Source organism: Pseudoxanthomonas sp. CF125 (genome assembly GCF_900104085.1).
Taxonomy (GTDB): domain Bacteria; phylum Pseudomonadota; class Gammaproteobacteria; order Xanthomonadales; family Xanthomonadaceae; genus Pseudoxanthomonas_A.
In genome coordinates, this window is record NZ_FNLD01000003.1 from 474,836 (window position 1) to 590,178 (window position 115,343).

A 115,343-nucleotide genomic window follows, 5' to 3' on the forward strand; every position below is an offset into this window, starting at 1 on the left:
AGCGAGTCGAAGGAACGCGACCGCGACGCGCGCTGATTCCGCGGACGCAGGCCTATAGAGGCTAAACCCGGTCATGTTCGGCATCAGCGGCGGCGAGCTGTTCTTCATCGCCATCATCGCCTTGATCGTGCTCGGCCCCGAGCGACTGCCCAAGGTCGCGCGCATGGCCGGCATGTGGGTGCGCCGCGCGCGCAACCAGTGGGATTCGGTGAAGGACGAATTGGAACGCGAGCTGGCCGCCGAGGAACTCAAGCGCAGTCTGCACGACGCGAAATCGGCCTTGCAGGATACCGAGCAGCGGATCCGCGACAGCGGCGCCGAAGCGCGGCGCGAGTTCGAGCAGATGCGGGCTTCGGTGCAGGAACCGAACGGTTCGGCCGATGCGCCCGCGCCAACTTCCGATGAGGCCGCTTCCGATGAGCCGGCATCCCCGTCGAAACCCCAGGAAGGGCAGAGCGATGAACCGCGCAACGCCTGATTCCGACTCCGAATCCAGCCTGCTCAGCCATCTGATCGAGCTGCGCACGCGGCTGATGCGCGGGCTGGCCGGGGTATTCGTGGTGCTGCTGGGCTTGCTTCCCTTCACCAGCAAGCTCTACAACTGGATCGCCGAACCGCTGATCGCGCGCCTGCCGGCAGGCCAGTCGATGATCGCCACCGATCCGGCCGGCGGTTTCATCGCGCCGGTGAAGCTGGCGTTCTTCGTGGCGCTGTTCGTCGCCGCGCCCTGGCTGCTGTACCAGGCGTGGGCGTTCGTGGCGCCGGGCCTGTACCAGCGCGAGAAACGCCTGGCCGTTCCCTTGTTGGGCTCGGCGGTGATCCTGTTCTATGCGGGCTGCGCTTTCGCCTACTTCCTGGTCCTGCCGTCGCTGTTCAAGTTCGTCATCAACTTCACTCCTGAGGTCATTTCGGTCACCCCGGACGCCAGCGCGTATCTGGATTTCGTGCTGGTGATCTTCCTGGCCTTCGGCGCGAGCTTCGAGCTGCCAGTGGCGCTGGTGATCCTGGTGCTGCTGGGCTGGGTGACGCCGGAGCAGCTGAAGGAAGCGCGCGGCTACGCGCTGGTCGGCATCTTCGTGCTGGCGGCGGTCATCACCCCGCCGGATGTCGTCTCGCAATTATTGCTGGCCATCCCGATGTACCTGCTGTACGAAGCCGGCATCATCGCCTCGAAATGGATCACCCCACGCGAACCGAAAGAATCGTAGGTCGGGGCTACGCCCCCGACGCACGCAATAATTCGGATCTCCACTGCTCGTCGGCCACGTAGGGCCGACCTACGTCACGATCATTTGAATCAGGCTTCCAGATGCGTCGGCATCGCCGCCGGATCGACCGCTGCGCCGTCGCCCAGCATCTGCCGCCACGCGTAATAAGCAGCACCAGCCAGCACCGGCATCAAGATGCCCATCAGCAGCAGGTTGGAAACCCAGATCCCGGCCGTTGGACCGGCAACCAGCTGCACCAGCATCGCCAGCAACTGGATACCGATCGCCAACATCACGAAGGCGATGGCCAGCAGCACGTAGAACACCAGCATCGCCAGCAGGTTGTGCAGGCAGGCGCGCAGACTGTCGCGCATGGCCACGAAACCGCTGCGTCCGCCGAACACGATGCCCGGCACCGCCACAAAAGTGATCAGAATGACCGCGACGACCGCAGCGATCAGCGCCAGCACCCACAGCAACATGCGGCCCACCGGAAGGGTGCGCACCAGTTCCGGATCCGGCTGCCCGCCGGACTGCGTGGTCTGCTCCAGCTTGGCGATCACTTCGGCCAGATGCTGCAGCTCGGTCGGTCCAATCATCACGTACAACAGCAGGCCCAGTATCAGCGCAGCGGCTATCTGTGGCATCAAGGTGCTGAGCAGTGCAAGGGCATGTTCGCCGCGCACTTCACGGAACAAGTGCGCAGGCGTCACCGGCTTGCCCTGGTCGGCGTCGTGCACCGCCCACAACATGCCCGCGAACAGGAACGGACCCAGCAGCGCCAGGCCGAACTGCAGCAGCAAGCCCAGCGTGCTGTTGACCACCATTGCCTGCAGCGGCAGCAAAGTCAGCAGCCCCCAGATCACGCCCAGCAGCCCCAGCGCCAGTGGCGCCTTGCGAATCAGGGCGAATGCGCCCAGCAGCCATTCCGCGCCTGCACCTGCAGGCACCTTGTTGATCGTCGACATCCAGGGTTTTCCGATGTTCTTGTGGGGGATCGTGTGTGGTCGTGGTCGTCTCAGCGCGCGTGCAAACCGCGCGCATGCTTGACGAAGCGCCGCAATAGTTTGCGCGCCTGCGGCGCCGCCGTCACGTCGCGGGCGATGGTAGTGGGACAGCGGCCGGCTTTCTTCAACTCTTCGCCGCGGAATGCCACGTACCCGCGCATGTGGTGCGTGGCGAATTCAGGATGGAACTGCACGCCCCAGGCCCGGTCGCGCCAGCGGAAAGCGTGGCAATCGTCCTGTTCGGAACGGGCCAGCACCGTGGCTTCTTCAGGCGGGCGCAACACCGTTTGCACGTGAGTGGCATGCGCCGGAAAGGTTAGCGGCAGGCCCGAGAACAGCGGATCGTCCTGGGCCGGCGGATGCAGGTCGATGCGCACCGTGCCCGATTCGCGCCCGGCCGGGTTGTCGGCCACCTCGCCGCCGAGCGCATGCGCCAGCAACTGGTGCCCGTAGCAGATGCCCAGCAGCGACATGCCGTCATGGGCGGCATCGCGCAGCCAGTCGGCGCTGCGCTCGCTCCAGTCGGCGCGGTCGGTGACCATGGCCGCCGAACCGGTGACGATGACGCCGGCGAAACCTTCGCGCCGCGGCAATACGCCGCCCTGTTCCACATTCACCACCACCGCCTCGCTGGCTTCCAGGCCGGCGGCCACGCGGATCCAGTGCGGAAAGCGGCCGTAGCGGCGCAGCCGGGTGGCGGGTTGTCCGGTTTCGACGATCAGGAAAGGGGCTTTGTGCAGGGTGTTCACGGGCAAAAACGAGGCCGGTCAGAAGCTTGCGCGCTTATACTAGCCCGCTTTTCCGCAGTGCAATAAAAAGGCCATGACAGGACCCACGTTCCAGGGCTTGATCCAGACCCTCAACAGCTACTGGGCAGCCCAGGGCTGCGTGCTGATCCAGCCGCTGGACATCGAAGTCGGCGCCGGCACCTTCCACCCCGCCACCTTCCTGCGCGCCCTCGGCCCGGAGCCGTGGAGCGCCGCCTACGTGCAGCCCTGCCGCCGCCCCACCGACGGCCGCTACGGCGAAAACCCCAACCGCCTGCAGCACTACTACCAGTACCAGGTGGCGATGAAGCCCAACCCCGACAACATCCAGGAGCTGTACCTGGACTCGTTGAAGGCGCTGGGCATCGACCCGCGCGTGCACGACCTGCGCTTCGTCGAGGACAACTGGGAATCGCCCACCCTGGGCGCCTGGGGCCTGGGCTGGGAAGTCTGGTTGAACGGCATGGAAGTCACCCAGTTCACCTATTTCCAGCAGGCCGGCGGCCTGGAATGCCGGCCGGTGCTGGGCGAAATCACCTACGGGCTGGAACGCCTGTGCATGTATCTGCAGAACGTGGACAACGTCTACGACCTGGTCTGGACCGAAGGCCCGCAGGGCGTGGTCACTTACGGCGACGTCTACCACCAGAACGAAGTCGAGCAGAGCACCTACAACTTCGAAGTGGCCGACGTGGCCGAACTGTTCCACCGCTTCGACGCCTGCGAGGCCGAGTCGCAGAAGCTGGTCGAAGCCGGCCTGCCGCTGCCTGCCTACGAACAGGTATGCAAAGCCAGTCACTGCTTCAACCTGCTCGACGCGCGACGCGCGATCTCCGTCACCGAACGCCAGCGCTACATCCTGCGCGTGCGCAAGCTGGCGCAGGCGGTGGCCGAGGCCTACTACGCGCAGCGCGAGAAGCTGGGCTTCCCCGGCCTCAAGACAAAGCACGCTGCGTGACCGCAACGTCTTCCGCCGTCAGTGCCACGTTGGTCGCGTTCCTGTTCGCGATCTTCGTGGCGCATTGGGCCCAGAACACGCGCCGCAATACTCTGCTTTGGTTCCTGTTCGGCTTCGTGCTGCCGCCCGTCGCCGGACTGGTACTGCTATGGAAGAACAGCAAGCAGAATCGGATTCCGCCCAGACTTGAGGATCCCGGCCGGGCCGATCTGATTGCCACGCGCAAGGACGTCCTATGATCCTCATCGGCATGTTCGATTCGCCCTATGTGCGGCGCGTCGCCATCGCCATGACTTTGCTCGGGCTGGAGTTCGAGCACCGCAACTGGTCGGTCGGCAAGGACTTCGACCGCATCCGCGACTACAGCCCGATCGGCCGCGTGCCCGCGCTGGTGCTGGACTCGGGCGAAGTGCTGGCCGAATCGGCGTTGATCCTGGATTATCTGGACAGCCTGGCCGGCCCGCAACGCGCATTGCTGCCCACCGAAGGCGGCGCGCGGCGCCAGTCGCTGCGTCTGATCGGCCTGGCCACCGGCGCAGTCGACAAGGGCATCACGATGGTGATGGAGCGCGTGTTCCGCCCGGAAGAAAAACGCCACGCGCCGTGGACAGACCGTTGCCGCGCGCAAGCGGAAGGCGCACTGGCCGAGCTGGAAAAGCACTGCGCCCAACGCAACGGACAATGGCTGGTGGGCGACACGATGACGCTGGCCGACATCACCCTGGGCTGCAACGGGACCTACCTGCGTGAAGCGGTGCCGCTGGATCTTTCCGTCTACCCGCACCTCGAGGCGCACGTGAACCGTTGCGAGGCGCTGCCGGTGTTCGCGCGCTTCCACGTTCCCTTCGATGCGCCCACTCCCGCTCCGTTGCCATGAAGGAACGCCTGACGCCCCATCATGCCTTGGCCGCGCTGGCCCGCAGCGAAGGCAACCTGCCCTTCGTGGAGTTGCTCGCCCACGGCACGCTGTCGGTGGAGATGTACCGCCCGGTGGGTCAGGACCTGCAGACGCCGCATACGCGCGATGAGGTCTACGTAGTGGTGTCGGGCATTGGCGAGTTCGTCAACGGCGGGCAGCGCAAACCTTTCGAGCCTGGCGAGCTGCTGTTCGTACCCGCCGGCGTCGAACACCGTTTCGAGAATTTCAGCGACGACTTCGCCACCTGGGTGATCTTCTACGGCCCAGAAGGCGGCGAAAAATCAAAAGCCCTCTCCCATCGGGAGAGGGGTTGGGGTGAGGGTACGGCGAAGTCCAGATGCTTGTATGACATGGACTCCGCCGCACCCTCTTCCACCCTACGAGCACCCCGTATCAATTACGGGGCAGGCTCTTCTCCCCAAAAGAGAAGGGAACCACTACCAAGGTTTTTGAAATGAGCGAAACGAAACCCCTACTGATCGAACTAGGCACCGAAGAACTCCCGGTCAAGGCCCTGCCCGGCCTGGCCCAGGCGTTCTTCGAAGGCGTCATCGACGCGCTGCAGAAGCGCGGCATCGATTTCGACCGCACCGACGCCAAGCCGCTGTACACGCCGCGCCGCCTGGCCGTGCTGCTGCCTGCGGTTTCGGTGGAACAGCCGGAACAGAGTTCGGAAGTGCTGGGTCCGTATCTCAACATCGCACTCGATGCCGAAGGCCAGCCGACCAAGGCCCTGCAGGGTTTCGCGGCCAAGGCCGGCATCGACTGGTCGCAGCTGGAACGCACTACCGACGGCAAGGGCGAGCGTTTCGTGCATCGCTCCAACAAACCGGGCGCAAAGACCGCTGACCTGTTGGCCGACATCGTGCGCGAGTCGCTGGCGGCCATGCCGATTCCAAAACCGATGCGCTGGGGCGACCACGATTATGCGTTCGCGCGGCCGGTGCATTGGCTGGTGATGCTGCTGGGCAAGGACGTGGTGGATGCCGAAGTGCTGGGCGTGCGCAGCGACCGCATGAGCCGCGGCCACCGTTTCGAACACGACAAGCCGGTGTGGATCAATAACCCAGGCGATTACGTGGATGCACTGCGCGGCGCGCATGTGCTGGTGGACGCGGACGAGCGCCGCGCGCGCATCGCACAGCAAGTGCGGGAAGCGGCCGCCAAGGCCGGCGGCGATGCGCGCATCACCGAGGACAATCTGGAGCAGGTGAACTGCCTGGTGGAATGGCCGTCGGCGGTGCTGTGCGGTTTCGAACCGGAATTCCTGGCGGTGCCGCAGGAAGCGTTGATCGCGACCATGGAAGCCAACCAGAAGTTCTTCCCGGTGCTGGACCACGGCGGCAAGCTGACCGAACGCTTCATCGGCATCGCCAATATCGAATCGCAGGACGTGCGCGAGGTCAGCAAGGGATATGAGCGGGTGATACGTCCGCGTTTCTCCGATGCGAAGTTTTTCTTCGACGAAGACTTGAAGCAAGGACTGGTGTCGATGGGCGATGGCCTGAAGACAGTCACCTATCAAGCCAAACTGGGCTCGGTCGCCGACAAGGTAGCGCGAGTGGCTGCGCTGGCCGAGACGATTGCCAAAGAAGTAGGTGCCGATCCGGTCCTCGCTCGGCGTGCGGCGGAGCTGTCCAAGAATGACCTGCAGTCGCGTATGGTCAATGAGTTTCCAGAACTGCAGGGCATCGCGGGGCGGCACTACGCAAACGTTGCGGGTGAACCGAGCGAGATCGCGCTGGCGATCGACGAGTCCTATCAGCCGCGCTTTGCGGGCGATGACATCGCGTTGTCTCCAGTCGGCAAGGTGCTGGCTATTGCGGAACGGCTGGATACGTTGGCCGGTGGCTTTGCGGCTGGCCTGAAGCCGACCGGTAATAAAGATCCGTTCGCGTTGCGGCGTAATGCGCTGGGATTTGCGCGAACGGTTATTGAGAGCGGATTGGAGCTTGATCTTGTTGCTTTGCTCGAAAATGCAACAGCATCCGCCAAAAAAGCCATGCAGAAGGCCAGTGACGGATCGGTGCTTGTTGGCACGAATAGCGTATCTTTCGGACGGCCAGTTGACGTAGATGTGGTTGAACTCTACGACTTCATCCTCGACCGTCTCCGCGGCTACTACGCCGAGAAGGGAGCGCCAGCCTCGCACTTCAACGCCGTGGCCGAATTGCGTCCGCATTCGCTGTACGACTTCGACACCCGCCTGGACGCCATCGGCCAGTTCGCTACGCTGCCGGAGGCCGAAGCACTGGCCGCCGCCAACAAGCGCATCAACAACATCCTGAAGAAAGCCGACATCGAAATCCCGCACGCCATCGACCGCAGCCTGCTCAACGATCCGGCCGAAAGCGCGCTGGCCGAAGCGGTGGAAGCGGCCCTGGGCGACACCGACGAAGCTTTGCACCACCACGACTACATCCGCGTGCTCAGCCGGCTGGCGCTGCTGCGTCCGCAGGTGGATGCGTTCTTCGATAGCGTGATGGTGAATGTGGAGGATCCCACAGTGCGCGCCAACCGCCTGGCTCTGCTCAAGCGCTTGGCCGACCGCTTCCGCGCTGTTGCTGCAATCGAGCATCTATCCAGCTAACTACGTCCTTTTGCCTTGCGCTACGAGAACGAGAAAGAGAGCAACAACCCACGGATGCCATTGCAAAGGCAGAAGCGGTCCGAGAACACGGCCGCTAAATTCACAATCTGCGACGATGCCTCTTCGCCTGCCCTCTCCCGCCGCGCAAGCGCGTCGACCTCTCCCACGAGGGGAGAGGTGGTAATTGTGGCCTGCTCGATATTATTCGTTGATTCCCCCTTCTCCCCTTGTGGGAGAAGGTGCCCGTAGGGCGGACGCTGCGAAGCAAGCACCCTTGGGGTGTGAGGGGAGCGAGCGTAGCGAGTGCTGTTGGTTCTGCGCGAAGATCAAGATGGATCCCAGCTTGCGCTGGGATGACGTCTGATACTAAGTCGTTCGTCCGTGTTTTCCACCCCACGACTCACACAACCGCAGCCCCACGGCCCGCACAAATGTGCCATCGGCCTCACCCTCGGTTAACCCCATTCCGCGCCCGCCCGGTATCCTGTGGCGCATGCGCTCATCCCCCCTGCTCGCCGCCGCCGTTCTGCTCACCATCGTCGGCCAGGCGCAGGCAGCTTCCACCATCGACAAGGTCGAAGTCCGCGGCCTGAACCCGGACAACGAAGTCGAAGCGTTGATGATCGAGAACATCAATGTGGCCCTGTCGCTGAACGACATCATCGGCCGCCGCCAGGGCGAATCGCGACTGGAATACCTGATGACCGAAGCCAAGGCCGAAGCGCGCGAAGCGCTGGAGCCGTTCGGTTACTACTCGCCCGAGATCAGCGTGGACGCCGCACGTCCGGGCGGCGAGGACGAGCACATCACCGTGGTCGTCAACGTGGCCAAAGGCGAGCCGGTGCGCGTGCGGCACTCGGACCTGAGCATCGAAGGCGCCGGCGGCAGCGACCGCTACCTCAAGGAAGACCTGGCCGCGTTCCGTCCACAGGTCGGCGATATCTTCGACCACACCACCTACGAAACCAGCAAGACCCAGATCGTGCGCCGGTTGGCCGACCGCGGTTACTTCGACGCCGACTTCATCCATCGCCGGGTGGAAGTGACGCGTGCCGAACGCGCCGCCGATATCGACCTGACCTGGGCCAGCGGCATCCGCTACGACATGGGCCCGACCACTTTCCACCAGACCAAGTTCCGGCCCGGCCTGCTGGACAAGCTGGTGTATTGGGAAGAAGGCAGCTATTTCCACCAGGGCAAGCTGGACCGCCTGCGCGAATCGCTGGTCGGCCTGGACTACTTCAACAACATCGACATCCAGGCCAAGCCCGAGAACGCGGTGGAAGGCCGCGTGCCGATCGACGTCAACCTCACCCTGGCCAAGCGCGACGTCTACACCACCGGTATCAGCTACGGCACCGAAAGCGGCGCCGGCGTGCGCTTCGGCCTGGACCGGCGCTATGTGAATTCGCGCGGCCACAAACTGTCCACGCAACTGGACTACGCGCAGAAGCGCAAGAGCTTCGTCACCCAGTACCGCATTCCGGCGTTCAAATATCTAGACGGCTGGTACACGGTGGCCCTGCAGGCCTACGACGAGCAGACCGACTACATAGACACACGCCTGCTCAAGTTCAGCGCCAGCCGCAGCGGCGAGATCAATGAGAAGCTGACCGCCATCGCCTCGTTGAACACCGTGCGCGAACGCTGGGCCTACAGCGTCGCCGACGACGGCGGCGGCGCGCTGGCGCCGGTCACCTACCGCTACGCGACCTTCACTTATCCCGAACTCTCGGCCGACTACGTGGATGTCGATAACCGGGCATTCCCGCGCGCCGGCATCGCCGGGTCGGTGACCGTGCGCGGCGGGCTGGAAGGCGCGGGCTCCGACGCCAACTTCGCGCAGGCGCATGTGCAGGCGCGCTGGTTCAAGGGCATCGGCGCCAGCGACCGCTTCATCCTGCGCGGCGAAGTGGGGCACACCTTTACCGATGCGCTCAACGCCATGCCGCCCAGCCTGCGCTACTACGCCGGCGGCGACCGCAGCATCCGCGGTTACCAGTACCGCGAAGTCGGTCCTCAGGTGGAGACCGACAAGGGCAAGTTCTCCGTCGGCGCCAAGAACGTGGTGACCGCCAGCGCGGAATACGAGCATTACTTCAATGGCAGCTGGGGCGGAGCCGTGTTCGTCGACAGCGGCAGTGCGTTCGACGGCACGGACGATTTCGACTGGCGCACGGGCGTAGGCGTGGGCGTGCGCTGGAAGTCGCCGGTGGGCGCCGTCCGCATCGATCTGGCCCATGGACTGAACGATCCCGATTCCTCCTTCACCATCGGTCTGGGCATAGGAGCGGAGTTCTAATGGTTTTTCGCCGCAAACCGGTAGTGGACGACGTATCGCCGGAAGAGCGCGACGCACGTATCGCCGAACTGCGCGCCAAACGGCGCGCGCGCATGCGCGTGCTGGCCATCCGCAGCGGCATAGCGTCGGTGGCGATGCTGGTACTGCTGGTCATCGCGCTGTACTGGCTGGTGCAGACCGTGGCCGGACGCGATGTGCTGTTGAGCCAGATCATCGCGCGCCTGCCGGCCGGCTCTTCCTTCACTTGGAAGAAAGCGGAGGGGCCGCTTGCCGGTCCGCTGACGCTGCATGGAGTGGACTTCCGCTACGAGAAGATCCATTTCACCGCCGAACGCGTGTACCTGGATCCGGATCTGCGGCCTCTGCTGGGCAAGCGCCTGCGTCTGGACGCGCTGCAACTGACCCATGCGACGCTGGACATTCCCAAGAGCGACGAACCCTTCAAGCTGCCCACCTGGCCCGAGTTGCTGCCGCAGATCGAAATGCCGCTGGCCATCCAGGCCGACGACATGGCGATCGACGGTTTGCGCATCACCCAGAGCACGCAGCCGTTGATCGACATCCGGAACGCACGCGGTGGCATCGATATCGGTGACGGCTATTTCAAAGCGGAGAAGCTGGCGATCGACAGCGATCGCGGGCGCATCGACATCAACGGCGGTTACGAGCCGCGCAACGGCTACGCCACCGATGTGGTGGCGACGGCGGTGTTTCCGGCATCGCTGGGCCGCACGCCTGCACGCTTGGGATTGGTGGCTCGCGGCAACCGCAAGAGCATGGACATGGGCCTGGCCGGCAACGCGCCTGCGCCGGTGCGGGTGACGTTGGGCGTGCGCGGCGAAGAGAATCCCACCTGGAGCTTCAGCGGCAAGACCGAATCGCTGGATCTGGCGCTGCTGGGAATCGTCGAAGACAGCATGCCGCTGGCCTTCGACCTGAAAGCCAAAGGCGCCGGCGGCGGCGCCGACCTGCAGGGCCGCATCGCGCAGGGCGATTTCGTCGCGGTCATCGAACCTTCGAAAATCCGCATCGCCGACGAAGTGCTGACCGTGGAACCACTGGCGGTGCGCGCCTTCGACGGATTGACCACGCTGCGCGGGCGCGCCGACTTCAAGGACCCGGAAAATCCGGTGTTCAAGTTCTCGGCCAATGCGCGTGGATTGCGCTGGGGCCAGGATGCGCAGACGCAAATCGGCGCAGACGCCGACCTGGGTATCGCCGGTCGAATGAAGGCATGGGCGGCGATCGGAAAGGCTACGTTGGTGCGCGAGAAACAGAAGGCCACGGTCGATTTCGACGGCCGTGGCGACGGCGAACAGCTGGTGCTGCACAAACTGCAGGCGAAGATGCCGACCGGCACGCTGGATGCCACCGGCACCGTGGGCTGGGAACCGGCGCTGCGCTGGGATCTGGGCGCGAAGCTGGCCGGTTTCGATCCGGGTTATTTCCTGGCCGACTGGAAAGGCAACGTGTCCGGCGATCTGGCCAGCAAAGGCCAGGCACGCGAAACCGGCGGCTTCGATGCCACGCTGGACGTGCCCAAGCTGGGCGGCAGTCTGCGCGGACGCAAGCTGGACGGCCGCGGCAAGTTCGCGCTGCACGGCGACCAGGGCGAAGGTGAACTGGCGCTCTCTCTCGGCAACAGTCGCGTCGAAGCCAAGGGCAAGGTCGGCGACAAACTCGACATAGACGCCAAGCTGCAGCCTCTGCATCTGGACGATCTGCTGCCGGATGCCAACGGCAGCATCGCCGGCACCCTGAAGCTGACCGGCGCGCGCAACGCGCCCAACGTGGATGCCGATCTCACCGGCAGCGGTCTGAAGTGGAGCGGCTACAGCGCCGATGCGCTCAGTGTGCGCGGACGCCTGCCGTGGGCCGGTAGCGGTGGCGAACTGGCAGTGCGCGGTTCGGCGGTCGACGTCGGCATGGTTCTGGACAGCGTGCGTCTGGACGCGCGCGGTGCGGTGGAAAACCTGCATTTCGACGGCGACGCCAATAACTCCATGGGCTCGGTGTCGCTGGCCGGCACCGCGCTGAAGCGCGGCGCCAACTGGCAGGGCAGCCTGGATGCCTTGCAGCTGACGCCATCGAAGGGCAGCAGTTGGCGCTTGCAGCAAGCCCCGCGCTATGCGCAGAACGGCTCCGCGTTCACGCTTTCCCCCGCATGCCTGGCCGCCAGCGGCGGCGGCGCGCTGTGCGCGCAAGCCAACTGGCCGAAGCAGGGAATACAGGTGCATGCCGACGCCCTGCCGCTGACCCTGGTGCAGCCGTGGCTGCCGCCGAACAATGGCCGGCCGCTCACTCTGCGCGGAGAAATCAAGCTGGAAGGGTCGGTGAAACCGGCCAGCAAAGCTTGGGTGGGCGAACTGCACCTGAGCTCGCTCGATGGCGGCCTGAAGCTGGGCAACAACGCGCGCGGCGAGATCGTGCGCTACGACAACTTCACCCTGGACGCCGACTTCAATCCGCAGACCATCAAGGGCCGGCTGGGCACCGGTTTCAAGGGCGACGGTTTCGTCGATGCGACCATCGCCACCGGCTGGGACGAATTCGCGCCGCTCAAAGGCGACATCTATTTCCACAACTCGCGCCTGTTCTGGATGGAGCTATTCTCGCCCGACCTGGTGCGCCCTACCGGCAAGCTGCAGGGGCATGTCGGGCTGGCAGGCACGCGCGGCACGCCGGCGCTGAGCGGCGACGCCCATCTCACCGAGTTCAAGGGCGAGCTGCCTTCGCTGGGCATCACCCTGACCGACGGCATCGCCAATCTGGACGCGCAAGCCGACGGCAGCGCGCGCATCGACGGCACGCTGAAATCGGTGTCCTCCACCGGCGGCACCGTCAACGGCGGCACCTTGAGCGTGGATGGCACCCTGGATTGGAAAGTGGAAGGGTCGCCGCTGCAGTTCAACATCCGCGGCAATAATTTCCTGGTGGCCGACACTACCGAGCTGCAGGCGGTCGCTTCGCCCGACCTGCAGGTCGGCTTCGCCAACAACACCATCCAGGTACGCGGCAAGGTAGTCGTGCCTTCTGCCACCATCGATGTGGAGAAACTCGACGACGGCGTATCGGTTTCCGAGGACGTGGTGGTGCTGGATCCAGCGGACCCTGAGCGCACGCCCAGTTCGCGCCTGGAACTGGACATGGCCATCACCCTGGGCGACGCGGTGAAACTCAACGGCTACGGCCTGGAGGGTACGCTGGCTGGCACCATGAACGTGCGCTCGCGCCAGGGCCGCGAAATGGCCGCCACCGGCCGGCTCGATGTCGATGGCCGCTATACCGCCTACGGACAGAAGCTGCGGATCACCCGCGGCGAGCTGGTGTGGAGCAACAACGCCGTCTCCGACCCGCGCATCAACATCCGCGCCGAACGCGAAGTGGTCAGCGCCGGCGTCACCGCCGGTATCGACGTCACCGGCCGCGCAAGCAGCCCCAAGGCCACCGTCTGGTCGAACCCGTCGATGGACGAATCGGCGGCGCTGGCCTACCTGGTGCTGGGACGTTCGTTGAACACCGCCAGCACCGATGAAACCCAGAAGATCAACGCCGCCTCCACTGCGCTCAGCGCCGGCGCCGGCCTGCTGGCCTCGCAGCTGGGCGCCAAGATCGGCCTGGACGATGCGGGCGTGCTGGAATCGCGCACGCTGGGCGGCTCGGTGTTCGGCGTGGGCAAGTATCTGTCGCCCAAACTCTACGTGAGCTATGGCGTATCGATGGTGGGCGGCGGTTCGGCGATCACGCTGAAGTACCTGTTGCGCAAGGGGTTCGATGCGGAAATAGAATCGAGCACGGTGGAAACGCGCGGCTCGTTGAACTGGCGCAAGGAAAAGTAGGGAAGCGCAGGGCGTATGGCGACGAAGATTTCCCGGATCGCGCGGCTGCGCCTGCAAAGGCAACGTATCGTCGGCGGGAAATTCGAATCGCCCGCCGAAGCCGTTTCCTGGCTGGGCGCTATGCAGGCGCAGGACTACGCAGCCGCGCTATGGGCGATCGGCTTGCGTACGCGGGACGCGACGCTGGCGCAAGTGGAACGGGCCATCGCCGAACGCCGCATCGTCCGCACCTGGCCGATGCGCGGCACATTGCATTTCCTCGCCGCCGAAGACGTGCGCTGGATGTCGGCGTTGATGGCGCCGCGCGTGATCGCCAGCAACAAAGCGCGGTTGCAGCGCGAGTTCGAGCTGGACGATGCCGTACTCGCCCGCTGCCGGAAAACGCTGGTGAAAGTCTTGCGGGACGGGCAGCGGCTGACCCGCAGCGATGTATACGCGAAGCTCGAAGAGGCCGGCATCTCCACCGCCAAGCAGCGCGGCATCCACATCACCGGGCAGCTGGCCCAGGAAGGTCTACTGTGCCTGGGCCCGCGCGCGGACAAGCAACCTACCTTCGTGCTGCTGGACGAATGGATTCCCAACAGCCGCACATTGGAGCGCGAGCAGGCGCTGGCCGAACTGGCGCGCCGTTATTTCCACAGCCATGGGCCGGCCACGGTGCAGGATTTCGCATGGTGGTCGGGGTTGATGGTCAAGGATGTGCAACTGGGCATAGAACTGGCCGCGACCGACCTGGCCCAGGAAATCATCGACGGCCGGCTTTATCTGCATTCGGGCGAAGAGTCTGAATCGGAAGAGGATGCTGCCGGCGATCCGCACCTGCTGCCTTCGTTCGATGAATACCTGGTCGCCTACAAGGATCGCAGCGAGGCGGTGGAAGCGCGTTTCAGCAAACAGGTCATCGGCATCAACGGTCTGTTCAACGCCAGTCTGGTGATCGATGGCCGCATCGTGGGCACCTGGAAGCGCAACATCGACAAGACCGGCCTGACAGTGGAGCTGAGTCCGTTCCGCGTCTTGCTTAAAAAAGAACTGAAATCGCTGGACAAGGCCGCGCGCCGCTATGGCGATTTCATCGGCCTGCCGGTGCAGGTGACGTAAGGCGGCATTGCCCCGCCTACGACTAAACTTTTATTCCCGTTCGTGGTGAGTGCTGAGCCTGTCGAAGCATCGAACCATGCTTTTCGCAGGGTATTTGACGTGCCTCGTCTGGAGAATCTCGCTAAGAGCGTGGTTCGACAGGCTCACCACGAACGGAGTTTATTTTTCCATTCAAAGACAAACTCAGACCTTTCTGGTCAGCCGCGCACCATGCAGCGCGGGTTTTCCATCCACCACGTCGGTCCAAACCAGATAGGCCGTTCCCCCGTGCGCGACCAGTTGCGCAAAACCGGTAGCGCGACCCCGGCCTTGCAGCGTGGCCACCCGGATGCGCTGCAATTCCTTGCCCAAGCCGGCGTCGTAACGCGCGAGCCACAGCGATTGTCCGTCGGCGCCCTCGCGCGACCAGCTCACCCACACCGCATCGCCATCGGCCGTTACACCGACGCGACCCTGCACTTCCAGTCCGCTATCCAGATCGACAGGAGCGGAGAAACTGTCCCCGGCATCCTGCGAACGGGCCACGCGCACCTTGGGCAGGTCGCCGGCGGCCGTGTACCACGCGACCCAGGCTTGCGTGCCTTTTGCCGCGACCGCGGGGCCATTGACCGGGCATGCCGGCATCTTCCAGCGGTCGTCGTGGACCTTGCGCGGCAAGGCCCACGCGCCATCGTCCAAACGCGCCGTCACGATGTCGCGGATCTCGTCTCCGTCGCGGTCGCGATAGACCAGCAGCGGCCCACGCGAAGTCATCGCCGCATCGGTCTGGCAGCAGTCGCAGGTGCGGGGGTCGAGCTCGCTCTCCGCGGATTTTTCCAGGCCCGTGCCGATGTTGGCCACGCGCAAGGTCATCGCACCCCCGTGCGCTTCATGGCCGCCATGCCCGCCGCCCGCGGTGTTGCGGCCATCCAGCCAGGCGATGCCGATGGAGTCGCGCGATTGCGGCCAGAGGGAAACGAAGCCGTGTTCGGTCGGCGTCCCATCGTCGTTGACCTTGATCGGCGCAGACCAGGTGTTTCCTCCATCTGCCGAACGCGACAGCACCACATCGTAGGCATAGGCCGCCTTCGCCGATTGGCGCAGCCAGTGTGCCCACAGCGTGCCATCGGCGGTGGCCGCCAGGTGCGGGGTGTCGGCCCAGTTGACGAACCAGTCGCCGCCGCGCGCGATTTCCCGCGGCGCGCTCCACGCAGTACCGTCGTAGGCCGCGAACATCAACGCATGCGCGTTTCCTCTCTCGGTTTCGATCCAGGACAGCAGCAACCGTCCATCCGCAGCGACCACCAGATCGGGCTGCGCCGCCTTCGCATGCACGGGCAACTTCCATTCCGACAGCCCATAGGCGACAGGTGCGCTCGGCGCCGGTGCGGCAGTATCGCCGTCGCAGGCGACCAGAAAGAGAAGGAGGAGCAAGAGGCAGTGGCGCATGGATGAAGCATAACGCTTTGTGTCGATGCACCTCCTTCTCTGCAGCAACCGAATCCCCGTGGGAGCGGCGTCCCGCCGCGAGCTCTTCGCGCAATCTGGCATTCACGGGAAAGCTCGCGGCGGGACGCCGCCCCCACAGCCCTCTCACACTATGAATTGTGCAATTACAAAGCCTGCAATTGGCTTTCTGTCAACGGGTTTCCACCAAGCGCCGCGACCGCCACAATCGAGGCCTGTCAATTCACGATTCGAAAAAACGCAATGCAGGACACCACCAAGCAACTCGCCCAACACATCGCCCGCACCATCGCCGTTGAAATCGGCGCCCAGACCGCGCAGGCCCTGGCCGCCATCGCGCTGCTGGACGAAGGCGCCAGCGTTCCCTTCATCGCCCGCTACCGCAAGGAAATCACCGGCGGGCTGGACGACACTCAGCTGCGCAACCTGGAAACGCGCCTGGCTTATCTGCGCGAACTGGAAGACCGCCGCGCCACCGTGCTGGCCAGCATCGAGGAACAAGGCAAGCTGACCGTCGAGTTGCGCGCCGAGATCGAGGCCGCCGACAGCAAGGCGCGGCTGGAAGATCTGTACCTGCCGTACAAGCCCAAGCGCCGCACCCGCGCGCAGATCGCCCGTGAGGCCGGACTGGAACCGCTGGCCGACGGATTGCTGGCCGATCCCAGCCAGTCGCCGGAGATCTTCGCCGCCGCTTTCGTGGATGCCGACAAGGGCGTGGCCGATGCCAAGGCCGCGCTGGACGGCGCGCGCGCGATCCTGATGGAGCGCTGGGGCGAATATCCTGCGCTGGTCGGCGAACTGCGCAACTGGCTGGGCGAAGTGGGCGTGATCCGCGCCCGCGTGGCCGAGGGCAAGGAAGAGGCCGGCGCCAAGTATCGCGACTACTTCGAACACAGCGAATCGCTGGCGAAGATTCCTTCGCATCGTTTGCTGGCCTTGTTCCGCGCGCGCAAGGAAGAAATCCTGTATCTCGACCTGGATCCCGGCAAGGACGCGGAGGCCGGCCACCTGTACGGCGACGGCCGCGTGGCGCTTCATGCCGGCGTCAGCGACCGGGGCCGCGCTGCCGACCGCTGGCTGCTGGACAGTTGCCGGATGACTTGGCGTGCCAAATTGCACCTGCATTTGCTGCTCGATCTCTTCAGCCAGGCGCGCGAAAAGGCAGAAGCCGAAGCCATCGCGATCTTCGGCGACAATCTGAAGGATCTGCTGCTGGCCGCACCGGCTGGCGCACGCACGGTGATGGGCCTGGATCCGGGCATCCGCACCGGCGTGAAAGTGGCGGTGGTCGACCGTACCGGAAAACTGGTGGCGACGGATACGATCTATCCGCACGAACCGCGCAAGCAGTGGGAGCAGTCGCTGCATTCGTTGCACAAGCTGTGCGTCCAGCACAACGTGGAGCTGATCGCCATCGGCAACGGCACCGCCTCGCGCGAGACCGACAAGCTGGCCGGCGAAGTGATCGGCAAGCACCCCGAGTTGAAGCTGCAGAAGATCGTGGTCAGCGAAGCCGGCGCTTCGGTGTATTCGGCCTCGGAACTGGCGGCGAAGGAATTCCCGGAGCTGGACGTTAGCCTGCGCGGCGCGGTGTCGATTGCGCGGCGGCTGCAGGATCCGCTGGCCGAACTGGTGAAGATCGAGCCCAAGGCGATCGGCGTGGGCCAGTATCAGCACGACGTGGATCCCTACCGCATGGCGCGCGCGCTGGATGCGCGCGTGGAGGACTGCGTGAACGCGGTCGGCGTGCACGTGAACACCGCCTCGGCCGCGCTGCTTTCGCGGGTGTCCGGCCTGTCCGCCTCGGTGGCGGAGAACATCGTCCTGCATCGCGACCAGAACGGCCCGTTCAAGCGCCGCCGCGAATTGCTGAAGGTGCCGCGCCTGGGCGAGAAGACCTTCGAGCAGTGCGCCGGCTTCCTGCGCATCGCCGATGGCGACGAGCCGCTGGACGCGTCCTCGGTGCATCCGGAAGCGTATCCGGTGGTCGAACGCATCGTGAAGGACAGCGGCCGCGCGGTGAAGCAGCTGATCGGCGACAGCGGCTACCTGCGGGGATTGAAACCGGAATCCTTCACCGACGAGAAGTTCGGCGTGCCGACGGTGCGCGATATCCTCAAGGAACTGGAGAAGCCGGGCCGCGACCCGCGTCCCGAGTTCAAGGCCGCGCGTTTCGCCGAAGGCGTCGAGGAGATCAAACACCTCAAGGTCGGCATGATCCTGGAAGGCGTGGTCACCAACGTCGCCGCCTTCGGCGCGTTCGTCGACATCGGCGTACACCAGGACGGACTGGTCCACATCTCGGCGCTGTCCGACACCTACGTGAAAGACCCGCGCGATGTGGTCAAGGCCGGCGACATCGTCAAGGTGCGGGTGCTGGAAGTGGACATTCCGCGCAAGCGCATCGCGTTGACACGGCGGTTGGAGGACGTGCCGGTGGCCAAGCCGGCGCAGGACAGCCACCGGCGCGATGCGGATCCATCACGCGGCCGAACACCGAGCCGGCAAGGCAAACCTGCAACGCAGCCGACTAAGCCGCAACCCGCGAATAATGCGTTGGCAGCAGCGTTTGCACGAGCAAAGAGCGGCGCCTGATCGAATCGGTAGGTGCGTAGGAGCGACGTAAGTCGCGACTAGGCGCGTTGTATTTTCTAGGCCGACCACCAAGACCCCGCTTTTTTCCGTCGCGACTTACGTCGCTCCTACGTCAGGCGACTCGGCTTCGTCGCGCGCGCGTCAGATGCACCAGCAGCAACGAAATCGCCGCGGGCGTCATGCCGGGAATACGCTGCGCCTGGCCAACGGTCTGCGGCTGCACACGCTCCAGCTTCTGCAGCACCTCGAAAGACAGGCCGCGCACGCCGGCATAGTCGAAGCCCGACGGAATGGCGGTGTCTTCGTTGCGCTGCTGGCGCTCGATCTCCTCGCGCTGGCGGTCCAGGTAGCCGGAATACTTCACCCCGATCTCCACCTGTTCGGCGACCTTGGCGTCCTCGACCCCCGGCCCGATAGAAGGCACCGACACCAGCTTGGCGTAATCCAGTTCCGGGCGCTTGATCATGTCCAGCACCGTGGTTTCGCGGCTGACGGCGATACCCAGTGTGGCTTCGACCTCGCGACCCAGCGCATTGCCGGGCGACACCCAGACCGCACGCAGGCGCTCGGTTTCCCGGGCGATCGCATCGCGCTTGGCGGCGAACTTCGACCAGCGCGTATCGTCGACCAGCCCCATCGCCCGGCCGGTTTCGGTCAGGCGCAGATCCGCATTGTCTTCGCGCAGCTGCAGGCGGTATTCCGCGCGCGAAGTGAACATGCGGTACGGCTCCTTGGTGCCGTGGGTGATCAGATCGTCGATGAGGACGCCGATATAGGCCTCGTCGCGACGCGGCGACCACGCTTCTTTCTGCTGCACCTGCCGCGCGGCGTTGAGACCGGCGATCAATCCCTGCGCGGCGGCTTCCTCGTAACCGGTGGTGCCGTTGATCTGCCCGGCGAAGAACAGGCCGGCTACCGCCTTGGTTTCCAGCGAGGATTTCAATCCGCGCGGATCGAAGAAATCGTATTCGATGGCGTAGCCCGGCCGGGTGATGTGCGCCTGCTCCATGCCGCGGATGCTGCGCACCAGCTCCAGCTGCACGTCGAACGGCAGCGAGGTGGAAATGCCGTTGGGATAGATTTCGGCCACGTCCAGGCCTTCCGGCTCGACGAAGATCTGATGCGAGGCCTTCTCGGCGAAGCGCACCACCTTGTCCTCGATGGACGGGCAGTAGCGCGGGCCGATGCCTTCGATCTGGCCGCTGTACAACGGCGAGCGGTGCAGCGCGTTGCGAATGATTTCGTGGGTGCGCTCGCTGGTGTGGGTGATCCAGCACGAGACCTGGCGCGGATGCTGCAAGGCGTCGCCGACGAACGACATCACCGGCAGCGGATCGTCGCCGGGCTGTTCTTCCATCACCGAATAGTCCAGCGAACGTCCGTCGATGCGCGGCGGCGTGCCGGTCTTCAGACGATCGACTACGAACAAACCTTCGCGCAGCTTGTGCGCCAGCGCGGTGGCCGGCGGATCGCCGGCGCGGCCGGCGGCGTACTGGGTTTCGCCGACATGGATCTTGCCGGCCAGGAAGGTACCCGCGGTCAGCACCACGCAGGGCGCGTCGAAACGCAGGCCGGTCTGGGTGATGGCGCCGCGCACGGTGTTGTTTTCGATCACCAGATCGTCGACGGCGGCCTGGAAAATCGTCAGGTTGGCCTGCGCTTCCACGATGCGGCGGACGGCGCTGCGGTACAGCGAACGATCGGCCTGGCAGCGCGTGGCGCGTACCGCCGGGCCTTTGGAAGCGTTGAGCGTGCGCCACTGGATGCCGGCCAGGTCGGCGGCGTGCGCCATGACCCCGCCCAGCGCATCGATTTCCTTGACCAGATGGCCCTTGCCGATGCCGCCGATGGCCGGGTTGCAGCTCATCGCGCCCACGGTCTCCACGTTGTGCGTGAGCAGCAGCGTGCGCGCGCCGGCGCGCGCGGAGGCCAGCGCCGCTTCGGTACCGGCGTGGCCGCCGCCTATGACGATGACGTCGTAGTGGTGGAAAGAGGCGTTCATGGCGATCAGTTTCGCATTGCAGGAGAGGAGGGGCTAATCGGGGGCAGGCAGAAAAGTTGGCACGGTTTCTGCGATATCCCCATTGCACCCGTCGTGGCAAGCGACCAGGGGCGCAGGCTGGTAATTGGAACAGGGGCCAGCCATGTGCACTGCGGGGGAGCGCGGGGCCGGTAGTCGGGGGACTGCCGGCCCCATTTTATTTGCAACGCGCGGCCAATCCAACAAAAAGCCCGGCATGGCCGGGCTTTTGCATGAGCGCCGACGCCCGGCAGGGCCGGAACAGGGGGGATCCAGATTTCCCCACCGGACGTCGACATAGAGGCTTGTCATTCCAATCACGTCAATAAGCGACGCAACCGGTCAATTGGTCATGACAAGCCTGCGGCGTTCGGGCGACCCCTTGGTAAGTGTCAGGGTTCGTCGGTTCTTATCCGCTCGCGGTTTGTTGCGCGCGGGACCGTTTGCGCACGCTCCACCGGCCGCGGCCTTTCCATCTGGCGGGGCTGGGGCTGGGAGCGAACCGACATCCGCGGTTGCTGGTTGCCGCCCTCGGGCCTGACCCGCATGCCCGGATAGCGGCCGCCTTCCTGGCGGACCTGCGGTTGGCTGGGAGCCTGGGGAATGCCGTTGCGGGGCGGAATCATCACCTGACCCGAATCCTGGTAGCGGCCGTCGGGACGGCGCCAAGGGGGCGGTCGATCGCCCTGACTCGGCGGCCGGTCGTCGTTGTGGTCCGGGCGGTGCGGACGGTGCGGCCGATAGGGGTAATACGGGTAGTAGCCACCGTAATAGCCATAGGGGGAATAGCCGTAACCGCCACCGTACCCATAGCCGCCGTAACCGTACGAGCCGTACCCGTAGCCGCCGCCGTAAGGTCCGTAGTACTCCACCGAAGGCCGACCGTAGTAATAACCGCCCGGCGCACTGCCGCCGGCATAGTCGTACGTCGCGCAGCCGCTGAGTGCGGCGGCGGCGAAGAGTGCGGTCAACAGACGCATTTTCATAAGACACCCCTGATTCGTACGGCCAGAATCTGCCTGCCGCATTGAATCGGTGCTTAATTCCACCGGCTGGCTTCGGACACGGCGGGTTCCATTCATGTGCTCGGCCCATGTGCCGATGCCGGTTGGCTTCGGCGGGTCCGGGACCGGCAAGGGATACGCTAATCTTTGGGGATGCCCGACTCCCTGCCTTGCTTCGACGACATCCTGGCCGCCGCCGCACGTATTTCGCCCCACGCCTACGTTACTCCGGTACTCCGTTCGCGCACGCTGGACACGCTGGCGTCGGCGCAGCTGCACTTCAAGGCCGAGCATTTGCAACGGGTGGGCGCATTCAAGTTCCGCGGCGCGTGCAATGCGGTCTGGGCGCTTTCCGAGGCGCAAGCACGCGCGGGCGTGGTCACCCATTCCTCCGGCAACCATGGCGCGGCGCTGGCGCTGGCCGCCCAGACCCGGGGCATCGCCTGCCATGTGGTGGTGCCCGAGGGCGCGGTGGCGGCCAAACTGGCCTCGATCCAGCGCTACGGCGCGACCCTGCACCCCTGCGCACCCAGCATCGCCGCGCGCGAGGAGAAGTGCCTGCAGGTGCAGCGCGAAACCGGCGCGGTCCTGGTTCATCCCTACACCGATCCGCGGGTGATCGCGGGCCAGGGCACTGCGGCGCTGGAATTGCTCAATGCCGTGGAGGAGTTGGAAGTGCTGGTGGTGCCGGTGGGTGGCGGCGGCCTGGCCGCGGGTACCGCGATCGCCGCGGCGGCCCTGTTGCCGGATTGCCGGGTGGTGCTGGCCGAACCGGAAGGCGCCGCCGACACCGCGCGTTCGCTGGCCGCTGGCGAGCGTCTCGTCGATTTCGTTCCCGACACCGTCTGCGACGGTCTGCGCGGCACCCTGGGGCAACCGAATTTCGAACTGCTGCGGCGACACGCGGTGGAAGTGCTGACGGTGCGCGACGCCGACACCCTGCAAGCCATGCGCCTGCTCTGGCAGACCACCAAGCAGTTGGTGGAGCCTTCTTCGGCCATCGCCCTGGCGGCGGTGCTGCAACACTCCGCACGCTTCGCCGGGCGGCGCGTCGGCTTGCTGCTGTCCGGAGGCAACGTCGACCTGGACGCTCTGCCCTGGAGCGCCAAGTGAGCGCGCCCCGCCAGCGCAAACGTCGCGGCGCGCTGGGCTGGGCCTGGCGCCTGCTGCTGTTGCTGGCGCTGTGGCTGGTGGGCGTGGCCTCCTACATCGTGTGGGTCGGCGAGCGCGACCAGGCCGCACCCGCCGATGTGATCATCGTGCTGGGCGCCGCCGCCTACGACGCCCGCCCTTCGCCGGTGTTCGCCGAACGCATCCGCCATGGCATCGACCTTTACCAGCGCGGCCTGGCCAAGCACCTCATCTTCACCGGCGGTTTCGGCAACGGCGCGCGGTTCTCCGAATCGCAGGTGGCCCAGCGCTATGCGTTGAAACACGGCGTGCCGCGGCAGGCGATCCTGATCGAAACCCGGTCGCGCACCACCCACCAGAACCTGCAGCAGGCGGCGGTGCTGATGAAGGCGCACGGGTTCAAGCGCGCGATCGTGGTCAGCGATCCCCTGCATATGGCGCGGGCGCTGCGGCTGGCGCGGGAAGCGGGCATCGACGCGCTGGGATCGTCCACCCCCACCAGCCGCTTCCGCAGCTTCGAGACGCGCAAGCGCTTCCTGTTGCAGGAGGTGTATTTCTTCCATCGCGACCTGTTCGTGAAGACTCGATAGCTGCAGCCGATAACTGCGCAGCCTATGGCCGCGCCCGGGAACGGGCGAATGCCGTCGAACGGGGTGCCGGCGCTATGATGAAACGCTGATCAGGCATCCAGGGGATCCGTGCATGAAGATCGATGGCAACCGCAAGCAGGACCGCGCCACTGAGCTGGTGCTGACCTATTACTCCGCCTTCAACCGCGGCGACTGGGACGGCATGCTGGCGCTGTTGACCGAGGACGTGGCCCATGACCTCAACCAGGGCGGGCGCGAAATCGGACGCGAGGCGTTCGCGGTCTTCCTGGCGCGGATGCAGGCCAGCTACCGCGAACAGCTGCGCGACATCGTTGTGCTGGCCGCCATCGACGGCGACCGCGCCGCAGCCGAATACGTGGTGCACGGCCAATACCACGCCACCGATGAGGGCCTGCCGCCCGCCCGTGGCCAGAAATACGTGCTGCCCGGCGGCGCGTTCTTCGAGATACGTGAAGACCGCATCGCCCGGGTCAGCAACTACTACAACCTGCAGGACTGGATCGCGCAGGTTTCAGCGTAGGTCGGGGCTACGCCCCCGACGCGCGAGTCGTGGGTCCAGAGCTGCATGATCGCTAGAGAGCCTGCCCCGTACTTGATACGGGGGCAGGAGAGGGGTGTGCGAGCGTAGTGATGCGTGCTTTGGCTCTTCATACACTCGACGTGTAAGGATTGTTCACCGCTACCGGCTCCGGCTCACCCTCTCCCAGCCTTCGGCCACCCTCTCCCATCAAGGGAGAGGGATTAATCCCAAGCACTCATTCGCGACGACGGATCGGTATCGCCGATATCGGCACCGAGGCTACTTCCTCGCCCTGCCCGCGGATCGGCGCGCCCGGCGGCGGCGCCCAGGCATGGGCGTAGATGACTTCCCAGGTGCTGGGCAGCTTGCCGTCGTCGCGGCGGAAGGCTTCGTAGGCGGCGCTGGCGGCGGCGAATCGCGAGCGTCCGGTCAAGGTGTGCCTGCGCGATTGCAGCGCATTGGTCGCACCCATCGCGCGCAACTCACGCATCAATGCCGGCAGGTCATCGTAGGTCAGAGTGAAGCGGTCGCGGTCGACCACCGGGTCGCGGAAACCCGACATCAGCAGCGCATCGCCGAATTGTGCGATGGGCGGGAACCGGCTGACATGCGGCGTCGCATCGGCCTGTGCGAAGGCGTCGCGCAATTCGATCAGCGTTTCCGGGCCGAAGGTGGAACACAGCAACAGCCCGCCCGGCTTGAGCACGCGTCTGAATCCGGCGAACACCGCCGGCAAATCTTCCACCCATTGCAGGCACAGGTTGCTGAACAACACGTCCACGCTGCCGTCGGCGAAAGGAAGCGCGCGCGCATCGGCGCACACGCGCGCGAACGGCTTCCACCAGCCCGCATGCTTCTTCGCCTCGCGCAACATCGGCAGGGCCATGTCCAGCGCCACCACCTGCGCACGCGGCCAACGCTTGCGCATCGCCGCGGCCGCGTGCGCCGGGCCGCTGCCGACATCCAACGCTACTTGCGGCGCGCGCTCGCCCAGATAGTCCAGCGATTCGAGCAGGCGCTTCTCGACCTCGTGCTGCAGGGCGGCGGCCGCATCGTAGCTGGAGGCGGAACGCGAAAAAGCGCGGCGGATCTGGCGGTGGTCGAAAGGGGTGTTCATTGAAGAGGATTCTGCTGCAAATCTCTGATGCGATCTCATGAAACCGTAGGAGCGACGTAAGTCGCAAAGGCAGGCTCGCGCGAACGGCGTCCATTCGCGACTTACGTCGCTCCTACGGCGGGGGAACGGATGCCATGAAGTTGCGCACTTCATCGGCAACCTGGTCGGCATGGCCGAGGAAAGGGGCGTGTCCGCCACCTGGAATGTCCAGATAATGGCTACCCGGTACCATCGCCGCAGCGGCCTGCATGGCGGCGGGAGAGACCAGGCGGTCACGATGTCCGGAGATCCACAGGCTGGGGATCGATATCGCCGGCAACGATCCGCGCAGATCGCTTTGCTCCAGTAAAACGAGGCCCTGTTGCAAAGCTTGCGGGGAGGGTTCGCCGCGCGCGTAGAGCTTTCCCTTCAGTGTGCGCAGTTCGGCGCGCGCATGCTCGGAACCGATGGTATCCAGAGCCAGGAAACGCTCCAGCGTCCCGCGATAATCCTGCTGCAGGTCCCTGCCGAACTGCTCGAACACCGAGACTTCCACCGCATGCGGCCAATCCCCGCCGCACACGAAGCGCGGCGTGACCGCAACCAGCGCCAGCGCGCGCACCTGCGTGGAAACCGAAGCGGCATGCAAGGCGAACAGGCCGCCCAGCGACCACGCCAGCCAGGCAGCAGGCGGCGTGCGCGCAAGGATTTCGGCGACGGTGGCTTGCAGCGTCAGCGGCGTGGCGTCTTCGCGGCTGTAGCCGTGACCGGGCAGATCCACCAGATGCATGCGGAAACGATCGGACAAGCGATCGACCAGGGGCGCGAACACCCCGCCGTGCAATCCCCAACCATGAATCAAGACCAAGGGCGGGCCATCGCCCACGATTTCTATATGCAACGGCATTTAATCAGGCGGCGCCCCGCACGCGCTGAACGGCGTCGCGCGAGCGCGCCAGGACTTCGACCATGGCATCCACCTCGGCCGCCATGTGCAAAGCGGACAAAGTCACCCGCAGGCGCGCCTTGCCTTCGGGCACGGTGGGCGGGCGGATGGCGGCGACCAGATAGCCGGCGTTCTCCAGCGCCGAGGACAGAGCCACCGCGCTGGCGTCGTCGCCGCACATCACCGGCTGGATGGGCGAATCGGAAGGCAGCAATTCCAGCCCATAGCGTTGCGCGCCGGTGCGGAAGCGGCCGATCAGTCCCTGCAGCTTTTCCCGCCGCCAATGATCGCGGCGCGCATGCTTGACCGCGGCCAGCGCCGCCGCTGCCTGCGCCGGCGGCAGCGCCGTGGTGTAGATGTAGGGACGCGCGGTTTCGTGCAGGTGCTGGATCAGGGCGTCGTCGCCCACCACCACCGCGCCATAACCGCCCAGCGCCTTGCCCAGGGTAACCAGTTGCAGCGGCACTTCGACCATGCCCAGGTTCGCTTCGGCCACGCTTCCGCGCCCTTCCGGCCCGCGCACGCCGACGCCATGCGCGTCGTCCACGTACAGCAATGCCCGCTGCATGCGCGCGACCAGGGTCAGCGCCCGCAGCGGCGCCACGTCGCCGTCCATGCTGAAGACGCCATCGGTGGCCAGCATCGCCGCGCCTTCCGGCGCATGCTTGAGTTGCCGCAGCGCGCCTTCGGCATCGGCATGCGGATAACGCCGCAGCCTGCAACCCGCAAGCAGCGATGCATCCAGCAGACTGGCGTGGTTGAGGCGGTCCTGCACGCAGACATCGTCGTCTTCCTGCAGCAAAGCCTGTTGCACGGCCAGATTGGCCATGAATCCGCTGCCGAACAGCAGCCCGCGCGAATAGCCCAGCCACTGCGCGATTTCGCGCTCCAGGGCTTCGTGGGCGGCGTGGTGGCCGCTGACCAGATGCGAAGCGCCCGCACCGACGCCATCGCGCGCGGCGCCGTCCTGCAGTGCGCTGACCACTTCGAACTGCTGCGACAGGCCCAGGTAATCGTTGCTGCAGAACTCGGTCAGCCAGCGGCCATCGACTTCCACGCGCACGCCGTCGCGGCGGGTGATGGTGCGGCGCACGCGCACGCGGCCCTGGGCGATGCGCAGTTTGCGCAGCGCTTGGACGCGTTCGTGCAGATCGGGCCGCATGGCTTTAGGCGGCGCGTCCGCAGGCGTGGTTGTGTTCGATGATGTCGGCATGCACGGTTCCCCCTGGCGCTGGCATGGCTGGCTCCACCGGCATGGGCCGCAGGCCGAGGCGCGCGAACAGCGCCTGGTCGCGTTCCACGTCCGGGTTGCCGGTGGTCAACAGTTTTTCCCCGTAGAAGATCGAATTGGCGCCAGCGGCGAAGCACAGCGCCTGCAGCTCGTCGCTCATGGATTCGCGGCCAGCCGACAATCTGACCATAGAGTGAGGCATGGTGATCCGCGCGATTGCGATGGTGCGCACGAATTCGAACGGATCCAGCTCGGCGGTGCCGTGCAGCGGGGTGCCTTCCACCTGCACCAGGCGGTTGATCGGCACCGAATCCGGATGCGCCGGCAGGTTGGCCAGCGCCAGCAGCAGGCCGGCGCGCTGGGCGCGCGACTCGCCCATGCCGACGATGCCGCCGCAGCAGGTCTTCATGCCGGCGTCGCGCACGTGTTCCAGCGTGTCCAGGCGGTCCTGGTATTCGCGGGTATGGATGATCTCGCCGTAGAAATCCGGCGCGGTGTCCAGGTTGTGGTTGTAGTAGTCCAGGCCGGCCGACTTCAACGCATCGGCCTGCGGCGCGCTGAGCATGCCCAGGGTGGCGCAGGTTTCCAGTCCCAGCGCCTTCACTTCGCGGATCATGGCCGCGACCTTGGGGATATCGCGGTCCTTGGGCGAGCGCCAGGCCGCGCCCATGCAGAAGCGCGAGGCACCGGCGGCCTTGGCCTGCCTGGCCTTTTCCAGCACCGCCTCGGTGCTCATCAATTTCTGCGCATCGACGCCGGTGTGGTAGCGCTGGGCCTGCGGGCAGTAGGCGCAGTCCTCGGGGCAGCCGCCGGTCTTGACCGACAACAGAGTGGAAACCTGGACTTCGGCCGGATCGAAATGCTGACGGTGCACGCTGGCGGCCCGGTGCAGGAGTTCGGTGAACGGCAGTTCGAACAGGGCCAGCAGTTCGGACTGCTGCCAGTCGTGGCGGAGCATGCTGATAGAAGCGGGACTGGCGGCGATCGGGGCTTGTGCGGACATCGGGGCCTCGCGGCGTTAAAGTCCGGGCAGTCTGAAAACCGGAAGCAAGGCTGTCAACCGCATGGATGCTCTGAAAGTTGACGGGTGGCTGCGAAAGGCCGCCCGGGCGGTGTTTTCGCCACGCTGCCTGCTCTGCGGCGAAAGCGGCGCGGAGGGCCGGGATCTGTGCCGCGCCTGCGCCGAAGCGCTGCCCTGGAACGACAGCGCCTGCCTGCGTTGCGCCTTGCCGCTGCCCGCGCCGGGCACCTGCGGCGCCTGCCTGCAACGTCCGCCGCCGCTGGCCGAAACCCATGCGGTGTTCGTTTACGGGTTTCCGCTGGACCGGCTGGTGCCCCGCTTCAAGTTCCACAACGATCTGGCCGCGGGACGGCTGCTGTCCGAGCTCATGCTGCAAGGCGTATCCGGGCTACCCAGACCTTCGGCCTTGGTACCGGTGCCGCTGCACGAATCCCGTTTGCGCCGGCGCGGCTACGACCAGGCGCAGGAACTGGCGAAATCCCTGACCCGCGCATTGCAGGTTCCCCTGTTATCGGAGGCGCTGGTCCGCACGCGCGCCACCGCGCCGCAGTCCGAACTGGATGCCGGCGCCCGTCAACGCAACCTGCGGCGCGCGTTCGAAGTGCGCGCGGGCGCGGCATTGCCGGATCACGTGACGCTGATGGACGATGTGATGACCACCGGCGCGACGTTGGAAGCCGCCGCAAAGAGTTTGCGGCGCGCCGGAGTAACGCGAGTGGATGCGTGGGTTTGCGCGCGAGTGCCCTAGAGCCTGTTCACGATCTGTCGGAAGGCGTCATATTTGTCTGCGGAAGATCTGGAAAATGACTCGTCGTCCCCGCGAAGGCGGGGATCCAGTGTCTTTCGTACCGCGACCGTACAGTTTGTAGAAACGCTTAAGTCACTGGATCCCCGCCTTCGCGGGGACGACGGATTTATTTTTCAGTTTCACAAATTATTTCAAAGATCGTGAACAGGCTCTTAGTCAACCACACGCCTGCGCCGGCAGAAGCGAAATCTGCAGCGCGGGAACTATCGCTTCACCCAGAGCCGTCCCAATTAGAATTACGCCCGGACTGCCCAAGCCGGCATCGCGCGCATCAGCTGCCAACCGGCCCAGGGTCGTGAGCAGCCGCGCCTCGTCCGGCTGGCTTGCCGCTTGCACGACGGCGGCCGGCGTATGCGCCGGCAGATGCAGCAACAATGCTGCGCTGAGCGATTCCAGCCGGTCCATGCCCATGTAGATCGCCAGCGTGGTGCCGGTGGCGGCTAAGGCCGCCCAGTCCGGTTCGCTGTGGTCCTGCGCGTGGGCGGTGACGAAAGTGACGCCGCGGCAATGATCGCGATGGGTCAGGGAAACGCCCAACGCCGCTGCGGCTGCGAAACCGGAACTGATGCCGTTGACGATGGCCACTTCGATGCCGGATTTGCGCAGGAAGCCGATTTCCTCGCCGGCGCGGCCGAACAGCAGCGCCTCGCCGCCCTTGACCCGAACCACGTGCGCTCCGCGTTGCGCATAGCGGCGCATCAGCCGGCAGATGAACGCCTGCGGCGTGGAGCGGCAACCGCCGCGCTTGCCCACGCGGATGACTCGTGCCCGCGGCGCCAGCGACACGATCTGCGGATCGACCAGATCGTCCAGCATCAGCACATCCGCGGTCGCCAGCGTTCTGACGGCTTTTATCGTCAGCAGCTCCAGATCGCCGGGTCCGGCCGATACCAGGCTGACCTTGCCGCCGCGGGTGTTCGCGGTGCCGGAATCGTGGTTGCTATTCATTCGTTCGGTTCTCCGGAAAGATCATCGTCATGCGCGGGTAGGTCGGGGCTACGCCCCCGACGCACGGGGACCCCTCCCACTGCGCGCGTCGGGGACGTAGCCCCGACCTACCCGCTGTCCACGATTTCGCGGCACATGCGCGCCAGCTGCGGTACGCAGGAACCGCAAACGCTGCCGCAACCCAAGCTTTTTTTCAGTTCGTCCACGCCGGCGCCCTGAGCGATGGCGGCGCGGATGGGGGACTCCCTGACCTGCATGCATTGGCAAACCAGCGCATCGCGCGCACCGCCCGGCAGACGCTGGGTGAACACCGTCAAGCGCGAACCGGTCCATGCCGTTCCGGCCAGAGCGATGTCCAGCAAGGCTTCGTTGCTTGGGTCGCGCTGGCCGCCGGCCAACAGCAGTCCTTCGATCCGGTCGTTGTGCGCATCGCATCCCCAGCCGACCCGCTTGAGCAGGCCGCGGCGCGCGTCGTGGTACTCCAGCACGTGTTCGCCCGGCTGCAGCCGCAACACTTCGGCCAGACGCTGCAACCATTGCGGCGGCACGGTCTCGTCGGCGGCGCGCAACACCAGCCAGGCTTGGCCCGAAGCCGGATCGGCATCGGCGCGCAGGGTGAGGGAAGCGAACGCGCATTCGCGCAGCAGCGGCTGCACCGCGATCTGCAATGCAAGCGCATCGCCGCGGCGCGCGGCCAGCAGGTTCCAACCGAAAGCCGCTTTCTCCACCCGCACCGCCGCGTGCTTGAGTTCGGGCTGGAACGATTTGGGATCGACCGCACCGTTGCTGACTTCGTTGATGCCGCCGCTGGCCAGGAACTGCCCGCTCCAGTGCATCGCGGCGAACACCGTGCCCGAACCCACCTCGTCGGACACCGCGAGCGGCAGCAGCAACTCGCCGCGCTTGCTGGTCACGCGCACCAGATCGCCGGCGCTCAAGCCGCGGCGCGCGGCATCGTCCGGATGCATGCTCAGCTCCGGCTCCGGCGCGTGCGCGAACAGTCCCGGCACACGGCCGCTGCGGCTCATGCCATGCCATTGGTCGCGCAGGCGGCCGGTCAGCAGGCGCAGCGGATAACGCGCCGAAATCGGCTCGGCCACCGGTTTGTAGGGGGTGATATGGAAACGCGCGCGGCCATCGGCGGTGGCGAACACGCCGTCGCCGTAGCGCCGCGCCTGGCCTTCGCTCGCGCCCGCCGGAAACGGCCATTGCTGCGGTCCCTGGGTTTCCAGCAACGCATAGTCGAGGCCGCCGATGTCGAGGTCGCGTCCTACGGTCAGGCGGCGATGTTCGTCGAACACCGCTTCGGTGCCGGCAAACTCGAACAACGGCGTGGCGCCCGGCGGCGCCAAGCGCGCCTCGATGCGCCGCGCTATTTCTTTTGCGATCCACCAGTCCGGTTTGGCTTGGCCCGGCGCGGGCAGTGCGGCGCGCACCCGCGAGATGCGGCGTTCGGAATTGGTCACCGTGCCTTCTTTCTCGCTCCAGCTGGTCGCCGGCAGCAGCACGTCGGCATAAGGCACGGTGTCGGTGTTGAGGAAGGCTTCCTGCACCACTACGAACTCGGCCTTGCCCAGCGCCTCGCGCACCAGGTTGATGTCGGGCATCGAGTGCACCGGATTGGTACAGGCGATCCACACCGCCTTGACCTTGCCGCTGCGCAAGGCTTCGAACAGCGCCACTGCCGGTAGTCCGGGACGATCGGACAGAGTTTGCGCGGGCAGGTTCCACAAGCGTTCGAGTTCGGCGCGATGCGTGGGATCGGCGATCTCGCGATGCGCCGCCAGCATGGTCGCCATGCCGCCGACTTCGCGCCCACCCATCGCATTGGGCTGTCCGGTCAGCGAGAACGGTCCGGCCCCGGGTTTGCCGATCTGCGCGGTGGCCAGATGCAGCTGGATCAACGCCAGGTTCTTGTCGGTGCCGTGGCTGGACTGGTTCAGGCCCATGCAGTACAGCGACAGCGCAGCCGGGCTGCGGCCGAACCATTCGGCAGCCTGGACGATGTCTTCGGCCGGCACTCCGCACAGATCGGCGACGAAACGCGGTGTGTATTCGCGAAGCATCCGTTTGAGCGGTTGGAAGCCTTCGGTGTGCGCGTCGATGTAGTCGGCGTCGATCAACCCTTCCCAGATCAGGTGATGCAGCATGCCGTTGAACAGGGCCACGTCGGTGCCCGGCTGTAAGGCCAGATGCAGGTCGGCCATGGCGGCGGTGTCGGTGCGGCGCGGATCGATCACGATCCACTTGGTTTCCGGATGCGCCTCGCGCGCGGCTTCCAGGCGGCGGAACAACACCGGATGCGCATAGGCCATGTTGCTGCCGGCGAATAGCACGGTGCGCGCCTGCTCCAGATCGTCGTAGCAGGTCGGCGGACCATCGGCGCCCAGCGCCAGCTTGTAACCGGAGACCGCGCTGGACATGCACAGGCGCGAATTGGTGTCGATATTGTTGGTGCCGATCAGGCCCTTGGCGAGTTTGTTGAAGACGTAGTAGTCCTCGGTCAGCAACTGTCCCGACAGGTAGAACGCCACCGAGTCCGGGCCGTGTTCGGCGATGATGCCGGCGAAACGCTCGGCCACCGTGTCCAGCGCTACGCCCCAGTCCACCTCGCGGCGCGCATCGCCGCGCAGGCGGCGCAGTTGCGGGACCAGCGCGCGGCCGGTCGTCTCGCGCGTGGTCTGCGGCAGGTTGAGGCCCTTGGTGCACAGACGGCCGAAATTGGCCGGATGCTCCGGGTCGCCGGCGATGCCGGTGATGCGGCTGCCGTGCGTATCGTGTTCGGCGTCGATCAGCACGCCGCAACCCACTCCGCAGTAGCAACAGGTGGAACGCGTGCGCGTACGCCGCAGCGGTGCGGTGGAAGACGGCGTGAGTGTGCGCGTGTCGCCGTCCATCGTCCGGTTCAGGTCAAGCCGCGAAGCGGCTTCGGATCGAATGAATCGTCGGGCGCCGACCCGGCGATATCCAGGGTCATGAACACGCTGTTGGGATCTGGCCTGTAGTTGCCGAAAGGCGGGCACGGAGTAAAACCAAAGGATGCGTACAAACGCCGCGCGGCCTCGAAGAACTCCATTGAACCCGTCTCCAGGCTCAGTTTCGAGTAGCCACGGGCCGTCGCTTCTTGAATGAGGTGCCGCAGCATTTTCGATGCCACCCCTCGTCGCAGATGCGAGGTGGCGGTGCGCATGGATTTGATCTCGGCGTGCGACTCCGTCATGTGCTTGAGCGCGCCGAACCCGGCCAGCGCTGGACCCTCCCAGACGCTCCAGAAAGTGATGGCGGGGTCGCGCAGGCCAGTCAGGTCCAGGGCATGGCGACTTTCCGCAGGGGCGGTGTGCGCCATGGAGCCCAGGTGTTCCCGGAGCAACGCAAGAACCTCCGGACCCTCCAGGTTGTCGAGCCGAATGTCCAGACTGCTCTCCACTGGTGTCGATGTGGCCGATAACGAGTGGCTGCGATCCACGTCGGAATTGGTGTTGGCTTTGACGGATGTCAGCCCCAGCGAAAGCCACACCACCCCGTCCTCCACCCGCACCGGATAGGTCGCCACGCAACCCACGTCCGGCGCGCGCGCCTCGCCGCTCTCCAGACTCAGATTCCAGCTGTGCAACGGACAGGTCACCGTCTCCCCGGCGACGATGCCCTGCGACAGCGGTCCGCCTTTGTGCGGACAACGATCGCGCAGGGCGAACACCTTGCCGCTGGCGGTGCGGAACAGCGCGATGTTGTCGCCGCCTACCCTTTCCAGCACGCGCGCGCCGAGCACGGGAATGTCGTCGATTCTGCACACTTCGATCCAGTCGGGTGCGGCCGTGCTTGCGGCGGACATGCTTGATGCGGGCATGCTCGATGCGGACATGGCTCAGGCCTCCACCGGGTCGGCCAACATTTTCAACTTGAGCGGCTGGAACTCGTGTTTCTGCGCGCCAGCGACGCGCGCGGCCCACGGATCGGACAGCCCTTCCAGCGCGAACAGCAGGCGTTCGTGCAATGCCCTGCGGTTGTCGGCGTCGTCGACCACGCGCTGGCGGATGTAGTCCAGCCCGACCCGGGCGATGTAATGCACGGTGCGGTCCAGGTAATAGGCTTCCTCGCGGTACAGCTGCAGGAACGCGCCGGTGTATTCGCGCACCTCGTCGCTGGTCTTCACCTTGACCAGGAACTGCGCCACTTCGGTCTTGATGCCGCCGTTGCCGCCGACATGGATTTCCCAACCCGAATCCACCGCGATGATGCCTACGTCCTTGATGCCCGACTCGGCGCAGTTGCGCGGGCAGCCGGACACCGCCAGCTTCACTTTGTGCGGACTCCACATGTTGGCCAGCATGGTTTCCAGGTCGATGCCCATCTGCGTGCTGTTCTGGGTGCCGAAACGGCAGAACTCGCTGCCCACGCAGGTCTTCACCGTGCGGATGGATTTGCCGTAGGCGTGCCCGGACTGCATGCCCAGGTCCTTCCACACCTCCACCAGGTCTTCCTTCTTTATTCCCAGCAGGTCGATGCGCTGGCCGCCGGTGACCTTGAGCATCGGCACCGCGTACTTGTCGGCGACATCGGCGATCCGGCGCAGTTCGGAGGCGTTGGTCACGCCGCCTTTCATCTGCGGGATCACCGAGAAGGTGCCGTCCTTCTGGATGTTGGCGTGCGCGCGCTCGTTGATGAAGCGCGATTGCGGATCGTCCACCGCTTCGCGCGGCCAGGTCGATAGCAAGTAGTAGTTGATCGCCGGACGGCAGGTCGCGCAGCCGTTGGGCGTACGCCATTCCAGGAAGTCGTACACCTCGCGGTGGGTCAGCAGGTGATGTTCGCGGATCGCCTTGCGCACTTCGCCGTGCGCGTAGCCGGTGCATTCGCACACCGCCTTGGTCTTGGGGGTCTGCTGGAAACTGGAGCCCAGCGTGTTCATCAGGATCTGCTCGACCAGGCCGGTGCACGAGCCGCACGAACTGGACGCCTTGGTGTGCTTCTTCACTTCGTCCAGGGTGAACAGACCGCTGCCAGTGATCGCCTTTACAATCGTGCCTTTGCACACGCCGTTGCAGCCGCAGACCTCGTCGCTGTCCTGCATGCTCATCGCCCTACTCTGCCCGGAATGGCCGGCATCGCCGATCGCGCTTTCGCCGAACATCAGCTGGTCGCGCAGATCGTCGATCTTGCGGCCGTCCTTGAGCAGCTTGAAATACCAGCCGCCGTCGGTGGTGTCGCCGTACAGGCAGGCACCGACCAGTTTTTCGTCCTGGATCACCAGTTTCTTGTAGACGCCACCGGCCGGGTCGGACAGCACGATTTCCTCGGTGCCTTCGCCGCCCATGAAATTGCCGGCGGAAAACAGATCGATGCCGGTGACCTTGAGCTTGGTCGAAGACACCGAACCCTGATAGATGCCGATGCCGTAATGGGCCAGATGGTTGGCGCAGATCTTGGCCTGCTCGAACAACGGCGCGACCAGTCCGTAAGCGATGCCACGGTGGCTGGCGCATTCGCCCACCGCGTACACGCGCGGGTCGTAGGTCTGCAGACCGTCGCTGACCACGATGCCGCGGTTGCAATACAGCCCCGCCTCCTGCGCCAGCTGCGTGTTGGGGCGGATGCCGGCGGCCATCACCACCAGATCCGCCGGCTGCTCGCTGCCGTCGGAAAAGCGCACTCCGATCACTTCGCCGGCTTCGTTGCCGAGAATTTCGGTAGTGGAGGTGTTGAGGCGGAATGCGAGGCCGCGTTCGCTCAGCGATTTCTCCAGCAACCCGGCAGCGACCGGATCCAGCTGGCGTTCCAGCAGCCAGCCGGCCAGATGCACGACGGTCACTTCCATGCCGCGCAACTTCAGACCGTTGGCGGCCTCCAAACCCAGCAAGCCGCCGCCGATCACCACCGCATGGCGCTTGACCTTGGCGGTGTCGATCATGGTCTGGGTATCGAAGATGTCGCGGTAGCTAATGACGCCTTTCAGATCCTTGCCCGGCACCGGCAGGATGAAAGGCAGCGAACCGGTGGCCAGCAGCAGGCGGTCGTATTCGGCTTCGGTGCCGTCGGCGGCGATTACCCGGCGCCGCACGCGGTCGATGCGGGTGACTTCCTTGCCCAGGTGCAGGCGGATGCCGTTGTCGGCGTACCAGTCCAGCGAATTGAGCACGATGTGCTCGAATTCCTGCTCGCCGGCCAGCACCGGCGAGAGCAGGATACGGTTGTAGTTGGGATGCGGTTCGGCGCCGAATACGGTGACGTCGTACATGTCCGGCACCAGCTTGAACAATTCCTCCAGCGTGCGGATGCCGGCCATCCCGTTGCCGACAACGACGAGCCTGGGCTTTTTCATCGGTGCTCCCATGAGTTGTTCCTCAGACTCTCGCGGCGCCGGCGGCCCATTGGCTGCGCCAGTGATGCTTGATCCCGCGCAAGCTGACCCAGGCCAGCAGGGCCACGCCTGCGAACAGCCACAAACCCAGCGCATAACTGCCGGTGTGCTGCTTGACCACGCCCAATCCCGCCGCCAGCAGGAAACCGCCGATGCCGCCGGCCATGCCGATCAAACCGGTCATCACGCCGATCTCGGAACCGAAGCGCTGCGGCACCAGCTGGAACACCGCGCCGTTGCCCGCGCCCAGGCACAACATGGTCAGCACGAACAGCATCACCGTGCCGACGGGTCCGCCCAGACCGAAGCCCGCCACCGCCACCAGCGCCGCTGCGGCCATGTAGATCATCAGCAGGCTGCGCGTGCCGCCGATGCGGTCGGCGATGACTCCACCCACCGGCCGCATCACCGAACCGGCCAGCACGCACGCGGCGGTGGCCCAGCCGGCGATCTTGGAATCGAAACCGAACTGGTCGTGGAAGTAGCCCGGCAAGGCGCTGGCGAAACCGGCGAAACCACCGAAGGTGATCGCATAGAACAGCATGAACCACCACGAGTCGCGGTTTCCCACCAGGACCTTGCCGTAGTCGCGCAGGGTCTTGCGTTGCACCGGCAAGGGCGCGTCGCGGGCGTACACGGCGAATACCAGCAGCACTGCAAGCAACGGCAGACAGGCCAGGCCAAACACGTTGTGCCAGCCGAAGGCGATCGCCAGCACTGGTGCGAACAGCGCGGCCAATACCGTGCCCGAATTGCCGGCGCCGGCGATCCCCATCGCGGTGCCCTGATGCTCCGGCGGATACCAGCGCGACGCCAAGGGCAGGGCGATGGCGAACGAACCGCCGGCTACGCCCAGGAACGCACCGAGCAGCAGCACCTGGCCGAAGCTGTGCACGCCCAGCCGCCAGGCCGCCAGCAGCGCCGCGATCACGATCGCCTGCGCGATCAGACCCGCGCGGCGCGCGCCGATGCGGTCAGCCGCCATGCCCATGAACAAACGCAGCACCGCACCGCACAGGATCGGCACGGCCACCATCAGCGCGCGCTGCTGGGTATCCAGATGCAGCGCCGTGGCGATGGGCACCTGCAACGGCCCCAGCAGGTACCAGACCATGAAACTCAAATCGAAATACAGGAACGCCGACAACAAGGTGGGGGTATGACCGGCCTGCCAGAACGAGCGATTCATCTGCGATGGCTCCTTGCGGGCCGTGGAGCGGCTCCGCAGTCGATGGGGTCCGGTAGGGCGTCTACCGGCCGGGCAAAAAAAACGGCGTGCTTCCAGCTTTCGCTGGAAGACGCCGTTGTCTGTGCGGAAAGCGGGCCGCCGTTGGCCTCTTTCCGATATGTGGGGTGCCGACACTTCGTTGTGCCGTCATGGGAAACAAGAGCAATCGCCGTGCCAACATTTCGCGTTATCGCGAAATTCTCAGTAATCGCTATTCAATCAATGAGTTGAGCGGCCATTGGTGCGAATCGGGAGGTTCGCTCTGCTCCCTTCGGCAGACGTTACGCACGCATGCGGTGCTAACCGCTGTGCAACTGCACAGTTATTGTGCGGCGCAGCAGCCACGGCGGTTCCAGGTGCGCGATCGATGCCAATGCAGGCGATGCGTTTTTGCTTCCCCCTTTGAAAAAGGGGGATTGAAGGGGGATTTGCTTTGGCTCTAAAGCAAGATCAAGAGCAAATCCCCCATAGCCCCCTTTGAAAAAGGGGGCAAAACAACTGCAATGCGCAGACATGCCATGGTCGTGAACAGCGGGGAGATAGGGTTTCCGTGTGTCGGGGGCGTAGCCCCGACCTACTGCGGATGGCGAATGCATCTGCATAGGCCTGCGCAGCAGTCACGGTGGTTCCAGGCGTGCGATCGATGCCAATGCAGGCGATGCGTTTTTGCTTCCCCCCTTTGAAAAAGGGGGATTGAGGGGGATTTGCTCTGGCTCTAAAGCAGGATCAAGAGCAAATCCCCCGTAGTCCCCTTTGAAAAGGGGACAGAACAACTGCAATGCGCAGACATGCCATGGTCGTGAACAACGGGGAGGTAGGGTTTCCATGCGTCGGGGGCGTAGCCCCGACCTACTCGCGGATGGCGAATGCGTCCGCATAGGCCTGCGCAGCATGCCCGTCCCAGACGATGCCATCGCACAGCACGCTGCGGCGACTCTCCGCTGCCGGCACCTGCACCGCCACGCTGGCGGCCGCTTCCCGATAGCGCGCGGTGCCGTGCACTTCGGCTACCTGCCGCGCCCAGTCCGATTCGGTGCGGTCCTGCGCCAGCCAACCCCAGCGGCGGAACTGGCTGAGGAACCACAGGCCATCGGACAAATAGGGGAAGTTCACCGCACCGCCGTCGTGAAACGACAAGCGTGGAATACCCGTTGCATCGTCCGCGCTCAGGCAGGTGGAGATCTGCTCCACCGGCAGCCCGATCACCTCCGGCTCGGCCAACCAGAGCGCCGCCTGATTGCGATTGCCGGGTTCGTCCAGCCAGCGGCAGGCCTCCAGCAAGGTCGCGGTCAACGCCACTGCCGTCTCCGGTTCCTGAGTGGCGAAATCGCGACGGCAGGCCAGGACTTTCTCCGGATGGTCGGGCCAGATCTCGCCACTGGCCACCACCCGGCGGCCCACCTGCAAGGTTTCCGCCTGTTGCGCCCAAGGCTCACCGGCGCAGTAGCCGTCCAGTTCGCCACGGGCCAGCGCGTCGGCCATCTGCGGCGGCGGCATGGCCACGCTGCGGATCGCGTGCAGCGGGGACACGCCCTGGGCCGCCAGCCAGTAGTACAGCCACATCGCATGGGTACCGGTGGGAAAGGTCTGCGCCAACACCGGCGGCCGCTGCAAATCGGCAAAAGCTTCGACCAGCGGCCGACCGGCATCCAACGCCTGCGCCAACCGATGCGACAGCACGATCCCCTGCCCATTGCGGTTGAGAGTCAGCAGGATCGACAGATCGGCCTGCACACCGCCGATGCCCGATTGCACGCCGTGCACCAAACCGGTCAGGGCATGGGCCGCATCCAGTTCGCCCGTCAGCAATTTGTCGCGGATCGCCGCCCACGAAGCCTGACGATGCAATTGCAGATGCAGGCCATGCTTGCGGTCCAGCCGCAGCCGCACGGCGGCCACCAGTGGTGCGCAATCGATCAGCGGCATGAAGCCCAATCGCAGCGGACGCTGGCCGGTGTTGCCGTCGGAGTGGTTGAGGGTCATGCAGGCGTCATCCCAGTAAGTCGGCCATGGCAATGATCTGGCGGGCGATGTCCACCAGCTTCTGGCCTTGCCGCATGGCCAGCTGGCGCATGCTGGCGTAGGCCTCGGCCTCGCTCATGCCGCGCTTCTCGACCAGCAGGCCTTTGGCGCGATCGATCAATTTGCGGTCGGCCAGCTGTTGCTGCACTTCGCTCAACTGGCGACGGACATGCGCTTGTTGTTCGAACCGGGCCAGCGCCACCTGCAGGATCGGCGCCATCCTCGCAGGGGTCAGGCCGTCCACCACATAGGCAGTCACCCCGGCGGCGACCACGTCCCGGATCAGGCGGTCGTCGCCGTCGGCGGAAAACATCACCACGGGGCGCGGCGCATGGCGGTGCATAACCGCCAGTTGCTCCAGCGTGTCGCGGGAAGGCGAATCCACATCGATGATCACCGCGTCGGGCTGTTGCGATTCCACCGCCTTGAGCAGCGCATCGGCGGCGGCGACCTCTTCCAACACCTCGTAGCCGGCCGCCTGCAATGCCGCCCGCAGCTCGCCGATCGGCTTTTCGGTATCGTTGACCAGCAGGACACGCAACATGACGGGCGGAAGGCTAGCCAGAGGAGTCCACTTCATGTTGCCATGCAACATGACCGCTGGCGAGCCATCCCTTCAGCTGCCCTTTTCTGGAATCCGCATGTCCCCCTCTCCGCTGTTTCCCCTGTTCGCCGATCTGCACGGCCGCGAAGTGCTGGTGGTCGGCGGCGGCGAGGTCGCCGCGCGCAAGATCGAAGCGCTGTTGCAGGCCGGCGCGCAGGTGCGGGTGCATGCGCACGCGCTGAACGACACGCTGGCGCAGTGGCTGAAGCAAGGTCGCGTGCATCGGCTCGAAGGCGCGTTCGATCCCGCCTGGCTGGACCACGTCTGGCTGCTGGTGGCGGCCACCGACGACCGCGCCTTCAATGCCGAACTGGCGCGCGAAGCCGGCGCGCGCCGGCTGCTGGCCAATGTGGTCGACGATGCCGAGCTGTCCACCTTCCAGATTCCCGCCATCGTCGACCGTGCTCCGCTGCTGCTGGCGATTTCTTCCGGTGGCGCGGCGCCCATGCTGGCCCGGCGGCTACGCGAGCAATTTGAAACCTTACTGGATCATTCGCTGGGCGAGTTCGCCAGCCTGTTCGCCCGCCATCGCGCCGCGATCCGCTGCCGCTTGCCGCAACTTGCGCTGCGCCGGCGCTGGTTCGAGCAAGTGATGGACGGTCCGGTGCCCGTGCTGCTGCAGGCGGGACAACGGGAATCGGCCGAACAGGCGTTCCTGGCGGCGCTGGACAGCAGCGGGGAGGTCGCCGCCGCCGGCAGCGTATTGCTGGTGGATGCCGGCACTGGCGATCCCGGCCTGGTGACGCTGAAAGGATTGCGTGCGCTGAACCGCGCTGACCTGCTGGTTTGCGATAGCCAGTCGCACCCCGCCATCGTGGCGCTGGCCCGCCGCGATGCGTCGCATCTGCCCTTGCCGAGCGATGACGATGCATTGCTGGCGCTGCTGCTGGAGCACGCGCAATCCGGCCAGTGCGTGGTGTGCCTGAAATCCGGCAATACCTTCCAGACCGCGACTGGCGATCTTCTCGCGCAGCGGCTCAGCCAACATGGCATCGCATGCGAGGTGATCCCAGGAGTGGGTGCTTAGGTAAGGTTTGAACCAACCTTGTCCTGTCATCCCGAGCGCAGCGAGGGATGACATTGGAGTTGTTCGGAGGGTCCTTAGCGAGCAAACCGGCAAGCGGCGGCGCAGCGCGTCCGCAAACAACTTCGCTCAGCGAATTGCCTCAACGTGGCGGATAGCCCGCCCCGCGATCGAAGTAGGGATACGGATAGGGGCCGCCGAAACCCGGGCCGTCGCTTTGCTCGACGCGGATCTGCAGGTTGAACGCGTTGGGGCGTTCGCCATCGCCGAAGGATTTGCTGACGTTGACCTCGGCCGCGTTGTAATGCGAAGTGCCGTAGCCCTTGGTATGGCCGATGCCCGTGGTGAAACTGCCCCAGACCTTGGCCGTGCCGTCGTCCTCGACGACGGGTTCGTCCCACGCGCGCCTGGATGGCCTGCCGCTGGTGTCGCCGTAATACGTGCCCGGCGGATCGCTCTTGGCCGGCGCATCGGTTGCCGCAGGCGCAGCAGCTGGCTCGGGAACGCGCAGATCGAGTGGAGTGTCGGCGCTTTGGGCGACGGCGACGCCAGTCGCGGCCATGGCCATGCACAACAAGACGAATCGTTTCATGGGGCGCCTGCGAAGGGGAGGAAGACCGCCTGGAAAACGGAACCCGTAGCTTCCGCTTTCATGCCGTCTCACAGTAACCGGGCCTGCTTGAACGCAAGCCACACCGACGGAAAAACGACTGTCGTCCCCGCGAAGGCGGGGACCCAGCGACTTTAAGCTTTTCAAGAAAAAACGCTCGGTCGCAGTACGAACCGCACTGGCTCCCCGCCTTCGCGGGGACGACGAGTTTGTTTCAGGGCGTGGTCGGCGTGGGCGGCGGTGCGGGCTTCGGAATTTCCGCTTTGGCGGCGCGTCCCGAACCGATGATCGCTTCGGCGCGCATCTCCACCGGCGCACCGGCCGAGAACAACGCCGTGGTGCCCACCGCCGTCCATGCCGGATAGTGGTCCTTGAAGAATTCACGATGCACTTTCAGCACAGGCTCGACGCGGCGGCGGAAATCTTCGTGATCGGTCGAAACGTGGAAGCTGGTCAGTTCCACCACGTCCTCCATGCTGGCCCCGGCCGACTCCAGGTGCAGCTTGAGCTGTTCGAACATCCAGCGGATCTTGGCTTCGTCGGTGTCGCCTTCAGCGGCCGGGATTCCCGACACGATCACCCGATCGCCTATCTTGACCACCGGCGTGTAGTGCAACTGGTGGTAGGAACCTTCCCAGCCCGCGGGCGCCAGATGTTCGCGCGACGCGTCTTCTGCAGCCATCGAGGAATGGGCAAGCGCAGCCAGCAAGCAACCGATCAGGATTTTCGCCATGGGAATCTCCGACAGGAAAAAGAGCGGCTAGGGTATTACGGCCTCCGCGGCGCGGCTTTGCATCACGTGGTGGATGGCGATCCCCGCGAACACCGCCGCGCCCACCCAGTTGTTGTGCAGGAACGCGCGGAAGCAGGCTTCGCGTTCGCGATGGCGGGCGATGAGGAATTCGTAGGCCACCAGCACGGCCGCCACGCCCAGCGCGGCCCAGTAGTACAGGCCCAGCTGCGCCTGCCGGCCCACCATCCACAACGCGGCGAACATCAACGCATACAGCACCGCCTGCGCGATCAGGTCCATTTCGCCGAACAGGATGGCGGTGGATTTGGAACCGGCGCGGATGTCCTCGTCGCGGTCCACCATGGCATACCAGGTGTCGTAGGCCGTGGCCCAGAGGATGTTGGCGAAGTACAGCACCCACGCCACCGGCGGCACGCTTCCCTGCACTGCGGCGAACGCCATCGGGATGCCCCAGCCGAAGGCCAGTCCCAGATAGACCTGCGGCAGATAGGTGTAGCGCTTGAGATAGGGATAGCTGGCCGCCAGGAACAGACCGACGACGCTGAGATAGATGGTCAGCCGGTTCAGCGTAAGCGCCAGCGCGAAGGCGGCGATCATCAGCACCGCGAACACCAGCAGGGCCTCGCGTCCCGACACCGCACCGGTGGCCAGCGGGCGCCCGCGCGTGCGTTCGACCTGCGGGTCCAGCCAGCGGTCGGCGTAGTCGTTGATCACGCAGCCGGCCGAACGCGTCAGCCATACCCCGGCGGTGAACACGAACAGCGTCCACAGCGACGGCACGCCCGCCGAAGCGATCCACAACGCCCACCAGGTCGGCCACAGCAACAGCAGCACGCCGATCGGGCGGTCGCCGCGCACCAGTTTCCAGTATTGGCCCAGCCGCTCGCGCCAGCGGGGCTGGCCTGCGGATTGAAAACGTTCGTAACCCATGCCGCCAGCCTAGCAGGCCGGTCCCCATGCGAAAAAGACGCTGCGCCGGTTTGCGGTAGAATGCGCGTCCCGTGCGCCCGTAGCTCAGCCGGATAGAGTAGTGGCTTCCGAAGCCATTGGTCGGGGGTTCGAATCCCTCCGGGCGCGCCATCTTTCAGCTCTTCAGCGGGTAGTGGCCAGCCAATCACTTGATGAGAGCATTCTCATTATCTAGTGGTTGTTGGCTAGCCTGTCTCAGGCCACTCTTATAAACCAATAACTTAGTGGCTTGACCTAGCGCTGTTCGAGGGAGTTGGTGCCCACGTGCGGTCGGCTGGCCGGCCGTCGCCGCGTCCGGATATGCAGAGCTGTCGGCAGTAGGCGCGAGAGTCGGGAATTTCGGGAATGCGCTGCAGGACCGTCCAGGTCAATCTAATCGCCTGTTGGCAACGGAGCTTCGGCGTCAACCAGGCCAATGCTGCGAAGATCACGCCAGAATCCAGATGGCACTGCTTCGAGCAGCGCGGCGCGATCCTCGGCAATGCGCTCAGGCTTGCTGGCGCCCGGGATTACCCCCGCCACCGCCGGATGCGCCAGTGAAAAATGAAGACCTGCAGCCTTCATGCTGATCCCGTATCCGTCGGCCAGCGCCTTGATGCGCGCGACTTTGTCCAAAATTACCGGCGTCGCTGGCGAATACTCGAAATTCGGACCGCCCACCAACGCCCCAGAGCTGTAAGGGCCGCCTACCACGATATCCAGCCCGCGTTCCGCCACCTTCGGCATGACGCGCTGCAGTGCACGCGAATGATCCAAAAGGGTGTACCGGCCAGCGAGCAGGAAGCCATCCGGGCGAGGCTCGTCCAGGTCGAGCAAGAGTTCGATAGGCTCGACGCGATTTACACCTAGCCCCCACGCTTTGATGACGCCCTCCTCTCGGAGACTATGAAGAGCCCTGAATGCTCCTTTGCGTGCTGTTTCGAATACAGCCAGCCATTCATCACCATAGAAGTCCTGCGCGACATCGTGGACCCAAACTATATCGATGCGATCCGTCCTAAGCCGCTTCAGGCTGTCATTGAGTGAACGAAGCGTTGCGTCGTACGAGTAGTCGTTGACAATCTTGTTTGGCAGGCCGTACTTGAATACATCGCCCTTCTCCCCGAGATCGCGAGCACCGATGTCCTCTACTTCGTCCAGGATCAGGCGGCCTACCTTGGTACTGATTACATACGTATCTCGCGGTTTTCCCGCCAGCGCCTCACCCATTCGGATCTCCGCAAGTCCTGCTCCATAGAATGGTGCGTTGTCGAAGTACCGGATGCCATCCGCCCAAGCCGCCGAAACAGTTGCCTGAGCCTCCGTCTCTGGAATGTCGCGAAACATGTTGCCGAGCGGGGCAGTGCCGAAACCTAGCTTTCCGGGCAGAAGCTCTTTCAATGACATATCGAGTCCCTCTATCTGCAGTTGAAGAATCAACTGGCCGATTTACATTGCACAACACACTGAGATGACTGTTGGCTTTTCGAATGCCATCGATCCAAGGGCGCTGTCACCCGCCTATTCCAAAGACGACACAGCGATCGATGCAGCTTCGGCAGCTTGCCGGATCAATGCGGCGACCGTTTCCGGCGCAGCAACATAGATTGCATGGCTCCCTGCCGAAACAAGAACGGTTGCGCTCGCTCGTCCGGCCATACCACGCTGGGCATCTGGAGGAATCATCCTATCGTCCTCTGTTACTAAGTACCAGCTTGGTTTGCTTTTCCAAGCGGGCGTTCCAACCCTCCCTTCAAAGGCCTGAACACCCCAAGGAACCTGAGAGTCGGCCATGAACTGGGCGACCTCACTCGGGACATCGGACGCAAATGCTGACGCAAACTTGGCTTTGTCCAGGGTTAAAAAGCCATCGGCGGACGGCACGATAGGCGGCCCTTGCACGCCGGCGGGGGCGTTGGCGATCAACGAGGAAACGGATTCGCCCTGATCGGGCGCGAAAGCCGCTATGTAGACCAGCGACGAAACCTTGGGATCGGATCCCGCCTCTGTAATAACCACTCCTCCGTAGGAATGTCCTACCAACACGACAGGCCCAGCAGCCCCTGCAATGGCCCGATTGGTCATGGCGACGTCGTCTGCAAGCGAGTTCGTTGGATTCTGGACCACTACGACTGGAAATCCTTCTTTTGTCAGGATGCGATGGACACCGGCCCAGCCGGAACCGTCTACGAATGCGCCATGCACCAAAATGATCGTCGGCCGGCTTGTGGAGGGAGCCGCGGGAATGGCCTCGGAGGCGGTCGCCATGGCCAGCGTTGCGAGAACAAATAGACAATTCATGACATCACTCCTGGCATGTAAACATCGGACTGGGATCTAACGACACCTGCTTCACGGCGAAGGCTCAGCTCGATTCCCCAGGATCTCCATTCGAATCGCCTTTACCCCGCCATCGGCGAGTTCCGGTAACCGGGCGAACCATGCCTGCACATGGGGCGTGGCGTTGTGGGCTTCGAAATCCGCTTGTGTCGCAAAGATCTCGTAAAAAACAAAGTGCCCAGGTGTCTCCCGATCTTCCTGCAGGAAATACAGCAAGTTGTTTGGTTCAGCGCGAACTTTCTCGACCAGAGGCAACGTAATCGCACGCAGTTCGTCTTCCTTCCCCGGCTTCGCGCGGACTTCCGCGACGACGGCGTATGCGTTGGATTGGATCACGTCGTAACGCGCCACATGGGAATCTGCCGCGAAAGCAGATGCAATCCCAAGTACAGCGATGACCAAGAGAGCATTGATCTGGATTGATAGCGAACGCTTCATGGCTCTACTCCTTGTAATTGACCTGAATATGGACACGGCTTGTGATCCGATGCTATGCGCTAGATACAAGACGCTTGCGGGCCTCAAGTGCGCCATCGAATACGCGCTTGACCGGACCTAATGCCTGAACGAACTCAAGTTGCTCGCCTTCACATCCTTTGCAATAGATCAGCCGCCAACCGTTCGACTTTCCTTCGGTGATGCCGTTGCTGTTTGCTTCGATCGGCGCGGATCGACGCTGCTCCTCCGATGTGACGGTGAGGACTCGATTAGCCCGGACATGGTTCATCCCGCGACGTGCTGACTCGGCTTCCAAGTCGGCGATGAACTGATTGAAGTCGACCTCATCCCGGATATGGAAGCAGATGTGCATCATTCTGGGAAAAGCAGGACTCATATGATCGAGCGGTTCCGCGAACGCATTTCCGCTGCCGGCAGGCTGTTCCGAATCCCGGTATTGCAGGAGCTCAATCACCACATTGTCGAACTGGACGAAGCGGACATCCAGGCGCTGCGCACCGCTCCTCAGATCTGGTATGCCCATGGTCAGCGGATTGACCTTACGCGCACGCGACTCGATCACTTGGTCGGTAAGCAACGTATTGTGGATACGCTCTCCATAGAAGTCCCCGTCACGCATCACCTCGGTACCACCGAGGACCTCGGTATAGAACTCGAAGGCTCGATCCATGTTCTGCACCGTAAGACCGAAATGCTGCACCCCTCTCAGGCGTCCTCCGATCGAGCCGAGGGCTCTGGCTGCGGCTCCTTTCACAGCGGGCCCCTGCGCGGCCAAGGCGGCGGGTATTGCCGAGGCGGCCAAGCCGCCAGCGATGGTGATTCCAGCTGCTTGCAGGACACTGCGCCTTTGGAGATCAGTGTCGTCGGGACCTGGCTCATGGATCATGGCTTTTTCTCCTTTTGAATGAACATGCGACGTGACTTCACGCATGGGTTGTGGGTTGCCTATCTAGCGTTTTTTCCAAAGCCTGATGGTCGCGATAGAGGCTTGGTTATAGCCTGGCGGGGATGTCTCTCCGCCGTATTGCGCACCGCTTGTCAGGGTGTTCGTGATCAAGAGACCGCCAATGTATGACGCAGGCAGGTCACTCAAAACGATCTGGCACCGGACGGGTATCAGCGCTTCTTCCGGGAAGTTCACCAAGAGCGCCTGACACTCGCCGCGGCCACGGAAAACCTTTGATCCCATGCGTATCTCGGCATGGAAGTTTTGCCTGGTTTTATCGCCTGTTGGCCCAAAGCAGCCGCGAAGCTCCGCAACCCTTAGATTGGCAGCGTCTACGATGAGGCCATCGGCAGGCCGCGATATAACGCTCCAGAACGAGAACCGTCGATCAGCATCGATCGGATACGGGTCAAATCCGACGGCGGAGGCCGTGCATCTTCCGTCTTGTACCTCTTGCCGGTCTCGGATGCTTCGAAGGACATAGATTTCCTCGAATCCTTCGTCATGTTCTGTTGGCGGCTCACTCTGTTCGGCATAGACAGGCAATGTGATGACGATACCGAAGATTAATGATGCCATCGAGATCCTTGATCCAAGAATCGGTGCGGCTCGATTTTGAACTGAAACATTCATCGTTGCCTCCAACCGATCGATGCGGCATGCAGGCTGTGTATGTAGAGTCGATCTATGGTTTCAGTTGCGCCGGTCGTCTCTGGATAGGCTCCGAGTGGATCCTGTAGGTCTTCGACAACGTGACCGTCTTCGTTGAAGGCGAAGACATGCCCGTAGGGGTTGCCAACTGGAAGCAAGGCTCGAGGCAGTCGCAGCAAAACCTTGCGGAGGAACGGCTTGTCAGAAAGCTCATCTGCTGCAGGATTGCGTGGCCTGAACAAGCCTAGCCAGATTCGACCGTCCCGGCCGCGCATCAGGTTGTCTGGATAGCCAGGAAGATTGTCCAGGAGGACCCGTGCCGAAGGGGATCCACTTGAGACATCAGTATCACGTGCGGACGCATCGATCTTCCAGACCCTATACCGGCCGGTCTCCGAGACAAATAGCGACCGTCCGTCTGCGGCCAATGCAATGCCGTTCGCGAATGACAGACCGTGCACCACCACGTGCGTGAATCCTGTTTTTGGATCGTAGGCAAGCACCCGGCCGCTCGCTGCCTGCTCCAGGATGTCGTACAAACTCGCCTCGTAAGTACCACCCCAATCTGCGGGCGAGAATCGCGTGGACGCATCGGTGAAGTAGATGATTCCGTCGGCAGCTACCACAACGGAATTGGCGTAGCGGATGGGATCGTTCGGGCCGACCTGATCCATGAGTACGCGCACGCGGCCTTCGTCGATGCTCAGCAACCCGCGCATGGCATCAGCGGCGATCATGTTCCCGCCAGCGTCGAAGTCAAATCCGAGCACACGCCCGCCGGTATTGGCGAAGACCTTGGCGTGACTAGCGTCGGGGTCCATGCGTAGGATGTTGCCACTGGTCATGGCGGCATACAGCTTGCCGTCCGGGCCTATCGCGAGGTGCTCGGGACCGTATTCCTCGCTTAGATCGACGGTATGCAGATTCGCCAATCGGGTGTTCTGCGCATAAACACCCACGTAGCCTTGCGCCAGTGGCGCTGCCCAGGCTCGCGGGTCCGCGGGCACCGGCCAAAAGCATAGATAACCCAACACCGCCAGGATGATTATCCCGATGCTCCACGCCACTTTTCGCTTGATGGACATCGGTTGATCGATTCCTGCGATGCAAGTAGCGCGAGCATGCCTCGGTCCCCAAAGGGGCGCATTCCCCGATCGGGTAACTAACGCCCCTCCTTTCTCTGATATTAATTTGACCCTAACTGCCTGGAGATCCGCATGGCCTCACAGCCCCGGCTATCGGTTGTGGAGGAGTTCATCGAATCGAAAGACTGCCGGAGGTTGTTCCTGCGTTGTTGGCGTCCCGGAAGCGTCCGTGCCGTTGTGGCCATCGTGCATGAACGTGGGTCGCACAGCGGTCAGTATCGGCTTTTTTCCGAAGCCTTAGCTGCACGTGGCATTGCCACTTACGCTGTTGATCTTCGAGGATGCGGTCGGTCGCCGGGCTCGCGCTTCCAACTTCGCCCAATCGATGGCTACCTCTGCGATACCCGCACGATGATGTCCCGCATAAGCGAACGCGATCCCACGAGGCCGCTATATCTGTTCGGTCACGGGGCCGGTGCGGTGGTCGCCTGCCTCCACGCCTTGCGACACAGAGACGAGTTGGACGGGATCATCTGCGAGGGGATTACGCTCGATCCGCCTCGAAACGCCGCGATCTTGCGGATCTTCAGCGGGCTGGCCCCCTCTTTCGGCTGGCTGGCGGGCACTACGCTGCTCCGTGCCAACGACCGCCTACGCGAGGCCTTGGGCGAACTGTCGTTGCCACTGCTGCTGTTGCACGGATCAGAAGACATGATGGCACCGCCCTCCGGTAGCGAGTACCTTCATGGGCACGTGGGTTCCCGCGACAAGACACTGCAGGTATTCGAGGGTTATTATCATGATCTGATCAACGATCACGGCCATGCTATCGTCCGTGAGAAGACCTGCCAGTGGATCGAGGCGCAACTGAACTCCAGCGCCGGTCGCCGTCGGATGGGAATCGAGTACATCAACGAGTAGCTATGAATACCATCCGCATTCTCGCTGTGGATGACCATCCCCTCCTCAGGGAAGGGATCGCTGCGCTGATCGCCGGTCAACCCGACATGCAACTGTCTGCGGAGGCATCGACCGGCATGGAGGCCATCGAACGCTTCCGTGAATTCAGACCGGACATCACCTTGCTCGACATCCAGATGCCGGGCATGGGCGGCATCGAAGCGCTGATTGCTATTCGGAGCGACTTCCCTGACGCGCACGTAATCATTCTGACGACGTATGGCGGTGATGCGCTGGCACAGCGTGCACTCAAAGCGGGCGCGCATGCATACGTGCTCAAAGGATCCGTACGCAAGGAGCTACTGGATACGATTCGCTCGGTGCATTTGGGGCACAAGCACATCACCGCCGACGTGGCCAGCGCGCTCGCCGCACATCGAGGAGGAGAAAGCCTTTCATCGCGAGAGATCGACGTGTTGAGGCTGGTCGCCGCGGGTAACTCCAACCACGAAATCGGTTTGCATCTGTCGGTGAGCAAGGAAACGGCGAAGGCGCACATAAAACACATCATGGCCAAGCTGGGCGCCAATGACCGCACCCATGCCGTGACCTTGGCGCTGGCTCGAGGAATTCTTCCCTCGGTGGGTGAGTAAGTCTCGGCGAACCTTAGTCCGAGCCGACGTAGGCACGACTCGCGGGAATTTTCAGCTCCACCAGCGTGCCGTTGCTGTCGCTACGGATTTCCAGGCTGCCGCCCAACTGGCGAGTCCGCTCTCGCATGCCCTGTATCCCCCAGTGGCCGTCCCGACCGTACGCGATCAACTGGGGCTCCAGGCCGAGACCGTCATCACGCACACGAATCGAAAATCGCTCGACGCCCCACTGAACTTCGACTTGCACCAGCTTGGCTCTTGCATGTTGCACGGCGTTTCGAAACGCTTCGCGACCTACCTGCAAGACATCGTCGCGCACCAGCGGGATCATGCGGCGCGGCGCGCCTTCGACAACGATACGGTAGTTTGGCGCGCCGTCTTGGGAGAGCGTCGGCATATCCTGTGCCATTGAGCGCAGCGCTGCCTCCAGATCGGGTTCGCTGGCGCCGAAGGTACGGAGCTCTGTGACCGCTTCCCTAGCCCTCTCCACGGTTTCGTCACCGCGGCTCAGCGCCTCATCCAGCGCGATCGCGGCTTCTTGCGACCTCGCCGGAAGGAGATTACGTACCGCCTGCAGCCGAAACATCAAACCATGAAATCCCTGCAGCAGGGAGTCATGTAGCTCGCGCGCGATGCGAGTACGCTCTGCGACGCGTTCGTCAAGACGAATCTCGAACTGGTGCATCACTTGGCGCATGCGCAGCTGATAGATGAGCAACGCCGACCCTAGGACGAGCAGACTTACGAGTGTGTAGAACCATGTGGTCTGCCACCAGGGCTCGAGAATGGTGAGTTTCAACGCCGTCGTCTCGGACCAGTTACCTCCGCTCGCGGCTGCCTGTACTTCCAGCCGGTAATCTCCCGGCGGCAGAGAGTTGTAGGAGGCCACGCGCCTGCCGCTGTCCACCGCGTGCCACTCCTCTCCCAGCCCAACCAGACGGAAACGGTAGCCAATCGCAGTCGGATTCGTGTAGCTCAAGGCCGCGAATCCGGCGGTGAACGTGTTCTGCGAGTAAGGCAAACTCAATCTTCCCAGTACCGGTAGCACCTGTGGTTGTGACTGTGGCGGCCCATCAGGAAACCTGCGTCCGGCGATCATCAGATCCGTAAACTCGACGGGGGGTACATGCCTCCGCATTCGGATCCGGTCGGGGTAGAACGCCGTGGCTCCCGAGAATCCGGCGAAGTACATTTTATGTGCCCGACTTTGGTAGCAGGCGCCCCAGCCTGTGAAATCCAGGCCCGGAAGCCCATCTATCCGAGAGTAGCTCTGGATTTTCCCCGTTGCCGCATCGAGCCGCGCGATACCCTTATTGGTCCCAAACCAGATACCTTCCTGCGCATCTTCAAGAATGCAGCTCACAGCATTACCCGGCAGCCCATCGTTGACGCGATAATTGCGGATGTGGCTAGTGGCTGGATCAAGCGCGTCAAGACCATTCTGCGTTCCCGCCCAGACGACTCCGCGCCGATCGACATGCACGGCGTTCACCCTGCCATTGCTCACGCTCCCAGGCGCGCCGATGGACGGGAACTTCACAAATTCCTTCGTCACTGGATTGAAACGCTGCAGGCCGTACTGGTGAGTGCCCAACCAGATGTTCCCCGAGCTGTCTTCCGCTAGGGCGAGATACTTTGGATCAATTTCCGGCGGTTTGTAGTTCTCGAATCGGCCGCTCTTGTCGTCGAAGCGGGAAAGCCCGCCCCAAGTCGCAAACCAGACGTTCTGCGAGCGGTCCACCAAGATGTCGTTGACCACGTCATCTGCAAGACTGCTTTGATCGGCGGGATCGTGCTGGAATCTAACCACGCGACCCGATGGTTCGACTAGGACTATGCCCGTCCCCGTAGTGCCTAGCCAGATGCGTCCACGAGCATCCTGCGCCATCGAGATCACATCGGCCTGCAGACCCAGTCGCTGGTGCAGATCCTGTCGTTCACCTGACTGTTGATCGACACCTAACAGCATCCCCATGTAGCTGATCCACAAAGATTGGCCCTCTACCTCGAGAATGGAATTGACCATCTTTTCGCTGCGTACGCGGAGGGAGGCAGGTCTCGGTGGAAGTTTCTCGAAAAGTGGTTTCCGTGCGGGGAAAAGGTTGAGTTGCTCGCCATGCAAGGCCACCCAGATGTTGTCCTCCCGGTCCTGAAACAGCGTGACGATGTCGTCACCACCGAGGCTTTGCGGGTCACTAGGGCTATGGCGATACCGAATGAAACGCTGACGATCGACATCAAGGCGAAGCAGCCCCGCACCTCCGGTTCCGAACCACAAGCCACCGTCGCGATCCTCGAGCGCCGTGAAGATTCCGAAGCGTGGCATCGGCGCGCCAGTGCTGTCGACGAATCGGTAGTTGGTCAGACTATTAGTCGACCGATCAAAGGCGGAGAGTCCGCTTCCGCCCGCATGATAGATCCAGAGCATTCCCGAACGATCTTCGACGAAGTTTATTTCCCGCGGCTCCCGGAGCGGTATCCGTGTGAGCACCCGACCACTGCTCCGGTCGATGGCTTCGAGCCCTGCAGAACTCGTTATCCAGAAAGTGCCCGAGCGGTCTTCCTTAGCAAATTTCAGATCACTACTGGCGAGTGAACCAGAGTCCTCGGAATCAGCTTGGAAATGCGCGAGGGTTTTGCCGTTCGAATCAACCCCATATAAGCCCGCAGTGGTGCTCAGCCACATAGTCCCAGATCGATCCTGGTAGAACGATTGAGCCGTTGGACCAGACGGGCCGGCATAGGCGATTCGATTGAAAGTCCCGGTCCGGGGATCGAAAGTATCTACGCCCTTATCGGTGGAAATCCACAACCGACCGGACTTATCGTTATGAATAGCGTAGACGAACACCCCACCAAGCTGGTTCCTGGCTTTTGGATCGGCTGCAAATACCATATGACTATATCCGTCGAATCGATACAGGCCGTATTGCGTCCCAAACCACATGAATCCCATATCGTCCTGGGCAATCTGCCCGATTCGCGACCCTGAGAACTCCTGAGAGTTTTCTACGCGGCTGAAGGTAATATCGTCGCCTTCTATCACAGTTATGGGGCGCGATTCCGCAGCAATGTACGCTTGCGTCACTGCGTTGGCATCAGCGGCAGCAGAAAAGTACGACGTTGCAAGCGCCGCGAAGCCCATCCGACAGAGCCATCTATACAACGCAGACATTCCTATCATTCTGATAGACATGCGCCGGCACAAGTAAGGTCAGTGACAATGCTGCTTCAAGCCAGTTCGAGGCTCGGAACGTGATGGCTCTGGTGCTCCCGGGACTCACCGAACATGGGAAAGTCCGGGTAGCTGAGTTTGGCAGAAGAATAACCCGATAGCCGCCCCTCCCGCCAAGAGAGGATCGATTCCCTATAGGCGCGCCCCACCATGGGTCGGAAACTTCCGCTCGTTAACACACGAATATCTGGGATATCGATGTCCGCTACCGGCGTCGGCCTTCCACCGGCATCGTCCCTTTCGGCATCGTTGAGATGTCCGCAACAGCAGCCTCATAGTCAGTGATTCTCCGACCATGTCTGCTGCGGACAATCCATTTGGCCAGGGTCCTTTCGATCACACGGTTTCACGCTCAAGGGTCAGGGTAGCAACTTTAAGCATTGATGCCTCCGTGACCGGGAGGGTAATCAGACGGTCGCACCCGTTTTGGCTGCCGCTAACTGATTGGCTGGCTAGTGGCCAGCCAATCACTTGATGAGACCATTCTCATTATCTGGTGGTTTTAGGCTGGTCCGCCTCAGAGCACTCTTACTAGATCAGCGGCCACTTAGCGGTTTCACTGCGTTGCTCGGGGAGCGGGCGGGGATTTTCACGGCGGCGTGTCGGAACGCTTCCAGTGCGGAAGCAACTCGACGATTCCGGCTTGTGCATGAAGGCCGATCTCATCAGGCAACCGACTGGAGCTACAACAGCTGGCGCAGCAGTTTCCGATGCGTGTCCTTGATGCGCTCCACCTCTTCGGCAGCAGCGTCCCCGAAAGCCAGTTTCGCGACGGCTGCGTACACCACCGGGGTCATGGCGAACTCGAAATGCTCGGTAAGCGGATTCGCCTTCATGCGGCCTACCGCCACCTGCTCATCGATGGCCACCTGCCGTTCCGCCCGCCTTTGAAGATTGTCTTTATGCCATTTGGCCAGCACATCAGGGACACGGTGCCCTTCTGCAATCAGCAATCGCATGATGGCCAGGGCTTCGGGGGTAAGCGCTTCATAGGTCACCTCGATCAGGTTATCGATGAACTCGGGAAGGTTTCGCGCTTCTTGTATCTTCGACCAGTTGTCCTGCGCTTTGCCCACCGACGACAGGGATTGGAGCAGGGTTTCGAAGATTTGATCCTTGCTGGCGAAATGGACGTAGACATTGGCCTTCGAAATGCCTACGCGCCCGGCGATTCTGGAGATGCTGGTGGCGGCAAAGCCCATGGCGCTGAATTCGGCCAGCGCGGCCTCCAGGATCTGCTTGCGCCGGACCTCGGGAGATAACCGCGTTCTCTTCGCCTTTACGGCGGCCTTTTCCTTCGGTTTCTTTTTCGCCTGCGTCATCGTGACGATGTCCCTCTAATAAGGCCGCCGCATTCTCCGCAGCATGGAATCCGGGCGGGCCGTAACGCGGCAAGCCGGTGATCCCCAAACCAGTGTAGCCGGAGGGTGGCATCCACCCGGACCCTTTCTCTCTGGTCCTTCTCCCAGCCAGCGCAAGCTCGCGGCCGGCACCAAGCCGCAAATCTGAATGTGCACTTACCAACCCGGGATACAGTAATGACCGATCGGTCATTATGACATAGGATCGCTACTGTCCCATCGGTCAGTAAGACACGATTCCCAGCGTGCTGCGATCCGCACGGCAGCGTCGTGTCGGATCACCTGGATGGGACACCACTGACATCAACCTGCCGGCCCCCCCAATTGGCCGGCCCAATCGAGGATTCGAAAGATGCGTCATGAGGGACTACGTCGTCTGCCATCAGCGGCAGGCTTGAAGCTACTTGGAATCCTGTCCCTCGGGGCAATCGCCACGATGACCCACGCGCAGGAGGTCGAGGCGACCAAAGCGGAAGACTCGCGCTGGGGCATTGGCTTGGGAGCCGCAGTGATCCAGCGGCCTTATCGCGACTACGACGATGAAACGAAGGCGATCCCGATTGTCTACTTCGAGAACCGCTGGGTGGACGTCAACGGCGGCCGGATCGACTTCAAGGTGAACGACAGCGACGTACTGGATTTCCGGTTGAGGGCGCGCTACGCCCTGGACGGCTACGATCCCAGCGAGTCGGACTATCTGCAAGGCATGCAGGAACGCGACGACAGCGCATGGGTAGGCGCCGCGGTTGTTTGGAAGAACCCGATCGCGGAAGTGTCGGCGGAATACCTGGTCGATGCGATGGACAACAGCGAAGGGTCGCGCGGCCGCGTACAAGTAGAACGCCGCTTCGGCATGGGCCGTTTCGGTCTGACCCCGCGCGTGGCTGCGGAGTGGGTCGATCAGAAATACGTGGCGTACTACTACGGCGTCCTTCCAGGAGAAGCCACGATGGACCGTCCTTTCTATGAAGGCGACGCTACCGTCAACGTCGAAGCGGGCCTTCGGCTCGACTACAGCCCTGGGCGGCGGCACACGTTCTTCCTGGACGTCGGCACGGTCAGCCTTGGCGACGAGATAAAGCAAAGTCCTCTGGTCGAACGTTCGTCGCAGACCAGGATCTCGGCGGGCTATCTGTTCCACTTCTGAAGATCGCACCCACTTCAGGTGCGCGGCTTTTTGAACACGAGGGGCGCGCAGCCCCTCGATCACCGGTCTTCGAGCAGAGGAATGTCATGTTTGCTGGCTCACCCAAGAAGAAGCAGTCGTCCCCGCTCCAAGGGAACCGCAGCTACTGGTTCGACTTGCCGGATATTGCGCCACGCAAGAAGCGTCGGAACCGGCTGCCGATACTTCTAGGGGTCGGTCTTGTCGGCATGGTCGTTCTGCTGCTGATGCTCGCCATGCTTCATGTTTTGCCTTGATCTTGCGATTCTGTCGGTCTTCGCAGAACGACAAGTCTTGACTCGCAATGGGCGGCGCGCCTTTCGATGCTTCCGGCGGTCCCTGTCGGCGTGGTGGCTGCGCGACTTACGCGTCGCTGCCGGGGTTGCGCGCGCTCCGCTTCCCTTTCCCGTCAAGGTTGCTCACCCCGAATATCGGTTTTGGCCGATAGCAGTCACTTTATGCTGCGCGGGTATCAGCACGCCGGTATCCGCTGCCGACCCGCGGCGGACGTCGCTGCATGCCGCGTTCGCGCTTCGGGCATGCGGCAACGCGGCCGGGAAGCGATCCGTTCAGAAGGGCTGCGGTGCGACCGCGTTCAATCGCACCTGGCGGGAAGGCAGGCCTCCGGCTTCGATGTCGACCACGACTGGGCCTGCCTGGACGCCGGCGCGGACCGCGGCGACCACCCGTCCATGGAAGGTTTTGCGTTCGCCGGACCGGAAGCTGGACACGTCTATTGGATTGCCGGTGCCGATACCGGCCAGGGTTCCCACGCCGCGCACGCGTACCTGCCTGTCGTTGTTGCCGGCACGGATGGGCGTGCCGTCGGCGGCGTGCAGTTCCACGGCGACGTAAACCGGATCCTCGCCATTGGCCGTGTCGGAACTGGCAGCAGGCAGCAGGTAGGTAATCGAATGCTGCATTACAGCATAGTCATTGCGTCGCTCTTCGCTCCTTCGCCGCTAACGTGCGTCGCACGAGCCAGGCGCATATGCGGCCCGCCGCATCTATTCGTTTACGGAATGGCACATGCTCAATACTTCATTTGTCGTGCAAGCGGGATTCGACGAAGCTTCGTGCAGGCATGTGAGCATCGCCGCTTCTATCTGTTTGTGGTCGGTGATGCAACTGATCGCGCCGCCGGTTCGATACGCCCGAAAACTCCGCTCTATGATGGCTGCCAGGACGAAACGATTTGTGCTGGCGTTTGTTGCCTGTATCGCTGATCGTCAATGCAGCAAACAGGAACAGTGAGAAAAACCGGTGTTGATGCGTTTTGCATCGCACCCGAAAGCGCTGCAATTCTTCCAACCGACACAGGGGCAGACACGTGATGACCTGGACAATGCGCGGCCTGCGCAAGATGAGCCTGATGTTGTTCGCCGCGGCGATGGCCGCCAATGCCTGCGCCGGGCAGCCCGTCGATGTTCGCCTGACGATTACCGCCGAGGCCGCCGGACCGCGCATTGAGCCGGACGTGTACGGCCAGTTCGCCGAACATCTGGGCGCCGGCATCTATGGAGGCCTGTGGGTCGGCCCGGATTCCGACATCCCCAACACGCGCGGCTGGCGCAACGATGTGGTCGGGGCGCTGCGCCGTATCAAAGTGCCGGTGGTGCGCTGGCCCGGCGGCTGCTTCGCCGATGATTACTACTGGCGCGACGGTATTGGCGATCCGGACCAGCGCCCGGTGCGGTTGAACCGGTGGTGGGGCGGCGTGTCGGAGAACAACCGCGTCGGCACGCACGAGTTCATGGACTTGGTGGAACAGCTTGGAAGCGACGTGTTCGTCTCCGGCAACATGGGGTCGATGACGCCGCGCGACATGAGCCATTGGCTGGAGTACATGACGGCCGAAGGCAAATCGACGCTCACCGACGAGCGCCGGCGCAACGGCCGGGACAAGCCCTGGAAGGTGAAGTACTTCGGCCTGGGCAATGAAATGTGGGGCTGCGGCGGCAACATGCGGCCGGAGTACCAGGCCGATCTGCACAACCAGTACGCCACCTTCCTGTCGGGATCGGTGCTGCGAGTGGCCTCCGGCGACGGTACCCAAAACGACCATCTGATCGAGATTCTGATGGAGCGTTCGCGCAAGCACATGGACGCGCTGACGCTGCACCAGTACACCATCCCTGGTGGTTGGGAGAGCAAGGGCCAGGCCACCGGCTTCGACGCGGAGCGCTGGGCCAAGACGCTCGATGCCGCGATGAGCATCGAGCAGCGCATCAAAGCCATCTCGGCCATCATGGACAAGCACGATCCCGACAAGCGCATCGCGCTTTACATCGACGAGTGGGGTGCCTGGCACGACCCGGAGCCCGGCACCAACCCCGGCTTTCTATATCAGCAGAACACCCTGCGCGACGCGTTGCTGGCCGCGTTGTCGTTCAACGCGTTCCACCGCCACACCGACCGCGTGAAGATGACCAGCATCGCGCAGATGGTGAACGTACTGCAGGCTATGGTGCTGACCGACGGCTCACGGATGCTGCTGACGCCGACCTACCACGTATTCGATCTGTACCAGCCGTTCATGGGCGCGACACCGCTGAAGACGGCAATCCAGACGCCGAAATGGCGGCAAGGCGGCGTAGAACTGCCGGCCGTCGACATCACCGCAGCGCGCGCCGCCGACGGCACGGTCCACCTGGCACTGGTCAACCTAGATCCGGCGAGGCCGGCGCGCGTGGCCACGAATCTGAAGACCAGCAAGCCGGTGCAGGGGAAGATCCTGACCGCTGCCGCGATGGATGCGCACAACACCTTCGAGCAGCCGCGCGAGCTCGTGCCGGCAACGTATACCGCGCAAGCCGGCGAGTCGGGACTTGCGCTGGAGCTGCCGCCGAAATCGGTCGTCGTGGTTGAGGTGCCTGCACCGTAGATCCTTATCGGCTGGGCGGATCGAGATCGCCCCAGCGGCAGTACTTGGAAGAGAAACGTTCATGCGAGACGACAACGGTTCCTGGAGTGCAGGCTGGACAAGGCGCTCGTTCCTCCAAACCTCGGCTTGGGCTGCGGCCGGCGCGCTGAGCCTGCCGCACGCGCGTGCCGCGTCCGCGGCGTTCACGCCCGCATGGTCATCGCTGGTCGATAACTATCGGGTACCGGATTGGTTCCGCGACGCCAAGTTCGGCATCTGGGCGCACTGGAGTGCGCAGTGCGTACCCGAGATGGGCGACTGGTACGCGCGCCGCATGTACATCCAGGGAAACTGGCAGTACGACCACCACGTCAAGACCTACGGCCACCCGACCAAGGTCGGGTTCATGGAGGTACAGAACCGCTGGAAAGCCGAGAACTGGGATCCCGACGCGTTGCTGGATCTCTACGTGAAGGCCGGCGCCAAGTACTTCGTTGCACTGGCCAACCATCACGACAACCAGGACGCGTTCAACTCCAAGTACCACGGCTGGAACACCATGCGCGTGGGCCCCAGGAAGGACATCGTCGGTATCTGGGCCAAGGCGGCCCGCGCGCGCGGGCTGCGCTTCGGCGTCAGCAACCATGGCGCACACGCCTGGCACTGGTACCAGCCCGCCTACGGCTATGACCCCGAAGGGCCCCATGCCGGTCAACGCTACGACGCCTTTCACCTGAGCAAGGCCGATGGCCGCGGCACCTGGTGGGAAGGCCTGGACCCGCAGGAGCTCTACACCGGCCGCAACATCGTCATGCCCGATGGTTTCAAGACCATCCGTAGCGTCGAAGCCTGGCAGGAGAGCCAAACGGCCCACTGGGACGAGAAGCCGCCGCTGCACAACCCAGCCTTCACGCGCCAGTGGTTCCTGCGTTGCCGCGACCTGATCGACAGCTACCGCCCCGACCTGGTCTATTTCGACAACCACGGCCTGCCGCTCGGCCAAGCCGGGCTGGACATGACCGCGCACTACTACAACGCCAACATGACCTGGAATGGCGGCAAGCTGGAGGCAGTCGTCAATGCCAAGGCGCTGCCGGCGGAATGGCGCGCCGGTGTCGTGGAGGACGTGGAGCGGGGTTTCCGCGAAGGCATCGAGCCGCTGCCCTGGCAGACCGACACCTGCCTGGGCGACTGGCACTACGCCCGCTCCATCTTCGACAACCACCAGTACAAACCTGCGAGCACGGTGATTCATCGTCTGTGCGACATCGTTTCCAAGAACGGCAATCTGCTGCTGTCGGTTCCGATGCGCGGCGACGGCAGCATCGATGCCGACGAGCGCGAGATCCTGGAGGACATCGCCGCCTGGATAGCGCGCAACGGCGAGGCCATCTATGGCACCCGCCCATGGCGCACTTTCGGCGAAGGGCCGACGCGCGTGGCGGGTGGCATGTTCAGCGAGCAAACATCGCAGCCTTTCACCGCCCAGGACATCCGCTTCACCAGCAAGAATGGCGCGCTGTACGTCATCGCGCTCGGCTGGCCTGCCGACGGCGTGCTGCGCATCGCCGCGCTGGCGGAAGACTCGGCGCTGGCGCCGGGGACGATCGAGCGCGTCGAGGCGCTGGGCGCCACCGACAGCCTGCCGTTCACGCGCAGCCGCAAGGGTCTCGAGGTGCGTTTGCCTGAGGGTTTGACCGGCGCGATCGCGGTTGCGTTGAAAGTACGCGGCCCTGGGCTTGTCTGAAGACCGCTTCCATGGCCGCGCCTTGCATTTCCGGCGAGCGCTGGACAGACAAGCTTCGTCTTGAATCGTTTGGCGTGGACTTACTGGAGAAGTTAGATGTTTGCATTCTTGTTGAATCTGCGGCGCGTCGGCTTGCCGCTGATGGCCTGGGCAGCGGCGGCTGTCGGCGTCGCGCCCGGTGCGGCCAGCGCCGCCGAGGCTCCCTCACGCGAGATCACGATCGACCTCGCGCGAGCCGAACGGCCGCTGGACCGGTTCTTCGATCTGTCTATCGGCTCGGATTTTCCAGGCACGTTGATACGCTCCGACAGCCAGGCCCAGCTGAAGCTCGCCGTCGATGAGCTGGGCTTTCGCTACATTCGATTCCACGACATCTTCCACGATGTGCTGGGCACCGTGCGGGTCGTCGACGGTCGTACCGTGTACGACTGGACCAGGATCGATCGACTCTACGACGATCTGCTGTCGAAAGGGATCAGGCCCTTCATCGAGCTCGGATTCACGCCCGATGCGATGGCCACGTCCAAGCAGACCATCTTCTACTGGAAAGGCAATACCTCCCACCCGAAGCTGGAGCCATGGCGCGCGCTCGTCGATGCGTTCGTTCGCCACCTGCGCGATCGCTACGGCGTGGCGGAGGTGCGGCACTGGTACTTCGAGGTCTGGAACGAACCGAATCTCGACGGATTCTGGGAGCGGGCCGATCAACAAGCCTACTTCCAGCTCTATGACGTCACAGCCAGAGCAATCAAGGCGATCGATTCCACGCTGCAAGTCGGCGGCCCCTCGACCGCGGGCGCGGCATGGGTTCCGGAATTCCTCGAGTATGCGCATAAGAACGGCGTGCCCGTGGATTTCGTGACTACCCACGCTTATGGCGTAGACGGTGGTTTCCTGGACGAGAAAGGCGAGGCCGACACCAAGCTTTCTCCGTCTCCGGACGCCGTCACAGGCGACGTGCGCAGGGTCAGGGAACAGATCAGCGCATCGCCGTTTCCGTCGCTACCGCTTTACTTCACGGAGTGGAGCACCAGCTACACGCCGCGCGACGCCGTGCACGACTCGTATATCAGTGCGCCGTATATCCTCAACAAGATCAAGGCGACCCAGGGACTGGTGCAGGGCATGAGCTACTGGGCCTACACCGACCTGTTCGAAGAGCCGGGTCCGCCGCCCACTCCGTTTCACGGCGGCTTCGGGCTGCTCAATCGCGAAGGTATCCGCAAGCCGGCGTTCTTCGCTTACAAATATCTGCACGCACTCCGCGGCAAGGAGATTCCATCTTCCGATGCCGAGTCCCTGCTGGCGACGGAGGGTTCCAATACTTCGGCATTGCTCTGGAACTGGGAGCAGCCTCGGCAGAACGTCAGCAATCGGCCGTTCTACACCAGGCTCGTTCCCGCTTCGCCGGTATCCGCGGCGCGGCTTACGTTCAAACATCTGACGGAGGGCGCGTACCGGCTTCAGGTCAAACGCACCGGCTTTCGTGCCAACGATGCGTACTCGGCCTATATCGAGATGGGGGCTCCCGCTTCTCTGAGCGCCAGCCAGCTCGGCAAACTTCGCGAATTGACGCGCGACCTGCCGGAGACCGACCGCAGGATCGAGATCGGACCTGCCGGAGAGCACACGCTCGAGGTTCCGATGCGCAGCAACGATGTCGTGCTTGTGACGTTGACGTTGGAGCCGGAGGGACGCTGATGTTTGCGCTCGCGGCAGCCCCCGTCCACCGGCCGCCGCGCGGAAATCACGGATCCGTTCGGCGCATGAGCGGTTCGGCACGATCCGGGCACTGACTGGCATGCGATGTCTGCAATGTGCGGCCGTCTCGATTACAGTGCCGACCCGACCCGATGACGCCACAGGCTAGCCAGCAGTGAATAGCACCACGACGAACGATGACGGCGCTCCTTTTCTTCCCGCGCCGGCATCCGCTGCGCATCTGCCCGGGCTGGATCTGCTGCGCGCGCTCGCCGTCGTGTGGACGATGCTGTTCCATTCCTACCTGGTCGGCGGCCTGGGCGAGGACTGGGCCTGGGCGCAGCGCTACGGATGGATGGGCGTGGATCTGTTCTTCGTGCTCAGCGGATTCCTGATCGGCTCGCAAGTGCTGAAGCCGCTGGCGGCCGGCGGCCGGTTCTCGTTCCGCCAGTTCTATCTGCGCCGCGCGTTCCGGATCCTGCCTGCGTTCTGGGCGGTGCTGGCGGTGTATCTGCTGTGGCCCGGGTTCCGCGAAGCGCCGGGCATGGAGCCGTGGTGGAAGTTCGCCGGCTTCTTCGTCAACTTGTCGATCGACTATGCCGACAACGCCACGTTCTCCCACGCATGGTCGCTGTGCGTCGAGGAGCATTTCTACCTTGTGTTCCCGCTGTTGGCATGGCTGCTGGCCAAACGCCCCTCGGTTGCCGGCTTCGTCGCGCTGTGCGCGGCGATCGTGTTCGGAGGGATCGCCCTGCGCGCCGCGGTCTGGCTGCATTTCGACGCGCTGCAGCCCGCGCGTCCCTGGTTTGTCGAAAACATCTACTACCCGACCTGGAACAGGCTCGACGGGCTGCTCGCTGGTGTGGCTCTTGCGGTGTGGAAGACTTATCGCCCGGGAGGTTGGGCGCGCGCTGCCGCGTACGCCAACCTGATCTCGTTGGCCGGGTTGGCGACGATGGCGCTGGCGTTCTGGCTGTTCCGCGAGCGCACCGGCTTGCTAGGCAACAGCATCGGCTGGCCGGTGCTGTCGCTGGGGTTGGCGCTGCTGGTGTTCGCCGGAGCACAGGCGGACAGCTGGATCGGTCGCCGCGCGCTGCCCGGCGCGGGCTGGCTGGCGGCGGTGTCCTTCAGTCTGTATCTGGTGCACAAGCCGATCTTCGGCCTGGTGCACGCGCATGCCGGCGATGCCTTGGAAGGCAGGGGCTATGCGGCTTTCGCGGTGTACGGCATCGCTTCGCTGCTGGCGGCAGCGCTGCTGTATTACCTGGTCGAACGCCCCGGGCTACGGCTGCGCGACCGGATCCTGGCGCGGCCACGGCCGGTGGTCGCGGCGCCGCCGGCCGTGGAGTCCGCCACGGGTTAGCGGCCTGCGTCGGTCACGGACGGAACGCGTATGGACCGAATGTCGCGCCGATGAAACCGCCGGCGACATCGTTGCTCAGGATGCTGGCATCCAGGCCGGTCGCCACCGGCTTCCATTGCTCCGGCTCCACCGCAAGACTGGACCGACTCACTTCTGCGCAAGTAGCTCACGCAGGAACTCGATGAATCGCTGCGTCTTCGCCTGCGGTAGCCGGGTTTCCGTAATGGCGTAAACAGGCATTGGCTCGCCGTACGATCCCAGCGCAGCTTTCCGTTGGCCCGAGCTCGTCAGCGACGATTTATTCCGGCGTCAGGACGATGCCCACGTCGAGCGTCGCCGGATGACGGATCATACCCATGCTGTTGATCGAGAACCGACCACTCACCGGCACGAGGGAGGGCCGCTTGCCATCGTGCAATGCCCTTAAACCGATATCCGAAAAGCGAGGGCGACGGATCAGACCGTCGTCTTGCCGAGGCGCCGCGCGTTGTCGTGCGTGCTTACTTCATCCTGCCGCGCAACCGCTGGATGCGATAGCTGGCTTGGTATTTTTCCACCAGGGCGCCGAGCAGCGCCTGGGTTTTCGGCAGATCTTCCAGGGCCTTGACCACGTCTTCCCATACGTCCTCGTGCGCCCAGCGGCCGAAGCGGATGTAGATGGCGTGCCAGGCGCCGTACTCGACCGGAACGTCCGACCAGTAGGCACGGGTATGGGCCATCCACAGTACCGCCTCGACGAAGCGGCGGGCATTGCCGCCGTTGCTGGCGCGAACGCCGATGCGGCCAGGCAGCACTGCCAGCACCTTGGCCCATTGCGCGTCGCTGAGACGCTGGCGCGCGCGCCAATTTTCCTCGAAAGTCGCTTTGTCCACGCCTATGTCGTCTATACGAAACGTCCATTGCGGCCTCATGGCCGTGTCACGCGGAGTTACGCCCACTACCTTCATGGCCATCCTGTTCATGCGCGCACTACCGCTCTGCGAAGGGAATTGCGGGCAATAACGGTTTGCTCGTCCATCTTTGCTCCTGCCCGCATTCCGGAAAAAAACGAGGGGGCCGAAGCCCCCTCGACCTGTCGCCGTCGCAGCGACTGCAATACCCGCCAGAGCTTGGGGAATTGACGGATACCGCACGCGGCGCAAGAGTGGGGTACTCGCTGCGCCACGCAACCACCGGGGGGGAAGCCGCCGGCGGAAGCCTTGAGATCCTTGGGGTCGCCACGCAGCCACCGATCACTCGATGGCCGCATGGGCGCGGGACCACCCGATCCCCGCGCTTGTGATCATCCTCACTCTCCGTGTGCGACGAACACCCGACAACCACTCCTGCGGCATAGCTTAGGCAGCAAGCCGAAACGCACCAGCCATGTGTGACGAACTGATGGTTCGCGAATCGCGAACACTCGCCGAGCCGCTGTTGTCCGGCCGTTGCCGGCAGGGGAGGCACCCGCTCGCGGCGGGTCGGTCACGCCGCGGGCGAAGCGGTTACGGCGTCGCTTGCGCCTGTGCGATGCGCTCGTCCCAACTGGCGACGGCGGTGATGCGTTCGCTCAGGAACGACAGCAGGGTCTGCACCTTCTGGGAAGCGCGCCTGCTGCTGGGATAGACGATCGATATCTGGCGGGCGGGCGGCGCGCACTCGGGCAGGACGATGCGCAACCGTCCCGAAACGATGGCGTCGGCGGCAAGGATGCTGGACGCCTGCACGATGCCGAGGCCCGCGCATGCGGCCAGGACGAGCTGTTCGCTGCTGTTGCTGCGGATCCGCTCGCGCACCCGGCAGCTGCGCACTTCTCCATCGATCCACAGCTGCCAGCCGCCGTGGCCCTCGCCCGAAGCATCGATCAGGCCATGGTGTTCGGCCAGATCGTCGGGCGACTGCGGCACGCCATGCGCACGCAGATAGTCGGGGCTGGCGCAAAGCCACTGTCTGAAGCTGGTCAGAGGACGCGCGATGAGGTTGGCCTCGCCCAGGCGGCCGGCGCGGATGGCGACATCGAAATGGCTGTCGCCCAGGTTGGCGTACTCGTCGTCGGCCTGGATATCGAGCAGCACTTCGGGATAGCGCTCGGCGAATTCATTGAGCAGCGGCGCGATCAGCGCGCCGTTGAAGGATTCGGGCAAAGCCACGCGCAGGCGTCCGCGGACCAGGCTATTGAATCCGGCCACGAAATCGGTGGCCGCGCCGATCGATTCCAGTATGCGCACGCATTTGGCGTAGTACACGGCGCCCACTTCGGTGGCGCGCACGTTGCGCGCGCTGCGATCCAGCAAGGGCGTCCCCAACTCGCGCTCCAGGTCGCTCACGCGCCGGCTGATCACCGACTTGGTCGTGGTCAGGCGCCGGGCCGCCTCGGTGAAGCTGGCCGTTTCCACCACGGCGACGAAGGCGACCATGTCGGCGGTCTGGATCATCGTTCTGTCCTTGCCATCGCAAGCATCGGTCGCTCCATTCGCGTCATCGCCCGATCGCCACTAACCTGCCAACACGCTACGCAGAGCCGCATGCAGCGTGTCACGGTCGGCGTCGCAAGCCACCCGCACGCAGTTGCGGTCGCGCATCCATCCCGTCCGGCCGGGCACTTCGTCCGCCGGGGTCAGCAGCATGACGCTGGTTTCCGCCGGCAACTCCAGGCGCTTGAGGATCTCGCGGCCGTTGCTGCCTGCGAACGGACTGGACAGCACCAGCGCACCCAGCGCGCCGTCGCGCACCAATGCCTCGATGCGCTCGATGTCCTGCACCGGCACCACCGGCACGCCCAGATCTACCAGCAGTGCCGCCACTCCGCTCGCGCGCTGCGCCGGTTCCACCGCCACCACCGCTACTTTCTCGCCATTGAGCAGCGCGGCAGGGAGGGACGACTCCAGCACGCGCAACTCGCCTTCGGCGCCGGCCACGCGATCGAGCGGGAAGCGGATCCAGACTTCGTGGCCGCCGCCACGCCTGGACACCAGCTCCACCATCGCCCGCATCTGCTGCAGCAGCTGCTGGCTGACCGCCAGGCCCAGACTGCCGCCGGCGTTGGACTGCAGCAGATCGGCGGTGGTGACCAGCGGGCCGAAATGATCGGCGCTGAAGCCGGAAGGCTCGCATGCGATTTCGATCTCCAGGCCTTGCGCGGCGGCCGACAGCGACACCACCAGGCGGCCCGCTTCGATGCCCTCCAGGGCATGGATGATCAGGTTGATCAGGATCTGTCGCAGGGCGAGCGTATCGATTTCGATCAGGTTCTCGCCTTCGGGCACGCGCACTTCGAAACCGATGCCCTGCGCCTGCGCCTGCAGCGCGAAGGTTTCCTGCAGCAGCGCCGCCAGTTGCGACGGATCGACGATGCCCAGGTTGCGGGTGCCTGCGGTGAGTTCGCCCAGGCCTATCAGGCCGTTGGTCGACAGCGCATCCAGACGCACGGCGGCGTGCTGGATGGCGGCGATGGAGCGCAGGGCGGCCGGGTCGTTTTTGCAGCGTTGCTGCAGCAGGCGCGCATGGCCGGCCAGCTGCGCCATGGGTGCGCGCACGCTGTCTATCAGTTCGGCGAACAATTCCGAGCTGCGGCGGAACTGCCGCAGGGGATGCGGATGCGGCGATGCGTTCGGCGCGCTTTTGCGGATCTCGCGGCGACGACGGTCTTCCAGCAGCGCGGCTTCGTTGCTGGCTTGCTGGTTGCGCCGCAGCGCCTGCATCAATCCGGTCGCATCCAGCAGCACGAAATGGCGGCTGTCTTGCTCGGCCACGATATGGATGTCGGCGTAACGATCTTGCGACAGCAGCATGGCCGGGATGATGTCCGGCGTGCCGTCCCATCCCTCGCGCAGATCCTGCAGGCGTTTGTAGATGTCCTGGCGGGTGTCGTCGCCGGCGACGAACCAATCGATGTCGCCCACCACATCCAGCACTTCCCCGTCTTCGCCGAAGCTCACCACCACGGGCGGCCGTGCCTGTGCAGGCGTTGCGGCGGGTTTGCGCGGAGCGCTCACGGCGATTTCGAGCCGGCAGGCGCATCGGCCACGGCCGAAGCCAGTGCGGCGAAGGCTTCCTCCACGCCCTGGCCGGTGCGTGCGCTGGCGCTGAACACCGGCAGCCGCTGCGCAAGCTCGCGGAGGCGTTCCGGCGGCACTTCCCATTCGCCGGCCAGATCGCATTTGTTGAGGATCAACACCGCCGGCAGATCGCGCCCCAGCAGCCGTACGGCCTGGTCGCGCAGCGCCAGCACGGTATCGACGGTGTCGGCGCGGGTACCGTCGGCGATCAGCAGCAGGCCCTGGCTGCCGCCGATGTAATTGGCGCGCATCTGGTCCAGCGAGCTGGCTCCGGCGATGTCCCACAGCACCAGGCGCAGGTCGCGGCCCTCGGCGTCGGGCAGGGTCTTGGTATCCACCTTCACCCCCACCGAAGTCAGATAGGCCTCGGAAAAGGTGTTGCGCACGCTGCGCGCCACGGTACTGGTCTTGCCTACGGCGAAATCGCCGAGCAGGCTTATTTTTCGGGACAGGGAAACGCTCATCGTTGCACCGGCGCGGGGTAGGGCACGACCGTGACCACGGCGGCGCGCGTGGAGGCGTTCTGCGGCAGCGCGAATGCGGCATCCTGGTTGACCGTCATGGTCGAAGGCCGATGCAGTTGCGCGGCCAGGCGGCTGGCCAGCCATTCGGCGCGCTGCTGGCGCAGGCCGCGGTTCTGGTCGAGCGTACCGGGTTCGTCGGTCAGGCCTGCGGCCTGTATATGGAAGGCGATGGAGGAAGTCGCGCCGATGCGCTCCAGTGCCTGCAATTTCTGGCCCATTTCGGCCAATGCCCTCTCCCAGCCGGCATCCGGCGTCACCGTACCGCTCAGGAACGAAAGCTCGAGCGACTGGATGGAAGCGATGGCGGCATCTATTTGCGTTTTTTGCGGATAGGACAAGCCGTCGTAGTCGATGCCGATTACCCCAGGCGTGGACAATGGCGTGGCCCGTGCGCGATACCAGTCGGGAAACGGCACCGAACCGGTCAGGCGGATCACGCCTTTGGTGTCGGGCGCCTTCACTGCGGCTTCGGGCAGGCGCAGGGTCTGGGCCACACGGCGCTGCACCAGTTGCGGTTCCAGCGACACGAATGGCCGCGTGCGCATTTCGACTTCCACGCGCGGGTAGTGTTGCGCCAGCCACGTCCGCGGATCGCTGGCCAGGGGGTCCATGAGGCCTTCTATGCGCAGGCGGCCGCGCTCGCCATCGTCCAGTTTGGACACCACCAGTCCGGGCGTAGCGGAAAGATGCCGTTCGATCGCACCGACTTGCGAAGACCAGCGCCAGCCGAGCGCGGCATAGACCAGCAGCGCCAAGGCCGCCAGCGTCAGCGCCGCCCACATGTATTTGCGCCGCTGCGGACGGGTACCGCCCTGTTGGGTGGCCCAGCGCGAATTGAGGTCGTCCAGTTGCGGTTGTTCCAGCAGTCCGGCGCCAGCGATGCCTACCGATTCGGCTTCGCCCAACTGCGCGCCGTAGCGCGCGTGCAGCTCTTCGTTGAGCTCGTCCAGCCGCATGCCGAAATCGCTGGACGGCACGCCGCGCACGAACGCCACCAGGCGCGCTCCCGGGCCTTCGCTGACCGCAAGCCGGTAGCCGCCTACGGTCGCCGAGCCGATGCCGCCGCCTTCTTCGTCCACCGTCACCGAATCGCGCACGAATTGATGGATGGCGGTGAACATGCCGGCCACCGCGTCGGCATCCAGCGCCGGCAGGCCGCTGGCGGTGAGGTGGCCCAGCAGCAATCCGGATTCCGGCGCGATCAGGAACAGGTGCTCGACCTGGTAGCGCGCGGTATGGCGCAGCATCACTTGTGCGTAGGGCGTGCCGCTGCGCCAGGCTTCCCAACGCCACAGCAACGCGCGCGGACTGAAGGTGTCGCTGAGCGCGCGATCCAGATCGTCGGCCATCTGCCGCAACGCATCGCTCAGCGAACGGCGGATGGCCGGGCCGATGATCGGATATACCGCCTGCACCACCGCCTGCGGGCGGCGGCGCACCGCGATTTCCAGCGAGTCGGCGCTGGCTTCGGACAGCACGTTGGCCAGCCGCGAGCGCTTGCCGGCGCGGAGGCTGGCTTCGATGTCTTCGGCCAGCAGGTCCGGCACGCGTTCGAAACGCGCGGTCGCCTTGCCTACGCTGTCCTGCAGCGCGTCCATGCGGTCGCGCTCCTGTTCCAGCAGCAGTTGGCGAAGACGGTCGTATTCGCCGTTCATGCGCGGCCGGCCCTCAGCCGTTCTTCGAAGCGTCCTGGGCGCCGCGCAGGCGCAACGAGACCTCCGCCATCAGGTCGGCCAGGTCTTCGCGCGCCAGCTTCTGTCCGCCCAGTTCGCTGCGCGCCGACGATAGCGCATCGCGCACCGCCTGCAGCGCCGCCTGGGTGCGTTCGTCGAGTTGCGCCAACGCATCGCGGGCGCGGGCTTCGGTAGCGCTGGCGTTGTCTTCGTGCTGCTGCAGCACGGCGTTGATTTCGCTGCGCTGGGTACGCTGGGACTGGCCGAAGCGCACATCGATATCGTCCAGCGCGCTGGTGCGCGCGGCGCTTTCCTGGCGCAGTTGCGCGCCGAGTTTTTCGATCTGCGGATCCAGCCGCGCTTCCAATCCGGCGATGCGCCGCTCGTAGTCGGCGGCCACGCGGGCCAGCTCGCTTTCCATGAGGTCGCTGAGTTCCTTGATGCGACGATCGAAATCGCGGACCACGCCGCCGAACATCAGTTCGCGAATCTGGTCCATCTTGTTGTCGCTGGCGTCCGCATTGGCCGCATCGGGCGCCTTGTCGGCGATTTCAAAACGTTTGTTGGCACCCATGTTCACTCCGACGTGGCTCTGCAAGATGTGTTCTGCAAGACGACTTTGCCGTCGCGTTTGCCTCTGCGCCAACTTTTGGTCGCGCGGAACGGCATGATGCGACATTTGTCACATTATCCGTCGCCCAGCGAAGAAACTCCTATTACTTCGCTAATAGTGAGAACACTCACACTAGTAAGATTCAGGATTATTCGCTGTGCAGCTCGGCAACGAAGTCGTAGGCATCGCCGCGGTAGAACGAACGCGTGGATTCCACCACCCGGCCATCGGCCAGAAACGCGCGGCGCTCTATCAGTAGACCCGGACTGCCGGCCGGCAGGTGCAGCAGCTTCGCGGTTTCGGCGTCCAGCGCCACTGCGCGCAGGTGCTGCAAGGCGCGCACTGGGCGATGGCCATGCGGCTGCAATGCTTCGTAAAGGGAATCGACCACGCTCAGCGGGTCCGGCAGCAGTGCGTGCGGCACCAGGGTGCGCTCCACTGCCAGCGGCGCATCGCCGCCATAGCGCACGCGGTGGAAGCGGATCACGCCGCTGCCCGGGGACAGGTTCAGGGCCATGGCTTCTTCGGGAGTGACTTCGCCCACGCTGCGCTCGAAGAACTCCGAGCGCGGGTTGAGGCCGCGCTCGCGCAGGTCGTCGGTGAAGCTGGTCAGGCGCGAGAACGAGCGCTGGATGCGCTCGGCCACGAAGCTGCCGGCCCCATGGCGCTGGGTCAGCAGGCCGGACTCGACCAACCCGGACAGCGCGCGCCGCACGGTGACCCGCGACAACGACAATTGCTGGCACAGGTCGCGCTCGCTGGGCAGGGCCTGCCCGGGTTGCAGCACGCCGCTGTCGATCAGGTTCTGCACCGCCCGGCGCAGCCGCACGTAAGCCAGGGTGCGGGTGGTATCGGCGGCGCCAAGGCGCTGGTATTCGCGGGACAGGGCGGAGGACATGAACAGAAAGTACCAATGAAATACCAATCCCGCAAGTGGAATGACCAATCGCCCTCATTCAAGGGATGTGGATGGCGATCATGGTATTTCGGTGGTATTTTCCCCGTTCCTGCCACTGTTCCTCCAAGAGACCCGCTGTGACCGCCAAGACTGTCCCCGTCGACACCTTCGACCTCGTGATTTTCGGCGGCACCGGCGACCTGGCGCTGCGCAAGCTGCTGCCCGGTCTGTTCCGGCGCTACGCCGACGGCCAGATCCCGGAGGACAGCCGCATCGTCGGTGTAGCCCGCGACAAACAGTCCGACGACGATTACCGGGCCAAGGTCAACGAGGCGCTGGTCCCGGTGGTGGGCAGCGAGCCTTCGTTGCAGGCCAAGCTGGCGCCATTCCTGCAAAAGCTGGGCTACCACGCACTGGACGCGACCAAGGACGAAGGCTGGCAGGGTTTCGCCGACGAGCTGATGACCCACGGCGACCGCATCCGCGTGTTCTACCTGTCCACCAGCCCCAGCCTGTTCGTGGACATCTGCACCCGCCTCAACGCCCACGGCCTCAACCAGGGCAAGTCGCGAGTGGTGATCGAGAAGCCGATCGGCAAGGACTCGGCCAGCGCGGCGGTGATCAACGACGCGGTGGGCAGCGCGTTTTCCGAAAGCCAGATCTTCCGCATCGACCATTACCTGGGCAAGGAAACAGTGCAGAACCTGATGGCGCTGCGCTTCGCCAACATCCTGTTCGAGCCGCTGTGGAATTCCAACTATGTCGACCACGTGCAGATCACCGTGGCCGAAACCGTGGGCCTGGAAAAGCGCGCCGGCTACTACGACACTTCCGGCGCGCTGCGCGACATGGTCCAGAACCATCTGCTGCAGTTGCTGTGCATGGTGTCGATGGAGCCGCCGGCGGCGATGCAGGCCGACGCGGTGCGCGACGAGAAATTGAAAGTGTTGCGCTCGCTGCGCCCGATCGATGCCGAGGACGCCGCGCAGATGACCGTGCGCGGCCAGTACCGCGCCGGCGCCAGCAATGGTGGTGCGGTGCCGGGCTATCTCACCGAGCTGGGCCGCAACGATTCGCGCACCGAGACCTTCGTGGCGCTGAAGGCCGAAGTGGACAACTGGCGCTGGGCCGGCGTGCCGTTCTACCTGCGCACCGGCAAGCGCCTGGCCGAGCGCGTATCGGAAATCGTCATCGCGTTCCGGCCGGTACCGCATTCGATTTTCGACCAGGCCTCCGGGCCGGTGATGGCCAACAAGCTTGTGCTGCGCCTGCAGCCGGACGAGGGCGTGAAGCTGTGGCTGATGATCAAGGACCCGGGCCCGGGCGGTCTGCGCCTGCAGCACGTGCCGCTGGACATGAGCTTCGCCGAGGCCTTCGGCGTGCACCAGCCCGAAGCCTACGAACGCCTGCTGATGGACGTGGTGCGCGGCAACCCCACACTGTTCATGCGCCGCGACGAAGTGGAAGCGGCATGGAAGTGGATCGACCCGATCCTGGCCGCCTGGGAAACCCTGCGCGAAGCGCCCAAGCCCTACACCGCCGGTTCGTGGGGACCGAGCGCGGCAGTAGCGCTCATCGAACGCGATGGGCGGACCTGGCATGAAGACGCGACATAAGCGATTTGTTCCCTTCTCCCCTTGGGAGAAGGAAAACAGGAGCAGCCATGACCACCGACCTCTCCCCGAAAATCCAGCCGCATACCTTTCCCGACCCGACCGCCCTGGCCGAAGCCCTGGCCCTGTCCGTCGCCGACGATCTACGCGCCGCGCTTGCCGAGCGCGACACCGCCAGCCTCGCCCTGTCCGGCGGCAACACCCCCAAAGCCTTCATGCAGGCGCTCGCCCTGCAGCCGCTGGACTGGCCGCGCATAGCGGTGACCCTGGTCGACGAACGCTGGGTGCCGGAATCGAACGCGCGCTCCAACGCGGCGCTGCTGAGGACCAACCTGCTGCAAGGACCGGCTGCTGCGGCGCGCTTCGTTCCCCTGTACCGCGATGCGCCGGAACCCGAACAGGCGCTGGCCGAAATCGAATCCGACCTGGCTGCCCTGCCTTGGCCCTTCGACGCACTGGTGCTGGGCATGGGCAACGACGGGCACACCGCGTCGTTCTTTCCCGGCGGCGATCACCTGACGGCCGCCCTGGACCCCTCCACGACGGCGATGCTGCTGCCGATGCGCGCGCCCGACGCAGGCGAACCCCGCATCACCCTGACCCTGCCGCCAATCCTGGCCGCGCGCCATCTGTATCTTCACATCGAAGGCGCGGGCAAGCAGCAGGTCCTGGCCGAAGCCCTCTCCGGCGAGGGTCAAGGCGCCGCCTATCCCATCCGCAGCGTGCTGAAACATGCCCGCTCCCCCGTGCGGATTTACTGGACGGCTTGAGGCATCCGCACCGGCCCTGCTTATAATGGAGGCCTTGCCTGCGGCGCTTGCGCCCGGACCCGTCCCTTAACCTGCATGCGGCAGCCCCGGGATCCTTGATTTCAGTAGCCAAGCGCGGCCCCGGCCGCGCTGCCAAAGGTGGAAAGTGCGTAACTACGACCTCGAATTCCTCAAGCATTTCTCCATGGTCATCGGCTTCCTGGTGCTGGTCACCCTGGGCCTGATCGCCGGTGCGTACCACCTGCACAGCAGCCTTCCGCCGGAAGTCTCGCCCGTGGCGGCCAAGCAGACCGAGGCACGCATCGCCCCGGCCGGCGCCGTATATGCCGGCGCCACCGGCGCTGCCGCCCAAGCGGCGGCGCAGGCCGCCGCACTGGCGGCCGCTTCCGCCCAGCAGGCCTACGGCGGCACCCTGGACGGCGGCGTGATCTACCAGAACCTGTGCGGCGCCTGCCACACCAATGGCGTGGGCAAAGCCCCGACCCTGACCGCCGCCGGTTTCGGCGCGCGCGCGGCCAAGGGCAAGGACACCTTGTACAAGCACGCCATCGAGGGCTTCACCGGTCCCGATGGCGGGGTGATGCCGCCCAAGGGTGGTAACCCGGGCCTGACCGAAGAACAAATCCACGCCACCGTCGATTGGATGCTGGCCAACGTGAAGTAAGCTTCGGCCCTCGCCGATGCGCGCAACGCCGCCTTCGGGCGGCGTTTTAGTTTGAATCCTGTTCGGAGCCGCCATGACCGTGTCCCGCTTCCACGCCTCCCTGCTGCTTGCGCTGGTCTGCGCTTGCGGCGCCGCCTCTACCTATGCCGCAGTCAAGCGCAGCGTCATCACCATCGGCCGGGCGCAAGGGCGTGACAACCGCAGTCCGCTGGAAGGCCAGCAGGTCATCGTGCAGGGCACGATCACCGGCAACTTCGTCGATGGCATGGGCGGTTTCTTCCTCCAGGACGGCGGCGACGGCGATCCGTTCACTTCCGACGGCCTGTTCGTCCTCCCGCCCAAGGCGTCCAAGACCAAGCTGCGCGCCGGCGACACGGTGCGCGTCACGGGCCGCGTGTTCGAAGACGCGGGCGACGGAAAATCGTTCGGCACCTTGACCACCGTGCGGGCGGAGCGCATTGAGCCGGTGAAGCTCCCCAAGGCCGTCCCCGTCATCCCTACCGTGTTCACCGCGCCGCCTGATCGCTGGGAGGTGCTGGAAGGGATGCTGGTCATGATCGACGCGCCACTGAGCCTCAACGGCACCGATACGCGCTACGCCGAAACCACCGCCAGTTTCGACGAACGGCTGTGGACTCCTACCGAGATCGCAGCCCCCGGCAGCGTCCGTTTCCACGAAATCGAAAGATCGAACGCCCGGCAACGGATCGTACTGGACGACGCCAGCAGCCGCCGCGATCCGAAAACGGTGTGGTATCTGCCCGAAGGCGTTCCGCGCAGCGGCAGCACCGCCAGCGGCGCGCGAGGCATCGTCGATCAGCGCCAGGGTAGTTACCGCCTGCAGCTGACCGCGCCGCTGGAAGCCAAACCGGCCGCGCGGCCGGCTGCGCCCAAAGTGGCTGGCAACCTGCGTGTGGCCGTGTTCAACATGGAGAACCTGTTCAACGGCGACGGCAGCGGCGGCGGATTCCCCACCCTGCGCGGCGCCAAGGCGCCGGCGCAGCTGAAGGCGCAGACCGACAAGCTGGTGCTGACGCTGAAGGCGCTCAACCCGGATATCGCCGCGCTGATGGAGTTGGAGAACGATGGCTACGGCCCGCAATCGAGTCTCGCTCAATTCGTCGATGCCTTGAACGAAGGCGGCGGCGACTGGCGTTTCATCGATGCGCAGAAGGGTCCGGGCGGCGACGAAATCCGTGTCGGCCTGATCTACCGCAAGAGCCGGGTGTCGCCGGTCGGCAAACCGGCGGTGCTGGAGGAAGGGCCGTTCGGAGCGCGCAGCCGCGCGCCGCTGGCGCAGGCGTTCCGTCGCAGCAAGGGCAGCCAGACATTCCTGGTGGTGGCCAACCATTTCAAGTCCAAGGGATGCACCGAAGCGACTGGCCCGGACACCGACCAGCGCGACGGGCAGGCTTGCTGGAACGCGCTGCGCCTGGATTCGGCGCAACGACTGGACGCATGGCTGAAGACCAATCCCGGCCAGCGCACCGACAAGAAACTGGTGGTAGGCGATTTCAACGCCTATGCGATGGAAGACCCGATGCGCCTGCTGCGCGAACGCGGATGGAAGGACGCCTTCGCCGTGGCCAAAGTCCAGCAGCCTTACAGCTATCTCTACGGAGGCATGCTGGGCCGCCTGGACCATGCGCTGCTCAGCCCAGCCTTGGCCAAGCGTTTGCGCGGCGCTGCAGAATGGCATAGCAACGCGGACGAGCCCGAAGCCGAGGGTTACGCCGGTAGCGATATCGAAGGGCCGTGGCGCAGTTCCGACCACGACCCGATGGTGCTGGGTTTCGACTTGTAAGCACGCACGTCGGCGATGCGGTCGTTGGCTTCGCCGCATCGCACGCCAACCGACATGAACCGGTGGGAGCGGCGTCCCGCCGCGAGCTCTTGCTTCTTTGAATGCTAGACGATCCGAGACCGCGGAAAAGCTCGCGGCGGAACGCCGCTCCCACGTTCGGGGGAGACGGGCGGCGGTTATTATGTCTCCATGTCAGCGCCCACCTTCCCCGATCAATCCACTTCGCTGCAACTGGCCGGGCCTGCGGGCGCACTGGAAGTCGCCGTCGACCGGCCCGAGGGCGATATCGCCGCGCTACCGCTGACGGTCGTGCTGTGCCATCCGCTTTCCACCGAAGGCGGCAGCATCAGCAACAAGGTGGTGACCATGGCCGCGCGCAGCCTGCGCGAACTGGGCGCGAGCACCGTCCGCTTCAACTTCCGTGGCGTGGGCCAGTCGGCCGGCAGCTTCGACCACGGCAACGGCGAACTGCAGGATCTGCTGGCGGTGGTGGAATGGGTGCGCGGGCAACGCCCGGACGACGATCTGTGGCTGGCCGGCTTCAGCTTCGGCGCGTACGTTTCTTTGCGCGCCAACGACATCGTGCTGCCCGATGCGCTGATCTCCATCGCGCCGCCGGCCGGGCGCTGGGATTTCGGCAAGATAGCGACGCCGGTGTGTCCCTGGCTGGTGATCCAGGGCGATAACGACGAGATCGTCGATCCACAGGCGGTCTACGACTGGATCGATACGCTCAAGCGCAAGCCGGACCTGGTGCGCATGCCCGACACCAGCCATTTCTTCCATCGCAAGCTGATCGATCTGCGCGGGGCCCTGCAGCACGGCGTGAAGCACTGGTTGCCGGCGGCGTGAGCTCGGTAGAAGCGGCGCGCGGCGCGCCGACGCCCTCGCAAGCCTATGCCGAAGGCGCCGCGCGCGGCGATTGGCAGGACGAACCCGCCCAGCACGCCGCCTTGAAAGAGCTGGACCGGCTGCACGACGCGCTGGTGGAAGCGGCCGACATCGGCTGGCGCGAGCGGCTTTCGTTCTGGAAAAAGGCCGAGCCCGTGCGCGGCCTGTATCTGTGGGGCGGCGTGGGCCGCGGCAAGACCTTCCTGGTGGATCTGTTTTACGACGGACTGCCCAGCCAGCAGAAATACCGCACCCATTTCCACCGCTTCATGCGCGGCGTGCACGAGCGCTTGCGCGAACACGCCGGCCAGAGCGATCCGCTGGCCAAGATCGTGGAGCAATGGCGCGACGAACTGCGGGTGCTGGTGCTGGACGAATTCTTCGTCACCGACATCGGCGATGCGATGCTGCTGTCCCGCTTGCTGGAGCGCATGTTCGCCGAAGGCGTGACCCTGGTGACCACTTCCAACACCGCGCCGGAGAACCTGTACAAGGACGGCCTGCAGCGCGAGAGTTTCCTCCCTGCCATCGCCCTGTTGCAGAAACACTGCGTGGTGCTGCATGCCGACGGCGGGGAAGACTACCGCCTGCGCGCGCTGACCCGCTCGCCGGTATACCGCACGCCGCTGGACGCGCAATCCGATGCCTGGCTGGGCGAGCGCTGGCGCGAACTGAGCGGGCTGGCGGAGAAGCGCGGCAACATCGAGATCGAGGCGCGCAAGATCCCGGTGCGCGGGCGCGGCAAGAGCATCGTCTGGTTCGATTTCGCCGCGCTGTGCGAAGGCCCGCGCGGCACCACCGATTACATCGAAGTCGCACGCGAGTTCAACACCGTGCTGCTGGGCGGCATTCCCGTTTTCGACCGCAGCAACGAAGACGCCGCGCGCCGTTTCGTCAATCTGATCGACGAGTTGTACGACCGGCATGTCAATCTGGTGTGCACCGCGGCGATGCTGCCGACCGCGCTTTACTCCGGCGTGCGCCTGCAAGGCGCGTTCGAGCGCACTGCCTCCCGCCTGATCGAAATGCAGAGCGCCGAATATCTGGCCCGGCAACATCGCGCTTGATGTTTCGAAGCCCCTCTCCAACGGGAGAGGGGTTGGGGCGAGGGTACGGCGAAGTCATGCTCGTCCGAACCATCGTGGACTTCGCCGTACCTTCATTCGGCCTACGGACCGCCTTCGCCCGAAGGGAGAAGGGCTTCATATCACCAGCGAATCGACGAACTTCGCTACTGCCTCGGTATACGCCGATGGCAGGCCCAGCTCACGATTGATCTCCGCATGCGACATCGGCTCGGGCAGCACTTCCATGCGCACGCCCAGCTGCGCGGCTTTTCGCGCCAGCTTGCGGCCCTCATCGCAGGGCGATGAAGGGAAACGGCGTTCGCTGGAACAGACGATCAGCATCGGCAACGCGGTGCGGCCCAGTTGCTGCTGCGGCGAAGTGGAGACCCAGTAGCTTTCGTCGGCGCCGAAGGCGTTGCGGTACAGCTTCGGCAATCGCGGCATGCCCATCAGCGCCGGCACGTCCAGCGCGCCGCTGTCCAGCGAAACCACACCGAGCGGGCGTTGCGCGCCGGCATCGGCGAGCCTCTTCGGTTCGGCGCCGAGCAAAGCGACCAGATGCGCGCCGGCCGAGTGGCCGGCCAGCACGAAACGCGCTGGGTCCAGGTTCCATTCGCCCGCGCGGCGCTGCGCCGTGGCCACCGCTTGCGCCACATCGCGGGCCTGCAGCAGCGGGGCCGCCTCGGGCAGCATGCGGTAGTTGGCGGAAATCACCGCATAGCCTTTCGCCAGCCAGAAACCGATCTTGTTTTCGATGCCCGGATTGGTCTTGTCGCCGTTGGCCCAACCACCGCCATGGACGAAGAAGAATACTGGCGCGCGTCGGACTCCCTTGGGAAGATAAACATCGAAGCGCTGCGCCGGGTCGGCGCCGTAGACGACGTTGCGCACCGCCTCCGCACCGGCCGGCAACGCGACCGCTCGCTCGCGCTTGCTGGCTTCGCGCAGTTGCGTCAAACGTTCGATCCGGTCCACCGCAGGCGAGGCTTCCGCGCCAAAGCGCATCGCCGCCAACGGCAGGCACAGACAGAACAGCATGCTGCGGACTTTCACGTTCATGGCGATGCTCCCATTGCATTCATTTCCCTTTCCCGCACAGCGACTTCTCCTTTGCCATCCCGAACCAGTGAGGGACGACGATTCTCATGCTCCGCGCAGCAGCAGCGCGGCACGTAGTCCACGCGGCGAATTCGGCGTCAGCCGCAGCTGGCCGCCATGCTGATGCGCCACGCGATCGACGATGGCCAGGCCCAGGCCGCTGCCGCCGTTCTGGCTGTCGTGCACGAACGGCTGGCGCGCGCGTTCGGCCGCTTCGGCGGTCAGCCCTGGTCCGTGGTCGGAAACTTCGACGCGCCAGGCTTCGCCTTCGCGGCGCAATCGCAATGCGAATGGCGACGCGCCATGGCGCTGCGCGTTGACCAGCAGGTTTTCCACCGCGCGCAACAGCGCCATAGGCCGGCCGCGCATGGGCGCGGATTCCGGCAACTCGGTTTCCCAGGTGGCGGCGGAAGCGGTCACGGCATTGCGGCAGATTTCCGCCAGATCCAGCGATTCGCTGATTTCATCGCGGCCATCGCGGGCGTAGGCGATGAACTGGGTGAGGATGGCGTCGATCTCCTCGATGTCGCGGCGGATACCGGCAAGCAGCTCCGGATCGGTCCCGGGCAACAGTTCGGTGGCGAACTGCACCCGCGTCAACGGAGTGCGCAGATCGTGCGAGATGCCGGCCAGCATGAAGGCGCGCTCCTCGGCGGCGGCGCGGACTTCACGGCTGGCATCGGTCAAGGCGCGGGCCAGTTCGCTCACTTCCCGCGGGCCGGAGCTCAGCATGGCTTCGGGCGGATCGCCGCGCACGATGTCGGGTGCGGCCTTGGCCAGCTGCCGCAGCGGCATCGCCAGACGGCGCGCGAAGTACGCCGCCGCCAGCCATACCAGCAGCACGCAACCGGCCAGCAGCAGCACGGAAAAACGCCGCATGCCCTGGCCGCGGCGGTCGTAGGCGAACGACACCCACATCGGCGAGGCGGTGTTCAATTTCAGCCAGACCGCGTTGGCGTGGGCGTTGCGGCCCAGGCGCACTTCGCGGCCGGGATCGAGGTTGCCGCGGGCCTGTTCTTCGAGTTCGCGCATGAACGGCGCGACCCGCGGCGCGGTATCCGGCGGCGGCTCCGTGCGCACCTCCATGCCGGCCTCGCGCAGCAATTGCAGCGCGCGCGCATGCGACTGGGTGCGGTCGAGTTCTTCCACCACGTCGGCAAAGCCATCCATCGCCCGCAGCAATTGTTCGGCCGCCGGCCGGGTTGCCATCTCGCGGCCCAGCAATACGGCCAACACGCCGGCGCCGGCCAGGGTCAGTGCGATGACCAGCGCCAATTGGCCGAACACGCTTCTGGGGAGCAGGTTGCGCACGATCATGTCTGCGCTCCTGCCGGTGTTTCGCCCGGCGGCACGTACGCGTAACCCACGCCCCATACCGTTTGCAGGATGCGCGGGTGACGCGGGTCGTCTTCCAGCAGGCGGCGCAGGCGGGTGATGGTCACGTCGATGCTGCGCTCGAAAGCATCATGTTCGCGGCCGCGCGCCAGACTCATCAAACGATCGCGGCTGAGCGGCTGGCGCGGATGGCGCAACAGCACCGCCAGCACCGCGAATTCGCCGGAAGTGATTTTCAACGGCGCGCCATCGCGGCTCAGTTCGCGCCGGCCCAGGTCCAGACGGAACGGGCCGAAGCGGATTTCCCCGCCCTCGGCCTGCGGCGCGCCAGGGGCCGCTGCGCCGCTGCGGCGCAGTACCGAGCGGATGCGCGCCAGCAGTTCGCGCGGGTTGACCGGCTTGGGCAGATAGTCATCGGCGCCGATTTCCAAGCCGACGATGCGATCGATCTCGTCGCCCTTGGCGGTGAGCATGACGATGGGCGTGGCGTCGCCCTGGCCGCGCAGGCGCCGGCAGATGTCCAGGCCGCTTTCGCCCGGCAGCATCAGATCCAGCACGATCAGATCGAAATGGCCGCGATCCAGCGCCTGGCGCATCTGCACGCCATCGCCCACGCCTTTCACGCTGAAGTCCTGCGATTCCAGATAGCGCACCAGCAGTTCGCGCAGGCGCGGATCGTCATCGACCAGGAGCAGGCGGGCGGTGGTTTCGTTCATGGCGCCACTATCGCGGTTGTCGGCCGGGCGCGGCAAATCGGGATCGCAGCCGCTTTGTAAGCAAATGTTTCGACCGGGCGCCTGCGAAACATTCGCTCGCAACCCGGCAACACCCGTGGGATCCGGGCCGGATAACTTGGCCTCACCGCGGCGCGACCGCTCCGCGATCACCCAGTCCCACAGGAGAAGCCCATGAATACCAAGATCAATGCGCTACTGGCCGCCATTGCCCTGGCCGGCGTGTTTTCCGCCAGCATCGACGACGCTGGCGCCCGCGAGCGCACTCGCAGCCGCACCGCCAGCAACGTGGACGGTGTGCGCAGCGCCGCCACCAACGCCAGCGGCAGCGGCGTCAATGGCAGCTATGCGCGTGGCCGCCAGTGGCAGGCCGATGGCCAGGGCAATGCTTCTGGTAGCCGCGGCGCGACGGTCAACGGCGCCAACGGCGGTTCCGCCACAAGCCAAAGCGGCTTCTACCGCAATGCGGATGGCAGCGCCGGCCGTCAGGGCAGCGCTTCAGTCAACGGACCGAACGGCGGCACCGCATCGACCAGTGGCGGCGTGACCCGCGACGCCAACGGCAATGTGGTCGGCAGCCGCTCCACCACCGCAACCGGCCAGAACGGCAACAGCTATGACGGTTCCACGTCGATATCCAACGGCGCCGTCACCCATACCGGCACCTGCACCAATGCCGCGGGCGAAGTGATCGCCTGCCCCGGCGGCAACTGAGAACCCTTTCCGGCCATATCCACGGACGGATTGGCCGGAGCGTCCGCCGGCACTGCCGAAAAATCGGCTCTCCCCGGCGCTGCGGAGCGCTCCTCCTCCACTTGCCCGACCGCTCCGCAGCGCTTTCCTTCTCCGGTCGTCCATTGAGGATCCATCCCATGAAAAGCAATTTCTTTCACCTTTGTCTTGGCTACGCGCTGCTGGCGGTTTCCATCGACGCCATGGCCCAGCAACCTTCCGCCGAACAGAAGCAGGCCGCACTCGAACGCCTGCAGGCCGCCGACGCCAACAAGGACGGCTTCATCGACAAGGCCGAAGCCGATGCGAAGTTGCCGCGTATCGCCAAGAACTTCGACAAGGTCGACATCGACAACGACGGCAGATTGTCGCCCGACGAGTTCAAGGCAGTGGCGGCGAAGTTCGCCGGCCGCAATCGCTGAGCCTGCACGCGCATGGATTTCAGCCGGTCCTTGTTGCTGTTCCCCGGTCTGCTGCTGGTGCTGATCGCCGCGATAGAAGGATGGGTGCTGGTGCGCCGTGGCAGCGACTACGACTGGAAAGGCTATTGGGCCTCGCTGGGCGATGTGCTGGGCCGCGGCGCGCTGAACCTGGCTATCCAGGGCGGCCTGACAGGTGTGCTGCTCTACGGCATTTGGAACCTGCGCGCGGCCACCCTGGACATGGACCAGTGGTGGCACTGGGTGTCGCTCTTCGTGGGCCAGGAGTTCTGCTACTACTGGATGCACCGCGCCGACCACCGCATCCGCTGGTTCTGGCTCAACCACTCGGTGCACCACTCATCCAACCAGTACAACCTGTCGGCCGCGTATCGCCTGGGCTGGACCGGCAAGCTCACCGGCGCGGCGGTCTTCTTCGGACCGCTGGTGTGGCTGGGCTTTCCAGTGCCGTACGTAGTCGGCGCGCTGTCGGTGAATCTGCTTTATCAGTTCTGGCTGCATACCGAACTGATCGGCAAGCTGCCGCGTCCGATCGAGTTCCTGTTCAACACACCGGCCCATCATCGCGTGCACCACGCCAGCAACCCGGAATATCTCGATTGCAACTATGGCGGTGTGCTGATTTTGTTCGACCGGCTGTTCGGCACTTTCCGCGGCCAACGCGTGGACGAACCGCCGCGCTATGGCCTGGTCGAACCGCTGCGGAGCTACAACCCGCTGCGTATCGCCAGCCATGCCTGGGTCGGCATGTTCCACGACCTGCGGCTTGCGCGCGGCTGGCGTGAAACCTGGCTGACCGTATTCGGGCCGCCTGAGTACAAGCCGACAGCCGCCAAAAAACTCCACATATAGTATTGACGTATATCTGTAACCACACTATGTTGTGGCTGTCGGTTCCGATGGCTCTCGCCTTCGGATGAAAAGGGAAGCCGGTGCGGCTCTTGCGAGCCCATCCCGGCACTGCCCCGCAGCGGTAGGTGGAAACGAAGTCGCGATACGCACTGGTGCGCTGCACCGGGAAGCAGCGGCCTAGGAGGAAGCGAAGCTTCCATGTCCACGAGTCCGAAGACCTGCCGACAGCCGCGCGAAGCACACCGCGCGGTGCCGGCCACGGAATCTCCGGGGGGAGACAGGCTGGCGAAGCAAGGCAGGCGACTTTTCGTCGCGGTGCCTGCGACGCCGCTTTCCCATCCTGAGAGGCACAAGGCCTGCGCTGCCTGCGAGGGACAGGCCGCCGCGTGCATCATGATGGGAGATACACCGTGACACAGAACGAACAGGCGCTCGCAGAAGCGGCCGATGACACTTCCTTTTTGCTGACTCCGCCGCCCACCGCCACCGCGATGAGCGTGACCAAGCGCAATGGCGGCCAGGAACCGGTGGACCTCAACAAGATCGTGCGCGCGGTGCAGCGCAACTGCGAAGGCCTGCACGCGATCGATCCGATGCGCGTGGCCACGCGCACCATCTCCGGCCTGTACAACGGCGCCACCACGCGCGAGCTGGACGAACTGTCCATCCGCACCGCCGCGTTGCTGACCGCCGAAGAACCCGAGTACGGCCGCCTGGGCGCGCGCCTGCTGGCCAACTACATCGCCAAGGAAGTCACCGGCCAGGAAATCCATGCCTTTTCGCAGTCGATCCTGCGCGGGCATGAAGTGGGCCTGATCAACGACCGCCTGCTCGGCTTCGTGCAGACCAACGCGCGCAAGTTGAACGATGCGCTGGATGCCTCGCTTGATCTGCGTTTCGACTACTTCGGCCTGCGCACCCTGTACGACCGCTACCTGCTGCGCCATCCGCACACGCGCAAGGTCATCGAAACGCCGCAGCAGTTCTTCCTGCGCATCGCCTGCGCTTTGAGCGAGGATGTGCCGGAAGCATTGGCGCTGTATCGGCGCATGGGCAACCTGGACTATCTGCCCAGCTCGCCGACGCTGTTCAACGCCGGCACCACCCACGAGCAGCTGTCCAGCTGCTTCCTGCTGGACTCGCCGAACGATTCGCTGGAATCCATCTACCAGAAGTACGGCGACATCGCCCAGCTGTCCAAGTTCAGCGGCGGCATCGGCGTCAGCTTCACCCGCGTGCGTTCGCGCGGCTCGCTGATCAAGTCCACCAACGGCCATTCCAACGGCATCGTGCCGTGGCTGAAGACACTGGATTCGTCGGTGGCGGCGGTTAACCAGGGCGGCAAGCGCAAGGGCGCGGCCTGCGTGTACCTGGAGCCGTGGCATGCGGACGTGGAGGAATTCCTGGAGCTGCGCGACAACACCGGCGACGAAGCGCGGCGCACGCACAACCTGAATCTTGCCAACTGGATTCCCGATCTTTTCATGAAGCGGGTGGAAGCCGACGCCGACTGGTCGCTGTTCGATCCGCGCGTGGTGCCCGAATTCACCGACCTGTTCGGCGCCGATTTCGAGCGCGCCTACGAGCAGGCCGAGCTGCAGGGCAAGGCGGTGAAGTCGATCAAGGCACGCGAGCTGTACGGGCGGATGATGCGCACCCTGGCCCAGACCGGCAACGGCTGGATGACTTTCAAGGACAAGTGCAACCGCGCCAGCAACCAGACCGCCAAGGCCGGCAACGTCATCCATCTGTCCAACCTGTGCACCGAAATCCTGGAAGTCACTTCGGCCGAAGAGACCGCGGTATGCAACCTGGGCTCGATCAATCTCAGCCATCACCTGGATGAGGACTCGCTCTTCGATTTCGACAAGCTGGCCGAGACCGTGCGCTTGGCCGTGCGTCAGCTGGACCGCGTGATCGACCTGAACTTCTACCCCATCGAAACCGCGCGCCGCGGCAACCTGCGCTGGCGCCCGGTCGGGCTGGGGGTGATGGGCCTGCAGGACGTGTTCTTCAAGCTGCGCCTGCCGTTCGACAGCGCCGAAGCGCGCAAGCTTTCGGCCAAGATCGCCGAGACGATCTACTATCATGCGCTGGAGACGTCCGTGGAGTTGGCCGAAGAACGCGGGCGCCATCCTTCATTCGCCGATACCCGTGCGGCTGCCGGTGAATTCCAGTTCGAAGCCTGGAACGTGACTCCCGAGCACATGGACCGTTGGGAGACGCTGCGCGGGCGCATCGTGGAAAGCGGCCTGCGCAATTCGCTGCTGATCGCCATCGCCCCCACCGCGACCATCGCCTCCATCGCCGGTTGCTACGAATGCGTGGAGCCGCAGACCAGCAACCTGTTCAAGCGCGAAACGCTGTCGGGCGATTTCCTGCAGGTCAACCGCTATCTGGTGGGCGAACTGAAGAAGCTGGGCATGTGGACCCCGGAAGTGCGCGACGAGATCAAGCAGGCCGAAGGCTCGATCCAGAACGTGCCGCGCATTCCCGACGCGTTGCGCGAGATCTACCGCACTACCTGGGAAGTGCCGATGCGTTCGTTGATCGACATGGCGGCCGACCGCGGCGCCTTCATCGACCAGTCGGCCTCGCTCAACCTGTTCATGGAAAGCCCGAACATCGGCGCTATGTCGTCCATGTACATGTATGCGTGGAAGAAAGGCATCAAGACCACTTACTACCTGCGTTCGCGACCGGCCACCAAGATCGCCAAGACGACGCTGGGCAATGTGGCCACCGAAGCGCCGAAGCCTGCCTACACACCGGTCGAGGCGGTTAGTTGCTCGCTGGAGAATCCGGAGAGTTGCGAGGCTTGTCAGTAAAGCTTGAAGCCCCTCTCCCTGTGGGAGAGGGGTTGGGGTGAGGGTGCGGCGGAACCCGGATTGTTCGAGCGCCAATGCCTTCGCCGTACCCTCATCCGCCCTTCGGGCGCCTTCTCCCGACGGGAGAAGGGAAAAGCAACCGCGAGAGACAAATGTCCACCCACCACCAGCAACTCCTCCTAGACCCCGGCTTCGAACTGACCCTGCGCCCCATGCGCTATCCGCAGTTCTACGAGATGTACCGCAATGCCATCCGCAACACCTGGACGGTGGAAGAGGTGGATTTCTCGCTGGACACCAAGGACCTGAAGGACAAGTTCGGCCCCGCCGAGCGGCACCTGATCGAGCGCCTGATCGCGTTCTTCGCTACCGGCGATTCCATCGTTTCCAACAATCTCGTGTTGAACCTGTACCAGCACATCAACGCGCCCGAAGCGCGCATGTACCTGTCGCGGCAACTGTACGAGGAAGCGCTGCACGTGCAGTTCTACCTGACCTTGCTGGACACCTACCTGCCCGACCCGAACGAGCGCGCCAAGGCTTTCGCTGCGGTGGAGAACATTCCCTCGATCCGGCGCAAGGCCGAGTTCTGCTTCAAGTGGATCGACTCGCTGCAAGGCATCACGCGCATCGAGACGCGCGAGCAGCGCCGCCAGTTCCTGCTCAACATGGTCTGCTTCGCAGGCTGCATCGAAGGCCTGTTCTTCTTCGGCGCCTTCGCTTATGTGTACTACCTGCGTTCGCGCGGGCTGCTGCACGGCCTGGCCAGCGGCACCAACTGGGTATTCCGCGACGAGAGCGCGCACATGGCCTTCGCCTTCGAAGTGATCCGCACCGCCCGCGAGGAAGAACCGGACCTGTTCGACGACGACCTCAAGGCGCAAGTGGTGCAGATGATGTCCGAGGCGGTCGACTGCGAAGTGGCCTTCGCCGAAGACACCCTGAGCGGCGGCGTCGCCGGCCTCTCGATTAGGGACATGCGCCAGTACCTGGAATACTGCGCCGACCAGCGCATGGCCCAGCTGGGCATGCCCAAGCATTTCGGCTCGACCAATCCGTTCCCGTTCATGGACCTGCAGGACGTGCAGGAACTGACCAACTTCTTCGAGCGTCGCGTTTCGGCCTACCAGGTAGGCGTGCAGGGCGAGGTTGGTTTCGATCACGCGTTCTGACCCGTCTTTGGAATTCGCATGAACCCCAACGCGCAAACCCCGCTCACCGAGGCGCGGTTGCTGGAGATGGTCTTCCCCGACCACACCAACCATTTGGGCACCTTGTTCGGCGGACAGGCGCTGGCGTGGATGGACAAGGCCGCTTTCATCGCGGCGTCGCGCTATGCGCGCCGCACCGTGGTCACCGCGCGTTCGGAGCAGGTGGACTTCCGCGTGCCGGTCCGGCAGGGACAACTGGTGGAAGTCATCGCACGCGTGGCCAGCGTCGGCCGCAGTTCCATGCAGGTGGAAGTGGAGCTGTACGCCGAAGACCTGCTGGATGCACAGCGCGAGCTGTGCACCAGCGGGCGTTTCGTGATGATTGCGTTGGATGCCGAGGGCAAGCCCGCTGCTGTGGCTGAGCTATCGGTCGCCTGATTTCTTTCAGTCGTCATCCCCGCGAAGGCGGGGACCCAGCGACTTTGAACCAGTCACAAGCCAAGGCACTGGGTTCCCGCCTTCGCGGGAATGACGATAGGAAATATCGCGCTACCCTGCCCGCATCTCCTTCGCCGCAGCCACCATCGCCGTCAACGCCGCTCGCGTCTCCGGCCACCCGCGCGTCTTCAATCCGCAATCGGGATTGACCCAAATCTGTTCCGGCGCCAGCACGGCGCGCGCCTTCTTCAGCAGATCCAGCATCTCCTGCCCATCGGGCACGCGCGGCGAATGGATGTCGTATACGCCCGGCCCGATTTCGTTGGGGTAGCGGAACTTCACGAACGCATCCAGCAACTCCATCCGCGAGCGCGAAGTCTCTATGGAGATCACGTCCGCGTCCATCGCAGCCACCGCTTCCATGATGTCGTTGAACTCGGAATAGCACATGTGGGTATGGATCTGGGTGACGTCGGCCACGCCCGATGCGGTGATGCGGAAGCATTCCACGGCCCAGTCCAGGTACGCCTTCCACTCGCCGCGCCGCAGCGGCAGGCCTTCGCGAATCGCCGGCTCGTCGATCTGGATCACGCCGATGCCCGCGACCTCCAGATCGGTCACCTCATCGCGCAGCGCCAGCGCGATCTGCCGGCAGGTTTGCGAACGCGCCTGGTCGTCGCGCACGAACGACCACTGCAGCACCGTCACCGGCCCGGTCAGCATGCCCTTCATCGGCTTGCCGGTCAGCGACTGCGCGTACTGCGACCAGCGCACGGTCATCGGCTGCGGACGGGTCACGTCGCCGTAGATGATCGGTGGCTTGACGCAGCGCGAGCCGTAGCTCTGCACCCAACCCAGCTTGGTGAAGGCGAAGCCTTCCAGCTGCTCGCCGAAGTATTCCACCATGTCGTTGCGCTCGAACTCGCCATGCACCAGCACGTCGATGCCGATGTCTTCCTGGAAGCGCACGCATTTTTCGGTTTCCGCGGCCAGAAACGCATCGTAGTCGGCATTGGACAACGTGCCGGACTTGTTCTTCGCGCGCGCTTCGCGCACTTCCTGCGTCTGCGGGAACGAACCGATGGTAGTGGTGGGATAGGCCGGCAGGTTCAACGCCGCCTGTTGCAGCGACCGGCGCGCCTGATAACCGGACCCGCGCTGTGCGGAGGCTTCTGTCAGTGCGGCCAGGCGCGCGGCCACTTCCGGTTTGTGCACGCGGGAAGACCGGCGCCTGGATTCCAGTCGGTCGCGCGCGACGTCCAACGCCAACCCCGCGCCCGGACGACCCTGCAGCGAGTCGGCGATAGTCTTCAGTTCCTCTATTTTCTGCCGCGCGAACGACAACCATGAATGCAGATCGCCGGGCAAGGACTTCTCGCTGGCCAGATCTACCGGCACGTGCAGCAGCGAACACGAGGGCGCCAGCCACAGGTGGTCCGCACCGACATGGCCGCTGGCGTATTTGGCCAGGATCAGCGCGTCGTTCAGGTTGCTGCGCCAGATGTTGCGGCCGTCGATCAGGCCAAGGGAAAGCACGCGTTGTTTGGGCAGCGCCTTCAGCACCGCGTCCAGTTGTTCCTTGCCGCGCACCAGGTCCACATGCAGACCTTCGATGGGCAACGAAGCCGCGAGAGCGAGATTGTCGTTGAGCGCGCCGAAGTAAGTGGCCAGCAGCAATTTCGGACGCGGTACGTTTGCAAGCGCGGCATAGGCCATGCGGTAAGCGGCATGGTCGTCGGCGTCCTGGTCCAGCACCAGGCAGGGCTCGTCTATCTGCACCCACTCGGCGCCGGCGTCTTTCAGTTTGCCGAGAAGTTCGGCATAGACCGGCAACAAACGGTCCAGCAGAGCCAGGCGGTCGCTGCCGTCCACGGTCTTGGACAGCAGCAGGAAGCTGACCGGCCCCAGCAGCACGGGCCGCGCGTTGAATCCCTGCGCCTTGGCTTCCAGGAATTCGGCCACCGGCTTGTCGCCGCGCAGGCGGAACCGCTGGTCGCGATGCAGTTCCGGCACCAGGTAGTGATAGTTGGTGTCGAACCATTTTGTCATTTCCAACGCATGCAGATCCACGCCGTCCTTCTGCAGGCCCCGGGCCAGAGCGAAGTAACCGGCCAGCGGATCGCGGTCGGCCAGCGGCTTGTAACGGTCGGGTATGGCGTCGAACAGGAACGCCGTATCCAGCACGTGGTCGTACAGCGAGAAGTCGTTGCAGGGCACGGTGTCGGCACCGGCTTGCTTCTGCAATCGCCAATGGCGCTGACGCAGGTCGCGTGCGGTGTCCTGCAGCTGGTCGGCGGAAGTCTCGCCGCGCCAGCAGGCTTCCAGCGCGTGCTTGAGCTCGCGTTTGGCGCCGATGCGCGGGAAGCCCAGGTTGGTAACAGTGGTCATAACTTTTCCTCATGCGGTTTCGGATGAGGAACGAAGGAACCGCGCGGCGATCGGGCCGCAATGCGGTCCGCTTCGCCACGTCAGCGACCTTCGCCCCCGCGGGCGAACCGGACTTCCATGAGGAACAGGCGAGAGGATGCTTCCGCAGACTGGCATCCCGGACGCAGGCTCCGGCCACCTCCCCTCGGAAGTTCCAGGTCATGCGGAAGGACGGTCTTGTCCTTCCGGCCGGGGCAGGTCTTCGGGCTTATGGACGGGCGCACGGGACGGCGAGTGCGCTGGCCTACTTCCCGCCGCTTCCCAGTCCGTCCGGACCAGTGCGATGACGAGGTTCGTTTCCAAATACCGCTGCGGGGCAGCGCCGGAATTGGACTCTTGCGGAGTCCGCACCAGCTTCCCTTTTAATTCCATCGCTCTATCTGCATAAAGCGATGGAAACCTTGGCTTGCGCAACTTACGCCGCCAACGGCGGGGCGTCAAGCGATACGCTCGGATCGGATCGAAGAGTGGGCTTGCCGCGCAGAATGGAAACCTATCCAATGCCAGTGATGCCGGTCAGCCCCCCTCATTCGCCAAGCCGCCGCCGTTTGTTGGAGGCGAGCGTTCTTCTGTCCGGCCTTGCGGGGCTGGCGCCGCTCAACGCGCTTGCGGCAGCGTGCGCGAAGCAATCCGGACCGTGGATTCCTTCGGATGGCTTTCTCGCCGAGCTGCCGCGCATCATGCAGGCGTTCGCGGTGCCGGGCGTGGGGATTGCGGTGGTCGAAGACGGCGAGGTCGCCTGGAGCCGCGGCTTCGGCGTGACCCATGCGTTGACCCGCGCACCGGTGGACGCGCGTACCGTGTTCGAAGACGCTTCGCTCAGCAAGCCGGTGTTCGCCTATCTGGTCATGCAGTTGGTCGATCAGGGCCTGATCGATCTGGACCGGCCGTTGGTGAGGTACCGACGCATGGATTACCTGGCCGATCATCCGTGGATCGAGTTGATCACCGCGCGCGACGTGCTGCGCCATTCCACCGGATTGCCGAACTGGCGCAAAGCGCCGGCGACCGAAAAGCTGGTGCCGATGGTCAAGCCCGGCACGCGCATCGACTATTCCGGCGAGGCGATTTTCTGGCTGCAGCTGGTGGTGGAAACCATCACCGGCCAGAGCCTGGACGAATCGATGCAGACGCATCTGTTCGGCCCGGCAGGGATGAAGGACAGCAGCTATACCTGGAATAACGATCTGGCGGCGCGCTCTGTGTACGGACACCGCAGGCACGACGCAACCGATCCGGGCATGCCGCCGCAGATGTTCCGCGAGCAATGGAGCATCGCCCAGCAGGTCGCCGAGCGCACGGGCAAGCCGCTTTCTTCGTGGAAGTACGACGATGCCGCACGTGCGCTGCCCGAAGTGATGGCGCTGGCGCCCGCGGGGCTGGTGACCTGGCCTGGCGACATCGTGGCCAATGCCGCGGCGAGCCTGCGCTCCACCGTGCAGGACTACGCGACCTTCCTGACCCTGATGATGGCGCGCAAACAGCGTGGATCGTGGGAGGTTACCGAGGCCACGCGACAGGCCATGCTCACCCCGCAGATCAAGATTCCGGGGCGGTGGACGGAAAAAGGGCTGGGTTGGAACATGGAAGAAACCCGAGACGGGCCGGTGTTCTACCATTCCGGCAGCAACGGCGATATCTTCAAGAACTTCGCGGTCGGCGATGCGCAGCGACGGCGCGGCATCGTGGTGCTGACGAACGGCGGCAGTGGATCGTTCGTGCATCAGCGCGTGGTGCGCGCGGCGACCGGGTACGACCTGCTGTCCTACGACCTGTAACCCTAAAGATCGTCATCCCAGCGGTCTTTAACAGCCGAATGGCTGGTCAAGCTGGGATCCATTTTGACTTTGCTTCTAAAGACAGCGGGTGCTGCAGCCACAATCAAAATCAAGATGGATCCCAGCTTTCGCTGGGATGACGACGTCTTGGGTCTGGGCCGACGGGCCGGCGGAACGCGAAGCGATTAGTATTGCCCCATGCGCCCCGACTACATCCTCACCCTTTCCTGTCCCGACCGCACCGGCATCGTCTATCGCGTGACCGGCCTTTTGTACGAGCTGGGTTGCAACATCCAGGACGCGCAGCAATTCGGCGACGAAGAGACGCGGCGCTTCTTCCTGCGCGTGCACTTCGATCTGCCCGCCGCGGCCGAAGCGGAAACGCTGCGGGAAAAGTTCGCCGTGCTGGCCGAAAGCTTCGGCATGGTCTGGCAGATCCACGATGCGCGCCGTCGTGCGCGGTTGCTGGTGCTGGTGAGCCGCCAAGGACACTGCCTCAACGATCTGCTGTTCCGCGCGCACAGCCGGCAATTGCCGGTGGATATCGCGGGCATCGTTTCCAACCACGAGGATTTCACGGCGCTGGCCGCCTCCTACGGCGTCCCTTTCCACTACCTGCCGGTAACCGCGGCGTCCAAGCAGGCGCAGGAACAACGGATTCTCGATCTGGTGGCCAGGGAAAGCGTCGATCTGGTGGTGCTTGCGCGTTACATGCAGATCCTGTCGCCGGAGTTATGCGATGCGCTGGCCGGGCGCGCCATCAACATCCATCACAGCTTCCTGCCCAGTTTCAAAGGCGCCAAGCCCTATCATCAGGCGCACCAGCGCGGGGTCAAGATCATCGGCGCCACCGCGCACTACGTGACCGGCGATCTGGACGAAGGCCCGATCATCGAACAGGACGTGGCGCGCGTGGATCATGCGATGACGCCCAGGGAACTGGTGCGGGTAGGCAGCGATACCGAATCGCAGGTGCTGGCGCGCGCGGTGCGTAGGCATGTGGAGCATCGGATTCTTTTGAACGGGCATCGCACGGTGGTGTTTCGTTGAGACGACCAGATAAAAATCTCCGTCATCCCAGCGAACGCTGGGATCCATTTTGACTTTCGCTTAGGCCAGTCACGCCGAGCAAAGAGCAAGATCAAGATGGATCCCAGCTTGACCAGCCATTCGGCTGTTAAAGACCGCTGGGATGACGAGCGAGAGTTTCGCGGCTACAGGTGGACACCGACATGACAACCGATTACCACATCATCGGAAACTACATCTCTCCCTACGTGCGCAAAGTGCTGGTGTGCATGGAGCTGAAGGGTCTGGATTACACCATCGACCCCATCGCCCCGTTCGTGGGCAACGAGCGCTTCAGCGAATTGAGTCCACTGCGCCGCATCCCGGTGCTGATCGACGACGACCGGGTCGTCAACGATTCTTCGGTGATCTGCCAGTACCTGGACGAACGCCATCCGCAACCGGCGCTGTATCCGGCCGACATCGGCGACCGCGCGCAGGCGCGGTGGCTGGAGGAATACGCCGATTCGTGGCTGGGCGATGTGGTGATCTGGGGCATGTTCTACCAGATCGGAGTCAAGCGTTTCCTGTTCGGCGAACAGGCGGACGAAGCCATCGTCAGCCATGCGCGCGAGGAGCAGCTGCCGCAGACGCTGGACTATCTGGAGTCGGTCTTGCCGGCCGAAGGATTCCTGTTCGGCACGCTGTCGGTGGCCGACATCAGCATCGCCAGCTTCTTCCGCAATGCGGCTTTCGTGCGTTACACCGTGGATGCGCAACGCTGGCCGCGCGCTGCCGCTTTCCTCGAACGTACCCTGGCTCTGCCCGCGTTCCGCAAGTTGGCCACGTACGAAGAACGCATGCTGCGTACGCCGCTGCCGGAGCAGAGAGAAATGCTGAGGGAGCTGGGCGCGCCGGTCAGCGCGGAAACGCTGGGGTGCGCGACGGCGCGCAAGAGCATGGCGCGCCGCGACTAGGAGTTATCCCCTAGCGACGGCCTGGATACGCGCAACACTCCATACACAAGCACCAGTCCCGCCAGCGCCACCCCGATCGCCATCCATTCCTTGCCGGTCAGCGTGGTCACGATAAGCGCCATCGCCACCACGCCGAGCAGCGGCACCAGCGGACCGCCCCATAACACGAAGGGTTCGCCGCGTTCGCGCAGACCGACCTGTTGCCCGCGCCACGCCGCCAGACTGACCAGCGCATACACCAGGCAGATCGCACCGCCGGAAATCAGCGCCAGCGCATCGAAGGTACCGCCCAGCGCCAGCAGCCAGGCCAGTCCCGCATGCGTGGCCAGCGCCAGCAACGGCACGCGGTGAGCGGCACTGACTCGGCCGTAGACGTGTGGCAGGTAGCCGTCGCGTCCCAAAGCGAACAGCAGCCGCGAGGACCCGAGCAGATTGCCGAGCAGAAAGCCCGCCATCGAAATACAGGCGGTGACCAGCAACACGATGCGGCCCGGCGCCCACAGCACGCCGGCCGTATCGGCGATAGGCACGCCGCTGCCGGCCAGCGCCGGCCCCAGCAGGCCCTGGCTGACGATCTGCAGCCCCATGTACAGCAGCACCACCAGCAGGATCGCCACCATGGTCGCGCGCGGCACGCTACGCGAGGGATCGCGCACTTCGCCAGACGGCACCAGTGCGGTTTCCATGCCCGAGTACGCGAACATCACCAGCACCATGCCGGTACCCAGCGCGGTCCACGACGGCAGATCGCCGACCGCAAAACTTATCTGATTCCAATCCACGAAGAACAGGCCGACTCCCGTCAGCAGGAACAACGGCGTCAGCTTCAATGCGGCCAACGTGGTGATGGCGCGGGCGCCCAGTTTCACCCCGAAAGCGTTCAAGGCGAACAACAGCAGATAGAGAACCGTCAGCAAGCCGGCGCGCGGCAGCGGCTGCGCGAACCAGGGCACTAGGTTGGCCATCTGCACGGCGAATGCCGCGGCCACGCCGGCGCTGGAGGCCACGTTGCTGATCCACATCAACGAGCCGGCGATGAAGCCGGCGAAGCTGCCGAAGGTCGCTCCCAGATAACTGATGGGCCCGCCGGTGGCGACCGCGCGGCTGCCGATGGCTGCGAAGCACAGCGCCACCGGGATGATGGCCAGCGCGCCCGCCACCAAGGCCAGCGGCGCAGCCGTGCCGAGTTGCGCGGACAAGGCGGCCGGCATGCGGAAGATGCCGCCGCCGACGATGATGTTCATCACCGCCGCGGCCAGCGCGAACGATCCGACCGCTCGGATCAGCGCGGCATCGCCTTCCAGCGGTTTGGTTTGGGCAACGGGTTCGGGGCTCATGGGCGTCCTCGGTCGGGGCGCACGCAGCGTCGCATGTCTTGCGGATGGATTGCGAGCCATGCGCGGTCTATCGATATGCCATTCCCTCATGTAGGAGCGGGCCCTGCCCGCGACGGGCTTTACCGGTAACGCCCGGTCGCGGGCAGGGCCCGCTCCTACAGGTGCATGGTTTTATCGCGCTACCATCCTTGTCCCCCACATGGAATATCCGGATGTCTTTTTCAAACCGAATCGCCATGCGTACTCTGCTCTTCGCTTTGCTGCCGGCCAGCGCAATCACTGCGCAGGCGCAGACCTCCGTCGCGGCGGATGCCTTGCAACGCCTGCAGCCTGAGATCGTCCAATGGCGCCGCGATATCCATGAGCACCCGGAACTGGGCACCCATGAAGTCCGCACCGCCAAACTGGTCGCCGACCAACTGCGCGCGCTGGGGCTGCAACCGAAGACGGGCATCGCCCAGACCGGCGTCACCGCCATCCTCAAAGGCGGCAAGCCCGGTCCGCGCATCGCCATCCGCGCCGACATGGACGCGCTGCCGGTCACCGAGCAGACCGGACTGCCCTTCGCGTCGAAGGTGACCGGCGAATATCGCGGCCAGCCGGTCGGTGTCATGCACGCCTGCGGCCACGATGCGCACGTGGCGATGCTGCTGGGCGTGGCCTCGGCCCTGGTGGCGATGAAGGACCAGTTGCCGGGCGAGGTGATGTTCGTGTTCCAGCCGGCTGAAGAAGGCCCACCGAACGCGGGCGAGGAATTCGGCGCGGCGCTGATGCTGAAGCAAGGCATCTTCGCCGACTTCAAACCGCAGGCGGTATTCGGCCTGCATGTCTGGGCGGGTTTGCCGGTGGGCAAGGTCGGCACCCGCAGCGGCGCGGTGATGGCCAGCGCCGACGAGTGGACGTTGACCGTGCATGGCAAGCAGACCCATGGTTCGCGGCCGTGGGACGGCGTGGACCCGATCACCCTCGGCGCGCAGATCCTGCTGGGCACGCAATCGATCATCGCGCGCCAGGTCAACATCGCCGCCACGCCAGTGGTGCTGACCGCCGGACAGTTCCAGAGCGGCGTGCGCTTCAACATCATTCCCGACGAAGCCAAGCTGGTGGGAACCCTTCGCACCTTCGATCCGGCGGTACGCCAGGACGTGATCGATCGCTTCCATCGCACCGCGCAAGACTTCGCCCATGCCGGTGGCGGCACGGCGGAGCTGCAGGTCGTGAACAACGCACCGGCCACGATCAACGACCCGGCGCTGGCGCAACGCGGCCGCGCTTCGCTGGAAAGCGCGCTGGGCGCAGGCAACGTGGTGGAGATGCCGCTGGTCACCGTGGCCGAGGATTTCTCGCAGTACGCCACCGCCGCCCCGACTTTCTTTTTCTTCGTCGGATCGACCTCCCTCGGCACCGATCCCGCCACCGCGCCGATCAATCATTCGCCGCAGTTCCTGCTAGACGAGCAGTCGCTGCAGGTCGGCAGCAAGGCGATGCTGCAGGTGGCACTGGATTATCTGAGCAGTCCTTAGCAAGCCGTAGGAGCGACGTAAGTCGCGAATGCACATTCGGTAGCGTGCATCGGCATCGGGATGGAACGCACGGCTCTTTTCCCTTCGCGACTTACGTCGCTCCTACGCGCCCCCCCCAGAACGGGTTAGCATCGGTGCACTTCCTCTGGAGCCGACGATGACCATCCAACTTCGAATCGCACCGCTGATGCTGGCCGCACTGGCGACCACGTTTGTCGCTGAAGCTCAGGAAACGCCTGGCCAGCGCGCCGAGGTCGCCGCGGCGGCAAGTGAGCTCGACGCGAAGATCGTCGCCTGGCGCCGCGATTTCCACGCGCATCCGGAGCTTTCCAATCGCGAGGAACGCACTTCGGCCAAGGTGGCCGAACACCTGCGCGCGCTGGGCTTGCAACCGAAGATCATGGCCGGCCACGGCGTGGTGGCGATCATCGCTGGCGGCAAGCCGGGCCCGAAGATCGCCCTGCGCGCGGACATGGACGCGCTGCCGGTGACCGAACAGACCGGCCTGCCGTTCGCGTCGAAGGCCACTTCCACCTATCGCGGAGAGAACGTCGGCGTCATGCACGCCTGCGGACACGATGCGCATACCGGCATCCTGATGGGCGTGGCCGAGGCGCTGGTGGCGATGCGCAAGGATTTGCCGGGCTCGGTGATGCTGATCTTCCAGCCGGCCGAGGAAGGCGCGCCGCCACCGGAGGAAGGCGGCGCTTCGCTGATGCTGAAAGAAGGTCTGTTCAAAGACTTCAAGCCGGAAGCGGTGTTCGGACTGCATGTTTTTTCCAGCGTGCAGGCAGGACAGATCGCCGTGCGGCAGGGGCCGCTGATGGCCGCGTCGGACCGGTTCTCCATCAAGGTGACGGGCCGGCAGACGCACGGCTCGGCGCCGTGGAACGGCATCGACCCCATCGTGGCGGCGGCCGACATGATCGGCACCGCGCAGACCATCGTCAGCCGGCGCACCAACATCGCCAAGCTGCCGGCGGTGGTGACCTTCGGCGCCATCAAGGGCGGCATCCGCTACAACATCATTCCCGACGACGTGGAAATGGTCGGCACCATCCGCACCTTCGACCCGAAGATGCGCCAGCAGGTCTTCGCCGACCTACGCAACGTGGCCGAGCACACCGCCGCCGCGCACGGCGCCACCGCAAAGACCGACATCTACGAGAAAGACGGCAATCCGCCCACGGTCAACGATCCGGCGTTGACTGCGAAGATGCTGCCCAGCCTGCAGGCGGTAGTCGGCAAGGACAATGTGTACGAGCCGCCGTTGCAGATGGGATCCGAGGATTTCTCGCTGTATGCCCTGGAAGTGCCGTCGATGTTCTTCTTCGTCGGATCGACTTCCAAGGGCATCGATCCCGCTACTGCGCCCAGCAACCATTCGCCGAAGTTCCTGCTGGACGAATCGTCGCTGGACATCGGTTTCCGTGCGCTGATGCAGGTAACGCTGGATTACCTGCACGCCCCGTAGGTCGGGGCTACGCCCCCGACACCACGTTATTCCACCACCACCCTGTAGGTGGCGGTCCGGATCGGTTCGACTCCCTTTTCCCAGGAGCGCCTGTACACCAGGCGCAGCGTCGCCGTTCCAGCCTGCGCCGCGCGGTAACGCCAGCGCGAGGTTCCGCCGGCTCCCGGCATGGGCGGAACGGCCGGTGCGGCGCGCGCCGGCACCGGTGCTGGCTCGAGCACTGGACTTCCGTCTTCGACGATTTCCCAGGCATAGCCCGTGCTGGCGTTGCTATCGAGTTCGATCGCCAATATCTGTCCAAGCCGCAGGCGTGTTTCGCCGTCCGCGCTCGCTTCGACCACCGTCGCTTCCGCTGCGTTTGCGGAAGCCTTGTCGGCCGACGGCGCGTCGTCCGTTCCAGAGGCGCATCCGGGCAATGCCACGGCGCATGCCAGAAGGACGATGGCGCCGGCAGTCGGGTTTAGGGACATGACTGGATCCTGTGGCCAAGGGCTGAAGTCCGCCGTTTATACACCCGGCCTACCGGCGCATCCGTAAAATGAGCCCATGAATACCCCACAAGATTCCAGCCTGGGTCGGGAAGTCGCCTACCCGTCGCAGTACGACGCCGGACTGCTGTTCCCGATTCCCCGCGCCGCCGGCCGCGCCGAAATAGGCGTCGCCGACGACGCCCTGCCCTTCATCGGCCATGACCGCTGGCAGGCCTACGAACTCAGCTGGCTGGATGCGCGCGGCAAGCCGTGCGTGGCCACGGCCACTTTCACCGTGCCCTGCGATTCGCCGCATCTGGTGGAATCCAAATCGCTGAAGCTCTATCTCAATTCGTTGAACTCCGAGCGCTTCAACAGCGACGAGGCGGCGCGCGAACGCATCGCCATCGATCTGTCCGCACGCGCGGGCGCGGACGTGGCGGTCGCATTGGGTCTGCCGGAGATGGTCGAGGCGGAGGCTGGCGAATCCATCGACGCACAGGACATCGAGATCAGCGACTACGGTCCGCCGAATCCCAGCTACCTTTCGTCGGATCAGGCGCAGATCGTAGAAGAGTTACTTTTCTCACATTTGCTGAAATCCAATTGCCCGGTCACCGGCCAGCCGGACTGGGGCAGCGTGGTGCTGGCCTATCGCGGGCCGCGCATCGAACGTACGGGACTGCTGCGCTACCTGGTGAGCTTCCGCGAGCACGCCGGATTCCACGAGCAATGCGTGGAGCGCATATTTCAGGACATTTTGACCTTCTGCCAGCCCAGCCAGTTATCGGTGGAAGCACATTACACCCGCCGCGGCGGACTGGACATAAACCCGTGGCGCGCGACGCCTGGAACCGAATCGCCCATCGCCCTGCGCGAGGTCCGTCAATAGCGCGTGAAGGCCGTATGCCGGTTTCACCGGCAGGCCATGAATTCTTAACAACGCATGTGTAGATTTGGCTTCCCCAGCACCCCACTCCCTCAGGGAGGAGCCACGCATGAGTACCGAAAAGAAAGCAGATTTTTCAGGCGTCACCGCTAAGGTAGATAGCACCGCTCCGCAGGTAGAGAAGGCTGACTTCTCCGGGGTCTCCGCCACAGTCGATAGTACCGCCGAGATCGTAGGCGAGCGCACCTACACGATCGAGAAGGGCGACACGCTCTCCAAGATTGCCAAGGAGCAGCTTGGTCACGCCAGCGCGTGGAAGCAGATCTTCGAAGCCAACCGCGATGTGTTGGACGATCCCGACCGCATCTTCCCGGGTCAGGTGATCAAGTTGCCGCCCGCCGACACCGATACGACCGCCTGATCTTCTTCTCTCCCCATCAAATCATTTCAAGGACCGACACTATGAAACTCAATCGCATCTCCTATGCCCTGATCGTCGCCCTGGCCGGCACCGTCGCCTTGGCCGGTTGCAAGAAGAAGGAAGAGGCCGCGGCTCCGGCGCCGGTCGTGACCGAGCCAGCAGCACCGGCTCCCGCTCCGGTCGAGCCGGCACCGGCTCCGGTCAGCGCCACCAGCGTTACCATCGGCAATACCGCTGCAGCGGACAAGTCGGTTGCCGCGCTTTCCACTTTCGGTACCAAGGATAAGATCATCGTGTCGGTCAAAACCGATGCTGCCACGCCCGCCAATGCCGCTATCGATGCCAAGCTGACCTTCCAAGATGGTCAGGTTGCGGGACAGAAGGCCGCAACCGTGGTTGCGGGTGGCGTCGACACCACGAATGTGGAGTTCACCAACACCAACCCATGGCCGGCCGGCAAGTACAAGGTCGACGTGACCGTGAACGGCCAGCCCGCCGGCATGACCCAGGAAATCGAAGTCAAGTAATCCACCCTCTCCCCAGGGTGGCAGCTCGGGCGCGGAGCGATCCGCGCCCTTTTTTTGTCCGCGACAAAGGCCGGCTTTGCCCTGCGCGCCGCTAAGCGCGACAATGCCGGTCCGCTTCACACGCATTGCGCGCAGCCCCCGCGGCGCGCCCCGTTCAACCCCAGGAGCAACTCCATGGCAGAACCCGTCCTCACCCCGCCCGCTGGCGGCGAAACCATCACCATCAGCGGCGGCAAGCTCAATGTGCCCAACCACCCCATCATTCCCTTCATCGAAGGCGACGGCACCGGCCCGGACATCTGGCGCGCCTCCGTGCGCGTGCTCGATGCGGCGGTGGAGAAAGCCTACGGCGGCGCCAAGAAGATCCATTGGTTGGAAGTGTTCGCCGGCGAGAAGGCCAACAACAACTACGGCACCTGGCTGCCCGATTCCACCGTGCAGGCCTGCCGCGACTATCTGGTCAGCATCAAGGGCCCGTTGACCACGCCGGTCGGCGGCGGCATCCGTTCGCTCAACGTGGCCCTGCGCCAGATGCTGGACCTGTACGTCTGCCTGCGCCCGGTGCGCTGGTTCGAAGGCGTGCCTTCGCCGGTGAAGAAGCCCGGCGACGTTGACATGGTGATCTTCCGCGAGAACACCGAGGACATCTACGCCGGCATCGAATGGGCCGGCGGCAGCGCCGAGTCGCAGAAGGTGCTGGACTTCATCGCCAAGGAATTCCCGCAGCCGTTCGGCAAGATCCGTTTCGGCACGCAGGAGAAGGTCGACGAGTGGCAGAAGGCGCTGGAAAGCATCGGTGCGCCGCACCGCGAGATGACCGTGGAAGTGGGCCTGGGCATCAAGCCGGTCAGCCGCCTGGGCACCGAGCGCCTGGTGCACAGCGCCATCGGCTATGCGATCGAGAACAAGCGCAAGTCGGTGACCCTGGTGCACAAGGGCAACATCATGAAGTACACCGAAGGCGGCTTCCGCGATTGGGGCTACCAGGTGGCGCGCGATTTCTACGGCGCGGTCGAACTGGACGGCGGTCCGTGGATGGTGATCCCGGAAGGCAAGCCGGGCGCGGGCCTGATCATCAAGGACGCCATTGCCGATGCCTTCCTGCAGCAGATCCTGCTGCGTCCGAAGGAATACGACGTGTCGGCGACGTTGAACTTGAACGGCGACTACCTGTCCGACGCGCTGGCCGCGCAGGTCGGCGGCATCGGCATCGCGCCGGGCGCCAACATCAACTACGTCACCGGCCATGCCGTGTTCGAAGCCACCCACGGCACCGCGCCCAAGTACGCCGACCTGGACAAGGTCAACCCGGGTTCGGTGATCCTGTCGGGCGAAATGATGCTGCGCTACATGGGCTGGACCGAAGCTGCCGATGCGATCATCGAAGGCGTCAACAAAGCCATCGCCAGCAAGCGCGTCACCTACGACTTCGCCCGCCTGATGGAAGGCGCCACCGAAGTGAAGTGCAGCGAGTTCGCCGACGAGATCATCAAGCATCTCTGAGCGGATAGTTGTTCGTATCGAAGAGAAGCCCGGATCATCCGGGCTTCTTTTTTTCCGATGCCGTTGTCGGCGATTTTGTCGGGATTCTGAAGGTAGGTCGGGGCTACGCCCCCGACCCTGGAATTCTCGCGCGTGTCGGGGGCGTAGCCCCGACCTACGGCGTTCAGATGGTGACGGCCGCGCGGCGCTGGCGGCGCAGCATGGTCATCACCAGCATCGTGGTCAGCAGCAGGGTCGAGACGGCGAACACGCCCATGCCCAGGTATTCGCCCACCAGACCGCCCGCGGTCGCGACGGCCGCATCCTCGCCGGTCGGCATGAAGTGCGCCGCGTACATGCCGGTGTAATGCATGCCGCACACGGCCACGCCCATGACCAGCGCGCTGCCCAGCATCTGCGCCCAGCCGCGCAGGTTGAAGGCCAGCCACAGCGCCACGGTCGAAGCGACCACGGCTATCAGCACCGACACCGCGACAATATTGGTGTCGTACATGGTCGTCGCCGGCATGCGCATCGCCGCCATGCCGGTGTAATGCATGCCGGCCACGCCAAGACCCATGAACGTTCCCGCCGCCACCAGCTTGCCCCAAGAGAAGACGCCGCTACCGGCGATAGCCAGTCCGATGGTGCAGGCGCCGATCGCGAACACCGCCGACAGCACGGTCAACCCTGGATCGTAGGCGACCGGAATCTCCATCCGGCAAGCCAGCATGGCGATGAAGTGCATCGCCCAGATTGCGCCGCCGCCCATGGCCACGCCCGCCGCCAGCAATGCCTGCCAGCGTTGCGCCGAGGTGCGCGCCGCCGGGATGCTTATCGCCATCTGCAAGGCGGTGAACGAACCGAGCACCGAGACCAGGAAAGACAGTGCGACCAGCACCGGATCGTGGATACATTGCACAGCATGATCATGCGGCATGACCTTGACCTCCAGGGGTTGAACAACAGTTAGGGGAACCGGAACGATCCCGGCGTCAGACGTGGAATACGAACTTGCAGGAATCCGAACCGTTGGCCCGGCAGGCGACTTCGCTGACCCGCACCATGCCCAGATAGCCGCATTCGTTGAGCGAGCCCTCGAGGAATCCGCGCAGGAAGTGGCATTGCGGCGCCGTCGAGCGCTCCATTCCGCAGAACGGACTGCTGCCGGTCGACAGCGTTTCGCCTTCCAGCTCGGTCGGCAGCAATTGCCGCATCGCGGGCAGCGCGATGTGCTTGATCGAATCGGAAAGCGGCAACCGCGCGCCCAGCGCGAAGTCGCGCTTGTACACCCATGCGCCTACCCGCGCGCCGACGTAGCGCATGGACGCTTCGCGCTGCGTCGGTTCCATGTTGCGCTCCAATCCCATCACCGCACCGAAGATCTGCGGATAATCGCGCGCGACCTGCGGCAGCAACGCTTCGATGCGCTTCTTATCGGCGCCGCCGTTGCCGGCGCTGGCGACGGCCTGCGTTTGCGCCGGCACCGAGGGAGCGGACGCCGGTGGAAGCGACGCGCTCGCTACGGGCGCGGGCGGCGGCGTCAATGGCGCGGTAGCGTTCGGATCGTAGGGTCCGGCCTCCAGACTTTTCACCATCCAATGGGTACCCAGCTGCTCTTCCAGCGACAGCAGATTGGCCTCAGGTCCTTGCACGACAAGCGACATCAGCACGCCCGCGTCCGTGTTCATGCGGCGGTGGCGCAGCAATAGAAAACGGTTGGCGACCAGAACTTCGCCCAACGCGATCAACAAACCGTCCCGATGATCGGAAACGATCTTCAACTCGACTTCTGCCATGTATGTATTCCCCCTGCGCCGAACATGCTTGTCCGCCGTCTCATTTCATCCGCTCCCCAGCGGCTCTGAAATGCATGGAATTAAATATCATGTCCATGAATGGATTTTTTGCGACGTTATGCACACATCCCGGCAACGGTCGCAGACTCACAGAAGTGAGGTCGGTGTCTCTATCCGATGTCAGTGAAGACGATGGCGCGGACAATGAGTCGGATACGCATCGACATGAAAGGACACGATCAGGACAACGAGATCGCCGACCCGATCATCAAGCCTTTTGAACGATGCGCCTCTTGCACAAGAAAGAAGCCCGGACAATCCGGGCTTCCTTTCTTTTACCGTAGTGGCGGTTACCGTAGGTGGCGTTGCGGCACGCCATGTTCGCCACTGTCATGCGGGAGCATGCACTTCGTAATGCTGCACCGTCGGTTCGAACTCCAGCAGGAAATCCACGTCTTCGCGGTAGTACTTTGCGCGGCCGATGTCGGCTCCGGCGAAGGCTTCGATCGCCTGCGTCGATTCCCAATGGGTGACGATCATGTAATGGGTCACCGTGCCTGTCGTGCGATGCAGGATGTCCACCGACAGATTGCCCGGGGTCGCGCGATAATCGGGTACCGCGCGGGCCTGCAGGAAGGCGAGATATTCCGCTGTTTTTTCGGCGAGGGTAACGCCATGCCAGAGACGGGCGATCACGATGTCGCCTCAGCGCGCGGCAAGCGCATTGGCGACGGCCAGCTGCCTGTCCAGCACCGAGGCCTGCGGCGACAGCACCGGCGAGTGAACGATGCGCGCCGTGTTGTCCGCCAGGAACAGCGCCAGGTCGGCCGACTCCGGACGCACCGTGATCCGGGGGAGGTCTACGATGCGGTGCGCCCGGAAATAGGCGGCATCTTGCGGTGACGCGCGTACGGTGACCGCGGGCAGATCGACGATGCGGCCATCGACCGGTGCGTCGGCTGGGAAGCTTACGAGACTCGCCGCGGCCGTGGCCGTTGCCAGGAATGCCAGAACAGCGAGTGGAAAAACGAGATTGGTGTTCATGGTGTGGGCTCCATGCATTCCTGCATGGCGGTCTGCCGGCTGGTTCAGCAGGTCGCGCAGGTTTGCGATTGCAGGGTCCTGGCGCGCTTCGGCAGCCGGGACCGGGTTGCTGTTGCTGGCGCAGGTTCGTCTTCGTCGATCTGCGGGAAGGGTTCGTTGATGTCGTCGTTGTGGCCGGGCGTCACCGGACGTCCGCCCAGCAGCAGGAAATCCCGGTACAGGCGATCGGCCTTTTTCCTGAGCCCTGCGGAGATCGACTGCGGCCGACCGTTCGCTGTCGGAACGCTATGTGCGGTGGGTGCGGTACGGTCCAACGAGGCCGGGGTCGCGGTATTGCCTTCGATGAACATCATTCCGCGGCTGATGGCGCCCATTTCCCGCCACCAGGATTTGTAGAAGCTGCTGGTCATGGCATTCTCCTCTGCCGGCCCATCCGGCTTGAATGACAGCCAAGTTAGGCTCATTCTTGGTCTTGAAAAAGCGAAACTTCGGCAAGTCAGACTTGAGGTGAATTCAATATGAGCCGCCCGCCGCTGGACCAGATAGACGCCTTCGTCATCGCCGCCCGCCTGGGCAACCTGACCCGTGCCGCCGAGGCCATGCATCTGACCGTCAGCGCCCTTAGCCATCGCATGCGCTTGCTGGAGGAACGCGTCGGCCAGCGGCTCTTGGCGCGCGGCCCGCGCGGAGTGGTGCTGACCCCGCAAGGGCAACGCCTGTTCGATGCAGTGGCCGAGCCCATCGACGCCATCGAGCACGCCTTGCGCCGGCTCAGCGCGCGCACCGACAACCTGCTGACGCTCAGCCTGATCCCGTCGATGGCCACGGCGTGGCTGGTGCCGCGCCTGCCGCATTTCCTTTCCCGCCATCCCGAGCTGGGCCTGAGCCTGCAGGCGAGCACGCATGTGGTCGACTTCGAGCGCGAGCCGGTCGACGCCGCGTTGCGGCTGGGCGCCGGCAAGTGGCCGGGCATCAAGGCCGAGTTCCTGTTCGACGAATGGATCACTCCGGTGGCCAGTCCCGGCTTCCTGCAAAAGCACGGTAAACCGGCGCTGGCGAAGATCGCCACCTTGCCGTTGCTGGGCGATCCGGCCGATCGATGGAAGGACTGGTTCGCCGCGTTCGGCGGCAAGCCGCCGGCGCGGCATGTCGCCGCCTTCGACGATACCGAAACCCTGCACCAGGCCGCCGCGCAAGGCCTGGGCGTGGCGCTGGCGCGGCTGACCCTGGCGCAGCCGTTGATCGATAGCGGGCGCCTGGTGCGGCTGACCAGTAAACGGCTCAAGGCCGAGTTCGCGCATTACCTGGTTTATCCCGAACGCAGCCTGCAGCTTCCCGGTTTCCAGGCCATGCGTACGTGGTTGCTGGGGCAGGCGACGCCCGCCAAGTAAACCCGCTACCGAAGGTTGTTCGCGGACGATTGCCATTACGATGCGGCCATGGAAACCACCGAGATCTACGCCACCCTCATCCGCGATGCGTTCGAGGACTACCACGCGCGCTTCGCCGATATCAGCCGGCGGGCCAAACTGCGTTTCGAGACGCGCGACTGGGCGGCGGCGCGGGTGGATGCGGTGGAACGCATCGAGCTGTACGACCAGTGCATCGCCGAATGCATGCTGCGCCTGGAGGCCACGCTGCAGGAACGCGCGCACGACCATGCCTTGTGGTCTTCGATACGCGACGCCTACGAGCGGTTGATCGACGGCCTGATAGACCGCGAACTGTTCAAGACTTTCTACAACACCCTCACTCGCCGCTTCTTCAGCACCCAGGGCGTGGATACGACGGTGGAATTCGTGGCTCTGGATATCGAACCCACCGACGCCATCACCCATCCGGTGGAACGGCACAGCTATGCGGTGTCGGAGCTGCGCCCGGTCGATACCTTCACCCGGGTGCTGGGCGACTACCGCTTCAACGTGCCCTACGCGCACCGCACGCGGTGCGCCGCGTCGATAGCAGTACGCCTGCAGGACGATCTGGCGCACTGGGGCCCGAATCCGCTGCGTTCGGTGGAGCTGCTGGAAACGGTGTTCTACCGCGAGCGCCGTGCCTACCTAATCGGCCGCGTGTTCGGCGAACACCGCTTCTCCCCTTTCGTCATCGCACTGGTCAACGATGCCGCCGGCCTGCGCGTGGATGCGGTGCTGACCCATCGCGCCGACGTGGTGCACCTCTTCAGTTATTCGCGCAGCTATTTCCATGCCGACCTGGGCACGGTGGGCGATGCGGTGGTGTTCCTGCGCACGCTGCTGCCCGGCAAACCCATCGACGAGATCTACACCGTGCTGGGGCGCGCCAAGCAGGGCAAGACCGAACGCTTCCGCACCTTCTTCCGCCATTTTGCCGCGCAGCGCCACGAGCAATTGACCCAGGCCGAGGGCGAACGCGGCATGGTCATGGCGGTGTTCACCCTGCCCAGCTATCCGCTGGTGTTCAAGGTGATACGCGACCGTTTCGCCTACCCGAAGGAAATGAACCGCGCCGAGGTGGAAGCCAAGTATTCGCTGGTCTTCCACCATGACCGCGTCGGCCGGCTGGTGGATGCGCAGCCTTACCGGTTCCTGCGTTTTCCGCGCGCGCGTTTCGCGCCGGCCCTGCTGCAGGAGTTGCGCGAAACCTGCGCCAATGGCATCAGCGAGGACGGCGAGGACATCGTGGTGCACCTGTGCTACGTGGAACGGCGCATGCGTCCGCTGAACCTGTACGTGCGCGAGCAGTCGCTGGAGGCCGCGCGCCTGGCCGCGATCGACTACGGGCAGGCGATCAAGGACCTGGCCCGCAACAACATCTTTCCCGGCGACATGCTGCTGAAGAATTTCGGCGTATCGGGGCACGGCCGCGCGGTGTTCTACGACTACGATGAATTGTGCCTGATGACCGAGTGCAACTTCCGCGCCATCCCGCCGCCGCACCATCATGAGGAAGAGATGGAGGACGGCTGGTTCTACGCTGCGCCCAACGATATTTTTCCGGAACAGTTCCCCAAATTCCTCGGCCTGTCTCCGCCGCTGATGGAGGCGTTGAAGGCGGCGCATGGCGAGATCTTCGACGTGGAATGGTGGCGCGCTTTGCAGGCCCGGTTGCGGGCGGGCGATTATCCGGACACACCGCCTTATCCGGATGCGTTGCGGCTGGCGTAGCGTAGGTCGGCCCCGTATCGAGTACGGGGCCGGCTCTACGTGGCCGACAGAAGCTTTACCCGTGCGCCAAGAGCGTCGGGGGCGTAGCCCCGACCTACTTTGCAACGGGTCTTTGCGGAGCGCGTGCTAGGCTCGCCGCACTTTCAAACGCGGAGTGCTTTGCATGAATCGTATTTCCCTGTTTCTTGGCGTCGCCATGGCCCTGTCCGCAGCGACCGGCGCGCATGCGCAAAGCGCGCCCGCATCGGCAACCAAGAGCGAAACCACCGCCGCTTCGGCCCTGGACGCCGTGTTGGCGGGCAGCTGGCGCGATCCGGCCAACGTGGCGCGCGACGGCTACCGCCATCCGAAGGAAACGCTGACCTTCTTCGGTCTTTCGCCCGCACAGACGGTGATCGAGATCACTCCCGGCGGCGGCTGGTATTCGGAAATCCTGGCGCCTTACCTGCGCGACGGCGGTCAGTACATCGCCGCCGTGGTCGATCCGGCCAGCGTGGCCGAAGGCCGCAGCCGCGACTATCAACAGAAGAACAAGACCACCCTGGAAACCAAGTTCGGCGCTGCGTCGGCGCAGTACGGCAAAGCGAAAGTGGTGGGCTACGACCCCAAGGCGCCGGTGTTCGGCCCGGCCGATTCGGCGGATCTGGTGCTGACCTTCCGCAACGTGCACAACTGGCGCAGCGCGGGCCAGGCCGAGGGTATGTTCAAGGGCTTCTTCGCCGTGCTCAAGCCGGGCGGAGTGCTGGGCGTGGTGGAGCATCGCGCCAAGGCGGACGTGCCGGCCGACGACAAGAGCGGCTACGTGGGCCAGGCGCAAGTGATAGCGATGGCCGAGGCGGCCGGCTTCAAACTGCAGGAAAAGAGCGAGGTCAACGCCAATCCGCGCGACACCAAGGACTATCCCAACGGCGTGTGGACGTTGCCGCCGGTAAACGGCCACGAGGCCGCGGACGATGCCAAGTACAAGGCGATCGGGGAAAGCGACCGGATGACGTTGCGGTTCGTGAAGCCGGCCTCGTAAGGCTTCGGCGGGAGTAACGGTACCCCAGTAGAGTTTGAGTCGTCATCCCAGCGGTCTTTAACAGCCAAATGACTGGTCAAGCTGGGATGACGATCAAACGGATTACCTCTCGCCGGCTACGCTTTTTTCTACCTTGCTGTCCGCATGCTCATAGCCCTCAACAAACCCTTCAATGTCCTCTGCCAGTTCACCGACCGCAGCGAACCGGCGCGCCGCACGCTGGCCGAGTTTGGCTTGCCGGCGAACGTGTATGCGGCCGGCCGCTTGGATTACGACAGCGAAGGACTATTGCTGTTGACCGATGACGGCGCACTGGCGCACCGGCTGACCGATCCACGGCACAAGCAACCGAAAACCTATTGGGTGCAAGTGGAGGGCATGGTGATGGAAGAACAATTGTCGCTGCTGCGCGACGGGGTGAGGTTGAACGACGGAGTTACTCTGCCGGCCAAGGCACGCACGCTGGAGACGGCACCGGATCTGTGGCCGCGCGATCCGCCGGTGCGTTTCCGCAAAACAGTGCACGATGCGTGGATAGAACTGACCATCAGCGAAGGCCGCAACCGGCAGGTCCGTCGCATGACCGCAGCAGTCGGATTGCCGACTCTGCGGCTGGTGCGGGTTGCGGTCGGCGAACATCGCTTGAACGGACTTCCGCCCGGCCAATGGAAAGCCTTGTAGGAGCGGGCCCTGCCCGCGACGCTTTTAATTGCCACAAACAAAAGCGTCGCGGGCAGGGCCCGCTCCTACAACAACAACGTATCGTCCTCAGGCTTCGGCGGAAGGCGCCGCTGGCTTGCGGGCGCGCGGTGCGCGCGCAGTCGTCGAACTGCGCGTCTTGCCGGTGCCATTGACTCGTTTGGCTTCGATGCGCTTGGACTTGCCCTCGATCGGCGCATTTGCCTCATCTCTTTTGCGCTTGCGGTGCGCGGCATAGGCCAACACGCCAATACCCAATGCGGCGGCGACGGCCACCACCGGGTTACGGCGGACGAACTTCACCGCCACGCGGCCGCCGGTTTTCACGGCACCCATCGCGGCGCCGGTCTGCAGGAGTTTGCTGGCGCTGGGTCCGACGTGCTTGAGACTGGTACCGGCTTGGCTGACCAGCTCCATGGCGCGGTCGGTAATGATGGTGAGCCTGCTCATATGTGTCGTCCCATAGTTCCTGTGGAAGGTTTGCAGTGTCCGCCGTCGGATGTTCAAAGCGTGTTAGCGCGTGCGTGCGTGGCCTACCCCACGCTGAATGCGCGGCGTCATGTGCCGCGCGGCTTAGCGCGGTGCGTGGCCATCGCGGTCCAGGGATCATCAGGCCACGGATGCCGCGGATACCTTCCCTTCATCTCCTTCTTCACTTCCGGATAAGTGCGCTCCCAGAAACCGCGCAGATCCTGGGTGACCTGCAACGGCTTTCCGCCCGGCGACAGCAGATGCAAGGTGACGGGGATGCGCCCGTCGGCGACGCGCGGCGTATCGGCCAGGCCGAACAGTTCCTGCAGTTTCACCGCCAATACCGGCGAATGGCCGTGCGTGTATTCGATCTTGCGCTCCATGCCGGACGGCACCGCGATGCGGACGGGCGCGAGCTGATCCACCCGCTGGCGCTGGCTCCAGTCGAGACCGGACTTCAGGGCGTCGGCGAGTTCTTCTTCGCCAAGAGCATCCAGGCGGGTCTTGCCGACAAAGGCCGGTCTGAGCCAATCGGCCAGGGAGGCGATCAACGCTTCATCGGAGAGATCGGGCAGTCCGAGTTCCGGCATCCATTGGCGCAGCGAGCGAACCCGCTCCCGCCATTGCCGCAACGGCTCGCTCCATGGCAGCGAATCCAGCCCCAGTTCGCGCACCGCCTCGGTCAATGCGGCGGCGGCGTGCTGCGGATCGACACGGCCGGCCGGTCTGGTTTCCAGCACTATCTGATCGAAGCGGGTCTCGCGCTGCGCTTGCAGCACGCGCCTGGCCGCGTCCCAGCGCACTGCGTCTTCGCTGACGAAACGTTGTGGGAAGTCGTGGCGCAACCGTGCTTCGTCGACAGGCGCGGCGCGCAGAATCAGTGCGTCCTTGGTTTCGTAGCGCAACTCGCTGGCCACTATCCAGGGTTCGCCGTAGATCGCGCTGTCGTCGAACACCCGGGCCATGCGTCCGTTGGCCAACTGGTAGCGGCGCGGGTCGAGTGGGTGCTGATGCGCGATGCGGTCGGGAAAGGCATGCGCCAGCAGATCGCCGAGACGGTGCGCTTCGATGTCTCGCGGTGGCGTGCTGTCGACACGCAGGCGGCGACGCCACTGTTTGGCTGCCGCATCGATGGCAGCCAGACCGGAACGGTGCGCGTCGCCGGCAACGCGGCCTTGCCGGAAGGAGGACAGCGCACGCCAGCGCGCGGCCAGCGCATCGCCACCATTGCGCAATGGATCGCGCGCTTCCACCAGTGCCGCCAGATCGCAGGCCAGCGCCCGGTCTTCTTCGCCCTGCGCCGACAGCAGCATCGCCGCCAGACGCGGATGGGTGCCGAGCGTGAGCATGCGTTTGCCCAGCGCGGTAATGGAGTCCGACTCGGCCAATGCGCCCAGGCGACGCAATAGGTCGCGCGCCGCCGACAGCGCGCCTGCCGGCGATGTGTCTACGAAGCGCAAGGCGTCGCTGCCCCATGCCGCGAGTTCGAGTGCGAGCGACGCCAGCTCGACTTGCGCGATCTCGGGACGGCGCTGCGGTTCCAGCCGTTGCGACTGCGGCCACAGGCGATACGCCCAGCCTTCGGCGACACGGCCCGCGCGTCCGGCGCGCTGGTCGGCCGAAGCTTGCGAAATGTTGACGATCTGCAGTCGTGCGAAACCGCTGTTGGGGTCGTAGCGCGGCTCGCGCGCCAGGCCGCTGTCGATCACCACGCGCACGCCGGGCAGGGTGACGCTGGATTCGGCGACGTTGGTGGCCAGCACCACGCGGCGGCGGCCTTGCGGATCGGGTTGCAGGGCTTGGGATTGTTGTTCGATGGAGAGTTCGCCGTGGAGGGGGAGGACGACGATCTCTTTCCCTTCTCCCACTGGGAGAGGGTGGCAGGCAGCGCCGGGTATCGAAGCCGCCTCAAGCGGCTGAGGTGCGGCGAAGTCAGCCATGTCCGAACCATCGCTACTCCGCCGTACCCTCACCCCAACCCCTGTCCCGGGGGGAGAGGGGCTTAAAGCCGCCTCTACTCGCGCTATCTCCCGCTGCCCCGGCAAGAAAACCAGCACATCGCCCGGATGCTTTTCCAGCGACTCTTCCACCGCGCGCCTGGCCTGCGATTCGAGCGATTCGTCGCGTCGTCCCGGGAAGTGCGCGACAGTCACCGGATAACTGCGGCCTTCGCTGCTCAACCTGGGCGCGTCGAGGAAGCGGGCGAGCTTCTCGCTATCGAGCGTGGCCGACATCACCACGATGCGCAGATCCTCGCGCAACTGCTCCTGCACATCGAGCGCCAGCGCCAGGCCCAGATCGCCGGCGAGGTGGCGTTCGTGGAATTCGTCGAACAGCAGCGCGCCGATACCCTCCAGCATCGGATCGTCCTGCAGCATGCGGGTGAAGATGCCTTCGGTGACCACTTCTACGCGGGTACGGGCGGAGACCTTGTTCTCGAAACGGATCCGGTAGCCCACGGTTTCGCCCACCGCTTCGCCCAGCTGCCCGGCCATGAAACCGGCGGCGGCGCGCGCGGCTACCCGGCGCGGCTCCAGCATCACTATCTTGCGTCCGGCCAGCCACGCCTCGTCGAGCAAGGCCAGTGGCACCTGGGTGGTCTTGCCGGCGCCGGGCGGCGCTTCCAGCACCAGACGCGGATGCGCCGCCAGCGAGGTGCGGATCTGCGGCAGCAGGGCCTGGATGGGAAAAGACGGCAATACCATCGACAAAGGCTAACGGTAACGCGCGTCGATTGCAGGCCCGAACTGCGATGGGATGCGGTGGCGGCCGTCATCTGCATGGGCTAGATTCCGGACAGACCCCTTCGAAAGGATTCGCCGATGTCGTCTAAGTCCGCTTTTTCCCACCTGCTCGCCCTCGCTCTGCTGCCGCTGTGCGGCCACGCCCACGCCGAGGTCTTCATCAACGAATTGCATTACGACGACGCCACCGCCAGCGGCGATGTCGGCGAACGCATCGAGGTGGTGGCCACTGCCGGCGAAAGCCTCGGCGCCTACCGCATCTATCTGTACAACGGCTCCTCGCCGGGCTCTGCGACCACTTACGACAACGATCTGGTGCCCGCCGGCAGCCTGGTGAACTGCGGCGGCAGCGTGCGCATCGCCACGCTCAGCTATCCCAGCAACGGCATCCAGAACGGCAGCAACGATGGCCTGGCGCTGGTCAACGGCAGCGGCGCCGTGGTCCAGTTCCTGAGCTACGAAGGCGCCATCACCGCCAGCAACGGCCCGGCCGCAGGCCTCACCAGCAGCAACCTGCCGGTGTCGGAAACCGGCAGCACCGCCGCCGGCACTTCGCTGCAACTGGGCGGCAGCGGCGCCCTGGCCAATTTCACCTGGCGCAGTTCGGCTACGCAGACTTTCGGCGGCTGCAACAACAACCAGAGTTTTTCGGCGCCCAATCCGCCGCCGGCAGTGACCAGCACCAATCCTGCCCAGGGTGCGACCGGCTTTCCCGCCGCGGGCGATCTTTCGGTCGGCTTCAGCGAATCGGTAACCCTGGCCAGCGGCGCCTTCACCCTGGTCTGCGGTACTTCGGGCAATGTGCCGTTGAGCCATGCAAGCTCCGGCAGCGCCTTTCTGATTTCCACCAATACCGCGCTGTACGGCGGCGAAAGCTGCGCCTTCCGCGTAGTGGCCAGCAAAGTCTCTGATGCCGGCGGCGCGCATCCCGCGCAGGACACGGCGATCGATTTCAGCGTCGCCGGCGGCGGCGGCGGTGGCGACTACTATTCGCACGTCAACGCCAGCAGCGCACAGCAACTGCGCTGCTCGCTGCACGCCACCATCAAGGGCCACACCGCGTATCCGTACAGCGGCGGCACCACCAACACCTGGACCATCCTGGAGATCGCCGACGAAGACCCCAACAACGCCGGCCGCATCCTCGACGTCTACCGCAACCGCAGCTACCTCAAGGGCAGCGAGCGCGCGGGCACCGGCAGCGGCATCACCTACAACCGCGAGCATACCTGGCCCAACTCGCTCGGCTTCGGCAGCGCCACCGGCGATCTGGGCCTGCCGTATGCGCCGTACACCGACACCCACATGCTGTATCTCAGCGACACCGGCTACAACTCCGATCGCGGCAACAAGCCGTATGCGGCCTGTGCGCAGTCGTCCGGCTGCAGCGAGCGCGCCACCGAAGCGAACAACGGCTTCGGCGGCGGCAGCGGGACCTACCCGGGCAACGGCAATTGGTTCAAGGGTCCGGACGGCAACAGCGGCTCGTTCGAAACCTGGGGCCATCGCCGCGGCGACATCGCCCGCGCCGTGCTGTACATGGCGATCCGCTACGAAGGCGGCACCCATCCGGGCACCGGCCAGTCCGAGCCGGATCTGGAACTGACCGACAACCGCAGCCTGATCGTCATCACTTCCGCCTCGCCCGCTTACATGGGTCTGCTCTCCACGCTGCTGGCATGGCATCAGGCCGATCCGCCGGATGCGGCCGAGCAGGAGCGCAACGAGGTGATCTACAGCTTCCAGGGCAATCGCAACCCGTTCATCGATCATCCCGAGTGGGCGACCAATGCTTTGTTCACCTCGTCCAAACCCGCAACCTGCCAGTTGAACTGATCGCCACTGACGAAAACCCCTCT

101 protein-coding genes, 1 tRNA gene, 1 pseudogene and 2 riboswitches (1 of these 105 cut by a window edge) are annotated in these 115,343 nt (G+C 64.4%); of the genes and pseudogenes, 53 read left to right on the forward strand and 50 right to left on the reverse strand.

Features of this window, described 5'->3' with window-relative positions:
* The 3 genes in view from tatA to tatC are tightly spaced (at most 37 nt apart) and all read left to right on the forward strand, a layout consistent with a single transcriptional unit that may run on beyond the window.
* A protein-coding gene (tatA, locus tag BLR66_RS15650) for a Sec-independent protein translocase subunit TatA (protein WP_093289156.1) crosses the window boundary here: on the forward strand, window positions 1–36 show its final stretch. 201 nt of this gene lie to the left of the window's left edge; only the last 36 of its 237 coding nucleotides appear in the window; its start codon lies beyond the left edge, outside the window; it ends in the stop codon at window positions 34–36.
* Between the two features lie 37 nt (window positions 37–73).
* Window positions 74–478 (forward strand): Sec-independent protein translocase protein TatB, encoded by a 405-nt coding sequence (gene tatB, locus BLR66_RS15655; protein ID WP_093289159.1) that lies wholly within the window; start codon window positions 74–76, stop codon window positions 476–478.
* Window positions 459–1,208, forward strand: coding sequence for a twin-arginine translocase subunit TatC (gene tatC / locus BLR66_RS15660; protein WP_255402687.1), 750 nt, complete (start codon window positions 459–461; stop codon window positions 1,206–1,208). Before tatB ends, tatC begins: the two co-directional genes overlap by 20 nt.
* Before the next feature lie 89 nt (window positions 1,209–1,297).
* On the opposite strand, the gene BLR66_RS15665 is transcribed toward tatC, so the two are convergent.
* Window positions 1,298–2,176, reverse strand: coding sequence for a BPSS1780 family membrane protein (locus BLR66_RS15665; protein WP_093289165.1), 879 nt, complete (start codon window positions 2,174–2,176; stop codon window positions 1,298–1,300).
* Between the two features lie 50 nt (window positions 2,177–2,226).
* Window positions 2,227–2,955: a glutamine amidotransferase gene (locus BLR66_RS15670; protein ID WP_093289895.1), complete on the reverse strand. Its 729-nt coding sequence runs from the start codon at window positions 2,953–2,955 to the stop codon at window positions 2,227–2,229.
* Between the two features lie 82 nt (window positions 2,956–3,037).
* On the opposite strand from BLR66_RS15670, the gene glyQ reads away from it, so the two are divergent.
* From glyQ to BLR66_RS15710, 8 genes are all read left to right on the forward strand, one after another.
* Window positions 3,038–3,940: a glycine--tRNA ligase subunit alpha gene (gene glyQ / locus BLR66_RS15675; RefSeq protein ID WP_093289168.1), complete on the forward strand. Its 903-nt coding sequence runs from the start codon at window positions 3,038–3,040 to the stop codon at window positions 3,938–3,940.
* The gene (locus BLR66_RS15680) at window positions 3,937–4,179 is read left to right on the forward strand and encodes a hypothetical protein (RefSeq protein ID WP_093289171.1); all 243 of its coding nucleotides are present in this window, start codon (window positions 3,937–3,939) and stop codon (window positions 4,177–4,179) included. The genes glyQ and BLR66_RS15680 overlap by 4 nt, the downstream gene beginning before the upstream one ends.
* Window positions 4,176–4,817: a glutathione S-transferase family protein gene (locus BLR66_RS15685; protein WP_093289173.1), complete on the forward strand. Its 642-nt coding sequence runs from the start codon at window positions 4,176–4,178 to the stop codon at window positions 4,815–4,817. Before BLR66_RS15680 ends, BLR66_RS15685 begins: the two co-directional genes overlap by 4 nt.
* Window positions 4,814–5,317 carry a cupin domain-containing protein gene (locus BLR66_RS15690; RefSeq protein WP_093289176.1) on the forward strand — a complete coding sequence of 168 codons (504 nt, stop codon included), beginning with the start codon at window positions 4,814–4,816 and terminating at the stop codon, window positions 5,315–5,317. The genes BLR66_RS15685 and BLR66_RS15690 overlap by 4 nt, the downstream gene beginning before the upstream one ends.
* Window positions 5,314–7,449: a glycine--tRNA ligase subunit beta gene (gene glyS, locus BLR66_RS15695; RefSeq protein WP_093289179.1), complete on the forward strand. Its 2,136-nt coding sequence runs from the start codon at window positions 5,314–5,316 to the stop codon at window positions 7,447–7,449. Before BLR66_RS15690 ends, glyS begins: the two co-directional genes overlap by 4 nt.
* Before the next feature lie 493 nt (window positions 7,450–7,942).
* A complete protein-coding gene (locus BLR66_RS15700; RefSeq protein WP_093289182.1) occupies window positions 7,943–9,751 on the forward strand; it encodes an autotransporter assembly complex protein TamA in 1,809 nt (602 codons plus the stop codon).
* Complete coding sequence (locus BLR66_RS15705; protein ID WP_255402688.1) at window positions 9,751–13,590, forward strand: translocation/assembly module TamB domain-containing protein; 3,840 nt, start codon at window positions 9,751–9,753, stop codon at window positions 13,588–13,590. The genes BLR66_RS15700 and BLR66_RS15705 overlap by 1 nt, the downstream gene beginning before the upstream one ends.
* 15 nt (window positions 13,591–13,605) lie before the next feature.
* A complete protein-coding gene (locus tag BLR66_RS15710) occupies window positions 13,606–14,691 on the forward strand; it encodes a winged helix DNA-binding domain-containing protein (RefSeq protein WP_093289185.1) in 1,086 nt (361 codons plus the stop codon).
* 183 nt (window positions 14,692–14,874) lie between these two features.
* On the opposite strand, the gene BLR66_RS15715 is transcribed toward BLR66_RS15710, so the two are convergent.
* Entirely contained in the window at window positions 14,875–16,119 is a 1,245-nt protein-coding gene (locus BLR66_RS15715; RefSeq protein WP_093289188.1) for a sialidase family protein, read from the reverse strand.
* A gap of 261 nt (window positions 16,120–16,380) precedes the next feature.
* Here BLR66_RS15715 and BLR66_RS15720 point away from each other — a divergent pair, with 261 nt between their 5' ends.
* Window positions 16,381–18,732 (forward strand): Tex family protein, encoded by a 2,352-nt coding sequence (locus tag BLR66_RS15720; RefSeq protein WP_093289191.1) that lies wholly within the window; start codon window positions 16,381–16,383, stop codon window positions 18,730–18,732.
* A 112-nt stretch (window positions 18,733–18,844) separates the two neighbouring features.
* Here BLR66_RS15720 and mnmG read toward each other — a convergent pair whose 3' ends face one another.
* A complete protein-coding gene (gene mnmG / locus BLR66_RS15725) occupies window positions 18,845–20,734 on the reverse strand; it encodes a tRNA uridine-5-carboxymethylaminomethyl(34) synthesis enzyme MnmG (RefSeq protein WP_093289194.1) in 1,890 nt (629 codons plus the stop codon).
* A 410-nt stretch (window positions 20,735–21,144) separates the two neighbouring features.
* Entirely contained in the window at window positions 21,145–21,738 is a 594-nt protein-coding gene (locus BLR66_RS15730; RefSeq protein WP_093289197.1) for a hypothetical protein, read from the reverse strand.
* 171 nt (window positions 21,739–21,909) lie between these two features.
* Between BLR66_RS15730 and BLR66_RS15735 the strand changes: the two genes are divergently transcribed.
* From BLR66_RS15735 to BLR66_RS15745, 3 genes are all read left to right on the forward strand, one after another.
* A complete protein-coding gene (locus tag BLR66_RS15735; RefSeq protein WP_093289200.1) occupies window positions 21,910–22,869 on the forward strand; it encodes a pyridoxal-phosphate dependent enzyme in 960 nt (319 codons plus the stop codon).
* Window positions 22,866–23,477: a YdcF family protein gene (locus BLR66_RS15740; RefSeq protein ID WP_093289203.1), complete on the forward strand. Its 612-nt coding sequence runs from the start codon at window positions 22,866–22,868 to the stop codon at window positions 23,475–23,477. Before BLR66_RS15735 ends, BLR66_RS15740 begins: the two co-directional genes overlap by 4 nt.
* A gap of 112 nt (window positions 23,478–23,589) precedes the next feature.
* A complete protein-coding gene (locus tag BLR66_RS15745; protein WP_093289206.1) occupies window positions 23,590–24,018 on the forward strand; it encodes a ketosteroid isomerase-related protein in 429 nt (142 codons plus the stop codon).
* Window positions 24,019–24,253: 235 nt separating this feature from the next.
* Here BLR66_RS15745 and bioC read toward each other — a convergent pair whose 3' ends face one another.
* The 4 genes from bioC to bioB form a co-directional block, all read right to left on the reverse strand.
* Window positions 24,254–25,135 (reverse strand): malonyl-ACP O-methyltransferase BioC, encoded by an 882-nt coding sequence (gene bioC / locus BLR66_RS15750; RefSeq protein WP_093289209.1) that lies wholly within the window; start codon window positions 25,133–25,135, stop codon window positions 24,254–24,256.
* A gap of 112 nt (window positions 25,136–25,247) precedes the next feature.
* Window positions 25,248–26,015, reverse strand: coding sequence for a pimeloyl-ACP methyl ester esterase BioH (bioH, locus tag BLR66_RS15755; RefSeq protein WP_093289897.1), 768 nt, complete (start codon window positions 26,013–26,015; stop codon window positions 25,248–25,250).
* A 10-nt stretch (window positions 26,016–26,025) separates the two neighbouring features.
* Window positions 26,026–27,273, reverse strand: coding sequence for an 8-amino-7-oxononanoate synthase (bioF, locus tag BLR66_RS15760; RefSeq protein WP_176943913.1), 1,248 nt, complete (start codon window positions 27,271–27,273; stop codon window positions 26,026–26,028).
* Entirely contained in the window at window positions 27,227–28,249 is a 1,023-nt protein-coding gene (gene bioB, locus BLR66_RS15765; protein WP_093289898.1) for a biotin synthase BioB, read from the reverse strand. Before bioB ends, bioF begins: the two co-directional genes overlap by 47 nt.
* Before the next feature lie 106 nt (window positions 28,250–28,355).
* Between bioB and BLR66_RS15770 the strand changes: the two genes are divergently transcribed.
* On the forward strand, window positions 28,356–29,060 hold the full coding sequence (locus BLR66_RS15770; protein ID WP_093289215.1) for a ComF family protein: 705 nt from the start codon (window positions 28,356–28,358) through the stop codon (window positions 29,058–29,060).
* A 216-nt stretch (window positions 29,061–29,276) separates the two neighbouring features.
* Here BLR66_RS15770 and cobA read toward each other — a convergent pair whose 3' ends face one another.
* The 8 genes and pseudogenes from cobA to BLR66_RS15805 all read right to left on the reverse strand — a co-directional run bounded on the left by cobA (window position 29,277) and on the right by BLR66_RS15805 (window position 40,217).
* Window positions 29,277–30,068: a uroporphyrinogen-III C-methyltransferase gene (gene cobA / locus BLR66_RS15775; protein WP_093289218.1), complete on the reverse strand. Its 792-nt coding sequence runs from the start codon at window positions 30,066–30,068 to the stop codon at window positions 29,277–29,279.
* A gap of 107 nt (window positions 30,069–30,175) precedes the next feature.
* A complete protein-coding gene (locus tag BLR66_RS15780) occupies window positions 30,176–32,965 on the reverse strand; it encodes a nitrate reductase (RefSeq protein WP_093289221.1) in 2,790 nt (929 codons plus the stop codon).
* An 8-nt stretch (window positions 32,966–32,973) separates the two neighbouring features.
* Window positions 32,974–33,414, reverse strand: coding sequence for a GNAT family N-acetyltransferase (locus BLR66_RS19320; RefSeq protein WP_255402761.1), 441 nt, complete (start codon window positions 33,412–33,414; stop codon window positions 32,974–32,976).
* 156 nt (window positions 33,415–33,570) lie between these two features.
* A pseudogene (gene nirD, locus BLR66_RS19325) lies at window positions 33,571–33,900 on the reverse strand (nitrite reductase small subunit NirD); the annotation flags it as partial.
* 33 nt (window positions 33,901–33,933) lie between these two features.
* Window positions 33,934–36,387 (reverse strand): nitrite reductase large subunit NirB, encoded by a 2,454-nt coding sequence (nirB, locus tag BLR66_RS15790; RefSeq protein ID WP_093289227.1) that lies wholly within the window; start codon window positions 36,385–36,387, stop codon window positions 33,934–33,936.
* Window positions 36,388–36,409: 22 nt separating this feature from the next.
* The gene (locus BLR66_RS15795) at window positions 36,410–37,576 is read right to left on the reverse strand and encodes a nitrate/nitrite transporter (protein ID WP_176943950.1); all 1,167 of its coding nucleotides are present in this window, start codon (window positions 37,574–37,576) and stop codon (window positions 36,410–36,412) included.
* A gap of 927 nt (window positions 37,577–38,503) precedes the next feature.
* The gene (locus tag BLR66_RS15800) at window positions 38,504–39,637 is read right to left on the reverse strand and encodes a CmpA/NrtA family ABC transporter substrate-binding protein (protein WP_093289233.1); all 1,134 of its coding nucleotides are present in this window, start codon (window positions 39,635–39,637) and stop codon (window positions 38,504–38,506) included.
* Between the two features lie 7 nt (window positions 39,638–39,644).
* Window positions 39,645–40,217 carry an ANTAR domain-containing response regulator gene (locus BLR66_RS15805; RefSeq protein WP_176943951.1) on the reverse strand — a complete coding sequence of 191 codons (573 nt, stop codon included), beginning with the start codon at window positions 40,215–40,217 and terminating at the stop codon, window positions 39,645–39,647.
* Between the two features lie 100 nt (window positions 40,218–40,317).
* Between BLR66_RS15805 and BLR66_RS15810 the strand changes: the two genes are divergently transcribed.
* Window positions 40,318–41,307 (forward strand): NAD(P)-dependent oxidoreductase, encoded by a 990-nt coding sequence (locus BLR66_RS15810; RefSeq protein WP_093289236.1) that lies wholly within the window; start codon window positions 40,318–40,320, stop codon window positions 41,305–41,307.
* A gap of 139 nt (window positions 41,308–41,446) precedes the next feature.
* On the opposite strand, the gene BLR66_RS15815 is transcribed toward BLR66_RS15810, so the two are convergent.
* The 3 genes from BLR66_RS15815 to ubiA form a co-directional block, all read right to left on the reverse strand.
* Entirely contained in the window at window positions 41,447–41,896 is a 450-nt protein-coding gene (locus BLR66_RS15815) for a hypothetical protein (protein WP_143014678.1), read from the reverse strand.
* Window positions 41,897–42,128: 232 nt separating this feature from the next.
* Window positions 42,129–42,647, reverse strand: a complete 519-nt coding sequence (locus BLR66_RS15820; RefSeq protein ID WP_093289242.1) for a Rid family hydrolase — start codon at window positions 42,645–42,647, stop codon at window positions 42,129–42,131.
* A 27-nt stretch (window positions 42,648–42,674) separates the two neighbouring features.
* Window positions 42,675–43,598: a 4-hydroxybenzoate octaprenyltransferase gene (gene ubiA, locus BLR66_RS15825; RefSeq protein ID WP_093289245.1), complete on the reverse strand. Its 924-nt coding sequence runs from the start codon at window positions 43,596–43,598 to the stop codon at window positions 42,675–42,677.
* 73 nt (window positions 43,599–43,671) lie between these two features.
* Between ubiA and BLR66_RS15830 the strand changes: the two genes are divergently transcribed.
* Window positions 43,672–43,748 (forward strand) — tRNA-Arg (locus BLR66_RS15830).
* Window positions 43,749–44,009: 261 nt separating this feature from the next.
* Here the strand turns inward: BLR66_RS15830 and BLR66_RS15835 are convergent.
* The 6 genes from BLR66_RS15835 to BLR66_RS15860 form a co-directional block, all read right to left on the reverse strand.
* Window positions 44,010–45,056, reverse strand: coding sequence for an aldo/keto reductase (locus BLR66_RS15835; protein WP_255402699.1), 1,047 nt, complete (start codon window positions 45,054–45,056; stop codon window positions 44,010–44,012).
* An 81-nt stretch (window positions 45,057–45,137) separates the two neighbouring features.
* Window positions 45,138–45,917, reverse strand: a complete 780-nt coding sequence (locus BLR66_RS15840) for an alpha/beta fold hydrolase (protein WP_176943914.1) — start codon at window positions 45,915–45,917, stop codon at window positions 45,138–45,140.
* 51 nt (window positions 45,918–45,968) lie between these two features.
* A complete protein-coding gene (locus tag BLR66_RS15845) occupies window positions 45,969–46,394 on the reverse strand; it encodes a putative quinol monooxygenase (protein WP_093289248.1) in 426 nt (141 codons plus the stop codon).
* A gap of 52 nt (window positions 46,395–46,446) precedes the next feature.
* On the reverse strand, window positions 46,447–47,346 hold the full coding sequence (locus tag BLR66_RS15850) for a VOC family protein (RefSeq protein ID WP_218119660.1): 900 nt from the start codon (window positions 47,344–47,346) through the stop codon (window positions 46,447–46,449).
* Window positions 47,347–47,364: 18 nt separating this feature from the next.
* Complete coding sequence (locus BLR66_RS15855) at window positions 47,365–47,994, reverse strand: hypothetical protein (protein WP_143014679.1); 630 nt, start codon at window positions 47,992–47,994, stop codon at window positions 47,365–47,367.
* On the reverse strand, window positions 47,991–49,097 hold the full coding sequence (locus tag BLR66_RS15860) for an SMP-30/gluconolactonase/LRE family protein (protein ID WP_093289258.1): 1,107 nt from the start codon (window positions 49,095–49,097) through the stop codon (window positions 47,991–47,993). Before BLR66_RS15860 ends, BLR66_RS15855 begins: the two co-directional genes overlap by 4 nt.
* A gap of 132 nt (window positions 49,098–49,229) precedes the next feature.
* Here BLR66_RS15860 and BLR66_RS15865 point away from each other — a divergent pair, with 132 nt between their 5' ends.
* Entirely contained in the window at window positions 49,230–50,018 is a 789-nt protein-coding gene (locus BLR66_RS15865; protein WP_093289261.1) for an alpha/beta fold hydrolase, read from the forward strand.
* A 2-nt stretch (window positions 50,019–50,020) separates the two neighbouring features.
* Complete coding sequence (locus BLR66_RS15870) at window positions 50,021–50,650, forward strand: response regulator transcription factor (protein WP_093289264.1); 630 nt, start codon at window positions 50,021–50,023, stop codon at window positions 50,648–50,650.
* Between the two features lie 13 nt (window positions 50,651–50,663).
* Here the strand turns inward: BLR66_RS15870 and BLR66_RS15875 are convergent, their stop codons facing one another.
* Together BLR66_RS15875 and BLR66_RS15880 are read right to left on the reverse strand one after the other, a co-directional pair.
* Window positions 50,664–53,825, reverse strand: a complete 3,162-nt coding sequence (locus BLR66_RS15875) for a sensor histidine kinase (RefSeq protein ID WP_176943915.1) — start codon at window positions 53,823–53,825, stop codon at window positions 50,664–50,666.
* 743 nt (window positions 53,826–54,568) lie between these two features.
* Window positions 54,569–55,207, reverse strand: a complete 639-nt coding sequence (locus BLR66_RS15880; protein ID WP_093289270.1) for a TetR/AcrR family transcriptional regulator — start codon at window positions 55,205–55,207, stop codon at window positions 54,569–54,571.
* Window positions 55,208–55,682: 475 nt separating this feature from the next.
* Between BLR66_RS15880 and BLR66_RS15885 the strand changes: the two genes are divergently transcribed.
* Together BLR66_RS15885 and BLR66_RS15890 are read left to right on the forward strand one after the other, a co-directional pair.
* Window positions 55,683–56,393, forward strand: coding sequence for a MipA/OmpV family protein (locus BLR66_RS15885; protein ID WP_176943916.1), 711 nt, complete (start codon window positions 55,683–55,685; stop codon window positions 56,391–56,393).
* Window positions 56,394–56,479: 86 nt separating this feature from the next.
* Window positions 56,480–56,668: a hypothetical protein gene (locus BLR66_RS15890; protein ID WP_093289274.1), complete on the forward strand. Its 189-nt coding sequence runs from the start codon at window positions 56,480–56,482 to the stop codon at window positions 56,666–56,668.
* A gap of 312 nt (window positions 56,669–56,980) precedes the next feature.
* Here the strand turns inward: BLR66_RS15890 and BLR66_RS15895 are convergent, their stop codons facing one another.
* Window positions 56,981–57,334: a hypothetical protein gene (locus tag BLR66_RS15895; protein WP_093289277.1), complete on the reverse strand. Its 354-nt coding sequence runs from the start codon at window positions 57,332–57,334 to the stop codon at window positions 56,981–56,983.
* Window positions 57,335–57,440: 106 nt separating this feature from the next.
* On the opposite strand from BLR66_RS15895, the gene BLR66_RS19035 reads away from it, so the two are divergent.
* The 5 genes from BLR66_RS19035 (at window position 57,441) to BLR66_RS15915 (ending at window position 64,085) form a co-directional block, all read left to right on the forward strand.
* The gene (locus BLR66_RS19035) at window positions 57,441–57,665 is read left to right on the forward strand and encodes a hypothetical protein (RefSeq protein ID WP_143014680.1); all 225 of its coding nucleotides are present in this window, start codon (window positions 57,441–57,443) and stop codon (window positions 57,663–57,665) included.
* Between the two features lie 79 nt (window positions 57,666–57,744).
* Window positions 57,745–59,295, forward strand: a complete 1,551-nt coding sequence (locus tag BLR66_RS15900; protein WP_255402702.1) for an alpha-N-arabinofuranosidase — start codon at window positions 57,745–57,747, stop codon at window positions 59,293–59,295.
* A 61-nt stretch (window positions 59,296–59,356) separates the two neighbouring features.
* On the forward strand, window positions 59,357–61,021 hold the full coding sequence (locus tag BLR66_RS15905; protein WP_093289280.1) for an alpha-L-fucosidase: 1,665 nt from the start codon (window positions 59,357–59,359) through the stop codon (window positions 61,019–61,021).
* 141 nt (window positions 61,022–61,162) lie between these two features.
* Window positions 61,163–62,722, forward strand: coding sequence for a GH39 family glycosyl hydrolase (locus BLR66_RS15910; protein WP_093289903.1), 1,560 nt, complete (start codon window positions 61,163–61,165; stop codon window positions 62,720–62,722).
* Between the two features lie 241 nt (window positions 62,723–62,963).
* Entirely contained in the window at window positions 62,964–64,085 is a 1,122-nt protein-coding gene (locus BLR66_RS15915; protein WP_255402762.1) for an acyltransferase family protein, read from the forward strand.
* Between the two features lie 13 nt (window positions 64,086–64,098).
* On the opposite strand, the gene BLR66_RS19260 is transcribed toward BLR66_RS15915, so the two are convergent.
* From BLR66_RS19260 to BLR66_RS15945, 8 genes are all read right to left on the reverse strand, one after another.
* On the reverse strand, window positions 64,099–64,236 hold the full coding sequence (locus BLR66_RS19260) for a beta-xylosidase family glycoside hydrolase (protein WP_176943917.1): 138 nt from the start codon (window positions 64,234–64,236) through the stop codon (window positions 64,099–64,101).
* A 349-nt stretch (window positions 64,237–64,585) separates the two neighbouring features.
* Window positions 64,586–65,047 (reverse strand): transposase, encoded by a 462-nt coding sequence (locus BLR66_RS15920; RefSeq protein ID WP_093289283.1) that lies wholly within the window; start codon window positions 65,045–65,047, stop codon window positions 64,586–64,588.
* A gap of 522 nt (window positions 65,048–65,569) precedes the next feature.
* On the reverse strand, window positions 65,570–66,499 hold the full coding sequence (locus BLR66_RS15925) for a LysR family transcriptional regulator (protein ID WP_093289285.1): 930 nt from the start codon (window positions 66,497–66,499) through the stop codon (window positions 65,570–65,572).
* A gap of 60 nt (window positions 66,500–66,559) precedes the next feature.
* The gene (locus BLR66_RS15930) at window positions 66,560–68,059 is read right to left on the reverse strand and encodes a sensor histidine kinase (RefSeq protein ID WP_093289288.1); all 1,500 of its coding nucleotides are present in this window, start codon (window positions 68,057–68,059) and stop codon (window positions 66,560–66,562) included.
* On the reverse strand, window positions 68,056–68,586 hold the full coding sequence (locus BLR66_RS15935; protein ID WP_176943918.1) for a Rab family GTPase: 531 nt from the start codon (window positions 68,584–68,586) through the stop codon (window positions 68,056–68,058). Before BLR66_RS15935 ends, BLR66_RS15930 begins: the two co-directional genes overlap by 4 nt.
* The gene (locus BLR66_RS19265; RefSeq protein WP_176943919.1) at window positions 68,583–70,301 is read right to left on the reverse strand and encodes a hypothetical protein; all 1,719 of its coding nucleotides are present in this window, start codon (window positions 70,299–70,301) and stop codon (window positions 68,583–68,585) included. Before BLR66_RS19265 ends, BLR66_RS15935 begins: the two co-directional genes overlap by 4 nt.
* 13 nt (window positions 70,302–70,314) lie before the next feature.
* Window positions 70,315–70,893 carry a hypothetical protein gene (locus BLR66_RS15940; protein WP_093289294.1) on the reverse strand — a complete coding sequence of 193 codons (579 nt, stop codon included), beginning with the start codon at window positions 70,891–70,893 and terminating at the stop codon, window positions 70,315–70,317.
* 187 nt (window positions 70,894–71,080) lie between these two features.
* Window positions 71,081–71,830: a GntR family transcriptional regulator gene (locus BLR66_RS15945; protein WP_093289297.1), complete on the reverse strand. Its 750-nt coding sequence runs from the start codon at window positions 71,828–71,830 to the stop codon at window positions 71,081–71,083.
* Between the two features lie 137 nt (window positions 71,831–71,967).
* Between BLR66_RS15945 and zwf the strand changes: the two genes are divergently transcribed.
* From zwf to zapE, 6 genes are all read left to right on the forward strand, one after another.
* Window positions 71,968–73,446, forward strand: a complete 1,479-nt coding sequence (gene zwf, locus BLR66_RS15950) for a glucose-6-phosphate dehydrogenase (protein ID WP_255402708.1) — start codon at window positions 71,968–71,970, stop codon at window positions 73,444–73,446.
* A 47-nt stretch (window positions 73,447–73,493) separates the two neighbouring features.
* A complete protein-coding gene (pgl, locus tag BLR66_RS15955; RefSeq protein WP_093289300.1) occupies window positions 73,494–74,213 on the forward strand; it encodes a 6-phosphogluconolactonase in 720 nt (239 codons plus the stop codon).
* A 145-nt stretch (window positions 74,214–74,358) separates the two neighbouring features.
* The gene (locus tag BLR66_RS15960; protein ID WP_093289303.1) at window positions 74,359–74,877 is read left to right on the forward strand and encodes a c-type cytochrome; all 519 of its coding nucleotides are present in this window, start codon (window positions 74,359–74,361) and stop codon (window positions 74,875–74,877) included.
* 73 nt (window positions 74,878–74,950) lie between these two features.
* The gene (locus BLR66_RS15965; protein ID WP_093289306.1) at window positions 74,951–76,681 is read left to right on the forward strand and encodes an ExeM/NucH family extracellular endonuclease; all 1,731 of its coding nucleotides are present in this window, start codon (window positions 74,951–74,953) and stop codon (window positions 76,679–76,681) included.
* Between the two features lie 189 nt (window positions 76,682–76,870).
* The gene (locus tag BLR66_RS15970) at window positions 76,871–77,533 is read left to right on the forward strand and encodes an alpha/beta hydrolase (protein ID WP_093289309.1); all 663 of its coding nucleotides are present in this window, start codon (window positions 76,871–76,873) and stop codon (window positions 77,531–77,533) included.
* Window positions 77,530–78,639 carry a cell division protein ZapE gene (gene zapE, locus BLR66_RS15975; RefSeq protein WP_093289312.1) on the forward strand — a complete coding sequence of 370 codons (1,110 nt, stop codon included), beginning with the start codon at window positions 77,530–77,532 and terminating at the stop codon, window positions 78,637–78,639. Before BLR66_RS15970 ends, zapE begins: the two co-directional genes overlap by 4 nt.
* Before the next feature lie 135 nt (window positions 78,640–78,774).
* Here zapE and BLR66_RS15980 read toward each other — a convergent pair whose 3' ends face one another.
* The 3 genes from BLR66_RS15980 to ompR all read right to left on the reverse strand — a co-directional run bounded on the left by BLR66_RS15980 (window position 78,775) and on the right by ompR (window position 81,788).
* Complete coding sequence (locus BLR66_RS15980) at window positions 78,775–79,698, reverse strand: alpha/beta hydrolase (RefSeq protein ID WP_093289315.1); 924 nt, start codon at window positions 79,696–79,698, stop codon at window positions 78,775–78,777.
* A gap of 84 nt (window positions 79,699–79,782) precedes the next feature.
* Window positions 79,783–81,054: an ATP-binding protein gene (locus tag BLR66_RS15985; RefSeq protein ID WP_176943920.1), complete on the reverse strand. Its 1,272-nt coding sequence runs from the start codon at window positions 81,052–81,054 to the stop codon at window positions 79,783–79,785.
* Complete coding sequence (ompR, locus tag BLR66_RS15990) at window positions 81,051–81,788, reverse strand: osmolarity response regulator transcription factor OmpR (RefSeq protein ID WP_093289906.1); 738 nt, start codon at window positions 81,786–81,788, stop codon at window positions 81,051–81,053. Before ompR ends, BLR66_RS15985 begins: the two co-directional genes overlap by 4 nt.
* Before the next feature lie 192 nt (window positions 81,789–81,980).
* Here ompR and BLR66_RS15995 point away from each other — a divergent pair, with 192 nt between their 5' ends.
* From BLR66_RS15995 to BLR66_RS16020, 6 genes are all read left to right on the forward strand, one after another.
* Entirely contained in the window at window positions 81,981–82,520 is a 540-nt protein-coding gene (locus tag BLR66_RS15995) for a hypothetical protein (RefSeq protein ID WP_093289321.1), read from the forward strand.
* Between the two features lie 158 nt (window positions 82,521–82,678).
* Window positions 82,679–82,960 carry an EF-hand domain-containing protein gene (locus tag BLR66_RS16000; protein WP_093289323.1) on the forward strand — a complete coding sequence of 94 codons (282 nt, stop codon included), beginning with the start codon at window positions 82,679–82,681 and terminating at the stop codon, window positions 82,958–82,960.
* Window positions 82,961–82,972: 12 nt separating this feature from the next.
* A complete protein-coding gene (locus BLR66_RS16005) occupies window positions 82,973–83,830 on the forward strand; it encodes a sterol desaturase family protein (RefSeq protein WP_093289325.1) in 858 nt (285 codons plus the stop codon).
* A gap of 22 nt (window positions 83,831–83,852) precedes the next feature.
* A riboswitch (cobalamin riboswitch) is annotated at window positions 83,853–84,071 on the forward strand.
* Window positions 84,072–84,321: 250 nt separating this feature from the next.
* Complete coding sequence (locus BLR66_RS16010) at window positions 84,322–86,658, forward strand: ribonucleoside-diphosphate reductase subunit alpha (protein ID WP_093289907.1); 2,337 nt, start codon at window positions 84,322–84,324, stop codon at window positions 86,656–86,658.
* A gap of 152 nt (window positions 86,659–86,810) precedes the next feature.
* On the forward strand, window positions 86,811–87,830 hold the full coding sequence (locus BLR66_RS16015; RefSeq protein ID WP_093289327.1) for a ribonucleotide-diphosphate reductase subunit beta: 1,020 nt from the start codon (window positions 86,811–86,813) through the stop codon (window positions 87,828–87,830).
* An 18-nt stretch (window positions 87,831–87,848) separates the two neighbouring features.
* On the forward strand, window positions 87,849–88,247 hold the full coding sequence (locus tag BLR66_RS16020) for an acyl-CoA thioesterase (protein ID WP_093289329.1): 399 nt from the start codon (window positions 87,849–87,851) through the stop codon (window positions 88,245–88,247).
* A 111-nt stretch (window positions 88,248–88,358) separates the two neighbouring features.
* Here BLR66_RS16020 and metE read toward each other — a convergent pair whose 3' ends face one another.
* Window positions 88,359–90,635 carry a 5-methyltetrahydropteroyltriglutamate--homocysteine S-methyltransferase gene (gene metE / locus BLR66_RS16025; RefSeq protein ID WP_093289332.1) on the reverse strand — a complete coding sequence of 759 codons (2,277 nt, stop codon included), beginning with the start codon at window positions 90,633–90,635 and terminating at the stop codon, window positions 88,359–88,361.
* Window positions 90,636–90,849: 214 nt separating this feature from the next.
* Window positions 90,850–91,093: riboswitch (cobalamin riboswitch) on the reverse strand.
* 81 nt (window positions 91,094–91,174) lie between these two features.
* Here metE and BLR66_RS16030 point away from each other — a divergent pair.
* The 3 genes from BLR66_RS16030 to BLR66_RS16040 all read left to right on the forward strand — a co-directional run bounded on the left by BLR66_RS16030 (window position 91,175) and on the right by BLR66_RS16040 (window position 94,437).
* Entirely contained in the window at window positions 91,175–92,452 is a 1,278-nt protein-coding gene (locus BLR66_RS16030; protein WP_218119661.1) for a serine hydrolase domain-containing protein, read from the forward strand.
* 198 nt (window positions 92,453–92,650) lie between these two features.
* The gene (gene purU / locus BLR66_RS16035) at window positions 92,651–93,502 is read left to right on the forward strand and encodes a formyltetrahydrofolate deformylase (protein WP_093289334.1); all 852 of its coding nucleotides are present in this window, start codon (window positions 92,651–92,653) and stop codon (window positions 93,500–93,502) included.
* A 182-nt stretch (window positions 93,503–93,684) separates the two neighbouring features.
* Complete coding sequence (locus tag BLR66_RS16040) at window positions 93,685–94,437, forward strand: glutathione S-transferase family protein (RefSeq protein ID WP_093289909.1); 753 nt, start codon at window positions 93,685–93,687, stop codon at window positions 94,435–94,437.
* Here BLR66_RS16040 and BLR66_RS16045 read toward each other — a convergent pair.
* The gene (locus BLR66_RS16045) at window positions 94,434–95,774 is read right to left on the reverse strand and encodes an APC family permease (protein WP_176943921.1); all 1,341 of its coding nucleotides are present in this window, start codon (window positions 95,772–95,774) and stop codon (window positions 94,434–94,436) included. The two genes, BLR66_RS16040 and BLR66_RS16045, sit on opposite strands and share 4 nt — an antisense overlap.
* Window positions 95,775–96,010: 236 nt before the next feature.
* On the opposite strand from BLR66_RS16045, the gene BLR66_RS16050 reads away from it, so the two are divergent.
* Together BLR66_RS16050 and BLR66_RS16055 are read left to right on the forward strand one after the other, a co-directional pair.
* Complete coding sequence (locus BLR66_RS16050) at window positions 96,011–97,297, forward strand: amidohydrolase (RefSeq protein ID WP_093289340.1); 1,287 nt, start codon at window positions 96,011–96,013, stop codon at window positions 97,295–97,297.
* A 187-nt stretch (window positions 97,298–97,484) separates the two neighbouring features.
* Complete coding sequence (locus tag BLR66_RS16055) at window positions 97,485–98,771, forward strand: amidohydrolase (RefSeq protein WP_255402763.1); 1,287 nt, start codon at window positions 97,485–97,487, stop codon at window positions 98,769–98,771.
* A 26-nt stretch (window positions 98,772–98,797) separates the two neighbouring features.
* Here BLR66_RS16055 and BLR66_RS16060 read toward each other — a convergent pair whose 3' ends face one another.
* Complete coding sequence (locus BLR66_RS16060; RefSeq protein WP_093289346.1) at window positions 98,798–99,241, reverse strand: protease inhibitor I42 family protein; 444 nt, start codon at window positions 99,239–99,241, stop codon at window positions 98,798–98,800.
* 76 nt (window positions 99,242–99,317) lie between these two features.
* Between BLR66_RS16060 and queF the strand changes: the two genes are divergently transcribed.
* From queF to icd, 4 genes are all read left to right on the forward strand, one after another.
* Window positions 99,318–100,133, forward strand: coding sequence for an NADPH-dependent 7-cyano-7-deazaguanine reductase QueF (gene queF, locus BLR66_RS16065; protein ID WP_093289348.1), 816 nt, complete (start codon window positions 99,318–99,320; stop codon window positions 100,131–100,133).
* Between the two features lie 106 nt (window positions 100,134–100,239).
* Complete coding sequence (locus BLR66_RS16070; RefSeq protein WP_093289351.1) at window positions 100,240–100,551, forward strand: LysM peptidoglycan-binding domain-containing protein; 312 nt, start codon at window positions 100,240–100,242, stop codon at window positions 100,549–100,551.
* A 41-nt stretch (window positions 100,552–100,592) separates the two neighbouring features.
* Window positions 100,593–101,078 carry a hypothetical protein gene (locus BLR66_RS16075; RefSeq protein ID WP_093289354.1) on the forward strand — a complete coding sequence of 162 codons (486 nt, stop codon included), beginning with the start codon at window positions 100,593–100,595 and terminating at the stop codon, window positions 101,076–101,078.
* 174 nt (window positions 101,079–101,252) lie between these two features.
* A complete protein-coding gene (gene icd, locus BLR66_RS16080) occupies window positions 101,253–102,581 on the forward strand; it encodes an isocitrate dehydrogenase (NADP(+)) (RefSeq protein WP_093289357.1) in 1,329 nt (442 codons plus the stop codon).
* A 163-nt stretch (window positions 102,582–102,744) separates the two neighbouring features.
* Here icd and BLR66_RS16085 read toward each other — a convergent pair whose 3' ends face one another.
* The 5 genes from BLR66_RS16085 to BLR66_RS16105 form a co-directional block, all read right to left on the reverse strand.
* Entirely contained in the window at window positions 102,745–103,500 is a 756-nt protein-coding gene (locus tag BLR66_RS16085; RefSeq protein ID WP_093289360.1) for an MHYT domain-containing protein, read from the reverse strand.
* Window positions 103,501–103,555: 55 nt separating this feature from the next.
* Entirely contained in the window at window positions 103,556–104,359 is an 804-nt protein-coding gene (locus BLR66_RS16090; protein WP_093289363.1) for a V4R domain-containing protein, read from the reverse strand.
* A gap of 390 nt (window positions 104,360–104,749) precedes the next feature.
* Window positions 104,750–105,055: an antibiotic biosynthesis monooxygenase family protein gene (locus tag BLR66_RS16095; RefSeq protein WP_093289366.1), complete on the reverse strand. Its 306-nt coding sequence runs from the start codon at window positions 105,053–105,055 to the stop codon at window positions 104,750–104,752.
* 9 nt (window positions 105,056–105,064) lie between these two features.
* Window positions 105,065–105,403, reverse strand: coding sequence for a hypothetical protein (locus BLR66_RS16100; RefSeq protein WP_093289369.1), 339 nt, complete (start codon window positions 105,401–105,403; stop codon window positions 105,065–105,067).
* Between the two features lie 44 nt (window positions 105,404–105,447).
* A complete protein-coding gene (locus tag BLR66_RS16105; protein WP_093289372.1) occupies window positions 105,448–105,813 on the reverse strand; it encodes a hypothetical protein in 366 nt (121 codons plus the stop codon).
* Window positions 105,814–105,921: 108 nt separating this feature from the next.
* Here BLR66_RS16105 and BLR66_RS16110 point away from each other — a divergent pair, with 108 nt between their 5' ends.
* The 4 genes from BLR66_RS16110 to BLR66_RS16125 all read left to right on the forward strand — a co-directional run bounded on the left by BLR66_RS16110 (window position 105,922) and on the right by BLR66_RS16125 (window position 110,251).
* On the forward strand, window positions 105,922–106,794 hold the full coding sequence (locus BLR66_RS16110; protein WP_093289375.1) for a LysR substrate-binding domain-containing protein: 873 nt from the start codon (window positions 105,922–105,924) through the stop codon (window positions 106,792–106,794).
* 48 nt (window positions 106,795–106,842) lie between these two features.
* The gene (aceK, locus tag BLR66_RS16115; RefSeq protein ID WP_093289910.1) at window positions 106,843–108,549 is read left to right on the forward strand and encodes a bifunctional isocitrate dehydrogenase kinase/phosphatase; all 1,707 of its coding nucleotides are present in this window, start codon (window positions 106,843–106,845) and stop codon (window positions 108,547–108,549) included.
* Window positions 108,550–108,745: 196 nt separating this feature from the next.
* The gene (locus BLR66_RS16120; RefSeq protein WP_093289911.1) at window positions 108,746–109,570 is read left to right on the forward strand and encodes a class I SAM-dependent methyltransferase; all 825 of its coding nucleotides are present in this window, start codon (window positions 108,746–108,748) and stop codon (window positions 109,568–109,570) included.
* A 144-nt stretch (window positions 109,571–109,714) separates the two neighbouring features.
* Complete coding sequence (locus BLR66_RS16125; protein WP_093289378.1) at window positions 109,715–110,251, forward strand: pseudouridine synthase; 537 nt, start codon at window positions 109,715–109,717, stop codon at window positions 110,249–110,251.
* An 87-nt stretch (window positions 110,252–110,338) separates the two neighbouring features.
* Here BLR66_RS16125 and BLR66_RS16130 read toward each other — a convergent pair whose 3' ends face one another.
* Complete coding sequence (locus BLR66_RS16130; protein ID WP_255402719.1) at window positions 110,339–110,719, reverse strand: hypothetical protein; 381 nt, start codon at window positions 110,717–110,719, stop codon at window positions 110,339–110,341.
* A gap of 107 nt (window positions 110,720–110,826) precedes the next feature.
* Window positions 110,827–113,445, reverse strand: coding sequence for an ATP-dependent helicase HrpB (gene hrpB / locus BLR66_RS16135; protein ID WP_176943922.1), 2,619 nt, complete (start codon window positions 113,443–113,445; stop codon window positions 110,827–110,829).
* A 117-nt stretch (window positions 113,446–113,562) separates the two neighbouring features.
* Between hrpB and BLR66_RS16145 the strand changes: the two genes are divergently transcribed.
* Window positions 113,563–115,320, forward strand: a complete 1,758-nt coding sequence (locus BLR66_RS16145) for an endonuclease (RefSeq protein ID WP_093289381.1) — start codon at window positions 113,563–113,565, stop codon at window positions 115,318–115,320.
* Window positions 115,321–115,343 lie beyond the last annotated feature (23 nt).

Coding starts and splice junctions, on each gene's coding strand:
- tatB (WP_093289159.1), top strand. CDS start 74: ATGTTCGGCATCAGCGGCGGCGAGCTGTTCTTCATCGCCATCATCGCC.
- tatC (WP_255402687.1), top strand. CDS start 459: ATGAACCGCGCAACGCCTGATTCCGACTCCGAATCCAGCCTGCTCAGC.
- BLR66_RS15665 (WP_093289165.1), bottom strand. CDS start 2,176: ATGTCGACGATCAACAAGGTGCCTGCAGGTGCAGGCGCGGAATGGCTG.
- glyQ (WP_093289168.1), top strand. CDS start 3,038: ATGACAGGACCCACGTTCCAGGGCTTGATCCAGACCCTCAACAGCTAC.
- BLR66_RS15685 (WP_093289173.1), top strand. CDS start 4,176: ATGATCCTCATCGGCATGTTCGATTCGCCCTATGTGCGGCGCGTCGCC.
- BLR66_RS15690 (WP_093289176.1), top strand. CDS start 4,814: ATGAAGGAACGCCTGACGCCCCATCATGCCTTGGCCGCGCTGGCCCGC.
- glyS (WP_093289179.1), top strand. CDS start 5,314: ATGAGCGAAACGAAACCCCTACTGATCGAACTAGGCACCGAAGAACTC.
- BLR66_RS15700 (WP_093289182.1), top strand. CDS start 7,943: ATGCGCTCATCCCCCCTGCTCGCCGCCGCCGTTCTGCTCACCATCGTC.
- BLR66_RS15705 (WP_255402688.1), top strand. CDS start 9,751: ATGGTTTTTCGCCGCAAACCGGTAGTGGACGACGTATCGCCGGAAGAG.
- BLR66_RS15710 (WP_093289185.1), top strand. CDS start 13,606: ATGGCGACGAAGATTTCCCGGATCGCGCGGCTGCGCCTGCAAAGGCAA.
- BLR66_RS15715 (WP_093289188.1), bottom strand. CDS start 16,119: ATGCGCCACTGCCTCTTGCTCCTCCTTCTCTTTCTGGTCGCCTGCGAC.
- BLR66_RS15720 (WP_093289191.1), top strand. CDS start 16,381: ATGCAGGACACCACCAAGCAACTCGCCCAACACATCGCCCGCACCATC.
- mnmG (WP_093289194.1), bottom strand. CDS start 20,734: ATGAACGCCTCTTTCCACCACTACGACGTCATCGTCATAGGCGGCGGC.
- BLR66_RS15730 (WP_093289197.1), bottom strand. CDS start 21,738: ATGAAAATGCGTCTGTTGACCGCACTCTTCGCCGCCGCCGCACTCAGC.
- BLR66_RS15735 (WP_093289200.1), top strand. CDS start 21,910: ATGCCCGACTCCCTGCCTTGCTTCGACGACATCCTGGCCGCCGCCGCA.
- BLR66_RS15745 (WP_093289206.1), top strand. CDS start 23,590: ATGAAGATCGATGGCAACCGCAAGCAGGACCGCGCCACTGAGCTGGTG.
- bioC (WP_093289209.1), bottom strand. CDS start 25,135: ATGAACACCCCTTTCGACCACCGCCAGATCCGCCGCGCTTTTTCGCGT.
- bioF (WP_176943913.1), bottom strand. CDS start 27,273: ATGCCGACATCATCGAACACAACCACGCCTGCGGACGCGCCGCCTAAA.
- bioB (WP_093289898.1), bottom strand. CDS start 28,249: ATGCTCCGCCACGACTGGCAGCAGTCCGAACTGCTGGCCCTGTTCGAA.
- BLR66_RS15770 (WP_093289215.1), top strand. CDS start 28,356: ATGGATGCTCTGAAAGTTGACGGGTGGCTGCGAAAGGCCGCCCGGGCG.
- cobA (WP_093289218.1), bottom strand. CDS start 30,068: ATGAATAGCAACCACGATTCCGGCACCGCGAACACCCGCGGCGGCAAG.
- BLR66_RS15780 (WP_093289221.1), bottom strand. CDS start 32,965: ATGGACGGCGACACGCGCACACTCACGCCGTCTTCCACCGCACCGCTG.
- BLR66_RS19320 (WP_255402761.1), bottom strand. CDS start 33,414: ATGGCGCACACCGCCCCTGCGGAAAGTCGCCATGCCCTGGACCTGACT.
- nirB (WP_093289227.1), bottom strand. CDS start 36,387: ATGAAAAAGCCCAGGCTCGTCGTTGTCGGCAACGGGATGGCCGGCATC.
- BLR66_RS15800 (WP_093289233.1), bottom strand. CDS start 39,637: ATGACCCTCAACCACTCCGACGGCAACACCGGCCAGCGTCCGCTGCGA.
- BLR66_RS15810 (WP_093289236.1), top strand. CDS start 40,318: ATGTCCCCCTCTCCGCTGTTTCCCCTGTTCGCCGATCTGCACGGCCGC.
- BLR66_RS15815 (WP_143014678.1), bottom strand. CDS start 41,896: ATGAAACGATTCGTCTTGTTGTGCATGGCCATGGCCGCGACTGGCGTC.
- BLR66_RS15820 (WP_093289242.1), bottom strand. CDS start 42,647: ATGGCGAAAATCCTGATCGGTTGCTTGCTGGCTGCGCTTGCCCATTCC.
- ubiA (WP_093289245.1), bottom strand. CDS start 43,598: ATGGGTTACGAACGTTTTCAATCCGCAGGCCAGCCCCGCTGGCGCGAG.
- BLR66_RS15840 (WP_176943914.1), bottom strand. CDS start 45,917: ATGAATTGTCTATTTGTTCTCGCAACGCTGGCCATGGCGACCGCCTCC.
- BLR66_RS15845 (WP_093289248.1), bottom strand. CDS start 46,394: ATGAAGCGTTCGCTATCAATCCAGATCAATGCTCTCTTGGTCATCGCT.
- BLR66_RS15850 (WP_218119660.1), bottom strand. CDS start 47,346: ATGCGTGAAGTCACGTCGCATGTTCATTCAAAAGGAGAAAAAGCCATG.
- BLR66_RS15855 (WP_143014679.1), bottom strand. CDS start 47,994: ATGAATGTTTCAGTTCAAAATCGAGCCGCACCGATTCTTGGATCAAGG.
- BLR66_RS15860 (WP_093289258.1), bottom strand. CDS start 49,097: ATGTCCATCAAGCGAAAAGTGGCGTGGAGCATCGGGATAATCATCCTG.
- BLR66_RS15865 (WP_093289261.1), top strand. CDS start 49,230: ATGGCCTCACAGCCCCGGCTATCGGTTGTGGAGGAGTTCATCGAATCG.
- BLR66_RS15870 (WP_093289264.1), top strand. CDS start 50,021: ATGAATACCATCCGCATTCTCGCTGTGGATGACCATCCCCTCCTCAGG.
- BLR66_RS15875 (WP_176943915.1), bottom strand. CDS start 53,825: ATGTCTGCGTTGTATAGATGGCTCTGTCGGATGGGCTTCGCGGCGCTT.
- BLR66_RS15880 (WP_093289270.1), bottom strand. CDS start 55,207: ATGACGCAGGCGAAAAAGAAACCGAAGGAAAAGGCCGCCGTAAAGGCG.
- BLR66_RS15885 (WP_176943916.1), top strand. CDS start 55,683: ATGACCCACGCGCAGGAGGTCGAGGCGACCAAAGCGGAAGACTCGCGC.
- BLR66_RS15890 (WP_093289274.1), top strand. CDS start 56,480: ATGTTTGCTGGCTCACCCAAGAAGAAGCAGTCGTCCCCGCTCCAAGGG.
- BLR66_RS15895 (WP_093289277.1), bottom strand. CDS start 57,334: ATGCAGCATTCGATTACCTACCTGCTGCCTGCTGCCAGTTCCGACACG.
- BLR66_RS19035 (WP_143014680.1), top strand. CDS start 57,441: ATGCTCAATACTTCATTTGTCGTGCAAGCGGGATTCGACGAAGCTTCG.
- BLR66_RS15900 (WP_255402702.1), top strand. CDS start 57,745: ATGACCTGGACAATGCGCGGCCTGCGCAAGATGAGCCTGATGTTGTTC.
- BLR66_RS15905 (WP_093289280.1), top strand. CDS start 59,357: ATGCGAGACGACAACGGTTCCTGGAGTGCAGGCTGGACAAGGCGCTCG.
- BLR66_RS15910 (WP_093289903.1), top strand. CDS start 61,163: ATGGCCTGGGCAGCGGCGGCTGTCGGCGTCGCGCCCGGTGCGGCCAGC.
- BLR66_RS15920 (WP_093289283.1), bottom strand. CDS start 65,047: ATGAACAGGATGGCCATGAAGGTAGTGGGCGTAACTCCGCGTGACACG.
- BLR66_RS15925 (WP_093289285.1), bottom strand. CDS start 66,499: ATGATCCAGACCGCCGACATGGTCGCCTTCGTCGCCGTGGTGGAAACG.
- BLR66_RS15935 (WP_176943918.1), bottom strand. CDS start 68,586: ATGAGCGTTTCCCTGTCCCGAAAAATAAGCCTGCTCGGCGATTTCGCC.
- BLR66_RS19265 (WP_176943919.1), bottom strand. CDS start 70,301: ATGAACGGCGAATACGACCGTCTTCGCCAACTGCTGCTGGAACAGGAG.
- BLR66_RS15940 (WP_093289294.1), bottom strand. CDS start 70,893: ATGGGTGCCAACAAACGTTTTGAAATCGCCGACAAGGCGCCCGATGCG.
- BLR66_RS15945 (WP_093289297.1), bottom strand. CDS start 71,830: ATGTCCTCCGCCCTGTCCCGCGAATACCAGCGCCTTGGCGCCGCCGAT.
- pgl (WP_093289300.1), top strand. CDS start 73,494: ATGACCACCGACCTCTCCCCGAAAATCCAGCCGCATACCTTTCCCGAC.
- BLR66_RS15965 (WP_093289306.1), top strand. CDS start 74,951: ATGACCGTGTCCCGCTTCCACGCCTCCCTGCTGCTTGCGCTGGTCTGC.
- BLR66_RS15970 (WP_093289309.1), top strand. CDS start 76,871: ATGTCAGCGCCCACCTTCCCCGATCAATCCACTTCGCTGCAACTGGCC.
- BLR66_RS15980 (WP_093289315.1), bottom strand. CDS start 79,698: ATGAACGTGAAAGTCCGCAGCATGCTGTTCTGTCTGTGCCTGCCGTTG.
- BLR66_RS15985 (WP_176943920.1), bottom strand. CDS start 81,054: ATGATCGTGCGCAACCTGCTCCCCAGAAGCGTGTTCGGCCAATTGGCG.
- ompR (WP_093289906.1), bottom strand. CDS start 81,788: ATGAACGAAACCACCGCCCGCCTGCTCCTGGTCGATGACGATCCGCGC.
- BLR66_RS15995 (WP_093289321.1), top strand. CDS start 81,981: ATGAATACCAAGATCAATGCGCTACTGGCCGCCATTGCCCTGGCCGGC.
- BLR66_RS16000 (WP_093289323.1), top strand. CDS start 82,679: ATGAAAAGCAATTTCTTTCACCTTTGTCTTGGCTACGCGCTGCTGGCG.
- BLR66_RS16005 (WP_093289325.1), top strand. CDS start 82,973: ATGGATTTCAGCCGGTCCTTGTTGCTGTTCCCCGGTCTGCTGCTGGTG.
- BLR66_RS16010 (WP_093289907.1), top strand. CDS start 84,322: ATGAGCGTGACCAAGCGCAATGGCGGCCAGGAACCGGTGGACCTCAAC.
- BLR66_RS16015 (WP_093289327.1), top strand. CDS start 86,811: ATGTCCACCCACCACCAGCAACTCCTCCTAGACCCCGGCTTCGAACTG.
- BLR66_RS16020 (WP_093289329.1), top strand. CDS start 87,849: ATGAACCCCAACGCGCAAACCCCGCTCACCGAGGCGCGGTTGCTGGAG.
- metE (WP_093289332.1), bottom strand. CDS start 90,635: ATGACCACTGTTACCAACCTGGGCTTCCCGCGCATCGGCGCCAAACGC.
- BLR66_RS16030 (WP_218119661.1), top strand. CDS start 91,175: ATGCCAGTGATGCCGGTCAGCCCCCCTCATTCGCCAAGCCGCCGCCGT.
- purU (WP_093289334.1), top strand. CDS start 92,651: ATGCGCCCCGACTACATCCTCACCCTTTCCTGTCCCGACCGCACCGGC.
- BLR66_RS16040 (WP_093289909.1), top strand. CDS start 93,685: ATGACAACCGATTACCACATCATCGGAAACTACATCTCTCCCTACGTG.
- BLR66_RS16045 (WP_176943921.1), bottom strand. CDS start 95,774: ATGAGCCCCGAACCCGTTGCCCAAACCAAACCGCTGGAAGGCGATGCC.
- BLR66_RS16050 (WP_093289340.1), top strand. CDS start 96,011: ATGCGTACTCTGCTCTTCGCTTTGCTGCCGGCCAGCGCAATCACTGCG.
- BLR66_RS16055 (WP_255402763.1), top strand. CDS start 97,485: ATGCTGGCCGCACTGGCGACCACGTTTGTCGCTGAAGCTCAGGAAACG.
- BLR66_RS16060 (WP_093289346.1), bottom strand. CDS start 99,241: ATGTCCCTAAACCCGACTGCCGGCGCCATCGTCCTTCTGGCATGCGCC.
- queF (WP_093289348.1), top strand. CDS start 99,318: ATGAATACCCCACAAGATTCCAGCCTGGGTCGGGAAGTCGCCTACCCG.
- BLR66_RS16070 (WP_093289351.1), top strand. CDS start 100,240: ATGAGTACCGAAAAGAAAGCAGATTTTTCAGGCGTCACCGCTAAGGTA.
- BLR66_RS16075 (WP_093289354.1), top strand. CDS start 100,593: ATGAAACTCAATCGCATCTCCTATGCCCTGATCGTCGCCCTGGCCGGC.
- icd (WP_093289357.1), top strand. CDS start 101,253: ATGGCAGAACCCGTCCTCACCCCGCCCGCTGGCGGCGAAACCATCACC.
- BLR66_RS16085 (WP_093289360.1), bottom strand. CDS start 103,500: ATGCCGCATGATCATGCTGTGCAATGTATCCACGATCCGGTGCTGGTC.
- BLR66_RS16090 (WP_093289363.1), bottom strand. CDS start 104,359: ATGGCAGAAGTCGAGTTGAAGATCGTTTCCGATCATCGGGACGGTTTG.
- BLR66_RS16100 (WP_093289369.1), bottom strand. CDS start 105,403: ATGAACACCAATCTCGTTTTTCCACTCGCTGTTCTGGCATTCCTGGCA.
- BLR66_RS16105 (WP_093289372.1), bottom strand. CDS start 105,813: ATGACCAGCAGCTTCTACAAATCCTGGTGGCGGGAAATGGGCGCCATC.
- BLR66_RS16110 (WP_093289375.1), top strand. CDS start 105,922: ATGAGCCGCCCGCCGCTGGACCAGATAGACGCCTTCGTCATCGCCGCC.
- aceK (WP_093289910.1), top strand. CDS start 106,843: ATGGAAACCACCGAGATCTACGCCACCCTCATCCGCGATGCGTTCGAG.
- BLR66_RS16120 (WP_093289911.1), top strand. CDS start 108,746: ATGGCCCTGTCCGCAGCGACCGGCGCGCATGCGCAAAGCGCGCCCGCA.
- BLR66_RS16125 (WP_093289378.1), top strand. CDS start 109,715: ATGCTCATAGCCCTCAACAAACCCTTCAATGTCCTCTGCCAGTTCACC.
- BLR66_RS16130 (WP_255402719.1), bottom strand. CDS start 110,719: ATGAGCAGGCTCACCATCATTACCGACCGCGCCATGGAGCTGGTCAGC.
- hrpB (WP_176943922.1), bottom strand. CDS start 113,445: ATGGTATTGCCGTCTTTTCCCATCCAGGCCCTGCTGCCGCAGATCCGC.
- BLR66_RS16145 (WP_093289381.1), top strand. CDS start 113,563: ATGTCGTCTAAGTCCGCTTTTTCCCACCTGCTCGCCCTCGCTCTGCTG.